General features: G+C 36.7%; 98 protein-coding genes, 2 pseudogenes and 1 riboswitch (2 of these 101 only partly in view). Of the genes and pseudogenes, 81 read left to right on the forward strand and 19 right to left on the reverse strand.

Going from position 1 to position 115343, the window contains the following annotated elements; translation table 11 throughout:
* Window positions 1-1640 carry the 3' portion of a hypothetical protein gene (locus RHP64_RS03980; protein WP_061514810.1) on the forward strand. It extends 61 nt beyond the left edge of the window, so only the last 1640 of its 1701 coding nucleotides appear in the window; its start codon lies beyond the left edge, outside the window; the stop codon is at window positions 1638-1640.
* Window positions 1641-1689: 49 nt separating this feature from the next.
* Here the strand turns inward: RHP64_RS03980 and add are convergent, their stop codons facing one another.
* The gene (add, locus tag RHP64_RS03985) at window positions 1690-2703 is read right to left on the reverse strand and encodes an adenosine deaminase (RefSeq protein ID WP_061514811.1); all 1014 of its coding nucleotides are present in this window, start codon (window positions 2701-2703) and stop codon (window positions 1690-1692) included.
* A gap of 243 nt (window positions 2704-2946) precedes the next feature.
* Here add and RHP64_RS03990 point away from each other — a divergent pair, with 243 nt between their 5' ends.
* Genes RHP64_RS03990 through RHP64_RS04000 form a run of 3 tightly spaced genes read left to right on the forward strand, consistent with a single transcriptional unit; the run spans window position 2947 to window position 6132 of the window.
* The gene (locus RHP64_RS03990) at window positions 2947-4359 is read left to right on the forward strand and encodes a cryptochrome/photolyase family protein (RefSeq protein WP_025267975.1); all 1413 of its coding nucleotides are present in this window, start codon (window positions 2947-2949) and stop codon (window positions 4357-4359) included.
* Between the two features lie 26 nt (window positions 4360-4385).
* Complete coding sequence (locus RHP64_RS03995; RefSeq protein ID WP_025267976.1) at window positions 4386-5432, forward strand: ABC transporter permease; 1047 nt, start codon at window positions 4386-4388, stop codon at window positions 5430-5432.
* Window positions 5433-5436: 4 nt separating this feature from the next.
* On the forward strand, window positions 5437-6132 hold the full coding sequence (locus RHP64_RS04000; RefSeq protein WP_025267977.1) for an ABC transporter ATP-binding protein: 696 nt from the start codon (window positions 5437-5439) through the stop codon (window positions 6130-6132).
* Window positions 6133-6179: 47 nt separating this feature from the next.
* Here the strand turns inward: RHP64_RS04000 and RHP64_RS04005 are convergent, their stop codons facing one another.
* Entirely contained in the window at window positions 6180-6725 is a 546-nt protein-coding gene (locus tag RHP64_RS04005) for a TetR/AcrR family transcriptional regulator (RefSeq protein ID WP_011679589.1), read from the reverse strand.
* A gap of 156 nt (window positions 6726-6881) precedes the next feature.
* On the opposite strand from RHP64_RS04005, the gene RHP64_RS04010 reads away from it, so the two are divergent.
* Both RHP64_RS04010 and RHP64_RS04015 read left to right on the forward strand, forming a co-directional pair.
* The gene (locus RHP64_RS04010; protein ID WP_025267978.1) at window positions 6882-10484 is read left to right on the forward strand and encodes an MMPL family transporter; all 3603 of its coding nucleotides are present in this window, start codon (window positions 6882-6884) and stop codon (window positions 10482-10484) included.
* Between the two features lie 406 nt (window positions 10485-10890).
* Complete coding sequence (locus tag RHP64_RS04015) at window positions 10891-11322, forward strand: universal stress protein (protein WP_025267979.1); 432 nt, start codon at window positions 10891-10893, stop codon at window positions 11320-11322.
* A gap of 328 nt (window positions 11323-11650) precedes the next feature.
* Here the strand turns inward: RHP64_RS04015 and RHP64_RS04020 are convergent, their stop codons facing one another.
* Entirely contained in the window at window positions 11651-12028 is a 378-nt protein-coding gene (locus RHP64_RS04020) for a PH domain-containing protein (protein WP_014324569.1), read from the reverse strand.
* Window positions 12029-12364: 336 nt separating this feature from the next.
* Here RHP64_RS04020 and RHP64_RS04025 point away from each other — a divergent pair.
* The 10 genes and pseudogenes from RHP64_RS04025 to RHP64_RS04070 form a co-directional block, all read left to right on the forward strand.
* A pseudogene (locus RHP64_RS04025) lies at window positions 12365-13504 on the forward strand (class II glutamine amidotransferase); the annotation flags it as partial.
* Between the two features lie 198 nt (window positions 13505-13702).
* Window positions 13703-16803 (forward strand): annotated as a pseudogene (gltB, locus tag RHP64_RS04030) (glutamate synthase large subunit).
* Window positions 16804-16813: 10 nt separating this feature from the next.
* The gene (locus RHP64_RS04035) at window positions 16814-18268 is read left to right on the forward strand and encodes a glutamate synthase subunit beta (protein ID WP_462785066.1); all 1455 of its coding nucleotides are present in this window, start codon (window positions 16814-16816) and stop codon (window positions 18266-18268) included.
* A 296-nt stretch (window positions 18269-18564) separates the two neighbouring features.
* Complete coding sequence (locus RHP64_RS04040; protein WP_025267982.1) at window positions 18565-19470, forward strand: cation transporter; 906 nt, start codon at window positions 18565-18567, stop codon at window positions 19468-19470.
* A 19-nt stretch (window positions 19471-19489) separates the two neighbouring features.
* Window positions 19490-20449 (forward strand): dimethylarginine dimethylaminohydrolase family protein, encoded by a 960-nt coding sequence (locus tag RHP64_RS04045; RefSeq protein WP_025267983.1) that lies wholly within the window; start codon window positions 19490-19492, stop codon window positions 20447-20449.
* 121 nt (window positions 20450-20570) lie between these two features.
* A riboswitch (FMN riboswitch) is annotated at window positions 20571-20708 on the forward strand.
* Between the two features lie 122 nt (window positions 20709-20830).
* On the forward strand, window positions 20831-21865 hold the full coding sequence (gene ribD, locus RHP64_RS04050; protein ID WP_150288605.1) for a bifunctional diaminohydroxyphosphoribosylaminopyrimidine deaminase/5-amino-6-(5-phosphoribosylamino)uracil reductase RibD: 1035 nt from the start codon (window positions 20831-20833) through the stop codon (window positions 21863-21865).
* Window positions 21865-22455 (forward strand): riboflavin synthase, encoded by a 591-nt coding sequence (locus RHP64_RS04055; RefSeq protein WP_011679597.1) that lies wholly within the window; start codon window positions 21865-21867, stop codon window positions 22453-22455. The genes ribD and RHP64_RS04055 overlap by 1 nt, the downstream gene beginning before the upstream one ends.
* A 2-nt stretch (window positions 22456-22457) precedes the next feature.
* Complete coding sequence (locus tag RHP64_RS04060; protein WP_014324575.1) at window positions 22458-23651, forward strand: bifunctional 3,4-dihydroxy-2-butanone-4-phosphate synthase/GTP cyclohydrolase II; 1194 nt, start codon at window positions 22458-22460, stop codon at window positions 23649-23651.
* 24 nt (window positions 23652-23675) lie between these two features.
* Complete coding sequence (gene ribH / locus RHP64_RS04065) at window positions 23676-24146, forward strand: 6,7-dimethyl-8-ribityllumazine synthase (protein ID WP_011679599.1); 471 nt, start codon at window positions 23676-23678, stop codon at window positions 24144-24146.
* A gap of 436 nt (window positions 24147-24582) precedes the next feature.
* A complete protein-coding gene (locus RHP64_RS04070) occupies window positions 24583-27222 on the forward strand; it encodes a cation-translocating P-type ATPase (protein WP_025267985.1) in 2640 nt (879 codons plus the stop codon).
* 67 nt (window positions 27223-27289) lie between these two features.
* On the opposite strand, the gene RHP64_RS04075 is transcribed toward RHP64_RS04070, so the two are convergent.
* Complete coding sequence (locus RHP64_RS04075; protein ID WP_025267986.1) at window positions 27290-28468, reverse strand: MFS transporter; 1179 nt, start codon at window positions 28466-28468, stop codon at window positions 27290-27292.
* A gap of 31 nt (window positions 28469-28499) precedes the next feature.
* Window positions 28500-30170 carry a glycoside hydrolase family 13 protein gene (locus tag RHP64_RS04080; protein WP_025267987.1) on the reverse strand — a complete coding sequence of 557 codons (1671 nt, stop codon included), beginning with the start codon at window positions 30168-30170 and terminating at the stop codon, window positions 28500-28502.
* A 212-nt stretch (window positions 30171-30382) separates the two neighbouring features.
* On the opposite strand from RHP64_RS04080, the gene RHP64_RS04085 reads away from it, so the two are divergent.
* Window positions 30383-31363 carry a LacI family DNA-binding transcriptional regulator gene (locus tag RHP64_RS04085; protein WP_025267988.1) on the forward strand — a complete coding sequence of 327 codons (981 nt, stop codon included), beginning with the start codon at window positions 30383-30385 and terminating at the stop codon, window positions 31361-31363.
* Between the two features lie 99 nt (window positions 31364-31462).
* Here RHP64_RS04085 and RHP64_RS04090 read toward each other — a convergent pair whose 3' ends face one another.
* On the reverse strand, window positions 31463-32158 hold the full coding sequence (locus tag RHP64_RS04090; RefSeq protein ID WP_462785067.1) for a hypothetical protein: 696 nt from the start codon (window positions 32156-32158) through the stop codon (window positions 31463-31465).
* A 240-nt stretch (window positions 32159-32398) separates the two neighbouring features.
* On the opposite strand from RHP64_RS04090, the gene RHP64_RS04095 reads away from it, so the two are divergent.
* The 7 genes from RHP64_RS04095 to RHP64_RS04125 all read left to right on the forward strand — a co-directional run bounded on the left by RHP64_RS04095 (window position 32399) and on the right by RHP64_RS04125 (window position 38357).
* Complete coding sequence (locus RHP64_RS04095) at window positions 32399-32680, forward strand: hypothetical protein (RefSeq protein ID WP_014324581.1); 282 nt, start codon at window positions 32399-32401, stop codon at window positions 32678-32680.
* A gap of 17 nt (window positions 32681-32697) precedes the next feature.
* A complete protein-coding gene (locus RHP64_RS04100) occupies window positions 32698-33069 on the forward strand; it encodes a hypothetical protein (protein ID WP_025267991.1) in 372 nt (123 codons plus the stop codon).
* Window positions 33070-33209: 140 nt separating this feature from the next.
* Window positions 33210-33800, forward strand: coding sequence for a type 1 glutamine amidotransferase family protein (locus RHP64_RS04105; protein ID WP_025267992.1), 591 nt, complete (start codon window positions 33210-33212; stop codon window positions 33798-33800).
* A 65-nt stretch (window positions 33801-33865) separates the two neighbouring features.
* Window positions 33866-34543, forward strand: a complete 678-nt coding sequence (locus RHP64_RS04110) for a response regulator transcription factor (protein WP_011679608.1) — start codon at window positions 33866-33868, stop codon at window positions 34541-34543.
* 97 nt (window positions 34544-34640) lie between these two features.
* Entirely contained in the window at window positions 34641-35531 is an 891-nt protein-coding gene (locus RHP64_RS04115) for a sensor histidine kinase (RefSeq protein WP_223825230.1), read from the forward strand.
* A 101-nt stretch (window positions 35532-35632) separates the two neighbouring features.
* Complete coding sequence (locus tag RHP64_RS04120; protein WP_025267994.1) at window positions 35633-36388, forward strand: ABC transporter ATP-binding protein; 756 nt, start codon at window positions 35633-35635, stop codon at window positions 36386-36388.
* Window position 36389: 1 nt separating this feature from the next.
* On the forward strand, window positions 36390-38357 hold the full coding sequence (locus RHP64_RS04125) for an ABC transporter permease (protein ID WP_025267995.1): 1968 nt from the start codon (window positions 36390-36392) through the stop codon (window positions 38355-38357).
* 81 nt (window positions 38358-38438) lie between these two features.
* Here the strand turns inward: RHP64_RS04125 and RHP64_RS04130 are convergent, their stop codons facing one another.
* Window positions 38439-39353, reverse strand: a complete 915-nt coding sequence (locus RHP64_RS04130) for a LysR family transcriptional regulator (RefSeq protein ID WP_025267996.1) — start codon at window positions 39351-39353, stop codon at window positions 38439-38441.
* Window positions 39354-39476: 123 nt separating this feature from the next.
* Here RHP64_RS04130 and RHP64_RS04135 point away from each other — a divergent pair, with 123 nt between their 5' ends.
* The 5 genes from RHP64_RS04135 to RHP64_RS04155 all read left to right on the forward strand — a co-directional run bounded on the left by RHP64_RS04135 (window position 39477) and on the right by RHP64_RS04155 (window position 43564).
* Window positions 39477-40814 (forward strand): aspartate aminotransferase family protein, encoded by a 1338-nt coding sequence (locus RHP64_RS04135; RefSeq protein ID WP_025267997.1) that lies wholly within the window; start codon window positions 39477-39479, stop codon window positions 40812-40814.
* A gap of 39 nt (window positions 40815-40853) precedes the next feature.
* The gene (gene cysE, locus RHP64_RS04140; protein WP_011679613.1) at window positions 40854-41357 is read left to right on the forward strand and encodes a serine O-acetyltransferase; all 504 of its coding nucleotides are present in this window, start codon (window positions 40854-40856) and stop codon (window positions 41355-41357) included.
* A gap of 68 nt (window positions 41358-41425) precedes the next feature.
* Complete coding sequence (locus RHP64_RS04145; protein WP_025267999.1) at window positions 41426-41971, forward strand: GNAT family N-acetyltransferase; 546 nt, start codon at window positions 41426-41428, stop codon at window positions 41969-41971.
* 91 nt (window positions 41972-42062) lie between these two features.
* A complete protein-coding gene (locus RHP64_RS04150; protein ID WP_462785068.1) occupies window positions 42063-42971 on the forward strand; it encodes an aldo/keto reductase in 909 nt (302 codons plus the stop codon).
* A gap of 92 nt (window positions 42972-43063) precedes the next feature.
* On the forward strand, window positions 43064-43564 hold the full coding sequence (locus RHP64_RS04155; protein WP_036090638.1) for an NUDIX hydrolase: 501 nt from the start codon (window positions 43064-43066) through the stop codon (window positions 43562-43564).
* Between the two features lie 33 nt (window positions 43565-43597).
* Here RHP64_RS04155 and RHP64_RS04160 read toward each other — a convergent pair whose 3' ends face one another.
* Entirely contained in the window at window positions 43598-44494 is an 897-nt protein-coding gene (locus RHP64_RS04160) for an AraC family transcriptional regulator (protein WP_025268002.1), read from the reverse strand.
* Window positions 44495-44617: 123 nt separating this feature from the next.
* On the opposite strand from RHP64_RS04160, the gene RHP64_RS04165 reads away from it, so the two are divergent.
* The 6 genes from RHP64_RS04165 to RHP64_RS04190 all read left to right on the forward strand — a co-directional run bounded on the left by RHP64_RS04165 (window position 44618) and on the right by RHP64_RS04190 (window position 51977).
* Window positions 44618-46639 carry a beta-galactosidase gene (locus RHP64_RS04165; protein ID WP_025268003.1) on the forward strand — a complete coding sequence of 674 codons (2022 nt, stop codon included), beginning with the start codon at window positions 44618-44620 and terminating at the stop codon, window positions 46637-46639.
* 2 nt (window positions 46640-46641) lie between these two features.
* A complete protein-coding gene (locus tag RHP64_RS04170) occupies window positions 46642-47892 on the forward strand; it encodes an MFS transporter (protein WP_025268004.1) in 1251 nt (416 codons plus the stop codon).
* A gap of 15 nt (window positions 47893-47907) precedes the next feature.
* Window positions 47908-49056 carry a glycoside hydrolase family 5 protein gene (locus tag RHP64_RS04175; RefSeq protein WP_060461349.1) on the forward strand — a complete coding sequence of 383 codons (1149 nt, stop codon included), beginning with the start codon at window positions 47908-47910 and terminating at the stop codon, window positions 49054-49056.
* A 36-nt stretch (window positions 49057-49092) separates the two neighbouring features.
* Entirely contained in the window at window positions 49093-50751 is a 1659-nt protein-coding gene (locus tag RHP64_RS04180; protein WP_025268005.1) for a glycoside hydrolase family 43 protein, read from the forward strand.
* A gap of 166 nt (window positions 50752-50917) precedes the next feature.
* Complete coding sequence (locus RHP64_RS04185; protein WP_061514814.1) at window positions 50918-51646, forward strand: AzlC family ABC transporter permease; 729 nt, start codon at window positions 50918-50920, stop codon at window positions 51644-51646.
* A 1-nt stretch (window position 51647) separates the two neighbouring features.
* Window positions 51648-51977, forward strand: coding sequence for an AzlD domain-containing protein (locus RHP64_RS04190; RefSeq protein WP_014324595.1), 330 nt, complete (start codon window positions 51648-51650; stop codon window positions 51975-51977).
* Window positions 51978-52013: 36 nt separating this feature from the next.
* Here RHP64_RS04190 and RHP64_RS04195 read toward each other — a convergent pair whose 3' ends face one another.
* Window positions 52014-52391: a MerR family transcriptional regulator gene (locus RHP64_RS04195; protein WP_014324596.1), complete on the reverse strand. Its 378-nt coding sequence runs from the start codon at window positions 52389-52391 to the stop codon at window positions 52014-52016.
* A 148-nt stretch (window positions 52392-52539) separates the two neighbouring features.
* Here RHP64_RS04195 and RHP64_RS04200 point away from each other — a divergent pair, with 148 nt between their 5' ends.
* From RHP64_RS04200 to RHP64_RS04315, 24 genes are all read left to right on the forward strand, one after another.
* Window positions 52540-53331 (forward strand): CPBP family intramembrane glutamic endopeptidase, encoded by a 792-nt coding sequence (locus RHP64_RS04200; protein ID WP_025268006.1) that lies wholly within the window; start codon window positions 52540-52542, stop codon window positions 53329-53331.
* A 348-nt stretch (window positions 53332-53679) separates the two neighbouring features.
* Window positions 53680-55116 (forward strand): alpha/beta hydrolase family protein, encoded by a 1437-nt coding sequence (locus RHP64_RS04205; RefSeq protein WP_061514815.1) that lies wholly within the window; start codon window positions 53680-53682, stop codon window positions 55114-55116.
* A gap of 137 nt (window positions 55117-55253) precedes the next feature.
* The gene (locus RHP64_RS04210) at window positions 55254-56333 is read left to right on the forward strand and encodes a GntR family transcriptional regulator (RefSeq protein ID WP_011679622.1); all 1080 of its coding nucleotides are present in this window, start codon (window positions 55254-55256) and stop codon (window positions 56331-56333) included.
* Window positions 56334-56563: 230 nt separating this feature from the next.
* Window positions 56564-57988: an L-arabinose isomerase gene (araA, locus tag RHP64_RS04215; RefSeq protein ID WP_014324600.1), complete on the forward strand. Its 1425-nt coding sequence runs from the start codon at window positions 56564-56566 to the stop codon at window positions 57986-57988.
* Window positions 57989-57999: 11 nt separating this feature from the next.
* Entirely contained in the window at window positions 58000-59379 is a 1380-nt protein-coding gene (locus RHP64_RS04220) for a sugar porter family MFS transporter (RefSeq protein ID WP_025268008.1), read from the forward strand.
* A 98-nt stretch (window positions 59380-59477) separates the two neighbouring features.
* Complete coding sequence (locus RHP64_RS04225) at window positions 59478-61097, forward strand: xylulokinase (protein ID WP_025268009.1); 1620 nt, start codon at window positions 59478-59480, stop codon at window positions 61095-61097.
* A gap of 5 nt (window positions 61098-61102) precedes the next feature.
* Window positions 61103-61807 (forward strand): L-ribulose-5-phosphate 4-epimerase, encoded by a 705-nt coding sequence (locus tag RHP64_RS04230; RefSeq protein ID WP_025268010.1) that lies wholly within the window; start codon window positions 61103-61105, stop codon window positions 61805-61807.
* 221 nt (window positions 61808-62028) lie between these two features.
* Complete coding sequence (locus RHP64_RS04235; RefSeq protein WP_002827666.1) at window positions 62029-62898, forward strand: SDR family oxidoreductase; 870 nt, start codon at window positions 62029-62031, stop codon at window positions 62896-62898.
* Between the two features lie 13 nt (window positions 62899-62911).
* Window positions 62912-63094: a hypothetical protein gene (locus RHP64_RS04240; protein ID WP_014324606.1), complete on the forward strand. Its 183-nt coding sequence runs from the start codon at window positions 62912-62914 to the stop codon at window positions 63092-63094.
* A gap of 34 nt (window positions 63095-63128) precedes the next feature.
* The gene (locus RHP64_RS04245) at window positions 63129-63263 is read left to right on the forward strand and encodes a hypothetical protein (protein WP_014324607.1); all 135 of its coding nucleotides are present in this window, start codon (window positions 63129-63131) and stop codon (window positions 63261-63263) included.
* Between the two features lie 196 nt (window positions 63264-63459).
* Window positions 63460-63705: a GlsB/YeaQ/YmgE family stress response membrane protein gene (locus RHP64_RS04250; RefSeq protein ID WP_011679630.1), complete on the forward strand. Its 246-nt coding sequence runs from the start codon at window positions 63460-63462 to the stop codon at window positions 63703-63705.
* 24 nt (window positions 63706-63729) lie between these two features.
* Window positions 63730-64284, forward strand: coding sequence for an alkaline shock response membrane anchor protein AmaP (gene amaP / locus RHP64_RS04255; RefSeq protein ID WP_004909522.1), 555 nt, complete (start codon window positions 63730-63732; stop codon window positions 64282-64284).
* A gap of 17 nt (window positions 64285-64301) precedes the next feature.
* Window positions 64302-64502 carry a DUF2273 domain-containing protein gene (locus RHP64_RS04260; RefSeq protein ID WP_002827661.1) on the forward strand — a complete coding sequence of 67 codons (201 nt, stop codon included), beginning with the start codon at window positions 64302-64304 and terminating at the stop codon, window positions 64500-64502.
* A 27-nt stretch (window positions 64503-64529) separates the two neighbouring features.
* Entirely contained in the window at window positions 64530-65057 is a 528-nt protein-coding gene (locus RHP64_RS04265) for an Asp23/Gls24 family envelope stress response protein (RefSeq protein WP_014324609.1), read from the forward strand.
* A gap of 91 nt (window positions 65058-65148) precedes the next feature.
* A complete protein-coding gene (locus RHP64_RS04270; RefSeq protein ID WP_011679633.1) occupies window positions 65149-65793 on the forward strand; it encodes a DUF1345 domain-containing protein in 645 nt (214 codons plus the stop codon).
* Between the two features lie 114 nt (window positions 65794-65907).
* On the forward strand, window positions 65908-66156 hold the full coding sequence (locus RHP64_RS04275) for a GlsB/YeaQ/YmgE family stress response membrane protein (RefSeq protein ID WP_010280269.1): 249 nt from the start codon (window positions 65908-65910) through the stop codon (window positions 66154-66156).
* Window positions 66157-66228: 72 nt separating this feature from the next.
* Complete coding sequence (locus tag RHP64_RS04280) at window positions 66229-66372, forward strand: hypothetical protein (RefSeq protein WP_004909504.1); 144 nt, start codon at window positions 66229-66231, stop codon at window positions 66370-66372.
* A gap of 96 nt (window positions 66373-66468) precedes the next feature.
* Window positions 66469-67311: an aldo/keto reductase gene (locus RHP64_RS04285; RefSeq protein WP_025268013.1), complete on the forward strand. Its 843-nt coding sequence runs from the start codon at window positions 66469-66471 to the stop codon at window positions 67309-67311.
* 53 nt (window positions 67312-67364) lie between these two features.
* Window positions 67365-68738 (forward strand): sugar porter family MFS transporter, encoded by a 1374-nt coding sequence (locus RHP64_RS04290; protein WP_011679635.1) that lies wholly within the window; start codon window positions 67365-67367, stop codon window positions 68736-68738.
* 22 nt (window positions 68739-68760) lie between these two features.
* Window positions 68761-69780 carry a polysaccharide pyruvyl transferase family protein gene (locus RHP64_RS04295; protein ID WP_025268014.1) on the forward strand — a complete coding sequence of 340 codons (1020 nt, stop codon included), beginning with the start codon at window positions 68761-68763 and terminating at the stop codon, window positions 69778-69780.
* Between the two features lie 180 nt (window positions 69781-69960).
* Window positions 69961-72186, forward strand: coding sequence for a beta-glucosidase (locus RHP64_RS04300; RefSeq protein WP_071951895.1), 2226 nt, complete (start codon window positions 69961-69963; stop codon window positions 72184-72186).
* A 140-nt stretch (window positions 72187-72326) separates the two neighbouring features.
* Complete coding sequence (locus tag RHP64_RS04305) at window positions 72327-72869, forward strand: NADPH-dependent FMN reductase (protein ID WP_004164145.1); 543 nt, start codon at window positions 72327-72329, stop codon at window positions 72867-72869.
* A 111-nt stretch (window positions 72870-72980) separates the two neighbouring features.
* Window positions 72981-73628, forward strand: coding sequence for a YcjF family protein (locus RHP64_RS04310; protein WP_025268017.1), 648 nt, complete (start codon window positions 72981-72983; stop codon window positions 73626-73628).
* A gap of 113 nt (window positions 73629-73741) precedes the next feature.
* Complete coding sequence (locus RHP64_RS04315; RefSeq protein WP_462785069.1) at window positions 73742-74617, forward strand: lysostaphin resistance A-like protein; 876 nt, start codon at window positions 73742-73744, stop codon at window positions 74615-74617.
* Window positions 74618-74645: 28 nt separating this feature from the next.
* Here RHP64_RS04315 and RHP64_RS04320 read toward each other — a convergent pair whose 3' ends face one another.
* Complete coding sequence (locus RHP64_RS04320; protein ID WP_061514817.1) at window positions 74646-75167, reverse strand: 2'-5' RNA ligase family protein; 522 nt, start codon at window positions 75165-75167, stop codon at window positions 74646-74648.
* Between the two features lie 137 nt (window positions 75168-75304).
* The gene (locus tag RHP64_RS04325; protein ID WP_061514818.1) at window positions 75305-77227 is read right to left on the reverse strand and encodes a glycoside-pentoside-hexuronide (GPH):cation symporter; all 1923 of its coding nucleotides are present in this window, start codon (window positions 77225-77227) and stop codon (window positions 75305-75307) included.
* 171 nt (window positions 77228-77398) lie between these two features.
* Here RHP64_RS04325 and RHP64_RS04330 point away from each other — a divergent pair, with 171 nt between their 5' ends.
* From RHP64_RS04330 to RHP64_RS04350, 5 genes are all read left to right on the forward strand, one after another.
* Window positions 77399-78406 carry a LacI family DNA-binding transcriptional regulator gene (locus RHP64_RS04330; protein WP_025268021.1) on the forward strand — a complete coding sequence of 336 codons (1008 nt, stop codon included), beginning with the start codon at window positions 77399-77401 and terminating at the stop codon, window positions 78404-78406.
* A gap of 77 nt (window positions 78407-78483) precedes the next feature.
* Window positions 78484-80706, forward strand: coding sequence for an alpha-galactosidase (locus RHP64_RS04335; protein ID WP_061514819.1), 2223 nt, complete (start codon window positions 78484-78486; stop codon window positions 80704-80706).
* 30 nt (window positions 80707-80736) lie between these two features.
* Complete coding sequence (locus RHP64_RS04340; RefSeq protein WP_011679648.1) at window positions 80737-81921, forward strand: galactokinase; 1185 nt, start codon at window positions 80737-80739, stop codon at window positions 81919-81921.
* A gap of 2 nt (window positions 81922-81923) precedes the next feature.
* Window positions 81924-83429 (forward strand): UDP-glucose--hexose-1-phosphate uridylyltransferase, encoded by a 1506-nt coding sequence (gene galT, locus RHP64_RS04345; protein WP_071951902.1) that lies wholly within the window; start codon window positions 81924-81926, stop codon window positions 83427-83429.
* A 140-nt stretch (window positions 83430-83569) separates the two neighbouring features.
* Window positions 83570-85822, forward strand: coding sequence for an ATP-binding cassette domain-containing protein (locus RHP64_RS04350; RefSeq protein ID WP_462785070.1), 2253 nt, complete (start codon window positions 83570-83572; stop codon window positions 85820-85822).
* A 58-nt stretch (window positions 85823-85880) separates the two neighbouring features.
* On the opposite strand, the gene RHP64_RS04355 is transcribed toward RHP64_RS04350, so the two are convergent.
* On the reverse strand, window positions 85881-87002 hold the full coding sequence (locus tag RHP64_RS04355; RefSeq protein WP_025268024.1) for an alpha/beta fold hydrolase: 1122 nt from the start codon (window positions 87000-87002) through the stop codon (window positions 85881-85883).
* 140 nt (window positions 87003-87142) lie between these two features.
* Between RHP64_RS04355 and RHP64_RS04360 the strand changes: the two genes are divergently transcribed.
* The 7 genes from RHP64_RS04360 to pgmB all read left to right on the forward strand — a co-directional run bounded on the left by RHP64_RS04360 (window position 87143) and on the right by pgmB (window position 94954).
* A complete protein-coding gene (locus RHP64_RS04360) occupies window positions 87143-87715 on the forward strand; it encodes a TetR/AcrR family transcriptional regulator (protein WP_025268025.1) in 573 nt (190 codons plus the stop codon).
* Between the two features lie 113 nt (window positions 87716-87828).
* The gene (locus RHP64_RS04365) at window positions 87829-88176 is read left to right on the forward strand and encodes a PadR family transcriptional regulator (RefSeq protein WP_038534124.1); all 348 of its coding nucleotides are present in this window, start codon (window positions 87829-87831) and stop codon (window positions 88174-88176) included.
* Complete coding sequence (locus RHP64_RS04370; protein WP_025268026.1) at window positions 88163-89005, forward strand: DUF1129 domain-containing protein; 843 nt, start codon at window positions 88163-88165, stop codon at window positions 89003-89005. Before RHP64_RS04365 ends, RHP64_RS04370 begins: the two co-directional genes overlap by 14 nt.
* Before the next feature lie 527 nt (window positions 89006-89532).
* Complete coding sequence (locus RHP64_RS04375) at window positions 89533-90486, forward strand: LacI family DNA-binding transcriptional regulator (protein ID WP_025268027.1); 954 nt, start codon at window positions 89533-89535, stop codon at window positions 90484-90486.
* Between the two features lie 106 nt (window positions 90487-90592).
* Entirely contained in the window at window positions 90593-91945 is a 1353-nt protein-coding gene (locus RHP64_RS04380; protein WP_014324629.1) for an SLC45 family MFS transporter, read from the forward strand.
* A gap of 44 nt (window positions 91946-91989) precedes the next feature.
* A complete protein-coding gene (locus tag RHP64_RS04385) occupies window positions 91990-94248 on the forward strand; it encodes a glycoside hydrolase family 65 protein (protein ID WP_014324630.1) in 2259 nt (752 codons plus the stop codon).
* Between the two features lie 19 nt (window positions 94249-94267).
* Window positions 94268-94954, forward strand: a complete 687-nt coding sequence (gene pgmB / locus RHP64_RS04390; RefSeq protein ID WP_014324631.1) for a beta-phosphoglucomutase — start codon at window positions 94268-94270, stop codon at window positions 94952-94954.
* A gap of 51 nt (window positions 94955-95005) precedes the next feature.
* Here pgmB and RHP64_RS04395 read toward each other — a convergent pair whose 3' ends face one another.
* The gene (locus tag RHP64_RS04395; RefSeq protein WP_025268028.1) at window positions 95006-96013 is read right to left on the reverse strand and encodes a LacI family DNA-binding transcriptional regulator; all 1008 of its coding nucleotides are present in this window, start codon (window positions 96011-96013) and stop codon (window positions 95006-95008) included.
* Between the two features lie 108 nt (window positions 96014-96121).
* Between RHP64_RS04395 and RHP64_RS04400 the strand changes: the two genes are divergently transcribed.
* The 6 genes from RHP64_RS04400 (at window position 96122) to RHP64_RS04425 (ending at window position 105431) form a co-directional block, all read left to right on the forward strand.
* Window positions 96122-97792, forward strand: a complete 1671-nt coding sequence (locus RHP64_RS04400) for a glycoside hydrolase family 13 protein (protein ID WP_462785071.1) — start codon at window positions 96122-96124, stop codon at window positions 97790-97792.
* Window positions 97793-97880: 88 nt separating this feature from the next.
* Entirely contained in the window at window positions 97881-99245 is a 1365-nt protein-coding gene (locus RHP64_RS04405) for an SLC45 family MFS transporter (protein ID WP_038534125.1), read from the forward strand.
* Window positions 99246-99248: 3 nt separating this feature from the next.
* Complete coding sequence (locus tag RHP64_RS04410) at window positions 99249-100931, forward strand: glycoside hydrolase family 13 protein (RefSeq protein WP_025268031.1); 1683 nt, start codon at window positions 99249-99251, stop codon at window positions 100929-100931.
* A gap of 227 nt (window positions 100932-101158) precedes the next feature.
* Complete coding sequence (locus RHP64_RS04415; protein ID WP_011679664.1) at window positions 101159-102019, forward strand: PRD domain-containing protein; 861 nt, start codon at window positions 101159-101161, stop codon at window positions 102017-102019.
* 98 nt (window positions 102020-102117) lie between these two features.
* Window positions 102118-103956 (forward strand): beta-glucoside-specific PTS transporter subunit IIABC, encoded by a 1839-nt coding sequence (locus RHP64_RS04420; RefSeq protein ID WP_025268033.1) that lies wholly within the window; start codon window positions 102118-102120, stop codon window positions 103954-103956.
* 14 nt (window positions 103957-103970) lie between these two features.
* Complete coding sequence (locus RHP64_RS04425; RefSeq protein WP_011679666.1) at window positions 103971-105431, forward strand: glycoside hydrolase family 1 protein; 1461 nt, start codon at window positions 103971-103973, stop codon at window positions 105429-105431.
* Between the two features lie 50 nt (window positions 105432-105481).
* Here the strand turns inward: RHP64_RS04425 and RHP64_RS04430 are convergent, their stop codons facing one another.
* A complete protein-coding gene (locus tag RHP64_RS04430) occupies window positions 105482-106027 on the reverse strand; it encodes a GNAT family N-acetyltransferase (RefSeq protein WP_025268034.1) in 546 nt (181 codons plus the stop codon).
* 232 nt (window positions 106028-106259) lie between these two features.
* On the opposite strand from RHP64_RS04430, the gene RHP64_RS04435 reads away from it, so the two are divergent.
* Window positions 106260-106715: a GAF domain-containing protein gene (locus RHP64_RS04435; RefSeq protein ID WP_025268035.1), complete on the forward strand. Its 456-nt coding sequence runs from the start codon at window positions 106260-106262 to the stop codon at window positions 106713-106715.
* Window positions 106716-106788: 73 nt separating this feature from the next.
* On the opposite strand, the gene RHP64_RS04440 is transcribed toward RHP64_RS04435, so the two are convergent.
* From RHP64_RS04440 to RHP64_RS04460, 5 genes are all read right to left on the reverse strand, one after another.
* The gene (locus tag RHP64_RS04440; RefSeq protein ID WP_025268036.1) at window positions 106789-108357 is read right to left on the reverse strand and encodes a polysaccharide biosynthesis protein; all 1569 of its coding nucleotides are present in this window, start codon (window positions 108355-108357) and stop codon (window positions 106789-106791) included.
* Window positions 108358-108432: 75 nt separating this feature from the next.
* A complete protein-coding gene (locus tag RHP64_RS04445; protein ID WP_025268037.1) occupies window positions 108433-109410 on the reverse strand; it encodes a LacI family DNA-binding transcriptional regulator in 978 nt (325 codons plus the stop codon).
* A gap of 73 nt (window positions 109411-109483) precedes the next feature.
* Window positions 109484-109723, reverse strand: coding sequence for a hypothetical protein (locus RHP64_RS04450; RefSeq protein ID WP_014324641.1), 240 nt, complete (start codon window positions 109721-109723; stop codon window positions 109484-109486).
* A gap of 18 nt (window positions 109724-109741) precedes the next feature.
* A complete protein-coding gene (locus RHP64_RS04455) occupies window positions 109742-111145 on the reverse strand; it encodes a glycoside-pentoside-hexuronide (GPH):cation symporter (protein ID WP_014324642.1) in 1404 nt (467 codons plus the stop codon).
* A gap of 19 nt (window positions 111146-111164) precedes the next feature.
* The gene (locus tag RHP64_RS04460) at window positions 111165-112877 is read right to left on the reverse strand and encodes a glycoside hydrolase family 13 protein (protein WP_462785072.1); all 1713 of its coding nucleotides are present in this window, start codon (window positions 112875-112877) and stop codon (window positions 111165-111167) included.
* A gap of 338 nt (window positions 112878-113215) precedes the next feature.
* Between RHP64_RS04460 and RHP64_RS04465 the strand changes: the two genes are divergently transcribed.
* The 3 genes in view from RHP64_RS04465 to RHP64_RS04475 are tightly spaced (at most 5 nt apart) and all read left to right on the forward strand, a layout consistent with a single transcriptional unit that may run on beyond the window.
* Entirely contained in the window at window positions 113216-113932 is a 717-nt protein-coding gene (locus tag RHP64_RS04465; protein WP_014324644.1) for a Firmicu-CTERM sorting domain-containing protein, read from the forward strand.
* A gap of 5 nt (window positions 113933-113937) precedes the next feature.
* Window positions 113938-114510 (forward strand): exosortase family protein XrtG, encoded by a 573-nt coding sequence (gene xrtG, locus RHP64_RS04470; protein ID WP_014324645.1) that lies wholly within the window; start codon window positions 113938-113940, stop codon window positions 114508-114510.
* A protein-coding gene (locus RHP64_RS04475; protein ID WP_025268039.1) for a TIGR03111 family XrtG-associated glycosyltransferase crosses the window boundary here: on the forward strand, window positions 114511-115343 show its 5' portion. The gene runs 514 nt beyond the window's last position; the window shows 833 of its 1347 coding nt (coding positions 1-833); it begins with the start codon at window positions 114511-114513; its stop codon lies beyond the right edge, outside the window.

Here is a 115343-nt window from a genome sequence, read left to right on the forward strand (position 1 = left end):
CAATACTGCTTTTAATACCATTCTTCTTAAATCATGCAATGATTATTGGGTCTGATGCTATTTTTCATTTTAATCGCTTGTATGATACGGCTATGCAGATAAAACATGGGAACTTTCAATATTTTATTTCCATGTATGGATTCCAATCTTCTGGTCGAATTGTCAATGCCTTGTATGGACCATTTATGGCCTACATCCAAGGGCTGATTGTATTAATTAGTCCTTCTTGGTTTGGTTATCAGGTGATTTCAAATGGCATTTTGTATTTTTTTTCTGGCTTGTCCTTGTATCTTCTTTTAAAAAAAGCTGGTGTACAGCTTGTATATAGAATACCATTAGGTATTTTTTATATGACCACATACTCTGTTCAATATTGGACATTACGACAAGGATTTTCGAGTTGGGGAGCAGCATTATTTCCACTCTGCCTTATACCGCTAATTGACTTAATTGAAAAAAAGACGCTTCATCCAATCCAAACGGCTATATGTATCGGCGTCATGTGTCAAATCCATATGTTATCAGCTTTTTTGCTTGTGTTTGTGTATGCTTGCTTTTTCTTAACAGCTTTTTTTGCTAACAGTAAGCACACTAAAATTAAGCTTTTGAAACAGCTAGGATTAGCCATTGTTATTTTCGGTTTTCTAGTATTAAATGTACTCTATAGTTTTATTGCTATTTACAGTGAAAATAATATTGCTCAACCATTTGTCAATAAATGGATGGCAGAAACAACTATTTTTAAAGGTAGTAGTTATTGGTTATTTTATCCGCCCATCTTAATGATTATTGTGCTGTTTGCTCTATGGACGATCTGTAAGCATTGGAAAAAAGAGTCGCAATTATTGAAAGTAACAGCGGTTACCTGCGGATTTTTGTTTATTTTATGTACAGATCTATTTCCGTGGAAATTATTGAATAATTCCCATAATCAATTAATTGAGACAATTCAATTTCCGTTTCGTTTTTTCGTACCTTTCACAGTTTTACTACTCCTAGCAGTTGGTTTGCTTTTGGAAAAGTGGCATACTAGATCAGTTATTTTTGGGCTCATCAGCTATGGTTTATTACTATTGTCGTTGTTGCAAACAGGCATTTCAACTAACAATGCCTTGAATGTGTGGCACCAAACCGAATCCTTTTTAAATTCTTCTGTTCATACGTATTTTACGTCTGAAAATACCAGTGAAATCAAGAAATCTTTTTTCATAAAAAATAAAGTACAAGCTTTACAATACGTGGTAAAGTCCACCCCTGATTACTTACCGGTGAAAACAGTTAAGTGTAAAGATAAATATTCACTTTATCATCATCAAGTTATTAACAAACAAAAATACTTCCATAAGTCTGTTAAAGGCAATAAGTTGGTAGTCGAATGGGAAGGCAGAAGCGTTAAGAATATTCAGGTTCCGGTTATAAAGTACACAGATACCATCTTGCGATTAAATCAAAAAATGCTGCACACAAATGTCAAACTCAGTCGAATAGGAACGCCAATCGTCAAACAAAGGAAAGGTCACAATGAATTAGTTGTTTCTTATCGTAGTGATCGTCTGTTAGATACGATACTCATATTTAATTTTATCAGTTGGTTAATTGTATTTTATATGAATTACAAGTTCAAATTTTTGAACGAGTGATGATTAACTAAGAAAAGCCTGTTCCCATTAAAGGAATAGGCTTTTCTTATTATTTGGCGGCGTATTGTTCCAACTCTTTTAAATATAATTCTTTCTGGTCGGTACTAATCCAAGCTGATTCAAAAGAATTGCGAGCTAACTGAATTAGTTGCTCCTTACTTAGATTGAAATCAGTAGCCATTTTATAGTAATTGTCACTGATATATCCACCAAAATAGGCTGGATCATCAGAATGAATGGAAATTTTAACACCTTGGTTTAACAAGTCAATCAATTCTTTACCCTTCATATCTGGCGTAACAAAAGAATTAGAGAGGGGGCAAGATGTCAAACCGATTCCTTTTTTAATAACGAAGTTGACTAAGTCTGGGTCTTCGACGATGTTGGTACCGTGGTCGAGTCGCTCGACTTCCATGATTTCAAGTGCTTGGCGGATATGGTCAATGGAATCCTTCTGATCAATATCACAATGAGTTGTTAAATGCAGGCCGTGGGCTGCGGCATATTCAAACTGACGAGCAAACTTTAAAGGCGGATTATTATGTTCATCAGAATCAAGTCCTACACCAATAAATTTATCTTTGTAAGGAAGCGCTTCTAGAAGCGTTTGCCGAGCTGACTCTTTCGGTAAATCACGCAAGAAACACATAATAAGTGCAGCATCAACATTTAAAGCACGTGCATCTACAATGGCTCTATGGAGGCCAGTAATGATTGTTTTAAAGGCAATACCTCGCGTCGTATGAGCTTGAGGATCAAAGAAAATTTCGACATGACGAACATTATTGTCAGCAGCTCGTCGTAAATAGTCAAAAGCTAAATCATAAAAATCTTCTTCAGTTATTAAAACTGACATTCCTGGATAGTAGACAGCTAAAAAGGACGCTAGATCGTTAAATTGATAAGATTTTTGTATGTCCTCGACGGTTGTTTCAGTTAGCGTAATATGATTGCGTTGTGCTAACTTAAGCTTTAGCTCTGGTTCAATGGTTCCTTCAATATGCACATGTAACTCGCATTTTGGTAGTTTTTTTGTGAATTCATTCGTAATCACAGTTGTCATTGTGTTGTACTCCATTTGCTGTATTGTTCTTAATTTATTGATATTTTTTATTTTAACATACTGATTGATTGAAAATAGTCGATAAATACTTATTTATTGTTTAATTTATTTTTTATTGTTCGTTTATTGGCGATAAACGCTTTAATAGTTTATTATTTATTAATTTGATACAATGCACTATAGGCAACTGTTATGGTGTTTTGCCATAATTATTCGCAACCATAAAGAAGTAGGGGGGATAGAATGGTATCTGTTATGTGGTTTCGCAGAGATCTTAGATTAGAGGATAATATTGCATTATTTAATGCATTGCGACATAGTAATGAAATTTTTTGTGTGTTTCATATCAATCCGGAACAAGTGACAGAAACGAGTACTGTCAATCAGAGTGCTTTTTTTGCGAGTGTCTTGTATTTTAAAAACAAACTCAAAAAACAAGGTATTACTTTAAACATAATGTATGGTGATATTAATGACTGCTTTGCTTCTTTAAAACAGAAGTTGCCAGATTGGCATGACATCTTTTTTAATTTTGATGAAAGAGGCTTTGGGAGAAATAGGGATCAAAAAAGTGTAGCTTTTTTTGAGGATAAGTTAAAGGTGAAAGCACATCCTTATATTGATTATAATCTACACGGTGCCACCGAAGTAAAAAAGGATTCAGGGGCAGGGTACAAAGTATTTACCCCTTACTTTAAAAGGTGGATACGCCAAGAAAAGCCAGCACCAGTAAGCTATGTGATTGATAAACGAATCAAAAGCGCCCGATTACTTTTTCCAGAAAATGAGCAGCTACTAGAAACATTTATTGATGATCGTTTTTCTTTTATAAAAAAAGATTTAGGTAGTGAGACGGCCAAAAAGGTGCTCAATCGATTCATTAATGAAAGTTTAGATCAGTATGATGAGGAAAGAGACTTTCCGGCAAACGACAGCACAAGCCATTTGTCGCGATATTTGCGGACTGGAGAAATATCAATTCGAACAGTTTGGCGAGCAATTGATCAATCTCCTGATAGTGATGGCAAAAGCACGTTTATGAAAGAGCTTTGCTGGCGTGACTTCTACAACATGATTTATGTGATGTACCCGAACCAAAATGTTGAATCGATTAATAAGGATTTTCGACATGTTGATTGGATAAACAATGAACAGCAATTTGAAGCCTGGCGGACAGGCCAAACTGGTTTTCCGATTGTAGACGCTGCTATGAGGCAATTAAATGCGACTGGATGGATGCATAATCGTTTAAGAATGATTGTCGCTTCATTTTTGACTAAAGATTTACTCATTGATTGGCGGTGGGGAGAGGCTTACTTTCACAATAAATTGCTAGATTATGATGCGGCAAGTAATATTGGCGGTTGGCAGTGGGCTGCTTCTACGGGAACAGATAGTGTTCCTTATTTTCGAATATTTAATCCTACTTTACAATCAAAAAAATTTGATTCAAATGGATTATTCATTAAAAAATATGTGCCAGAACTAAAGAATGTGGACAACAAAATGATTCATGAACCAGGAAAACTCTCGGAATCAGAACAGACACGATTTAATGTTAGAATAGGTCAGAACTATCCCTTTCCGATTGTGGATCATTCTTACGCAAGGAAACGCGCAATTAGCATTTATGAGAGCAGTAAAGATGTTAATTAAACAGTTAGAGAGGCAGGAGGCATATCATGTTTTTGGCATTAAGAGAAATCAGACATGAGAAATTACGTTATAGTTTAATTGTTACGTTAATACTTTTTATTAGCTATTTAGTTTTTATTCTAAATGGTCTTGCTACGGGATTGTCTGATTTAAACAAGTCGGCAATTACGCAATGGCAGGCATCAAAGATACTATTAGACAAAGATGCTGAAGGACGGTTGACACAGTCATTTCTGGATAGTGATGATCAAAAGAAGGTTAGTGGGCAAGGAACTGCAATTAGCCAGTACAGCACACTAGTTAAGAACAGCCATGCTGATAAAACTAACGCACAAATTTTGGCAATTAAAAGTGATGGCTTTATCTATAAAAACATAAAAATTATATCTGGGCATCGTTTTACTGGAAATAATACGGCGACCGTATCTGATGAATTAAAAAAATCAGGGTTTAAAATTGGGGATGAGATTACCATAGCTAACAGTGACGCGAAGTTGAAGATTGTTGGCTTTACTTCGAATGCATCCCTGAACGTGGCACCGGTTATTTATACGTCTTTTCAAACTTTAAAGAAAATTAACCAGGCTCCCGTCAACGCGTTAGTGTTTAATAAAAAGATCACAGGCGACGCTCACTTTAAGAATAGCAAGTTGTACACGATAAATAGTTTTATTGAAAAGTTACCGGGTTATCAAGCCCAGCAGTTAACCTTTAAATTTATGATTGGTTTTCTTTTTGTGATTGTTTTGATTGTTATTTCAATCTTCTTATACATCTTGACAATTCAAAAATTACCTAATTTTGGTGTTATGAAAGCGCAGGGTATTTCTACTAAATATCTGGTATTAAACACCCTCACACAAACATTTTTAATGGCAGTGGTGGGTATCGGGCTGGCAATTATTTTTACAATTATAACTTCTTACGTTCTCCCTAGCGAGGTGCCAATAGCCATTTCAACCACGCAAGTGGTTGCCACAAGTTTTGGTATTTTGATTATGTCGTTACTTGGTTCCTTATTACCAATCAGGCAAATCATTAAAGTAGATCCATTTGAAATGATTGGAGGTTAATACTATGTCACGCTTAGAGTTTGAAAATGTTAGTAAAAAATATGGCACCGGAACAAGTGAATTTTTGGCTTTGGATAATGTTAATTTCAGTGCTGACTCCCAGCAATTAATATTAGTTGTTGGTCCTTCAGGTTCTGGGAAAACAACTTTTTTAACAATTGCTGGTGGATTACAATCTCCCACATCCGGTACGGTGAAAATTAATGATGAAATAATCGGCGAGTTATCGAAAAAAGAGCAGTCAGATCTCCGATTAAATACGGTAGGGTTTATTTTGCAATCTTATAACCTAGTGCCTTACTTAACGGTTAATGAGCAATTTGAACTAGTAGATAAAGTAAAAGAACAACATTTATCTCATGAAGCGTTTCGTACTGTTTTAAAAACATTAGCTATCGAGGACTTGGGAGAAAAGTATCCTAACGAACTCTCTGGTGGTCAAAGACAACGTGTTGCTATTGCGCGGGCCTTGTATGCTGATCCGGAATATATTTTAGCCGATGAACCAACTGCTTCATTGGATACAGCCCGGTCCAAAGAAGTTATGTCGCTATTACGTGAATTAGCCCATAAGAATGATAAAACAATTATTGTTGTTACCCATGATTTACGTTTGAAGGAAGAGGTGGATAAAGTTTATCAAATTATTGATGGCAAAATGTCCAAAATTGATGATGGTAAATTCAGTGAGATATATTAAAAAAACCTACGTGAATCACGTAGGTTTTTTTATTAGAGAAGGAAAATTTAAGACTGATAACACCATTTGTTGAAATAAGATGTGAGCGTCTTAGGCGACTCTTTCATGTCACTTTTTATCCAATGTCTGATCATACCAACAACTCCGTTCAACGTATACTCGTATAGAAATTGCTTTTCACTCATTGATAGTGTGTCGTCGTCTGGAACAAGCTGGTTAAAAAACTTCTGTTTTGTGGTAGATAAAATATTTGCTAAAAAGTCTTGATCTTCAGTCAAAATAAAATTGAAAACTTTATTATTTTTTTTAACTAGTTCAAATATGGCTTGCAATAAAACTTCTACAGAATCAGTTTGTTTATCATTCTCAAGTATAGAAAAAAGTTCATTAGCAGTTTCTTTTTCCATATGATTCATGCAATCAGCAACATCAACAAAATGAGCATAAAATGTCCCACGATTAATATCAGCAGTTTTACAAATATCTGTCACAGATATACTGTTGATATTTTTATCGCTCATTAGGTGTATTAGAGCATCTTGTATGTTTTTTTTCGTTAACTGTGCACGTCTATTATTTTTGGTACCAACCATTTTATTTCTCCGATTCATTAGTAAGAAATACCATCAATATATTATAGCAATAAATAATAACCAGTTGATATGAAATTAAGATATGATATAATATTTTCCGTACACTATGTTGTTTTAATAACATCATGTACGAAAAATACACTGGAGGATACTAGAGTGAAGGGTAGCAAAAAAACTTTTCTCGTACAAGCTGTCATTTGGTTAATTATTATGATTTCGGCAGTCATATGGTTACCAAACACAAGCCAGTTGATCAAAGAAAAGGGTGATACAAGTTTACCAAGTGCTGTCAAAAGCGAGGTAGCGCAGAAAATTCAAGACAATTGGGGCAAGGGTCAAGATAATACGCGGCAAGTAATCGTTGTTTTCAATAATGGTAATGAAAAAATAACTGCTAGTCAGGGAAAAAACATTGCGAAAACAATTGATCACCTGAAGAAGAATAAATCTACCTATCATATCAAGTCAATTTTAGCGCCAGAAGATAGTTCTGAAGCTAAAGCGCAATTGCTTTCCAAAGATAAGACAACAGAATTAGTTCAGTTAACCGTGGATAAAAAGCAATCTGTCAGTCAAATGACACAAACTTTAACCAAACAAGCTAAAACTGATGGTGTTAAAACCTACATAACAGGTAGTGACATTCTTGAAGATGACTTCTCTGAAGAAATTGAAAAGGGATTACATAAAACAGAATGGATAACGGTTGTATTTATTTTCTTAGTGTTAATGGTTGTCTTTAGATCAGTTATCACGCCGGTTGTATCACTATTCTCTGTGGGGGTTGCATTTATTACCTCACTGAGCGTTGTTATGAATTTGGTGGATAAGTTTAATTTTCCCCTTTCAAACTTCACGCAGGTATTTATGGTTGTTGTTTTGTTCGGAATAGGGACTGATTATAATATACTTTTATTTGATCAGTTTAAGGAAGAACTGAATGCAGGATATGAAAAAGTAGAAGCGACCAAACGTGCTTTGAAAACGGCTGGCAGAACAATTTTGTACAGCGGCATTTCTGTGCTGATTGGTTTTGCTACGCTGGAGCTGGCAAAGTTTTCAATTTATAAGTCAGCAGTAGGCGTTTCAATAGCGGTTGCTGTATTGTTGCTTGTACTATTAACCTTGAACCCATTCTTTATGGCTGTATTTGGTAAATACTTGTTTTGGCCAAGTAAACGGTTTGGTGAGACTTCCGAAAGCAAGTTATGGCAAGGCATAGCTAAAAAGTCCATCAAGTATCCTTTGATTGCTTTATTGACTGTGATTTTAATGGCTATACCGCTCTTTGTCAGTTACAATAGTCAATTAAACTATGACACATTAACAGAGTTAGGTGAGGATATTCCTGCTAAAAAAGGATTTAAAGTAGTTCAAAAACATTTTTCAGCAGGAACTGCAGAACCTTCGACACTATATATAAAGTCAAAGAATAGGTTAGACAATGAAGCAAGTCTTCAGACTATTGATAGTTTGGCAGACAAACTAAAAAAGACCAAAGGTGTTAAGACGGTTACGTCAGCCACACGTCCTGGTGGCTCCAAAATAAAAGAGTTATATGTGCGTAATCAATTGGGTAGTGTTACTGATGGTTTGAAAAGTGCAATTTCTGGTACAAAGACTATTGGTAATGGTTTGAGTGATGCAAGTAATCAGCTATCAACTAGTAATATTAACGAGGGGGTTGATGGGGCCAAGCAATTAGCAGATGGTTCCGCAGAACTAAAGAGTGGTAGTGCACAACTAAGCTCAGGTGCAAATGATTTGAATACCGGTATAGGTACGCTATCTTCTGGCACGTCCGGGTTGGCTGAGGGGTTGGCAACTTTGGATAGTAATAAGGCGGTCATTCAATCAGGAGTTGGTACACTGAATACTGGTGTAAGTAGTTTAAACAGTGGTTCTGCACAAATTACAGATGGACTAAAGCAATTAGAATCAGAACTGAGTGCACAATCTGGCAATAATGTAGCGGGTCAACAGAGTCAGATTAATGAATTGAAGGAAAGCTTACAAAGTTTGAATGAATCCATGGCATCATTATCTAAAAGCTCAGACAATAGTGATAGTCTATCCAAACTTAACAATACTTCTAGTCTGCTAACGACATCTAGTGCTAACATACAGGCAGATGCAAGTGATTTGAAAAGTTCATTAAATACAGCTTTGAATAGTAATAGTTCACTCAATGTGCTTTCTGAAAATGATATTAATAATATTATTAGTAGCATTAATAGTAAGTCAGCATTAAGTAATGAGCAGCAAGCTGCATTAAGATCAGCATTACAAGAACAATCAAAATCCATCAATGCACAAATCAGTTCAGCACAAAGTACTAACAAAAATAATATTGCTGCAGCAAGTACAGCTGCGCAAAAATTAGAAAATGATATGTCTACTTTTCAACAAACAGGCAATGCACTTACTGAAGAATTAAGTAATTTGAAGGCTTTTGCTGAACAAATGTCTAACTTAGGTGCTTTAGCAACCAGCTCAATTAAAGCCAATACTGCTTCAATTGCGGCATTAGATAAGCTCAGTGAAGCTATTTCTGGTACACAGCAAATGCTGACGGCATTACGGGGAACAAATGGTCAAGCTGGATTAGTAAATGGTTCACAACAATTAACAGAAGGATTGTCACAATTAAATACCGGTGTATCAGATATGCAGAGTCAAATGCATACATATACAAATGGTGTTTCTAGTGCTTCTTCTGGTGCAACGGCAGTTAATAATGGTGTTGCAGAAATCAAGTCGGGTAGTCAGCGTTTAGCTGATAATCAAAGCCAATTAACTTCTGGTATTGATGCACTTAATAGTGGTCAACAAACGATGTATAATTCACTGAAAGGTACGGTTGGACAAGTTCAATCACTACAAGAGGGATTAAAAGAGGCGAGCCAAGGATCAACCCAAATCAGCGGTGGTTTAGAATCAGCAAATGATTATTTGATTGGCTTGAAAGAATCTTCAGCAGCTAATACTTACTATGTACCGAAAAATGTATTGCATGGAAAAACATATAAAACGGCTTTAGATGCATACATGTCTGAAAATAAGAAAGCAACCAGCTTGAATATTGTTCTAGATAGTAACCCGAATTCTGAAAAAGCAATGAAGAAGGTTTCTCAGTTACAAAGTCAAGTTGAGGGCGCCTTGAAAGGAACAGGATTAGCTAACGCAATTGCTGCAATTGGTGGGCAAACTTCGAGAACAAATGATACAAGAACAATTGCTTCGGCAGACTTCATTAGAACAGGCATTATAATGGTCGTTGGTATACTGATTGCGTTAATCTTTATTACCAAATCCTTCTTACAACCGTTATATATTATGGGAACTTTGCTGGTATCTTATGTCATGGCATTGAGCCTTACTCAGATTACAAGTCATATCTTTCTCAAGCAAGATATGCTTTCTTGGACGACACCGTTTTTCGCATTTATTATGTTATTAGCATTAGGCGTTGATTATAGTATTTTCTTAATGATGAAGTATCGTGATCTACAAAAAGAAATACCATCAGCTAGAGATAGAATTCTCAGGGCTACGGGAATAATTGGTGTCGTTGTATTGTCCGCCGCACTCATTTTAGGTGGTACTTTCGCCGCCTTGATACCTTCTGGTGTATTAACTTTGATTCAGGTGGCAATTACAGTAATCTTTGGATTAATAATATTAATTATCGTATTACCAATTGTGATACCAAGTATGATTTCTTTGACATATCCTATTAAAAGTATGAAACGTCATTGATGGCTTACTGAATTGTTACAAAAGGATAGTTGTGTGTAAAGCACAGCTTTTTTGTTAAAATAAATTGTAAGCGCTTGCAATTCGACGGAAGGTGTTGTATACTTTAGACATAGATTAGAAGAAGTCCTGTAGCAACGCAGTTGCTAGACTTATTTCACGTAAGTGGTATAAATGGATTTCGGCTAATCCAGGAGACAACTTGCTCGTTGTTTATATTATGAAGTTAAGTGAATGCTACGTGCATGATGTTAATTGATTAGTTTAAGCAGAATAATAATTATTTGGCCAAGTGAAAGCCTTGGGGAATATTGTTAGAGAGTGGGTTGTTTTTTATTGTTTAAAGTATTCTTACGCTTAAGGCAGCGTTAAGATTGGCCACCTTATGTTTATTGGAAAGGAAATGCTCATGATTAATACAATTGTTGTTGCGACTGATGGTAGTGAGGCAGCTATGAGAGCTGTGGAGTACAGCACCCAGTTAGCTAAAAAATTTAATGCAAAGATAGAAATTGTTAGTGTCATTCAATACTCTACTGTTGCCTATCATGATGGTAGCCAGATTTTTTACGCCTCGATGACAGATAGCTTAACAAAGTTAGCATCAGATAATCTTTCCAAAGCAGCATCTGTTGTTGAACCTGCTGGTGTACCATTTAACACACATATCTTTAAAGGGGATGCTCGTTTCGTTTTGGTTAACGAGGTCATAGAAAATTATAATCCAGACCTGATTGTAATGGGAAAAACAGGTACAACTGTCTTGACACGAATGTTTATTGGTTCTACTGCACGTTATGTATCTGAACGTGCGGATACAAATGTCTTGCTTGTAAAATAATTGTAGTTTATAAAAAACATCTAATTATGCAAATTAGGTGTTTTTTTGATGTTTAAACTCGCAGAAATTTAACTATTTATGATGATGCATCCAGAACAAATAGCCGCCCATAATAACTAGTATTGCTGTAAGTAGCGTATAAATAAGGATGTAAATATATCTGATGTGTGACACAATGTAATTTAAAAAATGGGCCATATTTTATCTCGCTTATTAGTATTTTTATTGTAAGTCTATGATGCTTGATATGTACGCCCAATAAAGGGTATTTAATTATACTTCAGCACGTAAAACTAAATGGTTTTCAACACAGCCGAATGGTTGTTTTTTATAAAACTTTTTGAGCTAATAATTTTTGTACATCTGTTAATGCTTGCCCTTTTTTAAATTGTATTTTTTCTGATGGCTCTGTTTGCCCAGATATCCAGATTTTTACTTCTCCATCGAGATCAAAGTGACCACTAGTTTCGGTAGAAAACCTTGCAATAGAGCGGTAGGCGATAGATTTATACTCAACTTTTTTACCTGTAAATCCTTGAATATCACTTAAAATAAGCCTCTTGTTTGTAAAAATAACCAAGTCACGTACAAGTCGGAATGCGTTTTCGACTATTTCTGATTCAATTAAAAGAGGCTCAATCTCTTTTTGGACACTTGCAACAGGAACGCTTGAAGCATTACCAATTAATCCATTTAATAAATTCATATTCATTCCTCTCATCCATTCGTATTTGAATAGTTACTCAATACTTTCATTCTATCAATAGAAAAATAAAAAGCAAAAGAACTGCATAAGATATTAAAAAACTAGTTATCATATCAACGTTTATGAGTATTTTATTCCAAAATTATATCAAAAGATTAGAAAAATAAGAGTATAATTATAAAAAGTTTTAATTTTTTCCGTTTTGTGTTCAATATATGGTCAGCTTAAATTAAGATGAAATGTGGGTAAAAAAGAATGAAACAATCAAAACTTCGTGAGCAAATGGTGAAAAACGCGCCGCTCTGGGATGAGTCTCTCGAGCACGATGCCTGCGGTATGGGATTTATTGCGCAACGTTATGGGCAGTTTTCTCATGAACTTGTTGAACGCGCCATTACACTATTAACACGAATGAATCATCGAGGTGGCACAGGATCAGAGCCAGATACAGGGGACGGTGCAGGTCTATTGATGTCAATTCCTGACAAATTTTTTAGAAAAGTAGCAAGAATAGAGGGGATTACTTTACCACAATCAGGTGAATATGCTGTGGCAATGCTTTTTTTGCCGTTTGATACTGTGGCTAAGAATAAGGTTTTAGATAAAATAATTACTGAAATCAGTGCAGATGGTTTTGAGTACATTTTTGATCGAGATGTACCGTTTGATTTTGATGCTTGTGGTCCTACTGCGCAACAGGCTATGCCTGGATTTCGACAGATATTTATTAAGAAACCGCAGCATGTTGCTCTAGGAAGGGATTTTGATGACGCGTTGTATATACTACGCCGTCATTTAGAAGATACGATTTCAGACGAAGATATGTATATTGTTTCGTTATCGGCTAAAACGATTACCTATAAGGGGATGCTTCATGCTTACCAAGTTGGGTAGTTCTTTTTGGATTTACACGATGAAGATGTTGAGGCCAAAATAGCGCTAACTCATTCACGTTTTTCAACTAATACTTTCCCGTCTTGGGACCGTGCACAGCCATTTCGTTTTTTGGCACATAATGGTGAGATTAATACTTTGCAAGGTGACGTTAATTGGATGAAAACGCATGGGGTTGCGATTTATAATGAAGAAAATTCCGACTCAGCCATGATGGAAAATACAATGGAACACTTGTATCGACATGGTCGCTCAATACCGCAAGCACTATTAATGCTGGTGCCAGAAGCACATTCAAAAGAAGCGAATGTGTCAGATGAGTTGGCTGCCTTTACAGAATATAATGAATCATTTATGGCACCTTGGGACGGTCCAGCCGCTGTTGTTTTTACTGATGGAAACATTGTCGGTGCAAGATTGGATCGTAATGGGTTACGACCTTCACGTTATTTGGTGACGGACGACGGGTATGTTATTTTATCTTCTGAATCTGGGGTGGTTGATGTGCCCGCTAATTCAATTATCGAAAAAGGAGTGCTTGGACCGGCAAACATGATTCTTGTAGATACGACGACGGGAACCTTTACAAGGAATGAGGAATTGAAGCATCATTTTGCGACGCAATATCCTTATCGACAATGGCTCGATGAATACCAAGAAACATTGCAAGCCCTACCAAATCAAAATTTATTAGAACAACGTTTAAATGATAAAGAACGGCTGACTCTTTTTAAACGCTTCGGATATACCCAAGAAGTGATTGATGGTGCAGTTTTGAAAATGGCTAATACTGGGCAAGAACCAACGGTTGCCATGGGTTATGACTCACCATTGGCAATCTTATCAGACAGGCCACAAGGATTATTTACTTTTTTAAACAACAATTTGCGCAAGTGACCAACCCGCCAATTGATGCACTTCGTGAGCATTTAGTCATTGCAACACAAATGTATTTAGGTAGAGAAGTTGATTTTCAACGAGATTTACCAGAAAATGCTAGCAAGTTAAAAATTGACTCACCAATTCTTTCACCGGCTGATTTTGCTAAAATTGCACATATTTCCAATTCTAAACAAAAGGTTGCGCTTATCAAGCTGGCTTATAACTTAACCGGACTAGCAAATGGGCGATTGGAGCGTGCTCTAATTGGAATTAATCAGCAAGCCGATGCAGCGATTGCTTCTGGCGCAACAATTTTGATTCTATCTGATCGTGAGGTAACCAAAAATCAACTGACTGTACCGGCTCTTCTAGCTGTGTCCTCACTAAAAAATTATTTGGCGGCCAACGGAAACGCCACAAATGCTTCCATTGTATTAAACACTGCGGAAGCCATTGAAACCCATCATTTTGCAACGTTGGTTGGGTACGGTGCAGCCGCGATATATCCGCGTGGTGCTTACAGAATTTTAGAAGCATACGATATGAATGATGCAGCACATCAAGAAAACTATCGTGTAGCTGCTGAAAAAGGTATCGTTAAGATTATGGTCAAAATGGGTATTTCTACGATTCAAGGCTATTATGGAGCGCAATTATTCGAAGCGATTGGCTTATCAAAAAATGTAGTTGATACCTACTTTACTGGTACACATTCACGAATTGGTGGTTTAGACTTAAATCAAATTGAGGAAGAATACTTAAAACGCTATACAGCAGCGTATGACGAATCTCAAGACGACCCAATTCCTTCAGGTGGTGCTTATTCACTACGAGAAGATGGTGAATACCATCTATACAATCAAATGATGATGTATAAATTTCAAACGGCGGTTCGGACTGGAAATGAAGAACTCTTCAAGGAGTATGTGGCTGACATTCATGAAGCGGAGCATGAACATCCTGGCACTATCCGGTCAATGTGGGAGATTGTGCCTAATCGTCAACCCATTGACATTCATGAAGTAGAGCGTATTGAAAATATAGTGAAGCGATTTAAGGTTGGTGCCATGTCATTTGGTGCATTATCCCAAGAGGCTCATGAAACGATAGCTGAGGCAATGAACCGATTAGGCGCTAAGTCAAATTCTGGTGAAGGTGGTGAGAATAGGAAACGTTTTCACACAATTAAAAATTCTAAAATTAAGCAGGTTGCTTCCTCACGTTTTGGTGTTAACGCAGAATACTTGATGTCAGCCGAAGAAATTCAAATCAAAATGGCGCAAGGGGCCAAGCCTGGCGAAGGTGGACAACTAGCTGGAAATAAAGTGTTTCCATGGATTGCCGAAACACGTGGTTCAACACCAGGGGTACGCTTAATTTCTCCGCCACCACATCACGATATCTACTCGATTGAGGATTTAAAGCAGTTAATATTTGACTTGAAAGCGGTTAACCCATATGCCAAAATCAATGTTAAATTAGTTTCCTCAACAGGTGTTGGTACGATTGCAACTGGTGCGGTGAAAGCTGGTGCTGATACGGTGACCGTTTCTGGATATGATGGTGGCACAGGGGCGGCGCCACGAAATTCGATTCGTGATGCTGGATTACCATGGGAATTAGGGTTAGCTGAAACACACCAAATTTTATCCGCTAATAAATTACGTCAGCGAATGACTCTAGAAACTGATGGCAAACTGTTGACTGGTAGAGATATAGCTATTGCCGCTATGCTTGGTGCGGAAGAGTTTTCATTTGCAACCTTATCAATGGTGGCTATAGGCTGCATTATGATGCGTGTTTGCCATTTAAATACTTGTCCAGTGGGCATTACTTCTCAAAATCCATTATTGCGTTCACGTTTCCAGGGGAAACCGGAAGATATCATAAATATGATGACTTTTTTGGCACAAGATTTACGCGAGTTAATGGCTGAATTAGGGTTCCGCACCTTGGAAGAAATGGTCGGACATACAGAACTGTTGAAAACTCGCTTTACAACGAACAAAAAGTATAAGTCACTTGATTTTTCGAACATGATTGGTCAAGTTATTCCAATAGCACGAAAAACAAAAGACCCATTCATTGCTAAGCGACAATGGCCAGAATTAGATATGGCTGCCAAAGCAGCCATTGATAACACACAAACATTAACGATGTCTGCACCAATTGATAATGTATCACGTGCTGTTGGCGCTCGGATGGGTGGTTGGATAGCAGAGCGTTATGGAAATACCAAATTATCACCAGGACTCCTTAGATATACGTATACTGGCTCTGCAGGGCAGTCTTTTGCAGCCTATACGACACAAGGAATGGAGCTTAAGGTCATTGGAGAAGCCAATGATTATGTTGGTAAGTCATTATCAGGTGCGCGTTTAATTGTAACGCCACCAAAAGATGCAGGATACGATACGAATAATTCACCAATTATCGGTAATGTTGCTTGTTTTGGTGGATTTGCTGGTGAGGCATATTTCCATGGCCGCGCGGGTGAGCGATTCTTTGTTCGCAACTCTGGCGTTTGTGGTGTTGTTGAAGGCGTTGGGGATCACGGTTGCGAATATATGACGGGTGGCGTTGCTGTCATTCTGGGTAAAATTGGTCGTAATTTTGCTGCTGGTATGTCGGGTGGTATTGCTTATATTTATGATCCAGATCATCAAGTGGCTGCTAATATTAATCTGGAAATGGTTGATCTTTTTGAGATAAATCAAACACATGGAGACGACGTATTGTATAGTTTACTTCAATCACATGCAGCGTACACTGACTCACAAAAAGCTAAAGATATTTTAGCGCATTTTGAGGATGAAAAGGCTAATTTTATTAAAGTATATCCAACCGAATATCATCAGGTTTTAAACATTATGAATAAATATGAAACCGAAGGATTTAGTGGATTGACTAAGGAACTCAAGGCTTTTAATGAACTGATGCCAGAATATGAACGAGTACCAGAAACTGAAGAAGAATTAGAAACATTATTATCGAAATGAGGTAATTATAATGGCTGATCCATTTGGCTTTCTCAAATATGAACGTGTTGATAATCCTTATCGTAAAATTACTGAACGTATTAAGGATTTCAATTACATGGCAGAACCACTAGCGTTTGATCAACGAGTCGAACAAGCTGCTCGATGTATGAACTGTGGTGTTCCTTATTGTCATATTGGTGCGTTGTACGGCAATAAAAGTAAACAAATGAGTGGTTGTCCAAATGACAATCTAATTCCGGAATGGAATGACCTCTTGTATCGAAAAGAGCTCCATCAAGCTTGGTTAAGATTGGCAAAAACAAATCCAATTCCTGAGTTTACTGGAAAAGTTTGTCCTGCGCCATGCGAAGTGTCGTGTAATGAGTTTTTGAATGGTGCAGGTGTGACAATCAAAGACAATGAAGATTTTATTGTTGAATATGCTTTTGCGCATGGCTGGGTAGTTCCAGAAGGATTACCAGAACAGCGAACTGGTAAAAAAATTGCAGTCATCGGCTCCGGGCCAGCAGGGATTACAGCAGCTTGGCGCTTAAATCAATTGGGCCATGAGGTCACTATTTTTGAAAAAGATGAACGTTTAGGTGGCCTTTTAATGTATGGCATTCCAAACATGAAATTAGAAAAGTGGGTTGTTGATCGTCGTTTTAAAGTCATGTCAGAAGTCGGTATCAAATTTAAAGTTAATACAACGATTGGAGAGGATATTACTAAGGAACAATTAGACGCTGATTTTGATAAAGTCATTGTTGCTACTGGCGCATCGGTTGCACGAGATGTAGATGTACCCGGACGTGATTTGAAAGGAATTGATTTTGCACTACCATTTCTAAGCCAGACAACCAAAAATGTATTAAGAAACGGTACGACTACATTTGAAAAAACATTATCTAATCAGCAGGTGATTGTGATTGGTTCTGGTGACACGGCGACAGATTGTATTGCAACAGCGATTCGGCTAGGTGCAGAAAATGTAACACAGTTTGATTATCATACTGAAAAGCCGACAGATCGTACGACACCTTGGCCGGAATATCCATGGCAAAAGCGAATTAGTTATGGGCAGGCGGAAGCCATGGACACAGTTAACCAGGAATTAATACCTTATCAAACGCAAACAGTAGAATTTTTAGGTAATTCATTTGGAGAAGTAACTGGCGTTCGAACTGTTTTGATTGATGCCAATAAGCAAGTGATTTCGAATTCGGAAAAAGACTATTCTGCTGATTTGGTATTGGTTGCAGTAGGATTTACAGGTCTCAATACGAAAATATTAAATGATTTGGATATTACTCGCCTGAATGTCATGGGGACAACAAACCAAGAGAATTATATGGTAGCGGGTGATGCTAATACTGGTGCTAATTTGGTTATCACTGCTATTCATGACGCTCGTTTAGTGGCCGAGTTGGTTGATGCAAAACTTCAAAGTTTTGCTGATCGTTTTTCAGTTAAAGTAAATTAGCTAACGAATTAAAAATATTTTTCTTGTAAGCATTATTTTGATAGAATAATGCTTTTTTGAATGTTCTTTATATCATTTTAAATACATGTTGCATCTAAAATCTATTGACAGGTTAAGTGAATTACTGTAAAGTGATTAACTAAGGTAATTACTTTAGTTAATCAAATGCGCAGAAAGAGGTATCGAATCCTAATTCAATTATATAAGATTCAATTTTAAAATAGTCAGCAATTGTGTAGAAGTGCATAGGCAGTTCGCGAAGCGAGAAAACAATTAAATTAATACGGAAAAATATTATGACTCAAAAAAAGATTGAGCAACGTGCATTTATGGTCGGACTTGCGATGAATTTGCTGATGGGCAGTTTGGGAATTGTTGTTTATTATATTACCCAGATTCAAGCGTTGTTCGTAGATAGTTACTTTACAATAATGACACTGGTTTCTGGAATCGCTGCAATTACGATTTCAAAGTATAGTGCCAGAACAAGTGAGCGTTTTCCAAATGGTCACTTCATGTTTGAACCAATGTATGCTGCTTTTAAATCAATGATGACACTGATTTTGTTAACGACCTCCACTATTCAAGTAAGTCAAAAAGCATATCAATATTTCGTTTACCATAAAGGGGATGTATTAAACTTAACGCCGATAATTCCATATGAAATCATTATGGTCATATTATGTTTAACGATATCTTTGTTTTATAGTCGGCAAAATCAAAAAATTGGTCGTGCTAGTACGATGCTATCTGCAGAATCCAAAAGTACGCGAATTGATTCAATCATGTGTGGGGGGATTGGGTTAGCAGCCTTTTTAGTTTTATTGATTCCAAAAAATTCAATCCTAGGGTTCTTGCTATACACGGGTGATTTCTTTGTGACGGTAATACTAGTCTTATTTTCAATTGCAACGCCGGTTAAAGTACTAAAAAATGCATTCATTGAAATCTGTGGCGGCCGGTTAATTGATGAAAACATTCAGAATGAATTTGAAGCATGCCTTAGAAAACACTTTGGAAAAGAAGTCATATTAACTGGCTGTCATATTTATAAAACGGGCATGTATTTTTCAGTTAAAGTGATGATTGATGTTGTCGATGACGAAATTGGGACAGGATTGTTACGTGATAAAAAAGTCCGTATTTTAGAAGAACTTAAAGCATGTTATGAGTTTGTACATTTAGAGTTTGTGTATGCTTAAAAGAAAAAGGGGAAATCAAATGAAAATCAATGTTTATAACGAATATGATCCATTAAAAGAAGTCATTATTGGGGATGCAACAAAGCTATATTTTCCAGATACGCATGAAATAGAGCAGGAAGAACATACTGCAAAATGGAAACAATTTATGACAAAACATATTTATACTCTTTTACGAGGTAAAAAAGTTCCGAGTTTCCTTGCTAAAAAATTTCAACGAGAATTAGCAGAATTCCAACGAATTTTGGAAACACATGGTGTCAAGGTACACCATGTTGATTCGGTAACCCCAACAAATCTAGATCCCTATGGAATGGGGCAAATGTATGCAAGAGATAGTGCTATGAGCGTTGGAGAACATTTTATTGAAGGAAATGTTCAAATTGAAATGCGAAAAATTGAACGACGTGGGTATCAAAGAATTGTTGCAGCTATTAACGATAAGAATCAGGTGCACACGTTAAATCAAAAGGATAAAATATATCTGGAGGGTGGTGACGTTATCGTTAACTATCCTTATGTATTCGTCGGCATTGGTAAATATGCTAGTAATGAAGCTGGTGCAAAATGGCTACAAAGTATTTTAGACAAGGACTATGAGAATGAAATCGTCGATAAACCGTGGAAAGTAGTACCAGTGTATTTGAATGATGATGCAATTTTGCACTTGGATTGTTGTATGACCATTATTGGTCCAAAAACTGCTATTATCCATAAACCTGTCTTAAAAGACTTACCGAAAGAACTGGTCGATTATAAATTTATTGATATTGATGCAAAAACCAGAAAAGAGATGGGTGGGAATGTTTTAGTTATTGGGCCTAAAAAAGTTATTGTGCAAAAAAGACATACAGCGTTGCAAGAGGCTTTAAAAAATGAAGGTTATACGGTCATCCCTATCGTGTTTACATGGCATTCACTATTAGACGGTGCACTAAGATGTGCATCATGCCCGTTAGTGAGAGAAAAAAATGAGTAAAAAGGGCGTTTAGGGCGACTTTTTACTTTTTTGCTGTCTACAGAATAAGAATTAAAAAGCGTAAAAAATATTTTTGATTGACATTGTAGAATTCTAATGATAAATTAGTTTTGTTAAATAATTTAATCTTCGGGGCAGGGTGTAATTCCCGACCGACGGTGATGGTGAATAACCTCAGTCCGTGACCCGCGATATTTTCGCGGTTGACACAGTGAAATTCTGTGACCGACAGTTAAAGTCTGGATGGGAGAAGATTTGAAATAGTTTAGACGATGCTTTTTTAGATTGTCTAGGTTTTTTGAATTAATCTAAACTACTATAAACCCGATGTGTATTTTTAACGCATCGGGTTTTTTGTCCTGAAAAATTCAGGAGGTAAGTATGAATGATTTAACATGGATGAAGCTCGCTGCAGATGAGGCAATTCGAGCAATGCCGTATCAAACTTTTGAAAATCCTAGGGTTGGTGCAGTAATTGTTAAAGATGGTCAGGTTATCGCGACAGGATATCATGAAAAGTTTGGTGAAGCGCATGCTGAAATAAATGCTTTTAATCGTGTCAAAAAAAAGACCGACATTTTAGGTGCTACGCTTTATGTCACTTTGGAGCCGTGTTCCACGCAGGGAAAAGTAGGCTCTTGTGCAGTTCAAATTCAAAATTGGGGACTGAAGCGTGTGGTTGTTGGTAGCATTGATCCGAATCCGTCAACAAATGAAAAAGGAATTAAAATGCTAAGATCAGCTGGTATCGCTGTCGATGTTTTGAATACAGTTGAAAATAAAGAGATCAACCCTGCATTTCATTATTTTTATACCACACGACTACCATATGTTCAGTTGAAACTTGCCATGTCTCAAAACGGATTTGTTGCTGAAAAATTTGGAAAACGAAAAAAACTGACTGATGAGCTAGCTGATGCTGATGTACACCGAGAGCGTGCAACTAGAAGTGCAATAATGATTGGCAGCGAGACCATGATCACAGATCAACCAATGTTAACTGTACGGCACATCAATATCAGTCATAAACAACCATTGAGAGTTGTTATTGATCGTCGTGGACGGTTGCAAAATACGAACTTTGATTTTTCAAATAATTGGCTGATATATACGGAAAATGTTCTATTTTCAAAACAGCATTCTTATGTCAAATTAATGTCTGGTGCGCTTAAAGATATATTAATAGATTTAGCCAAACAAAATATTCAATCTGTGATGGTTGAAGGCGGACCAAGTTTGATTCACTCATTTTTGAAAGAAAACTTGTGGCAAGAAATGCTAATTTATACAACAGATAAAGTATTATCTAAAGATAGTCTGAAAGGAATATCTGTTAGCCAAAAGCCTAAAAATGAAGTGCAAGTTGGCAATGCTGTCAAAAAAGTCTATATCAATCATCAAGGGGGAACGCAATAATGTTTACAGGTATTACACAAGAAGTTGGTCGTTTAATAAGCATTTATCAGCGTAATGACAAAGAAATGCGCTTAAAAATTGCTGCATCCGAGGACTATTTTTCTGATAGCAGAGTAGGCGATAGCATTATGGTTGATGGCGTTTGTTTAACAATTAATCAGCTAGAATCAAATTATGCTGAATTCGATATTATGGTACCGACTTTTGAAACGACCATTGTTAAATTCTATCAAGTTGGGCAAAAAGTAAACTTGGAGAAAGCACTTTTAGTTTCCAACCGATTTGATGGTCACTTTGTTCTAGGTCATGTAGATCAGACAGCTGAAGTAGTCAAAAAAGAGTACAGTGAAGAAACCACATTGTTAACTTTTAAATTAGCAGACCGTCAACAAATAAATCAAATCGTCAATAAAGGTTCAGTTACTATTTCAGGTGTGAGCCTAACCATTGTTCAAGCGAGAGAAGATGTATTTCAAGTTGGTCTAATACCACTTACATTAACCAAGACAACTTTGGGATTATTGCACGAACGAGATTTGGTAAATGTTGAAACCGATATTTTGGCGAAATATTTAATGAAAGGAAAGTAATAATGACAAGTACTACAGAAAAAGTTAAAACAGCAGTTAAAGAGTTGAAAAAGGGTAAGCTGATTATTTTGAGCGATGACAAAAAAAGAGAACATGAAGGAGATTTGGTCGGTTTAGCATCATTTGTGACGGCAGCTACGGTCAATGAAGCCCTTTCAATTGCAAGGGGTGTTCTAGCTGTACCAATCACTAAATCTCGTGCTGATGAACTCGGGTTAGACCAAATGACGACGCATAATTCTGAAAAATTTGGGACAAAGTTCACTGTGAGCGTTGATCATATTGACAGCACGACGGGTGTTTCTGCGTATGAACGTGCTGCCACAATCAAAAATTTAGCTAATCTAAGTACAACATCTGTTGACTTTGAGACGCCTGGTCATATTTTCCCATTAGTCGCTGAAGATGGTGGCGTACTGACAAGACAGGGACATACAGAAGGGGCTGTTGAGTTAGCTAAAATAGCTGGTGTGCCGCCTGTGGCGTATATAATAGAAATTTTGGCACAAGACGGAACAATGGCTCGAGAAAAAGAACTTAAAGAATTAGCGAAAAAACACGATATATTTCAATTATCAATGCAGGATCTAATTAATTACCGAGAAGACCAAAAACAAGCAGGTATTGACGAGGGACCAACGGTATATTTACCAACTCAATACGGTGATTTTCATTTGACGGAGTTTAGCGTGAATGATGAAGAAAAATCTGATTTGCTTATTCAAAGCAGTCGTAGTTTTGATCAAATTCCCTTAGTTCGCTTACACTCCGAGTGTTTAACCGGCGAAATATTTGGTTCACAACGTTGTGAATGCGGTCCTCAACTGAGAGAAGCGCTCAAAACAATAAATAAGCAAGGTGGGGCTCTTGTTTATCTTCGTCAAGAAGGTCGTGGTATTGGACTCCATGAAAAACTAAAAAGTTATGTGTTGCAAGAAAATAAGTTTGATACGTATGATGCGAATGTTCACTTAGGGCATTTGCCGGATGAACGGGACTATAAAAAGGCTGCCAAAATTTTGAAAATATCAGGATTAACCAAAATTCGCTTATTAACGAATAATCCGGATAAAGTACAGTCGTTAATTGACGAAGGTATTGAGGTTATTGAACAGGTACCCTTAATTACGGGCATTAATGATAAGAATGAACAATATATGCAAACAAAAAAGGAAAAATTTAATCACAAGCTGTGATTGACATTAAGAAGGTAAATAAAAATGATTTATAAAGCTAAGTTAATTGATCAAACAAATAAAAAAATTGCAATTGTGGCCAGCAAGTTTAATGATTTAATTGTTAAACAACTTATTTCTGGCGCGCAAGAATCTCTAGAAATGCATGGTATTGATGAGAGTAATATTGATATTATTTGGGTACCAGGAGCTTTGGAAATTCCAATGGTTGCGAAAAGAATAGCGCAGGTTCAAAAATATGATGGTATTGTAACACTAGGTGCTGTAATAAAAGGAGACACAGATCATTATGACCTTGTTATTAATGGTGTTGCTAACGGCATTTCTCAAATAAGTTTAAGTACAGATGTACCAATTGTTTTTGGGGTGTTGACTACAGATACTTTAGAGCAAGCACAGCAACGGTCAGGTGCCAAATCAGGAAACAAAGGGGCCGAAGTTGCACTCAGTTTGTTGGAGCTTATTAATATCTTTGAGCAAATAAAATCCATTTGATAAGCGTTTCTCATATTGCGGATATTGTTTTCATTTTCTATTCTTTTTTGTTTACTTATAATACAGCGTTTGTTCAGTTATGTTACAATAGAAGTATCATACTAATTAGATAAGAATAATCATTTTTATTCTTCTTTTATCATATTCTCATATATCATGAGAGAATAAATTTTGACAGCGAAGAGCGTAACTGAGTTACGTAGAGACATACAATGACTAATTTAAGATGGAAATGATTCATTTTTATCTATAAAGCGCAATGATCAATCAAGTGAGTGTTAGGGACTTCGCTTGAATTGATCATTATTGTTGCGCTTGTTCTTGAATAGTATGCAACTGCCAACATGAACACGCTGGGAAAAACGTGTCGTGGCCACATTTTATCATGTGGTTTTATAATCTTTCCATAAGCAGTAAACAAAAAGGAGGACACTAAATGGAAGCATTCCGAAGAGGTGTTAAGGAAACAATCGCATCGCATCACGTTAATATGGGGAAAGGCTTAGATGCTGAGCAAGTTTCTAAAAATCGTGAAGAATATGGTGCCAACGTTTTTGTAGCTGAAAAAAAAGTTTCATTATTGAAAAAAATCTTAATCAGCCTAAATGATGTTGCTACAATTATCTTGCTAATTGCGGCAGTTATTTCGTTTGTTGCTACATACTTAGAAGATACTGGGAACTATTTTGAAAGTCTCTTAATTATTGGTATTGTCGTTATTAATTCGGTCTTATCAATTGTTCAGGAAGGAAAAGCTGAAGATTCATTAGCAGCCTTGCAAAATCTCAATCGAACGCAAGTTAAAGTTTTACGTGATGGACAGATAGAACAGATTGATGCGGATGATGTTGTGCTTGGTGATGTATTGGTTGTCGAAAATGGTAGCGCAATCGCCGCTGATGCCCGGTTAATTGAGGCTATTGAGCTTCAAGCTGAAGAGTCTGCTTTAACAGGTGAAAGTTTGCCGGTTGAAAAGAATGCAGATGCTACGTTTAAACCAGACGATGAAGTTGGTCTTGGAGAACGAATTACGATGGTATATCGTGGGACGACGATTGTTAACGGTCATGGACGAGCAATTGTTACAGCCGTTGGTATGCAGACTGAAATGGGTAAAATTGCAAGTCTACTTAGTAATGAGTCAAAAATTCCACTAACACCATTGCAACGACGTCTAGTTCAATTAGGAAAAAATATCTCTTGGGTAGCTATAGGTGCCGCAGTGGTTGTGCTTGGGCTAGGTATTTACCAGGGCATGGATTTGAAGCATATCTTTTTGACAGCAATTTCGCTGGCCGTTGCGGTTGTTCCAGAAACATTAGCAGTAATTGTTACAATGACGCTGGCGCTTGGCGTCCAACGAATCGCACAAAAGCATGCGATTATTCGACGGTTACCAGCAGTAGAAACCTTGGGAACAACGAATGTTATTGCTTCCGATAAAACGGGTACATTAACGCAAAATAAGATGACTGTTCGAAGGGTGTGGCAAGATGAACAGGATCATTTGACTAATATTGCAGATGGATTGGACGATGCTACTAAGGAAGTGTTATCTTTGGCAGCCATATCAACCAATGTTTCGGTTAAAACTGTTGAGGGACAGACTGTTTATGATGGTCTACCAACAGAAGTAGCGTTAGTAAGAGCTATTGATAAAGAAGCGACACGGGAAGAGTTGTTAGAAAAGTATCCGCTAGTCGAACAGATACCGTTTAATTCGACGAAAAAAAGAATGACCACCGTCCATAAGCAACCAGAAGGTGGCTACATTGCGATTACCAAAGGTGCATTTGATGTTTTGCTTCCAATGATTAAGCATGGGAATCGTGATAAAGCTGAAAGTGTTAACAAAACTTTTGGTGGACAGGCATTACGTGTTCTGACGATTGCTAAAAGAACATTTGATGTTATGCCGGAAGCGCCAACACAAGAATTTTATGAACAAGATTTGACATTGGTGGGGCTAGTTGGTATTATCGATCCGCCACGCCCAGAATCGGCACCAGCAGTTGAAAAGGCTCGTCTTGCAGGTGTTAGAACAATTATGATTACCGGAGATCACGTTGAAACGGCTAGTGCAATTGCACGTGAAATTGGCATTTTACGTAATGGGGATCAAACAATTACAGGTTCAGAGTTAGCTAAATTATCAGACAAAGAGCTCGATGGTAATGTCCAGAAGTACAGCGTATATGCCCGTGTAACACCAACTGACAAAATTAGAATTATTAAATCATGGCAACGTCAAGATGCAACCATTGCGATGACTGGAGATGGTGTCAACGATGCTCCAGCATTAAAAGCAGCAGATGTTGGTATTTCGATGGGTGAGACAGGGACAGATGTTGCCCGTGAAGCTTCGGACATCATTTTGACAGACGATAATTTTGCGACGATTATTAATGCTATTTCTGAAGGACGTGGTGTTTATGTTAAAGTTCGAAAGACAATTAATTTCTTATTAAGTGCCAATATATCCGAGTTATTAGTGATCTTGATAGCCATGTTGCTGGGGTGGGGCTCACCATTGCTACCCGTACATCTGTTGTTCATTAACCTGGTATCAGATGGTTTGCCAGGATTTGCTCTTAGTCGTGAGCCAATGTTAACCAACGTTATGAACGAACCGCCGATGCCTAAAAATACTAAGTTATTTGCACAAGGGTTAGGTCGTCAAATCGGCTTAAATGCTGCTTTATTTGCGATTGTTACCTTGGCAGCTATATGGGTTGGGCAAAATGTTGTCTTTGGTGGTTTGCAAGCTAACGAACAAATTGGTCAAACAATGGCTTTCACCATTCTGTCATTGACTTCTATATTCCACGTGTTCAATATTCGTTCAGAAAAGACGCTTTTTGCTATTAGTTATCGTGCGAATCCTTCGTTAGTTAACATGGCAATTTTAGCGACAGTAATTACCTTAGTGATTACGTTAATACCATTTACACAGACGTTATTTGGTTTAACGGCGCTTTCATTAGGACACTGGATTGTGATTATAGTTCTTTCTTTAGCACCTACAATCGTTATTGAGTTGTTGAAGTATGTGCGCCCAACATTGTTTAAAGTGTGATAAATGAAAAAGCTTTGTCCTTGAGACAAAGCTTTTTTGTTATATATTTTAAACCTATTTATGATCATTAATTCATAATATTTTGATGTACTTTTTTCTGGAAAAAGGTTTGGTAGATCAATACAATCATTGTCAGAATGATTAACAACCAGAATGCTGTTAAGAATGGGCCAGCATGTGTAGTTAATGAGTTCATTTTTCCTAATTCGCTTAAGAACAAGGGGGTTGAGAAAGACCCAAGATTTGCGCCAATTAATAGAGTTGAGTTAGCCAATGTTTCTGATCCTTTTGGTGCTATAACACTGACTAGCGAGAAAATATAAGATCCTACAAGTGGATATGACATACCGCAAACAACAGCACCAAGTGTGACACCAAAAACGCTATGAAAACTAACCATAATTAATGAACCGAGCGCCATAAATAAAATGCCTAATGGTAAAATAAATTTTTTAACAAAACGATAAATACGTCCGAAAAGTATGCCCATTACCATGCCCATCAGTGTATTAGCTGAAATAATCAAACTTGAAACGGCGCTTGATTTTGAAAGATCAGTGACTATAATATTTGGAACCTGAATAACAACTGCTGTAGTACAAGCAACCATGAATGCTAATAACACCGTCATAATGAGGACAGGTAAGTTAATACGCTGTTTACCATTACCGCTACCTTGTGGGATAGGTGGTTCTGGCACTACTTTTAAAAAGAAGGCTAGTAGTGGGAAAGCCAAAAGATAGATTAAAAATGAAGCATGCCAGTTAATTAGCACGAGTAAGCCAACGACAATGTTTAAAATTGAAACACCAATTTGTTCCGTAGCAGAACGAAAACCAAGCATTTGAGAACGCGTAGGGTCTTCGTAAAATAAATCAATGATAGTGATGGCAAGTGAATTAAACAGGCCAATACCACACCCCACGATTAACCTTGAAATTAAAATTAAGATAAAACTATGGGAGAAAAATGGAAATACACCGGCTACGCCCGTTAAAATTAATCCAATTGTAATCGTTCTCTTAATACCAAGCTTTTTGGAAATGAAACCAGAGAGAAGTAATGTTATCATAACTGAAAATTGCTGTATGGTAGCAATCATATCAATTTGTGATACGGAAATATTTGGGAAACTCTTCGCCATTTCAGGTAATGCAGAGGAAATGGCTGTACCTGTTGTGATCATAACAGATACGGATAAAACAGCTAGAACAAAAATTTTAGAATGAGGATTTTTTTGATTCAAAATAGCACCTTCTTTTTGTCAGAAATTTTGATTATTTCGTCAAAAGATAAACTTTGCTTTCATATGGGCGTAAGGTTGTTCCCTGATCATCTAAATAGTTATTGATTAACAATTCTGAGAACTTCGTTTGTCCATAGTCACGAGTGACTACTTTGTCAGTGAAGTTGCTCAAAACAAGAACAGACTGTTCTTTATAGTGACGAAGGTATGCGTATACCTGGTTGTCTTCAGAATCAATCGCTTCAAACGTTCCATATCTAACAATCTCTGAATCATGACGAAGTTGTATTAGCTTCTGGTAATGGTAGTAAACGGAATCGTTATCAGATAAAACATTTTCGGCATTGATTGCTGTGTAATTTTTGTTTGGTGCGTACCAAGGTGTCACATTTGAAAATCCGGCATTTTGTTGGTTATTCCATTGCATAGGGGTTCTCGCATTATCACGTGACATATTAGCTAAATACTTTAGCATTGTTGCGCTGTCAACAATCTTTTGCTCATCAACAAACTCGTGATAAAAGTTGACTGACTCAATATCTTCATATTGTTCCAAACTCTCAAAATGACCGTTAGTCATACCTAGCTCTTCACCTTGATAAACGTAGGGTGTTCCTTGCATCATATGCAAGGTAGTTGCTAACATTTTAGCAGATAATACTCTGAATTCAGGTTGATCATTTCCAAATCGAGAAACTGCACGTGGCTGGTCATGATTATTCCAGTAGAGACTATTCCATCCCTTGCCATCTAATCCAATTTGCCAACGATTTAAGGAAGCTTTCAACTCCACTAGGTTAATAGGTTCGTCATTCCATTTACCCAGTCGTACGTCCGGATTTGGGCTGAGGGAAACATGTTCGAATTGGAAGACCATGTTCAATTCATGACTATCTAATCCAGTATATTTAATCGCATCTTCAGGGGTTGAGCTAGGCATTTCACCAACAGTAATTGTGTCGTATTTGGACAGTACTTCGTCGTTCATTTGGCGTAAAAATTCGTTAAGTCGGTGACCATCTGCTACAAAATCCATTGTTGTTCCTGCAGTTACTGGTTCTGTGACATCAGGCAAGCCTTCAGGTTTAGAAATTAAATTGATTACATCCATTCGAAATCCATCAACACCTTTATCCAACCAAAAGCGTTCAATATCGAAAACTGCCTCGCGAACCTCAGGATTTTCCCAATTGAGATCTGGTTGTCCTTCAGCAAACATGTGTAGATAGTATTGCTTTCGTTCAGGAACATAAGTCCAAGCAGAACCGCCAAATGCTGCAAGCCAATTGTTTGGTTCATGTCCGTCTACTGGATCCCGCCAAATATAATAATTGGCGTACTCGTTAGTTTGACTCTTGCGACTTTCTTTAAACCAAACATGTTGATCTGACGTATGATTAACAACCAAATCCATCATAATTTTAAGATCTAGGCGATGTGCTTGTTGAAGTAAATCTTCAAAATCCTGCATTGTGCCATAATTTGGGTTAATATTGCGATAATCAGCAATATCGTAGCCGTTGTCTTTATTTGGAGAGACATAAATAGGATTTAACCAGATGACATCAGCACCCAAGTTATGGATATACTGCAATCGTTGAGTGATACCAGCAAGGTCACCAATACCATCGTTATTACTGTCTTGAAAACTCATAGGATATATTTGATATACTACTGAGTCCTTAAACCATTGTTTTGTCATTGTTTGATTCTCCTTTTTATTTTGTACTCATAGATTACCACTTTGCGTAAACGTTTACAATTCATTTATACCAGTACAGTAAACGTTTACTTAGTGTAATAATTGATTTAATCATAAGGGCACGACAAAAATAAGAATTTATTTAATTTATACGATGGAGTAGTGTTGGGATATAATAAAATGAGGTAGTAAGTTAGAAAACGGGGTTAATGATGTCAGTTACAATTAAAGATGTTGCTAAAAAAGCAAATGTTTCAATCGCAACTGTTTCCAGAGTGTTAGCGGGTAAAAAAGAGGCCTACTCTCTAGCAACTGAAAAAAGAGTTCATAAAGCAATTCAAGAATTGGGCTACAAAAAAAATAAAGCCGCAGTAGAATTGGTGACCATGAAAAGCAATGTTATTGCAATTTTGGTATCAACGCCCAAAACAAATTTTGCGATGAAAATCATTGAAAGTATTCAAAAAAATGCCTATAAGAAGGATTTGAGTGTGATAATTTTATTTGTGGGTGATAATGATGAAGAGACGCAAATTAAAGCACTTAATACTGTTATTGAGCGACCGGTCAAGGGCATATTATTAATTTCCGTAGAATTATGTGGTGATGCTATCAATCTACTAAAGAATAGTGGCATTTCGAATGTATTTGTTTCAACTGCAATGAGTAAAGAATCAAAGTTTGTTTCTTCAGATGATTTTAAAATAGGATATGAAGCAACCAAGTTTTTGATTCACAAAGGGCACAAAAAAATTGGTTTATCAAGTTTGGAAGTGGACAAATTTATAGGTCAGCAACGAGTAGCCGGCTATTTGTCAGCTCTGAAGGACCATCATATTCCTCAAAATGATGATTGGATTTTTGATGGCGATTACTCATATGAAAGTGGTGTAGCATCAATGCAATATTATGCATCACAAACGGATATAACAGCAGTTATTGGCGCGAGCGACTTGGCAGCAATAGGCATTATTAATACAGCTCAAAAATTAGATATTAATGTACCAGATCAACTAGCAGTGATCAGCATTGACGGCACTTATTTAGTTGATATTGTTAGCCCTCGTATCACGAGCGTCACACAGTCATTCTATAATATGGGAGAAACTGCTTTAAAAATGTTGTTTAGTAAAGGCAATGAGTCCAGTTACATTTATACCTCTTTTCAGATAGACGAACGCGAGAGTAGTTGAATAAAACGAGAATGATTTCAGAATATATTTGTACTAAAAAGACCCCTATACATTCATCATGTGATGTGTGCATGGCGGTCTTTTTACAGTTGCAGACATTTAGCGCGAAATGGACTTTATATGGGCTCGAAGTGTTATGACCAAACCAACAATAATTAAAAAAATACCAATTGCCGCACCAAACAATCCTGTTGATGACGAAGCACTAGGTGAATTTTCATAGGACAGTAGTGCATATTGTGTCATCACAATGGCAACTAATCCATCAGCTAAATTTAATGATTTTAAATAAGTAATAATTGGACTACGAAAATGACGAGCTTTAATCCAGCCAACGATGGATGTCACAATTTTAGTGAAGCCAATTAGTGCAATTAGCAACACAATACTCTGATTATATCGTTGCGGTTCGTTTACGATATACATATAAATCGATAATGTAACAAGAGCCATGCCCAGTAAACTGTATAAGATACCACCTTCTCGCAAGTATCTAATTTCAATTTTTTCTCGCTCTAAGGGATTTATGTTTGAAACTCTAATTTGACGATATCGCCACAAAAAGTATGATCGAATAGCCAGTAAAATAATATAATAGCCACCAAATATTAAAAACCATAAAGATAAAAAGAATATACCAATAGTTAATTTGATAAGCGCAAATACCAAATTAGATATTGTGCTTGCGGCATTATATAGAACTACACGATCAGATTTTTCTGAAATGTGATGTCTTAAGTTGTGATGATCAATGATGTCATTAAATTTTGTCGTTATTTTTTTGATGAGCTGCATATGATTATCTTTCGTGGAATGATATATGGCGTCCAGTTAATCAGTTAAAGAATTCAATTCTCATTGTATCAAAAATTTGCTGATAAAACGCAGTAACGCTTAAGATTAACAAATTGTAAACAAAAGTATCGGTATTTTGATTAATAAAACGTCATTAACAAAACCGAAACAAAACCTTAGCAATTTATAAACAAAGTAATTAGATAATTAATTCAATCAAAAGGATAAAGGAGATAAGAGATGGCAATTGTATTAAATATCATTATCGGAGTTGTGACAGGGTTAGGTATCGCATTTTTGGGAAATGTGGTGAAGCAACCTGGTACAGTATTGAGGAAAAACATCACCCTTGGCACTGGTATTTTGTTAGGTAGCTTGGGTGCAGTTTCGGCTGATCAACTACTAAATTACGGACCCACACTGATGGAAACTAACTTTGTACCAGCCATTGCAGGCGGCATAGTGTTATCATTTGTCGGCGTATACGCAGGAAAACGATGGTTACATTTAGGCACAAACTAAAAGGATAGTGGAATCTAATGAAGAAAAATGACTTTATAATCATGCTAGGGTGGATTAGTAGTGGCTTTCTATTCGCAATTGGGATGTGTATGGTTTTACTACCGGAATGGGGCGTAGAGTTACAAGGTGCAATTCTAGGTGGCGTTGGTATTATTAGTGCTCTAGCTGTATTTTTGGCTAAACGTAAAATGGCAGGAAAAGCGTTATGGATTTGGAATACTAGAATCGTAGTAATCAGTTTGTTTGGTTTTGTTAGTGCGATCGTATTTGGATTAGGAATGGTAATGACAATGGTTTGGGGGATGATGACTTTGGGTATTATTCTAGGATTTGTTGGCGTACTGATGTTAGCTGCCTTGCTACCAATGGTTAAGGGATTTGAAGAATAAGGCTGAACTCAATTATTATTTTTAACATTAGAAAAGGCATTGTTGATTATATAACGATGCTTTTTTGTGTCGATATGCGAACTCGTGTTCCCTTTTTCTATATGATAAGCTATTTAAATATTAAGAAAGAGGAATGATACATGAAAACAGCAGTGTTTCTTTTGTTAAACGAATATGCAGATTGGGAAGGTGCCTATCTATCAAGTCAATTAAATCAATTAACCGATTGGACAGTCAAAACTGCTTCCATTCAAAAAACTATACACTCCATTGGTGGTTTTCAGACTAAAGCAGACTACTCTATTAATGAGATTCCTCTAGAAACCGAGTTACTTGTTTTGATTGGTGGTAATTCATGGCATATCAACAGCCTTGAAATTACTAATCTAATCAAAAATCGTTTAGTCGCGGGGAAAACGGTGGCGGCTATTTGTGGTGCAGTTGATTTCTTGGCCAAAAATGGTCTATTGAATGATAAAAAACATACTGGTAATTCAGTATATTTGTGGCAGAGTTATGAGCAATATACAAACTTGTCTAGATTCTTGGAAGAACAAGTTGTAGTAGATGAACCTTTAATTACTGCCAATGGAACAGCAACCTTAGAGTTTACAAATCAAGTTATGAAAACAGTTCACGCACTGCCAGTAGATCAAATTGATAAAACAACCAATCTGTACAAACTGGGATTTTACAAGTATTGTGACAAATTCGGTAATCCCTATGCTTAGCGAATGAGCTTGCATTTATTCATGATTTGGTTTACCTTCAAGTAAGTAAATAAAGGACACAAATTATGAAATATAAAATTTTTATAGTTGAGGATAATCAAGAAATCGTAAGCCTGCTGAAAAAGGGTTTGATTAGTTGGGGACTAAGTGCAGTTAGTTGTAAAGATTTTAATCAAGTTGAAGAGGAAATTACAATGCATTCACCACATTTAGTGTTGATGGATATTAATTTACCTTACTATAATGGCTTTTTTTGGACACAGAAAATACGTCAAAATAGCATGATACCGATAATTTTTTTATCTAGTCGTGATGAAGAAAGTGATATGATTCTGGCTATGAATTTCGGCGCAGATGATTACATTACTAAGCCGTTTAACATAGATTTATTAATCGTAAAAATTAATGCATTGCTGAGACGCGAATATAGCTTTAGTGTAGAGAAAAAGCATTCTCAATTTCAAGGTTATACCTTGAATATTATTGATAATCAGTTAATATATGACAGTCGAGAGGTAGTTCTCTCCAAAAATGAAACAAAGCTATTGTATCTTTTATTTACTCATCCAAATCAACTTGTTACCAGAGAGGACATTATGGCTACTTTGTGGGATAACGAGATGTTTGTTGATAAGAATACGTTAGCGGTCACGCTAACGAGATTGCGTAACAAAGTAACAGAAATTGGATTTTCAAAGTATTTACAAACTGTCAAAGGTAAGGGGATTAAGCTTAGTGATTAAAAAAATATTTGGCTTAGCGTTGCAGTTTTTATCTGACTTTTGGTATCTGTACGCCTCATTTATGTTAACTTTTCTTTTGCTAATGTGGAGCGTGATTATGCGATCACTAAGTTTAGACTCGATGTTCGATGTCCTTTGGGGTGGTTGTTATATTTTAATTGTAATTACTTGTATTTTATTTTGGAAATGGTACCGAGCACACAAGGGACTGATTCAGTTGCTGTGCGAAGAAGAGGTACATACATTATCAAGCATTGCGACCTTGTCTAGTCACGAACGAATGTACCAACAATTAATTAAAAAGCAACAATTGCATCAAGAAAAAATGCAGGCACAGTTAAATGAAGATGCAAATGACATTCAAGATTACTATGCAATGTGGGCCCATCAAATTAAAGTACCGCTGTCCGTTTTAGATTTAATGAATCAAACTGGGACAATTGAAAAATATGAAACTAGTAATCAATTGTTAGTGGTCAATCAGTATTTGGATATGATGTTGCAGTTTATTCGTTTAAAAAACTTCAATCAGGATATAGCGTACCAGGATATGAGTGTCCAAAAGTCTTTAAGATCGGTGATCAAAGATTATAAATATTGGTTCATCCATAAAGATTTAGCTGTTAGCATAAATGAATTTGATTTTTCTGTCGTTAGTGATGCCAAATGGCTTCGATTTGTATTTGAACAAGTTATATTTAATGCAATTAAATATACACCTCAGGGCAAAATAAATATTATTTGTCAAAATGACAATCAGGTCATTATTAAAGACACGGGCATTGGTATTGCGCAAAATGATTTACCAATGATTTTTAATCAAGGCTATACAGGATTTAATGGGCGCATTAATAGTAATGCGAGTGGTCTTGGTTTATACATGGTTAAAAGAATTTTAAATAATTTAGGTCACGATATAACCATTCAATCTGAAGTAAATGTTGGTACAACAGTCATAATTAATTTTCAACAAACTGTAATTAAATAAACCTTACAAAGTTGTAAGGTGTGGAGATGATATGTAAGGTTAATCATCTCTTTTTTAATTTAAAATAGAATTATGATAAACGATATAGGAGAATAAAATTCATGACACTACTTAAAGTTGAGAATTTGAAAAAAGAATATCAGAGTAAATTTAAAAATAATACAGTTGTTGCCTTGGCGGATGTCAGTTTTGAGGTAGAGAAGGGTGAGTTCATTGCAATCATGGGTGAGTCTGGTTCAGGTAAATCGACTTTGCTAAACTGCATTGCCACACTTGATCAACCAACAGCAGGAACTATTTCTTTAAATAATCAGAATTTCAAACATTTGTCAGATAAACAATTAGCTGCCTTTCGCCGAGATCATCTAGGATTTGTGTTCCAGGATTTTAATTTGCTTGATACAATGTCGGTTGCGGATAATATATATTTACCGCTTATACTAGCTAAAAATACAAATAATAAGGAGCAGAAACTGAGTAATCTTGCCAAACAGTTGGGATTACAAGATCTATTGAATAAGTATCCATATGAGTTATCTGGCGGACAAAAACAGCGAGTGGCTATTGGCAGAGCGTTGATCACCAATCCAGAAATTTTATTAGCTGATGAACCAACAGGAGCTTTAGATTCTAAGAATTCAGCTGATATTTTGTCAATATTTGAACAATATAATCAGCAAAATCAAACAATATTAATGGTTACGCATTCTGCTTTGGCCGCTAGTCATGCTCAAAGAGTTTTATTTATTAAAGATGGAAAAGTGTTCCATCAGACATACCGAGGGAATAAAACGGAGCAAGAAATGTTACTGACAATTAGTGATGCCATGACTAATTTATTAGGGGGGATTGATTAAAATGTTGTATTGGAAATTAGCTTGGCAATCAATTGTAAAAAACAGGTTAGAGTACTTACCATTTATGTTAGCAGGCAGTGCTGCTGTCGCTTTGAACATGGTTATTCAGTTACTTATTTATTCAAAAGGGGTCAAAAAATTAGCAGCCAATGTATCTGTAATTGAAATGCTTACTTTTTCTCAAATCGTAATTGCTATTTTTTCTATTATTTTTCTGCTCTATACCTATAGTTTTCTAAGTAAACGAAAACAGTCAGAGTTTGGTCTTTTCAGCATTTTAGGGTTACAAAAAATTGATCTGATTAAAATTAGCTGGAGACAACAATTTATTTCTTTTCTGGCAGTTACTTTTTTTGGCCTCATTACTGGTGTTGTGTTCAGTAAAGTATTAATCTTACTATTTATGAAGCTCGTGGGTGGTACCGAATTCCAGCTAAACATCACAACCGTGTCAATAGTATTTATTGTCGTATTTTTTATGATATGTTTTTTATTCTTGCTGATAACAGACATATTTTCGATTTTTAAACTTAAAACCATATCTTTATTGCATGCAACTAAAAAGGGAGAATCAGAACCCAGAAGCCATTGGGTATTATTTGGCCTTGGACTAGTCCTGCTAACAATGGGATATTATATTTCCTTAACGGTTCATTCACCTTTAAAAGCAATTGGTCAATTCTTTATAGCTGTACTGTTAGTTGTTTGTGCGACATATATTCTGTTCATCGTAGCTTCGACGATTATTTTAAAAGTAATGAAACGAAATGGAAAGTATTACTACCAAGCAAATCATTTTATAACTGTGTCGAATATGTTATTTAGAATGAAGCAGAATGCAACAGGTCTGGCTAGCATTACGCTATTAACAACTATGTCGCTGGTTGTTATTGTTACAACAGTTTCAATGTTTGTTGGACAAGAAGACTACATCAATCAACAATTTCCGCGGGCTGTTATTTTGACAAGCTCATCTGACCGTAAAGTGCCCATTAAGTCTGTGAGAAAAGTTGCTAGTAATAATGGTATAAAAATAGACAAACCCTACAAATTAGAAATTAGTACTGCGATAGCTGGGGATTTAACGACTCAAGGGAAGCTACAACCTTTAACTGGTGATTCCGTTGGGAGTGCCGACAATTTGTCTGAAATCCAGTTCATAACAGAAAAACAGTATAAATATATGGCCAATAATAGCTCAAACAAGTTAAAGGCTAATGAAATATATGTCTATGATAGACAAGGAACATTCAATGGGGGCAATATCACTTTTTTGGGTAAAAACTACCATGTGAAAAGCGTGTTGAAAAAGATTAAAGGGATTCCTAGTGTTCAGCCTAATATGACACATTCACTGATAGTAGTTGTGCCTTCTAAGAGTGTTACAAGTGCTCTAGGAAACGAGTTTAATGATTTAGGTGATACGAAACAGAATATTACTTATAAGAACCAGTTATTATTCAATGTCACAGGTACTGAGCAGCAAAGAGAAAAATTCTTAAAAGAGGTATCTCAAACATACAATATTACGAGTGAAGATAGATTTTCAACAATATCTGTATTAAAAGAATTTTATGGTGGCTTTTTCTTTATTGGTTTAGTATTCTCAGTTAGTTTTATTATGGCAACTGGTTTGATTATTTATTATAAGCAAATATCTGAGGGACGTTCTGACCAAAAGCAATTCGATATTTTGCAAAAAATAGGCATGTCCAGTCAAGAAGTTAAGCAAACGATTCGTTCACAAATCATTTGGATATTTGGTCTACCTGTGGTTGTCGCGATTATGCACTTATGTTTTGCGATGCCAATGATTCATAAAATTCTGCAATTGTTTGGTATAATTATTGGTCCAGTAGTTTATCTGACCACTGTACTAACAGTGATCTCGATAGTTGTAATTTATTACTTAATCTATCTGAAAACATCGAAAACATATTATCAGCAGGTTTCAAGAAAAATATCTTAGAAGTGTGTTAGAAAAAATAAAAAAAGCGATTTCAATCACTGAAGTCGCTTTTTAAATTTGGCAAAATTAAACTTATAAAAATCAATTAAAGTTTTTTAAAACTGCAGTTGCTTGATCGGTAATCATTTGCGACACGATTTTAATTGCAGGAATTCTTTTTTGTGGCTTACGTTCTAAAAGGTAGATTTGTCTCTTGCTTTTAGTATCGAAATCATGAACAAAAATTCCATTCATATCAGTACCCGCAGTAAGTGCTAAGGAAGGCAAAATGGAGATACCGAGTTGTGATTTCACTAAGCTTTTTATAGCATCATAACTGTGAATTTCACTAACGACATCAGGGTCAAATAAATTTTCTCGGCATATTTGGATGATATGATTGGATAAATATGTATTCTTGGGTTCTATGATCCACTTTTTTGATGCTAAGTCTGAAAAGTGCTTAATTGGGAAAATACTTTTATCGTCTTTACTTGAGACTACTAATAATTTATCTTCGCCAATATTGGTCGATATGATGTCCGAATTGGGAAAAGTGACCTTTTTTTCAAAATAACCGGATAAAACAATATCAAATTTGTGTGACCGAAGTCCTAATAAGCTTTGGTCGGGTTCTTCTTCATATATTCTGCATTCTATACTTGGAAAAGTTTGATTAATCTTTTTTATGACAGGAATAAGTATAGAATTTAATGCGCTAGTGAAAGTTGCAATTCTAACAATGCCAGTAATTTCACTTTGTCGTGTTTTAAAATCATTTTCGATCGTTTCTAATTCAGATAAAACTGGCTGGGCTCTCTCCACTAGTTCTTGTCCAGTTTGGTTCAGATAAACTTTCCGTCCTTGTTTTTCAATCAGCGTTAATTCTAAATCGTCTTCAAGGTCTTTTAATTGCTGTGATATTGTTGCAGGACTAACAAATAAAGCATCAGCAACTCGATTCATTGTTCCTAGTTCGGCTAGGTGGGTTAAAATTTGCAGTTGCCAAATATTCATTCATATTACCTCAATCATTTAGAAAAACTGAACTATATCGTCAGATACTTTATCTTTTCATTAATTTTATATTGCTTTAAAATTAATTTCAAGTTAACTATTAATTGAAAGAGGTATCTAAATATGATAGAAGCATTTGAAAAATCACAGGAACCGTGGGCTGATGTAGAAAAATATGTTGGTCGGTACGCTGGAATGGATTTTAGTCCCGATATTATTGATCACGCAAAAGGAACCTACTTGTTTACAGAATCAGGTGAAAAAATACTTGATTTTACATCAGGGCAGATGAGTTCTACATTAGGACATTCAAATCCGGAAATTGTTACGACTTTACAGCAAACCGTACAACGATTGGATCATTTATATAGCGGAATGCTTTCGCGACCTAATATTAATTTGTCTAAAAACATTGCCAGTAAAACAGGGGGAAATTTAAAAAAAGTTATTCCGTTGTCGACTGGGTCGGAAGTTAATGAAGCCGCTTTGAGAATGGCTAAATTGGTCACAGGCAAATTTGAGGTTGTCTCTTTTAATAAATCATGGCACGGTGTGACGCAGGCTAGCGCTGGTGCTACCTATGCCTCAGCTAGAAAATCAGGGGCACCAACGTCTCCAGGTCAACTTTCAATTCCAACGCCGTATACATACCGTCCCAGTTTTTTCAATTCAGAAGGAGAATACGATTGGCACAAAGAACTAGATTATGGATTTGAAATGGTTGATGCACAATCGGTTGGTAGCCTAGCGGCTTGCATTGTGGAACCAATTGTATCGGGTGGTGGTATTCTGGTGCCCCCAAAAGGATACTTGGCAGCACTAAAAGAAAAATGTCGCGAACGTGGTATGCTACTGATATTTGATGAAGCGCAAACTAGCTTAGGTAGAACTGGTGAATGGTTTGCATATCAGTACGATGACGTTGAACCTGATATTTTGACTTTATCAAAAACATTGGGTTCGGGTCTACCCTTGGCAGCATTAGTTACGACGGATAAAATTGAAAAAAAGGCTCATGAAAAAGGATTTCTTTTTTATACATCGCACGTAAACGATCCCTTGGTAGCAGCTGTTGGTTGCACAGTTATGAATATTATTGAACGTGATAATTTATGCCAAGTAACCAAGGAAAAAGGAAATTATTTACATGACGGATTGCAGAAACTAGTCGATAAATATGATATTGTTGGGGATGCTCGCGGTCGTGGGCTTCTGCAAGGATTAGAAATTATAAAAAGTAAAAGCAATAAAGAAAGATCTGAATTTATTGGTGATGAAATTACAAAACGCTGTTATAAACTAGGGCTTCATATGAACATTGTTAATCTGCCAGGGATGGGTGGTGTGTTCAGGATAGCTCCACCATTAACTGTTAGTTATGAGGAATTAGATAGCGGTCTGGCAATCCTAGAACAGTCTATTAAATCTGTTCAAAATGATATTAACCTTGGTACTTTATAGAATACTCAAAGGAGAATAATTATTTTTGAAAATATTAAAATGATCAGAAATTACGATCCCGCCATTTCTTCTAATTTGCAAATTATTTTAACTTATTCTGGTTTGCATGCCGTTTGGTTTTATCGCATTAGTCATCAGTTGTGGCAACTCAATTTGAAGCTTCTTGCGCATCTATGTTCGCAATGGGGACGTTTAATCACGGGAGTCGAGATACATCCTGGCGCGCAAATTGGGAGACGTCTGTTAATTGACCACGGTTCTGGAACTGTGATTGGTGAAACAGCAATTATTGGTGATGATGTTATTTTATATCATGGTGTAACTCTAGGCAGCACCCATCATGCACTTGGAGATACAAGTCGCCGGCACCCAAAAATCGGCAATCACACATTGATTGGTGCCCATGCTACTATTTTGGGAAATATTACAATTGGAAATCATGTGAAGATTGGAGCTGCAACAGTGGTCTTACATGATGTTCCAAGCCACGTGACTATCGTTGGTAATCCTGCGCATATATTGCACAAAAATCCGAATATCTAATAAAATAATGTAATATTATCATAATTGTGTTAGAATGTATGATATTCTAGACGTTATGAGGGAAAATTATGAGTGTTTACTTTGAAAGTGCGATAGAGAATCATCTTGCTATCGCGGTGACCGAACTAAGCCATGCCGATGAAATATTTGAGTTACTCTATAATGATCAAGAAAACATCGGTCAATTTCTTGGGTTTGTGGCATTAACAAAAACAAAAGAAGACGAAGTTAATTATATAAAGAAAAAAATGCATGGTATCGCAGATGGTACTGATGCCTTGTTTTCAATTATTCGAGATAATCATATTGTGGGTGTAATTGATCTTCATTATATTGATTCAGAGAACAAAAAAGCAGAGATAGGATATTGGCTACATTCAAAATTCCAGCATCAGGGTATCATGACCAAGTCTGTCCGTAAGATTTGTGAGTATGCTTTTGAAAATATTGGTTTGAATAAGTTATCATTGTTTGCCGATGTAGAGAATATTGGCAGTAATGCAGTTGCCAAACACGCAGGTTTTTCATATTTGGCAACTCATCCGGATTACTATGTTCATCGTGGTCAATTGCGCGATATGAATGAGTATTATCTGCTCAAACGAGAATTTTAAATGTAATAATTAAGCATGAAAACAGTATTGTTGATTAACCTGCTATATAATTAAGCTAATTAATAGTTAGTTGAATGTAGAGAGGAGAATCATGTCACATAATCAAAAAGAAAGTAATAAGGCTTTGAAATTGGGCATTGGCACCAACAAAGTGGGCGGTCATAATTTATTCGAGGGCCTACAAGATGAAGACGGCTTTGATATAGTTCGGGAAGCATTGGATTCGAAGGTCCAAATGATTGATACGGCTTATATGTATGGTCTTGGTCGCTCAGAAGAAATCATTGGTGAAGTTCTTAAAAAGTACCCCCGCTCAAGCTTTAAAATTGCTACTAAAGCGGCACAAGATCCAGAAAATGATTTAAAAATAAATAATACACCAACTTTTCTTAAAAAAGCAGTTGATGATGCCTTGGCAAGACTTCAGACGGACTATATTGATATTTTCTATATTCATTTTCCTGATGAAAACACGCCCAAAGATGAAGCAGTTGCTGCTTTAAATGATTTGAAGAAATCTGGGAAAATTCGTGCAGTCGGTGTGTCAAACTTCAGTTTAGAACAAATTAAAGAAGCTAATAAAAATGGTCAAGTAGACTATGTAGAAGATGCATGTAGTTTAGTGCACCGCGAAGCGGAAAATAAATTATGGCCATACTTGCAAGAAAACCATATTAGTTTTGTGCCATATTTTCCATTGGCTTCTGGATTGTTAACAGGAAAGTACAGCTTGGCGGATGCTGATAAGTTTGATCAGTTTACAAAAGAGCAATTTGAAACAATTATCTCTGCCTTAAAACTTGTTGAGAAAATAGCGGAAAATCACAATGCTTCAATTTCGCAAACTATTCTGGCTTGGTATATTGCTAATCCCAGTATCAGTGCGGTTATTCCTGGGGCGCGTAATGCAAGCCAAGTGACCAATAACGTTGCTACATTAAACATTGACTTAACTGAAACAGAATATCAGCAAATTGACACTGCCTTTGAAAATTTTTAGGTAGTGTTGTACTATAAATTTATATGAAAAAGCAAGTCATATTACTGACTTGCTTTTTTACGCTATTCACACTTTAGAAAGAAGGAATGGATATGGAAAAATATCATCGTGCATTTGGCGTTTATGGCATTATTTATTCAAGCAGCAAAGGGATTGTTGTCATAAAAAAGAATGGTGGACCTTACATTAATCGTTTTGATTTGCCGGGTGGCAGTTTAGAAGATGGTGAAGAATTATCGCTTGCTATTAAACGTGAAATAGCAGAAGAAACAGGTTTGACGGTTCAGAAATATAGTCAGTTGGGAATTACTAGTTTTAAATATCCTTGGGATTATTTAAATTACCACTATAATCAACACATCGCTGTATTTTATGATGTTGAAGAGTTGTCTGGCAAAATTGAAGAGATAGCACCACAGTTTGATGGGCAAGATTCATTAGGCGCTGTTTTTATACCGCTTGAAAATATTAGTATTCGTAATGCTTCACCATTGGTTTTAAAAGCAAAGGAATACTTATTGAATAATCGTCGTTTTGAAGATGAAGATACGATATTTGATGAGTGGACCGTGTTGGAAAATGCTGTATTTTAAGAAAAGTACTGATTGTTAACAGTCAGTACTTTTTTATTGATGACTTTTACGATATTGATAGGGAGTATTTTCAGTCCATTTTTTAAATTGTCGTGAAAAATGAGCGGGATCTCGGTAACCCAGCGCTTCACTAATGTCAATCACACTCAAATCAGGCATTTGCAGTAACCGCTTGGCTTGGGCAATTTTTAATTTTGTTAAATATTGTCGTGGCGCGTATCCATAAATGTTTCTAAACACTTCTCCGCCATAACTTGGACTAATTTTTAAATCACTATAAATTTTGTCGATACTTAAGCGTGACGAATGATCGCTAACAATGAAATCTTCGTTAAAATAGCTGTGGATATTTTTTTGCAAAGTAGTTCTTATACCATAAGCAATTGAACTGGCTATTTTAAGTTGTGAGGAGTTAAGTGGTGTGTGTTCTAATATTTCACTAGAAAATAATTGGAAAATAAAATCAGACAGTAACACGTGAAGTTTCAACTCATCCTTAAAAGTGTACGCCATATTCTTATTTAATACATCCCGTAATTTGTCCAAACTTTTTATAAGAGGGATATTTTTTAGTGAGCCGTTAGGAAAATTAAGGATACCCTGATTTATTAAATTTGTGACGAATCGTTCATCATCTAAATTGAAATGAAAATTAAAGTAGGTTGTATTTGTTAGACTAGTTGTTTCGTGCCATACATTGGGATATAAAACCATAATATCTCCAGATTCTAGGCGAATTGTATTATCAAAGGCCGTTACATTGATTGCGCCTTCGACAATGTAAAATACTTCAAATGCCAGATGACGTTCAGAAGGGTAGTGCCAGCCAGATTTGATATCTTGCTGATGACCGCCAAAGAAAGAGATGTTCCAATCTAATGCGGGTAATCGTATTGAGCCTTGGAGCTCTTTTTTTTCGAATGATTTCATTTGATAACCTCAAAAAGGGCTGTTTTATCATAAATAAAGCGCTTACATTTAAGATAATTATGCCCCATAATGAAAGCGTTATCAAGAGTTGTAATTTTATTCTAACACAAAGGAAGGAACAGTATGAACAAAAATAAGGAATTATTGTTTGGCGTTGCCTATTATTTTGAGTATTTGCCCTACGATCGTATTGATCAAGATATCAAAATGATGCAAGAAGCTAAAATTAATGTCGTCAGAATTGGAGAAAGTACTTGGAGTACCTACGAACCACAAGATGGTGTATTTGATTTTAGCAAACTGATTTATACGCTAAATAAAATGAGGGATGCAAAGATATCGGTTATTGTGGGCACGCCGACGTATGCATTTCCTACTTGGTTGGCTAGGAAGTTTCCTGAGGTGCTTGTTGAAAATAATGGGAACCGGCTACCTTACGGTGCCAGGCAGATAATGGATATTACCAGTCCAATTTATCGATATTATTCTGAGCGAATCATTCGTCATATGTTGCAGGAAACGGTTGATTACGACAATATCATTGGCTATCAAGTCGATAATGAAACCAAGCACTATGGCACATCTGCAAGTCACGTACAGGCCGGCTTTGTTGAAGAAATTAAAGAAAAATTTTCTGGTGATCTTGATACATTCAATAAAGAGTTTGGTCTTGACTATTGGTCGAATCGTATTAACACGTGGGAGGACTTTCCGAATGTAAACGGTACAATTAACGGCAGTTTAGCAGGTGAGTTTGCAAAATACCAACGTTCATTAGTGAAGGAATACTTAAGTTGGCAAGTTGACTTGGTCAATGAGTATAAAAAAGATTTTCAATTTGTAACACACAATTTTGATTTTGAATGGCGTGATTATTCGTATGGCATTCAACCAGATGTCAATCATTTTGAAGCAGCTGAACCGTTAGACTTTGTGGGAATTGACGTCTATCATCCCTCACAAAGTCAGCTTACAGGGATAGAAAATTCTTTTGCTGGCGATGTTGCGCGTTCAATTAAGCATCAAAATTATTTAGTGCTAGAAACGCAGGCACAAGCATTTAAAAGCTGGACACCATATCCAGGACAACTTTATCAACTTGCTTTTAACCATATCGCCAATGGCGCGAACATGATTGAATATTGGCACTGGCATTCTATCCATAATTCTTTCGAGACGTATTGGAAAGGATTACTGAGTCATGATTTTGAACCAAATCCAGTTTATGAAGAGGCTCAAAAAGTGGGACATGACTTTGACCGTTTGTCTGATAAGTTAGTCAACTTAAATCATGCAGCAGACGTAGCGTTTGTGGTAGATAACGAAAGTCTCACAGCAACATCTAGTGATTGGATAGAGTTTGCGATTGGAAAAGACGTAAACTACAATGATGTATTTCGAAGATTGTACGATACATTTTACAAATTAAATGTCCGAACCGATATTTTGAATCCAAAGACAATTAATTTGAGTGATTACGCATTAGTTGTCGTACCAATGTTATATGTCAGTGACGAAACCTTTTTGAAAGCGTTAAATCAGTACATTCATGACGGTGGCAATGTATTGTTCACGTTTAAAGACGGTGTGACTGATGAACATGTCAAAGTACGGACTGATATACAACCAGCAATTATTCGAGAAGCAATTGGTGCGCATTATCACATGTTTGTCGACCCCAACGGTGAGACATTAGAAGATCAAACTGGCATATTTGAAGATACTGATTTGCACATCAGTGAGTGGGCTGAATTGCTCGAGAGTGACGGAGCAACAATTTTAGCCTCATATAATAATCATTGGAAAAAATTTGGTGCTATTACAGAAAACAAATATGGTAATGGTATGGCATGGTATTTAGGTGCTTGGCCAAGCCAGTCTGTTACGAATGCTCTAGTAAAGCATGTTATCAATCAATCAGGAATTTCCCAATCTGATTATGATGTAACTTTTCCAGTGATTGTTAAATCAGCAAAAAATGAGTACGGCGCGAACATTGATTTTCTGTTCAATTTTTCGGATACGAGTACAAGCCTTGCTACGCCTTTCTCAGGTATGGAGCTAATCAAACAAGAACACATGGCTCAAGGTAGTCAAGTGACATTGCAACCTTGGGATGTAAAAATTATAGAAAGAAGTAACTGATAATGGATAAGACAGTAGATGCTCAAATTAAATTGGGCAAAAAAGATGGATTTCGATTCACGATATCCTATTTCTTGTTCTCATTGTTGTGGATGGCTGGATTGGCAATTATAGCTGCAGTTCTTTTGCCACAACATTTGCGAAATGTGGTAGGAGCCGAAGGTTCCACAGCCGTGTTTGGTGTTTTAAACGCAGCAACCGCCATAACCTCATTATTATCAAACTTAATCGTTGGTAATTTATCAGATCGCACGCGTTCTCGCTTTGGCCAACGTACACCATGGATTGTTGCAGGTGGTGTTATCGGCGGTGTATCCTTGTTTGCTATCGGTCTGTTTCAAAATGTCTGGTTGATCGGTGTTAGTTACTGTATCAGTATGATTGGTTTAAATATGATGATTGCGCCAGCTATGGCGACTCTGTCAGATCGAGTTCCTGAAAACTTGCGTGCAACGACATCAGCCTTTTATTCAGCTGGTACTACCGTTGGAACGTCGCTTGGAACCTTGATTGGTGCCCGCTTTATTACGTTACAGACCCCAGGATTTATTACAGCCGGTATCCTAATGGGTATTGCAGGTATTGCGACAGTTATCGTTTGGCCACACGAGCGTTCTGCAAAGTCATTACCATCAGTTACAGGTGGCGTTAAGGAATTATTAGCTTCATTTCGTCCACCGCTTAAAGGCGCCCGTGATTTTTGGTTAGCCTTTACCGGTAGGTCATTATTAATTTTTTCATACTACATGATTTTGAATTATCAGTTATATATTTTGTTAAGTTATATTGGTCAAAGTGAAACAGCTGCTGCTGCGACTATTTCGGTCATGTCAATCGTGACAATGGTTGTCGGACTAGTTGGTTCACTAGTTTCAGGAAGTTTGTCAGACAAATTTGGCCGCCGAAAGCTACCAGTAAATATTGCAACCTTGCTCATGTCAATTGGGTTTTTGTTACCATGGATTATGAAGTCACCATTCTCAATGATTCTGTTTGCAGGATTCTCAGGACTAGGTTATGCGGTGTATGGTGCGGTTGATCAAGCGTTGAATATAGATGTTTTGCCTAACAAGAATGAATCGGGTAAGGATTTAGGAATCTTAAACATGGCAACCACATTAGGCCAGACAGTTGGTCCAATTGTTACGAGTATTTTAGTTGGATTTGGTGGATATAATTTGGTATTTCCAACAGCTGTTGTTTTTTCTGCACTAGCTATGATATTTATCCAAATGATTAAGTCGACAAAGTAAAGGAGAATTTAGACAATGATTAAAGGTGTTAATTTAGGTGGATGGCTTGTTTTGGAAAAGTGGATGGCGCCACAATTATTTGATGGTGTGGAAGCAGAAGATGAGTATTATTTGCCACGTGACTTAAGTGAAACAGAATACAGAACACGCATAAATATGCACCGGGCTAATTTTATTACGGAGGCTGATTTCTTAAACATCGCTAGTTTAGGAATTGACACGATACGTATTCCAGTTCCTTATTTTATCTTTGGTGATGTGCCACCATTTATTGGTGCTATCGATTATCTTGATAAAGCCTTTAGTTGGGCTGAAGCATATAACCTTAAAATTTTAATTGATTTGCATACAGTTCCTGGGAGTCAAAATGGTTTTGACAATGGTGGTATATCTGGCGTTCAGAACTGGGCACAACACTCAGACCAAGTAGATTTTGCTATTTCAGTTTTGCGTCGTTTGGCCGAACGCTATGGGCAAAGAGTTGGATTATATGGTATTGAAGTATTAAATGAACCTGCAACGGCCGAAATGTTTCAAACAATGCTTGATCGGTATAAGCCTCGTGATCCGGAGATGGCATTGGAAAACGCACCGATTACCTTTAAGTTTCTATACGAATTTTATAAGCAAGCATACATCAAATTACGAGAAGTACTACCGCTTGATAAGGTGGTTATGTTTCATGATGGGTTTGATATTTCAAAATGGGCGGACTTTTTTAAGAAAAATGAATTTGAGAATGTTGTATTAGATACCCACCAATACCTAATGATTGCTGAAATGAAGACAGGCGAGTTAACACTTGATTCGTATCATCAATACATGAATGAGATTGGGGATGCGATTGCTAAGGTTAGAGAATTCGTTCCAGTAGTGGTGGGTGAATGGACTTTGTTTAATTCTTTGGCCACAGGTTCAGACACCAAAGGTGGTGTTAGTCCTGTTCAAAAGGTATTTGATCAAGAAGTAGAAATTGATCAAAATAGTGCGCTGAGTATTTATCAAGATCTTTGGAACTTACAAATTGAGCAGTGGCAACGTGTCGATGGTTATTTTTTCTGGAGTTACAAAATTAATATTGACACAATTAATGATAAGGAGTGGTTCGGCTGGGATTCTTGGTCACTCGAAAGGTCTGTCAACAAAAAATGGGCCAAGATTTAAACATACTGAGGCGATTAATTGAAAGAGAGTGATCATATGTTAAAAATAAAAAACCCGATTATTCCTGGAATGGCACCTGATCCATCCATCATTAGGGTAGAAAATAAATATTATATTGCTACTTCAACCTTTCATTGGACACCTGCAATTCAGCTATTTGAATCAACTGACTTAAAAAATTGGCAATTAATTGATCATGTTTTGAAAAAAGAAGAGATCTCTTTGAAGGGAACAAACACACCAGCAGGAATTTGGGCGCCACATCTATCCTATGATGCACACAAAAAACGTTATTGGATTGCTTATTCGCACATGTTAAACATGGCGGGTCGAGAATTTAATGCCGATTCGTATGCGCTTTGGTCGGAAAGTATTCACGGCCCTTGGTCAGAGCCAATTTACCTCACATCAATAGGCTTTGATCCATCTATTTTTCATGACGACGATGGCAAGAAATATATTGCTATCTTAGAATGGGAGTCAAGGCCAAATTATCAAGCACCAGGGCATATTGTCATAGCTGAATTCAACTTTGAAAAGCAGAAAATTGTTGGTTCGTGGCATCGAGTGACTACCGGATTTACTTCAAGGGGTGCTGCTGAAGCACCAATAATTTACAAAAGAAACGGTTACTATTATCTTATGATTGCAGCTGGGGGGACAGGGTATGCCCATAGTGTCGAAATTGGTCGATCAAAGGACATATTTGGACCTTATGAATCACATCCTAGTGGCGAACCAATTATTACTTCCTCACCGGAACACCTTTTTTCCCTAGGAGATCCTGATGCTGGACAATTTGAGATGTATAATCCAAATTCTAATATACAAAAGTCGGGCCACGGTTCTTTGGTGGAGACACCCAATGGTGAGTGGTACGTTGCCCATTTGATGTCACGCCCATTACCTGGTACGACATTGAATCCATTAGGACGAGAAACTGGTATCCAGAAAGTAAATTGGACGGCAGACGGTTGGTTACAAATGGCTGACGGCACAAATTTTGCTAAGGAAAATATCGATGGCCCACAACAAGAAGAAGCAACAATAAAATATTCTGAAGATATTACGGAGTACTTTAATGAGCCTCATTATGACAAGCGATTTTTATCCCCGTATCGTTTTCAGAATAGAACATGGGTCAATCATTTAGGAAATAGAGATTACTTAAGAATTTATGGCGGCGAGTCACTTTTCTCACAAATGAATCCAAGTATTTTAGCTACACGAGCTACATCGTTCACTTATTCTCTAGAAACTGAAGTGGAAATTCATCCAGATCATTATTCTGAATCAGCTGGAGCAGGGCTATATTATGATGCTAATAATTGGTTGTATGCAAATTTATACTGGTCAGAATCATTAAACGCGATAGCATTAGGTTTAACACAAGCAAAGTTGGGTGAGAAAAAAATTTATCAGTATGTTAAGGTGCCTATTTCAAATGGACACGTTCAAATAAAATTTGTCTATAATTTTGGTGAAGCGACAGTGTTTTATAGAATGTCTACCGACGATGAATGGCTGATATTACTAGAAAATGTTGATGTTAATTATTTATCTGATGAAGGGGTTAATGGGGAAAAAGGTGAAATTGGAGGTTTCACGGGGCTGTTCAACTTCATAGCGGTCACTGATGCACATCAGCATGATGGTTACGGCGACTTTTCGTTCTATAAAGTGACGAGTCTTTGATGTATTATTTGTTTTAATAATAAATTCCAACATACTAAGTGTGTTGGAATTTTTATAAGGTGTTGTCTAATTATTTGCTAATAAACCTCTTAACATTCAAAAACAGATGTGATAGGATATTTATATCGCTTCAATCGACTAAAATTTTAGGAATTGAGAATAATCTATGTCGTTATCACAACAACAATTGAATGATTTTTGGAGTGGCGTAAAGGCTTCCCTGCCAACCATGCTAGGTTATATTAGTATTGGCGCAGCATTTGGAACAATAGCTGGCTCAGAACACTTTACTATTTGGCAAGTCTTTTTGCTGTCAGCGATTTTTTATGCTGGTTCTGGACAGTTTATTGTTGTTAGTATGCTGGCTGCCAATGCTTCTATTAGCAGTATTGTCATGATGGTTTTTTTGGTTAACTTTCGCATGTTTTTACAATCATTAACGGTTACACAGGTTTTTCCACGGCAATCTACAGTATCTAGTTTGCTTATGGGTAGTTTAGTAACTGACGAATCATTTGGCATACTATCTGTGAATATTGCTGCTGGCAAGGAAAGATCAGTGATGTGGATGCATGGCTTAAATATTGCTTCGTGGGCAACGTGGTGGCTAGCTTGTGTTATTTTTGCAGTAGTTGGCAAAAACATTACTGATCCTGCAGCATTCGGCTTGGATTTTGCTTTAACGGGAATGTTTGCCGGACTTTGGTTGCTGACAAGCATTTCTATGTTCCAAAATCCGAAGGAAAGCAGGTTTAAGGTGCTGTCAATTATAATTGTTTCTACGACTTTGTTATATATACTTATGTATTTCTTTAGCGCAGTTGTGTCTGTATTGATAGCCTCTGTTTTGGGAAGTTTTTACGCCGTTTTGGTAAATAGAAGTGAGGGTAAGTGATATGAGTGATACGAAATTTTATATCGTCCTTCTAGGTAGTATTATTGTGACACTTATTCCTAGAGTAATACCTTTTTTTATGGCTAAGTATATTAATTTTCCAGATTGGATGACGACATTTTTAAGGTATTTACCGTTAGCAATGATGACAACACTTATGTTTCAAAATATATTTGTTGTTCATGGGTACGGGCATCTGGCGACAGTGAACTTTACTGCTTTAGTAGCATTGTTGCCCGGTTTAATTATTGGTTATTTTAGGCGTTCTCTGATGGCTGTAGTTTTATTGAGCGTGCTAGTAATGGCTTTGATGAGATACTTTAATTTTTAAAAAAGATAGCCATATACGATGGTTATCTTTTTTTGCTTAAAAAGTGCCCAAATAATTGTAAATGTCGGAATCTGAAAATTCTAACAAAGATGTCAATAATTTTTTCATGGCAATTAGATTATCAATTCTGGATTCGATTTGAGTTATTTTATCTGCAACAAGCTTTTTTAAATCGTCTGGGGACATTTGTTTGCTAAGCATATTCAGGCTTTCTTGAATCTCTTTTAAAGTGTAACCTAGCGATTTGGCATCTTGAATAAACTTAATTTTTGGTAAATAAGTTTCATCATATATGCGATAACCATTTGCTAAACGTTTTGGTTTTGGTAGTAGTCCGCATTGTTCATAATAACGAATTGTCGCCGCACTAAGACCTGTTATTTTTGCTAGTTGGCCACGAGTTAGTTGTTTCATATCATTTTCCTCTAAAATAATTGGTTCCACTTTATTTCAATGACAAAATAGCAAGTTTAGCTTGACATTGAAGTTAACTTCATCGTTTATAATAACGTTATTGCAGCGTGTTTGCAACGATAATAAAAAATCAAAGGATGTTTTAAATATGGTACGAAAAAAATATAAGCCGATAATGTTTCTCATAAAGAATATGGCAATTATCATAACGTTTTTTATTGGTATCTTGATTGAACCGTATTCTCCAGATCAAGCCCCATTAAAAAATTTAATCATAATAACTTTTCTTTTAATCGTGTGCATCTACATATTTTCACGTCTTGTCAATTCGATTTCAAACCATGGTCGATTATTCGTACACCGCATTGAACTGTCTACGTTTCAAAAATATTCATCACTACTTGCCTTTGGTTATTTTATTTTGCTATATATTATTAATGAAAATATTCAAAGTATGTTACATTTGTTCCAGAGTTCACCTGAAATTATTGTCACTTGTACAGCTATAGCTTTGGGTGCCGGATTTTTAGAAGAATATCTTGTGAGAGGATATTTATTCAATCTAACTCAGCGGTTTTTAAAAAAATACAATAACAAATTGCTCATTACATCAATAGTGACTAGTATCATATTCGGTTTGTTGCATCTATTCAATTTAGGATTAGATACCACTAAGGGCGTTGCTCAGCAAGTTTTCTATGCTTTTTGTATTGGTTTATTTTTTTCTCTGGTAAAAATTATTACAAACAGTATTCACATTGGTGCCATCTTACACTTTTTGTTTGATTTACAATTTGGCATATACGAAAATACTTCAACACACATGAGTTGGTCAGTAGTCATATTATTGTTTCTTCCTTTGACTGTTATCAGTGTGATTTTGATTAAATCATTAGAAGCAACGGTGAATGATAATCAAAATTTACTAATGGAAGTTTAATTGCAGTAAATATTTTCATAAAGCTGCGCCCATATCAGTGTCCTTTCAGTCCATGACATGCAAAATGGTATTTGTTTCGTAGCATTTTTACAAAAAACTAGCAATTAGCTGGTTTTTTTTGATGGATTTTCTAGACTGCAATCTTTTGTAGCAGTGTTTTATGCTTTTGTGAGAAGGATAGTTCAATGTATTTATTTCTCATATGAATGTTTCACGAGCACAATGGTGCCATATATTTGTGGCGTCAACAGATAGGGTAGAATATTTTGAACTTGACATTGAAGTTTACTTCACAGTTTATAATAACATTGTTAGTTGGCATTTCTAGAAAGTAAAAAGGAGAAAAATATGCGAATTTTAGAAATATTGTTAACAATAATAACCTTGTTAAGCCTAATATTTTCAGTATGGGGGCACTGGAAAAAAACTACTTACTACTGGTTATTATCAACCATGCTAGTTATAGGCGGACTGCATGTATTTATCGATAAAGTACGTATCCAAATGTTAGGCACATATTTAATAGCATTTTTATCTATGGGATACATGTTATATCGCCTAAACCACCAAAATAATCACCGGAAACACGCTGTTTTGAAAGGATTATTTACATTTATAAGCATCTTGGTAATTTCTATATCAACATTCATGAGCATCATTTTACCTGTTTTCACCATGCCACAACCCTCAGGTAAATATGGTATAGGTGAACAGACTCGAATCTTGGTTGATTCAAGTCGATCGGAAACATTCACAAAAACTAGCTCTGATAAGCGAAATGTGGCTGTTAGTGTCTGGTATCCGACAAATAAAAAAGCAATGACATCAAAACAAAAAGAATCCTATCCAAGTAGTTTAGGCGAAGCAATGAGCTTGGTATTTAATTTACCGAAACAATTATTTAGTCACTTATCATTAGTTAAAACGCACGTTGTAAAGAATGCTAGTATCTCTAATGATAAAAAGAATTATCCAGTCGTTTTGTTTTCACCGGGGATACGTTCAACTAGATATCAAAGCATGTCAGCGATTGAAGAGCTTGTCAGTCGCGGATACATCGTTGTTGGTATGGATCATCCGTATACATCGGCTAAAGTAACATTATCAAATGGTAAAACTGCCTATTACCAAGCAGATCCAAAATACAATACTTCTAAAGGGCTCTATAACTATAATGTCAAAAGTGTGGCGGTTCGATCTAAAGATGTTACTTTTGTAATTGATAAACTGTCTGCATGGAATCAGTCGAATTCTAGATTTACTGGAAAGTTAAATATGAATAAAATTGGTATGTTTGGTCATTCCTTCGGTGGTGCAACGACAGCTGAAGCGTTAGCACAAGATAACCGTATTAAAGCTGGTGTGAGTCTGGAAGGGGGGTTCTGGGGTACGGTAGCAACTAAAGGTGTTTCACAACCATTTATGTACATTATGTCAGGTAATACGGCCAAAAGCTTAAAGCCTCATGCTTCTGTTAAAGAGCAAGTGACGTATAAAGAATTTAAACCTGATTTGAATTCTGTCATGAAGAAGAGTATTAATGATACATACTTTTTGACGGTAGATAAATTTTACCATCAAAGTTTTACGGAAATTTCTTACATTTCACCGCTTCTTTTTGCAAGAGGGCTGACACCATACCATACTGTTGATATTACAAGAACGTATGTTAGTGATTTCTTTGACCACTATTTGAAAGGCGATAAAGAAAAGCTCTTGACTAAGAAATCTAATAAATACCCTGAAGTGATTTTCAATAAACAATACACAAATTCGAAAAAATAAGCTATGCATGACAACAGTATGATAAACTCAATGTATGATTAATTTTATACAATTGCTACATTGCAAAGAATAAGATTAAAACGATCATATAAAAGGACTAGCAGTGCCAGAAACATTTCGGCGCATTTTTATTAAATATGGCAAATAAATATGAAATTGTTAAAAAAGACATTTTAGAAAAAATATTGAGCGGAGAATACGATAAAAATCAACAGCTGCCAACAGAGAGCGAAATGATGACAGCATTTTCTGTCAGCCGTTATACCGTACGACGTGCTATTTCTGATTTAGAAAATGAAAAGTATGTTTATCGTGTGCAAGGTGGCGGCTCGTTTGTGGCTGATTGGTCGGCTGCAAAAAAATATGAGGAAATTCCCAAAGTAATTGGTATCTTATCTACTCATGTGGCATCTTATATTTTTCCAGCAATTATTGATGGTGCTGATCAAGTGCTATCTGAAAATGGATTTTCGCTTATTTTGGCTAACACCCATAACGACCCAAAACGTGAACGCACAGCATTAACAAATTTGATGAGCCAAAATTTGGGTGGATTAATCATTGAACCAACCCAAAGCGCCATCGATACACCTAATATTGATTTGTATCAAAAAATTGCGCAACTAAATATTCCGATGGTTTTCATTAATGCATCATACAATAATTTTGAAGGTACCACGTTGGTCAGTGATGATAAAAATGCAATCTATCAGGTAACGGAATATTTGATTAAACGCGGACATAAAAGAATCACAGGTGTATTTCAAGTTTCTGATGTTCAAGGTATTCATCGTTTGAATGGCTTTCTTCAGTCGTATCAGAACCATCCGAATATCTTACCAGAGAGTTCCTCGATCATGTATAAATCTGATGAAGTGAATGAAGCACTTCAAAATATGCGTGAATTGTTGGTGAAAAATCCAGATCAGAGGCCCACAGCCGTCATCGCGTATAATGATCAATTAGCGATACGCATTGTCGATTTGATTCATGAGGTGGGGCTTAAAGTACCACAAGATATCTCCGTGATTGGTTTTGATGATTTCCAATTATCACAATATTTGTCTCCTAGGTTGACAACGGTGTCACATGCTAAAGAGAAAATGGGACAAGATGCGGCAAGGTTGCTGTTACAGAAAATCAAACATCACAAGGTCGAGTCGATTGTCTATCATTCTCAATTGATTGAAAGAGAATCAGTAAGTGATATTAGTTAAATTAAACGGCTAAAACAAAGCTAACTAGAATCTATCTTCTAGTTAGCTTTTTTGTGTTTTTAAAAATAAGTTATCGTATAAAAATATATTTATTTGACTTATACGGACAAATGTTTTATAGTTTGTTTGTAAGCGTTTCCAAAAAATGATTATTCTAGATAGTATTGTTTGATTCCGAGTCGCTTCAAAATAACTAATGTCGCTACAAGTACAAATACAGAGGATGAAAAATGGCTGATATAAAAGATTACAAGTTTTGGTTTGTGACAGGATCTCAATTTCTGTACGGTCCTGAAGTACTGAAACAAGTTGAAGAAGATTCAAAAAAAATTATTGAAAAGTTAAATGAATCAGGTAATTTACCTTATCCAATTGAATTTAAAACTGTTGGTGTGACAGCTGAAAACATTACTGAAGCAATGAAAGAAGCAAATTATGATGACTCTGTTGCTGGTGTTATCACATGGGCACATACATTTTCACCAGCTAAAAACTGGATTCGTGGCACGCAATTGCTCAACAAACCATTGCTCCATTTGGCAACCCAAATGTTGAACAATATTCCATACGATTCAATTGATTTTGATTATATGAACTTAAATCAGTCAGCACATGGTGACCGTGAATATGCATTTATCAATGCTAGGCTTCGATTGAATAATAAAATTGTCTTTGGACACTGGGCTGATGAAGCCGTTCAAGTACAAATCGGCAAGTGGATGGATGTTGCGGTTGCTTACGAAGAAAGTTTCAAAATTAAAGTAGTTACTTTTGCTGATAAGATGCGTAATGTTGCGGTAACTGATGGTGACAAAATCGAAGCGCAAATTAAATTTGGCTGGACGGTTGACTATTGGGGTGTTGGCGACTTAGTGACGTATGTTAACGCAATTGATGATGCTGATATTGATAATCTATATACCGAACTTCAAGATAAGTATGACTTTGTTGCTGGGCAAAATGATTCTGAAAAATATGAACATAATGTGAAATATCAATTACGCGAATACCTTGGTATCAAGAGATTTTTGACTGATAAAGGTTATTCGGCTTTCACCACTAATTTTGAAGACTTAGTTGGCCTTGAACAATTGCCTGGTTTGGCAGCACAGCTTTTGATGGCAGATGGATTTGGATTTGCCGGTGAAGGGGACTGGAAGACGGCAGCCTTAACACGTTTGTTAAAAATTGTGTCACATAATCAAGCGACAGCATTTATGGAAGACTACACTTTGGATTTGAGACAAGGTCACGAAGCAATTCTCGGATCACATATGCTCGAAGTGGATCCAACGATAGCATCAGATAAACCACGTGTTGAGGTGCATCCTCTTGGAATTGGTGGTAAAGAAGATCCCGCTCGTTTGGTCTTTAGTGGACGTACTGGTGATGCTGTTGATGTGACAATTTCTGATTTTGGTGATGAGTTTAAGCTAATTAGCTATGATGTCACAGGAAATAAACCAGAAGCTGAAACACCATATCTACCAGTTGCTAAGCAATTATGGACACCAAAGGCTGGTTTGAAAGCGGGTGCAGAAGGTTGGTTAACAGTAGGTGGCGGACATCACACAACATTGAGTTTCTCTGTTGATTCTGAACAGCTGACAGATTTGGCCAACTTATTCGGTGTCACATATGTAGATATTAAGTAAAGGGCATAATCATGGAAAATGGATCTACAAAAAGAATCGCCAGTTCATTTATATATTTCTTTGGTGCATTTGGCGGCATTTTATTTGGTTACGATATTGGCGTTATGACTGGCGCTTTACCATTTTTACAAAAAGACTGGCATCTAACAGATGCAGGGACTATCGGTTGGATCACTTCAACCCTTATGTTAGGAGCAATTCTTGGCGGAGCATTAGCTGGACAACTGTCAGATAGATTAGGTCGTCGTCGAATGATACTGGCTTCATCATTTATCTTTGCAGTTGGTGCAATTATGGCTGGTGTTTCTCCAAATAATGGGGTGGTGTGGTTACTAATTGCTCGCTTCCTCTTGGGCTTAGCAGTTGGTGCAGCTTCGGCATTAGTACCTTCATATATGTCCGAAATGGCACCTGCCAAAAATAGAGGTCGGTTATCTGGGTTGAATCAGCTGATGATTGTTTCTGGAATGCTTTTATCATATATCGTTGACTATTTGCTACAAGGCTTGCCGCATACGATTGCTTGGCGATTAATGCTTGGATTAGCAGCTGTGCCGGCAATCATACTTTTCTTTGGTGTTCTTCGTTTACCTGAGTCACCACGATTTTTAGTGAAAACGCACAAATTAGCCGAAGCACGACAAGTGTTAACTTATATTCGTACTGCCAGTGAAGTGGATCCAGAGCTAGAAGACATACAAAATACTGTAGCAATTGAGTCCGGTGCGCAAAAAAATATTACTTTAAGTACATTATTTTCCAGTAAGTATCGATATTTAGTCACCGCGGGTATTGGTGTGGCAGCTTTCCAACAGTTTATGGGTGCCAACGCAATATTTTACTACATTCCGTTGATTGTTGAAAAAGCAAGTGGACAAGCTGCGTCAAGCGCATTACTATGGCCAATCGTACAAGGTGTGATACTTGTCCTAGGCGCGTTGTTGTATATGGTAATAGCAGACAAGTTCAAACGGCGTACGCTACTGATGGTCGGTGGAACCGTAATGGCATTGTCATTCTTAATGCCATCAGCACTCAATGCATTGGTGGGTGCAGACAAGTTTCCACCTATGCTGATAGTGGTATTTCTGTCAGTATTTGTTGCTTTCTATTCATTCACTTGGGCACCACTCACCTGGGTATTAGTTGGTGAGGTATTTCCGTTAGCAATTCGCGGTCGTGCTAGTGGATTGGCATCGTCATTTAATTGGCTTGGTTCCTTTGCTGTAGGGTTATTATTTCCTATCATGACGGCTGCCATGCCGCAAGCAACGGTATTTGCTATCTTTGGTGTAATTTCAATCATCGCCGTCTTATTTATTAAGTTTGCCGTACCCGAAACTCATGGCAGAACGCTTGAAGAAATAGAAGCGCAAGGAACAAACCATTAAAGAGTATTCGATAGATAAACTGGTTCAGTTGAAATAGGGAAATCGCAGAGCGGGCATCTTGTACTGGTTGGCGTTTTTCCATAAAGGAGAGCATATTTATGGCAGACGAAAAAATAAAACAAGCGATTAAAAATGGTGAAGTTGCACTTGGTGTTGAATTTGGTTCGACGACGGTAAAGGCAATCTTAACAACTGAAGATTTCAAAACAATTGCTTCAGGTAGCTATGAATGGGATAACAGTTTGCAAGATGGGCTGTGGACATATGCGATAGATGATATTTGGCTGGGATTGCAAACAGCTTATAGCAATCTTAGAAAGAAAGTATTTGTCGATTACAATGTTGAGATAAAAAAAATCAAAACCATGGGATTTTCAGCGATGATGCATGGTTATCTAGCATTTGATAAAAACAATGAATTATTGGTTCCTTTTCGTACATGGCGTAATGCCATCACTGAAGAGGCATCGCTAGAATTGACAAAATTATTTGAATTTAATATTCCACAACGTTGGAGTGTTGCCCATCTTTATCAAGCTATTTTGAACCAAGAGACCCATGTCAAAAACATTGAATTTTTAACAACCTTGGCAGGCTACGTTCATTGGCAATTAACTGATCAAAAAGTTATAGGTATCGGGGACGCTTCTGGAATGTTCCCAATTGATGAGAAAACTGGGAGCTACAGTCAGCGCATGCTGAGCCAGTTTGATTCTTTGAAGTCTGTCCAACAATATAATTGGCACATTCAAGACTTACTACCAAAGCCATTAACAGCTGGTGAGGTTGGTGGGTACTTAACAGAGAAAGGGGCGAGGTTACTTGACCCTAGTGGCAATTTATCAGCAGGAGCAACTATTGCACCTCCGGAAGGAGATGCAGGAACGGGTATGGTGTCAACTAACAGTGTTAAAAAACGTTCTGGAAATATTTCAGTAGGTACATCAATTTTTTCTATGATTGTACTAGAAAAAAGTTTACAGCACGTTTATACAAATATTGATATAGTTACAACGCCTACCGGCTCGCCAGTAGCAATGGTTCATGCCAATAACTCAGCATCTGATTTGAGTGCGTGGGTCAAACTATTTTCGCAATTTTCTAAGATGATTGGCAGTAATATTTCTACCAGTGAATTATACCAAGCACTTTTTAATACCGCATTGACGGAAGCAGAACCAGATGCTGGTGGTCTGTCTGGTTACGGTTATTATTCTGGTGAGAATATTACCGCGGTCCCAGAAGGACGGCCATTATTAGTGCGACAACCAGATTCTGAATTCACTATTGGTAATTTGATGAGATTTCATTTTTTCACAGCATTTGGTGCTATTAAAATCGGTATGCGTATTCTATCTGACGAAAAAGTTTTGACAGACAATATCGTGGCGCAAGGAGGTGTCTTCAAAACGCCCATTGTGGCACAAAAATTATTAGCCGCAGCACTAAATACCGATATTACCGTAATGAAAACAGCAGGTGAAGGTGGCCCATGGGGAATGGCCGTGTTGTCTTTGTACACGATAAATAAAAAAACAACTCAAACTTTGGATGATTTTTTGGATAATAATGTGTTTATCAATGAAAAATACGAAACCTTATCTCCCGAACCTGAAGATGTTCAAGGATTTGAACAGTTTATGGAGCGATATGTCGCAGGGCTAGATATTGAATTGACAGCGATTAAAACATTGCCATCAAAAAAAGAGAAGGAGTAAACGTTATGTTAGAAGATTTGAAAAAAGAAGTTTACGAAGCTAACATGGCTTTGCCAGCTAATAATTTAGTGACCTTAACTTGGGGAAATGTTTCCCAAGTTGATCGCGAGAAAGGGGTTTTTGTAATTAAGCCTAGTGGTGTTGATTATAATGACCTCAATCCTGAAGACATGGTGGTTGTTAGTTTAGATGGGCATGTTGTGGAAGGAAATTTGAATCCTTCTACAGATACCCCAACCCATGCATTTTTGTACCGACATTGGACTGATTTGGGTGGAATCGTTCACACCCATTCAAAATGGGCTGTTGCCTTTGCTCAAGCAGGAATACCAGTTCCTGCTGCTGGAACAACCCATGCGGACACATTTTATGGGGATGTTCCAGTCGCTCGGCGTTTGACTAAAAATGAAGTAGATAGTGAGTACGAACTAAATACTGGGAAATCAATTGTACGCGCGTTTGAAAGTGAAGATATTGATCCCACGGCAGTTCCGGGTGTTTTGACGAATGATCATGGACCATTTACATGGGGGAAAGATGCTATGGATGCGGTTCATAATGCTATAGTTTTGGATGTTGTAGCTGAAATTGATTATCATACTATGAGCCTTAATCCTTCGCAAGATATTCACGTACCACAATATTTGTTAGACCGTCATTACTATAGAAAACACGGTGTAAACGCATATTACGGACAAAATACTCATTGAAATATAATTTATTAAGATAGTTAAAGTTAATAAAAAAGAGTCCTTTTTTAAGAGCTCTTTTAATGCAATTACCCTTCTAAAAACTATAGGCAAAATTTTTGTAACCGCTCTCTACTAATGATATAGTAGGCATAACAAACAAAGTGTTTGTTAAACAATATACACGTTATTAGTGCGTGTCAAGATTGTGCTGAGTATTGTATGAAAAAGGGAGGAATTATATGACAAACATAAATGGAGAATATGCAAAGCAGAATTTTCCAAAACAGAGTCAACCTGAACCAGGATTACAAAGCAAGATGTCGCCAACACCAGATGATGGTGCAGCAAGTTACGTTGGGCATGACCGCCTGAAACATAAGAAAGCACTGATAACCGGTGGTGACTCAGGAATCGGCAGATCTGTGGCGATAGCGTATGCGCATGAAGGTGCTGATATTGTGTTAAATTATCTTCCTGAAGAAGAACCAGATGCACAAGAAGTTAAGGGCATTATTGAATCATTGGGTCGTAAAATCAAGCTAGTTCCAGGTGATTTAAAGAATGAAGCATTCAGCCAAAAGTTGATTGATGAAGCAGTTTCATTTTTTGGTGATTTAAGTATTTTGACGTTAGTAGCTGGCAAACAACAAGCGGAAGTTGATATAGCTAATTTGTCGACACAACAAATAACCGACACTTATGCAACAAATGTTTTTAGTCTCATTTGGCTTGTTAAAGCGGCTTTACCACATATGCAACCTGGCAGCAGTATCATAACAACGAATTCTATTCAGGCAGAGCAACCATCGTCATTTCTCGTGGATTATGCAGGTACAAAAGCTGCTATCAAGAATATGACGATGAGTTTGGCTAAACAATTGGCTAATCGAGGGATTCGCGTGAATAGTGTGGCACCTGGTCCCATTTGGACACCTTTGCAGATTGTTGGTGGACAGTTACCGGAGAACATTCCAACATTTGGCCAATCGACACCCATCGGTAGAGCTGGTCAACCGGCAGAATTAGCAGGCGCTTATGTTTTCCTAGCATCAAATGAATCTAGCTATGTAACAGGTGAGTCAATCAATGTTACTGGTGGCTTAAAGTAAATCATGAGCTCCTTTGAATTTCGTAGATACTAATCAGAAATTTGGTTGGATCAACGAAGAAAGTGGAGAAAAGATGGATAAAAAGAATAAAAAATTTGGCTTTTGGGATAAACTGTCAATGCTTTTGGCGTTGTCTCAATTATTGTTCAGTTTCTATTATTTTGTCAGAAATTGGAAGAAAACAAAAGAAGATTAACAAATTTTCATTTTAGGCATAAAGGAGGAAAACTATGTTCAAAACTGTACTTAAGGTATTGTTGGCATCTACATTAATTCTAGGCGGTATAGCAGTTGGAGGGACCATATTTGCAGCTAAAGGCATCGACAAAGCTGGGGACCGTTTGGAAGAGGAAATCCATAATTAAATCATTAAACAGATAATAACGATAGCAACTTATTGATGAGGAGCTGTTGTTTTTTTAATCTTTACAAAACAACTCATAATTTCATTGTTTTGTAAAGGGGGTAAGCGTTATTTTTGTAAACGCTTTCCGTTAGTGTTATATTTAGGCTAGTGAATTGGATATCATAATTCATAGAGAAGAGAATGGAGGAAAGATTATGATTTGGTCATTAATTGTAGGTGCCATTATTGGTGCCATTGCAGGTGCTATCACAAATCGTGGTGAGTCAATGGGGTGGATTAGCAATATTATTGCTGGTCTAATCGGATCGGCTATTGGCCAGGCTTTGTTGGGTCAATGGGGACCTAGCTTGGCGGGAATGGCAATCATTCCTTCGATAATTGGTGCTGTGATTCTTGTACTAGTCGTGTCAATGGTGCTTGGTATGAGAGCAAAACAGTAGCATAAGGTAATAGAGAGGTATGATATGAAGAAAAGTCAAAAAATTGTTCTGAGTATTTTCAGCCTCGGATATTTGGTTGGGCTTTGCTTGTTGATATGGCCAAAAATAATTGATGAAGTGTTCAAATTTTTAGCAGAGTTTAATATACATTTAGACTTTAAGAGCGACCTTTTCATTTATTACTATGGTCTTGTACTGCTGGCACTGACCGTGCTTGTGTTTTTACTCATATTGATATGGCCGGTAGAATTACCAGATATTCCTTTGAAGCAAACCAAAGAGGGACGGCTTGCGTTGAGTAATCATGGTATCAACCAGTTTATTCAGACAAAGCTCTCAGGTGAAGATTTATCAAATATTAAAGTGAGATTGAAAAATACTCGTCGTCAACGAAAATTTTATATTGTTGCTGATTCAGTTTATAAACAGGCGACAGTCGAAGAATTACCTCGTATTTCATACGATTTAACGAAAAGCTTGAATGATTTACTCGCTGGCATAAATCGAATTCCCATTAAAGTTGATATTAAAGTAAATCAGAAATCAAACTCAAAGCGTAAAGTCACACGTGTGATTTAAAAAGGAGTGCGGATATAATGAAAGACAAAAAATCAATTAATATTTGGGTTGGTGGTCTTGCGGGTTTCATTCTGTCAACTCTATTGGTAACTGTAGGATTTTGGAAGACGATTTTGATTATAGTTGTCACCTTACTAGCAGGTTGGATTGGCTACTTGCTCGAAGCTTATAATGTCGATTTATCAATTGTCTCTAAAATATTTACACGTAAAAATTAATTATTTAGATATAGAAAGGATTTAATTATGTCTACAGAAAAAACAACTACACAAAATACTGCAACAGAGAATCGTCAACCTAAAGGTGAATTAACATTTGATGACAAAGTGATTCAAAAAGTAGTGGGCTATGCAATTGAAAACGTGACAGGATTGCTAGGTGTTGATGGTGGTTTTGTCGCAAACATTAAAAATAAAATTGTGAATACGGATAACCCCACTGATGGCATTGGTGTCGAGGTCGGAAAAGAACAAGTTGCGGTAGATTTAGATATTATCATGGAATATGGACACAACGCACATGATATTTATCAGCAACTAACAGAAGTAATCACAAAACAGGTGCGAGAAACAACAAGTTTGACGCTAGTTGAGTTAAATGTTGAAGTAGTTGATATTCAAACACAAAAAGAATTTGATGAATCACAAACAAGCCTACAGGATCGCGTAACAGACGCTGGTAGCACAATCAAAGAAAAAACTTCAGATGGCGTTGATGCCGTGAAAAAAACAACTTCTCAAGCAGTGAACGATGACGATAATCGTGTCAAGTAAACGTAAAAGCGGTTTGAAGTTGCAGTAGCAAGTCTCAGCACAGCGGTCTAAACGTTGTGCTTTTTATATTAGAACTAGGTTGATGTAAGCTATGAAGCGAATAAAAATTCAAAAATTTTTGCATAAACACGGGAATGTTTTCTTGCTTGCCTTGACTAGTGGTACCTTAGTAGCTTTGCTAACTTCTTTGACTGCGTCTTGGGAATACATTCTCCTAACAGGATGGGACTGCGCTATATTCGTACTTTTTTGTTTAGTAATTTACTCTTTTTATCCGATGGATCAAGGCCGGCACACGAAGAAAGTAATTCTCAAAGAAGGTATTCGATATCCACTGATTGATGCGTTTGTTGTCTTTTCAAGTGCAGTGAGTGTGTTTATTGTGATTTTGTTATTAACTATCAGCAAAGGCAGTCGCCTGGAAATTGTATTTTGTATTTTTAGTGTTTTTTCTTCTTGGAATTTGATTCAATTATTGTACGCTATTCATTACACGGAAATTTATTACCAAAATAATGGTGGTGTGTCATTTAATGCAAAGGGTCTTCCTAATTTCTGGGATTTTTTGTATTTAGCCTATACCATTGGTATGACTTACCAAGTTTCGGATACAAATTTTTCTACAACCCGTTTTCGAAAAGTTGCATTAGGGCACTCACTCATTTCTTTTGCCTTTAGTACACTCCTCATTGCCACTATGATTAATTTTATAGCCAGTTTGATTAGTAGTCACTAAGCCCTTTTTAGAATCAAACGTGATAAAAGTGCAAGCTAAATATTTGCGGAAAAAATATGACAGTGGTAATCTGGACTTAGGTTCTGATAGAGAACCAGAAGGAGAGATATCATTATGGGATTAATTTGGACACTTATCGTAGGTGCAGTTATCGGTGCTATTGCAGGAGCAATTACAAGCCGCGGTGCAGCTATGGGATGGATTAGTAACATCATTGCTGGTTTAATTGGGTCTTGGTTAGGTGAAAGCCTTCTTGGATCATGGGGACCAAGCTTAGCAGGAATGGCACTTATTCCTTCAATTATTGGTGCAGTTGTATTAGTCTTAATCGTATCTTGGATTACTAGTCGCACAAATAAGTAATTTATAAAAACTCACTGCGTAAAACTATAATTAACTGTTTTACACAGAAAGTAGGTATAGGAGAAACTTATCATGACAGAAAACAAAAATAAAGACCAAAATAAAGAAGAGCAGGTTAAGGATCAAAAGGAAAAGATTGATCCTGAGTCAACTGCCGAAAATACTAATCTTTATGAACATGATCCAAAAAACGCTGATTATAAAAAAGCTGATTAAGGATTACATTAGTATTGCCACTAAAGCTTAAATTTGTTAGTTAACAAGTTAGGCTTTTTTATAAACCCTTTTGCAGTAGAATAGGAGACATTTTTAATGAGTTTGAATGAGTTATATGAACTAAATGATGGGCATCAGTTACCAAAAATTGGCTTGGGAACCTTTCAGATTCGAGGTTATCAAGGCGTTGACCAGATTTTAAATGCTATACAAATCGGTTACCGATTGCTTGATACGTCTACAAATTATGACAGTGAAGGTGCGGTTGGAGAAGCTATTCGTCGTTCAGGTATCCCACGCTCGCAATTTTATGTAACAACAAAACTTCCTGGTAAATATCATCATTTCGACGATGCTCTGAAAATCATTGAAGAATCATTGCTTCGTTTAGGATTAGACTATTTGGATCTTTATTTGATTCATTGGCCACTTCCTAAACGAGACAATTATGTGGAGGCTTGGCAAGCATTAATTGAGGCACAAAGGCGTGGACTAGTTCGTTCAATTGGTGTGTCCAACTTTGAAAAGGAACATCTGGATAAGATTATTTCAGCAACGGGGGTCACACCGGCTGTTAACCAAAATGAAATTCATCCATATTGGCCGCAGGAATCATTGGTGTCTACTAATCAAGAGTATGGTATCGTAACTGAGGCTTGGAGCCCATTAGGTCGAGGCAGTAGCGAATTAACAGAACCGTTAATTTTAAAACTAGCCGAAAAATATGATAAAAATGCGGGTCAAATTATTTTGAGATGGCATATACAACGTGGTATTTTACCAGTTGCTAAAGCTACCACTCCTCAGCATCAGCGACGTAACTTAGATATCTTTGATTTCACACTGACAGAGACTGAGGTTAGCCAAATATCTGATTTGGAACGTAAAGATGGGCGTGTGGATGACCAAGATCCAAAAGAATACGAAGAATTTGTTTAAGTGATTTATGGTTTTCTCACTTTTAAAATTTTTACAAAGGAATATTGAAAAGTATGAAAACTAAATCAAAAAAAGTTAAGCTGAATTTTCTGCATTACTGTGTTTACGTTATATCATTAGGCGGATTTCTATTTGGCTATGATACTGGTGTGATTAACGGTGCACTGGCATTCATGAGCCGTCCGGACCAACTGAATTTGACACCGACCTTACAAGGCGTTGTGTCCAGTTCATTGGTTATTGGTGCTTGTTTTGGGGCACTGGGATGTGGTCGAGTTGCTGATAAAATTGGTCGCCGTAAAACGCTACGAATCATTGCAATCGTATTTACAATAGCTACGGTGCTTTGCGCTGTTGCCATGAACTTTTGGCTTATGTCACTTTTTCGATTTGTATTAGGTTTAGCAGTTGGTGCTGCATCAAGTTTGTCACCAATGTATTTAGCAGAAATTTCACCGGAAAATTTAAGAAGCGCCAATGTCAACAAAAACGCTATTTTTATTGTACTTGGTCAGTTATGTGCTTTCATTGTAAATGCAATATTAGGCAACATCTGGGGCCATTGGGGTCCAATTTGGCGTGTTATGGTGATTTCTGGTGCGGTTCCATCAATTATTCTGTGGGTAAACTCGTTTCGTATCAGCGGTAGTCCGCAATGGTTACTTTTAAAGCATCGTTTTAACCGAGCTCGAAAAATATTTCGTCGATTGGGATTTAAAAATACTAACCAGCTTATCAAATCTCAAAGTGATCAATCTAGTGAGCAAAACGATAATGAATTTAATTGGTCAATAGCATTAAAAAACAAAAAATTGTTTTATTTGTTAGTGACAGGAATTGTGATTGCTCTGATTCAGCAAATCTCAGGTGTAAACACCGTGATGTATTACGGTACAATTTTACTTGAAAAAGTTGGTATGGGTGAAAGTGGCTCCTTGTACGCCAATGTGTTAATTGGTGTCGTTTCTGTTATTGCTAGTATATTTGGTACTCGAATGATAGAACATGCCAATCATCATCGCATGTTGATTATTGGTCTGATTGGTAACGTTGTTTTTATGGCGCTACTTGGAACTATTATGAAATCTAGTGTTTTTTCTCAAGGAATAACTAATGCTTTGGTGCTTGTCAGTTTAACGTTGTTTTTGGCTAATCATCAAGGTATTGTAAGTCCTGTTACATGGCTCTTGTTAGCCGAAATGTTTCCTGGAAAGGTTAAGGCGCAATTTATGTCCGTGGCTACAGCAACAACTTGGATAACCAACTTCGTCATTAGTTTAATCTATCCCCAGTTAGTTGCTATTCTTGGAACAGCATTGGTATTTTTCGTTTTTGCTATGTCAAATGGATTAAGTATTGTGTTAGCAAGTCTGTTTGTCAATAGTAAAAAAATGGCAAAGGCTTATGATACAGCTAGTCTATCATAGCCTCCAAAAAGGAGTGTAGTTAATGGCTAATTTTTACATTGATACGACAGAAGTCGTTCATGAAATTCCACAAAATGATCGTCCAAAATTTTATATGTTTGGTGTACCACGTTATACAAATATGGGTGATCAGGCAGTATCATTGGCTGAAAGAAAATATATTGAGAACGAATTTCCAAATTATCAGTATATTGAAATTATTGAGGAAGACGGTGATGAGGCGATACCTGTTGTCCAAGAGAATTTGCGTAAAGATGATGTTATTGCGTTTACTGGTGGTGGCAATATGGGTAATTTGTATCACAACCACGAAGAGGCAAGGCGTAAAGTATTTTCGACATTTGTTGACAACCTTACGATCTCATTTCCCCAATCAATTCATTTTGAGGATAATGAGGATGGTGAGATTGAAAAAAGAAAAAGTCAGGAAGCCTATAGCAAGAACCCAAATCTTGTTCTTGTAGCTCGCGACGCACAAAGCTTTCATCGTATGCTTACGACTTTTGACAATAAAGTTATTTTCACGCCGGACATGGTATTATACATGAATTCGGTGGACTGGAAATTTGAACGTAATGGGGCTTTGTTTGTTTTGCGTCATGATTCAGAGAAGGTTGTCAAACAAACCACCATTGATAAAATAAAAGAAATACTCGGTGGGGACAGACCAGTGGAACGTGTTGATACCGTATTAGATGAACCAAAAGAGATTACGCCGATCACACGTGACACCTTGTTTGAGCAACAGCTGGAGTTGTTTTCACACCAAGAAATTATTATCACAGACCGTTGGCATGCTATGGTTTTCTCTGTCCTCACTGGGACACCATGCTTGCTTTTTGGAAATAGTTATGGAAAAGGGAAGCACGCGTACTTTGATTGGTTAGAGCATGTGAATTGGATTGATTACACAGATGAAACCGATATCGATCGAATTGAAAGTAGTTTAAAGGAACTGATGAATCAGGACCGTCATGATTATAATGTGAAAAAAGACTTCCAACAACTCCATGACATTATTGAAGAAAATATATCTAAATAATAATTTTAAGAACTTAGTACTTTTTGGGGCTAGGTTTTTTATTTGCAGTTAGGTAAGTGAGGGTGAGAAAATCCTCAAGTGTAAGCGCTACCAATAAGTGGTATAATTCTGATATAAATATATTTTTTATTCTTAAATAGAATGAATGGTTGTATTGAAAACAAAAAAGGAGTTGAAAGAATGAGCACAAAATTTAATTTATCCTTTGTACAAGGGCTAACCGTTCGTGAAAAAGCAGAATTAGTAACGGGGAAAGATTTCTGGTTTACCGCGGAAAATATTGAAAATGATATACCAAAAATCATGGTAACAGATGGCCCTTCAGGATTGCGAAAACAAGCAAGTAGTGCAGACGCACTAGGCTTGAATCAAAGTGTGGAAGCCATTGCTTTTCCAAGTTCAGCGTTGATGGCTAGTTCATTTAATGTGGACATGCTTTATGAATTAGGTCAAAATCTTGGAACAGCATCTAGAGCTGAAAATGTGTCAGTTTTATTGGGGCCAGGTATTAATATTAAGCGTTCTCCATTGGCAGGAAGAAATTTTGAATATTTTTCCGAAGATCCATATCTAACTGGAGAACTAGGAAGCGCTTATGTGAAGGGCGTGCAATCGCAAGGTGTTGGCGTGAGTGTCAAGCACTTTGCAGCCAATAATCGAGAAGATCAACGTTTTACCTCGTCCTCGAATGTTGATGAACGTGCTTTACGTGAGATATACTTGCTGGCTTTTGAAAAGATTGTCAAAGAGGCACATCCAGCAACGTTAATGTGCTCTTACAACGCGATTAATGGTGTGCTCAATTCTCAAAATTATCGTTTGTTAACCGAAATACTGCGTAATGAATGGGGATATACTGGCGTCGTTATGTCAGATTGGGGAGCAGTAGCCGATAATATTGCTTCGCTAAAAGCAGGTTTAGACTTAGAAATGCCTGGAAATGGTGCATATTCGATTGATAGAATTGTATCTGCTGTCCAAAATGGTCAGCTAGAAGAATCAAAATTGGATATCTCAGTATTACGCGTACTGGCGTTGGTTGAAAAGTTCCGTGTTAGCGAAGATGATAGTACGGATTATGATAAGAATAATCAACATGAGTTTGCTCGAAAAGCAGCAGAGGATAGCATTGTTTTACTAAAAAATGATGACGATGTTTTACCAATTAAACAAACTGAACAAATTGCATTAATTGGTGAACTAGCCCAGAATCCAAGATATCAAGGTGGCGGTAGTTCACATGTAAATGCATACAAAGTTGTTACGCCACATGAGGTTGCAAGCAACAGTGATTACAATGTTACTTATACTGCAGGGTATAGCTTATCTGAAGAAAAAGGTAATTTAGATTTAGAACAGCAAGCAGAATCTATTGCTGAGTTGAGTGACAAAATCATTTTCTTTGCTGGTGTTCCAGAACAAGATGAGTCAGAAGGATTTGACAAAAAAACCATTGATTTGCCGGAAAATCAAGTCAATTTGATTCAAAAGCTATCAGCAATTAATCCTAATATAATTGTTGTTCTTCAAAATGGATCAGCGGTTGCAACACCTTGGAGAAATAAGGTAAAAGCAATTGTAGAAACTTATTTAGCCGGCGAAGCTGTCGGTGAGGCGACATGGAATATTCTTACTGGTCAAACAAATCCGTCAGGTAAATTAGCAGAAACTTTTCCTGAAAAAATTGAAGACACACCGGCATACGGTACGTTCAATGCTAGTGTAGATGAAGAAAATTACCATGAAGGAATATTTGTTGGTTATCGGCATTATGATTTAAAGAGGAAAGAGGTTGCGTTTCCATTTGGACATGGATTAAGCTATACAGATTTTAAGTATGAAGATTTGGAAATAGTAGCTAATACGAAAAAGCATGTCACGGGTAAAATCAAAATAACCAATGTGGGCTCAATATATGGCAAAGAAACAGCTCAAATCTATATTCAAAATCTAGAAAGCCGTGTTGAGAAACCTCGTCAAGAATTAAAAGCATTTGTTAAAGTCGGACTCAATCCAGGAGAAAGTAAAACTGTCGAATTTTTCTTAGATCGGAGAAGTTTTGCTTGGTATAACGTGAAAAAAAGTATCTGGCAAGTTGATCAAGGTGACTATAATCTAAAAATAGGTAGTTCTTCGCGCGATATTAGATTAGAAAAAACGGTTTCTTTAGAGATGGGCACGACAAATAATCGTCCGATCAGCGGAGACACTTATATTAGCGAAATCATTAACCGAGATGGTTTACATGAATCACTCGTGGCGTCTGGTTTACAAACAGCGATTGAAAGTATTAGTTCGTCTGATAGTAATCGAGAGCTAATGGAAAACTTGCCACTGCGGGCAATTATTATGATCGGAGCAAATGTAGATCAAGTGAACAAGTTCATTGAACTAGCAAATAATTGATCTACTCGTTTGTAAATTTCATTGAAAATGGTTACTCAAAGATGGCTAGGTTAGTGTACAAACAGATATAAATAGATGCTTGCAAACTACTCAATTTCATTGTATACTTACTTTTAGTAATTAGAAAGAAGGTCACATAAATGACAAAATATGGTGTTGTTGTTGGTTCGATTCGTGAAAACTCATTTTCAAAGGGAGTAGCTGATGCACTTGTTGCTGGTCTGCCTGAAGATGCTGAGGTAAATTACTTAAATATCAGTAACTTACCACTTTACAATCAAGATTTTGATGCTGATTCGCCTGAAGAATATACAAAGTTCCGCGCGGCAGTTGCTGAGCAAGATGCATTTATCTTTGTCACACCTGAGCATAACCGAAGCATTTCAGCAGCTTTGAAAAATGCCTTAGATGTTGCTTCTCGACCTTGGGGTGAAAACGCATGGGCTGGCAAACCAGCGCTAGTCGCTTCACAGTCAGTTTCTGGTATTTCTGGTGTATTGGCTCATCACGTGCTACGTCAATCTTTGGTATTCTTGGATATGCCAACTTTACAACAACCAGAATTGTATATTGGCAATGTTCAAAACTTAGCCGATGAAAATGGTCATATTACTAACACAGATACGCAAAATTTCCTTGCAAATGCAGCAAAGCAATTTGTTACATTCGCACAAAAGTTTTAATTAAGAATATAAAAAAACCTGACTTTAGAAATAAGTCAGGTTTTTTTATGCGCCTTTAAATGCGATTAAAATTAAAATGAGGGTATAATAAAGATAGAGGACTTAAATAATATGGATAAAAACCAGTTTAAAAAGGGAAACGATGATCCAGTCTCAGAAGACAAAGAATTCAATTCATTTTTTTCTGAAGTACTGCAACGATTTCCTGACAAAACCTCAAAGATTATACAGAATTCATATGAAAAATCGAAATCCAGGGCGGACAAGATATTTTTTAAAAGTCGATCGAATCTTGATCAAGTTTTTGATACCTTTTTGACGGGAGTTGATCAACAAACAGCTCAGAAGTGTCATCGAATTATTCACGCTGCATCATTGAGTGCTGCAATTGTGGGCTGCTCGCCAATTCCGTTCTCAGATGCGTTTTTACTAGTACCAATTCAACTAACTATGATGTCACGATTGCATAAATTGTTTGGGCAATCATGGTCAGAAGGTTTAGGTAAAAGTTTATCTAAGGAACTGGTAGTTGTAGGTCTTGGTCGTAGCGCAGTGGGGAATATTATTAAATTTATACCAGCTGTGGGAACTGTATCCGGTGCTGTAATCAATGCTTCCGTAGCTGTTTCAATCACCGAGGCTTTGGGATGGGTGACAGTGAAAATGTTAAATGATGGTGAGGACATATTTGAACAAGCTATGTCATTTCGAGGGCAGTTTGAAATCCTCTTTAAAGCACTTAGAAAAGTGAAAAAATAATTTTAAAAAGCATATCTCATGAGGATATGCTTTTTTATAATTATTTGACATTAATTAAGAAACATTATAAACTATTTTGGTTACGTATTAATTGCTAGGGGGAAGCATTGAACATGGGGAAATTAAAAATAGTTTTAAAGTATTTGGTATATGCATTTTTACTCAGTTTTGTATTGGATATCGGCGGATTTTTTAGCGGAATATATGCTGAGCGTAGCGGTTTATCCGAGGAATGGCTTGAAAATAGTCAGGTAGCCATAGTTTTCATGTTGATTAGTCAAATTACTTTACCAATTTTTTTGATGTTTCAATATAAAAGTCGGAAAAATGATCTTAGAATTATAATGCCCTTTGCTAAAGATAAAAAGGTATACAGATATTTGATAGGGTACGCTGCAGGGGCAATATTCTTTGTACTAACTTGGATAATAGCAGTTGCCTTTGGAGGATTTCAAGTCATTAATATTTGGCATATAGGTAATGTGCTGTGGCTCGTTCTCTTTCTTTTAGGTTTTTGTATTCAAGGCATGGGCGAAGAAATATTAGTTAGAGGCTATTTGTTAGGTAAATTAAGTCAACATTTAAGCCGTGCTTCAGCTATTATAATTAGCTCGCTTTTTTTCGCTGCGCTACATTTGGCAAACCCAGGAATAACTAGAGTAGCTTTCTTAGAACTATTTTTGTTTGGTGCTATCATGGCTATGATTCGAATTGAAACCGAAGATTTGTGGGTGGTGGGTGCCTTTCATGGTGCGTGGAACTTTTTTCAAGGGCCAATTCTTGGTGTTGCAGTTTCTAGTACCAACAGCGGTGCGCCAATTTTCAAATCAATTCCAACACAAGCTTATGAATGGTTAAATGGTGGGCGTTTTGGCATCGAAGGGAGTGTAATGAGCCTAACGTTACATGTTGCGTTATTTGGTGCAATCGCAGTTTGGATTAAATTAAACAAGAACAAATCAAAAATTATTTGCGAATCTACTAAATAATTTCTTTTTATTTTGACCTAATGGTTGATTATTTTTTTGGTCTAAATAGGGTAATTTGGAAAAATTCGTCTGAATCGTCATTATCTAGGATATGTTCGATTGAAACGGTATCGATTTCAGCATGGATTTGCAGTTGTTTTGAGTTTAGCACTTTTAAGGTTGATAATATTGCTTGCTGATTGTGTATTTGTCCCACTGTGATATGGGGTGTATATGGAAACTCAGGGCGTAGAAAGGGTGAGAACAAAGGGGATTGATATAAAACATCATGCATCTTTTGAATGACCGAACACCCCTCGTCAACAGGTAGCCAAAGATAACTTTTCTCATCAGACGAAAAATTTTCAAAGGTCACTTTGAAAGCCGAGAATGGTTTTAAAATCGTTTGAATATTTTGGATAATGACTTCGTCTGTAGCCTCACTTTCAAATGGAAACACAAGAGTTATGTGTGGACGAATATGTGGATATAAGGGATCAAGTTCGCGCCTAATATTTTGGATTGTTGTTATTTCTGAAAGTTTAGGAAATATTAAAATAGAACGTAACATAAACCTTGCCTCCTTAAATAAATTTAACTTGTGTTTGTAGTATATCAAAATTTAATGTACACAGTCTTCATAAGAAACAAAAAGTTATCAATATATTATATATTGATAACTTTTTGTTTCTATATGTTAAAATTTACTTATTTATTGATTAAAGTCAAAACAATATCATCTTTATCGACTTTACTACCAATTGGTTTTACAATGTTGAATTCAGAAAGGACATTAGAATTTGTTATTGTCACAATAACGGTGTCATCAAAGCCAGCATCCTTTATTGACTTGTCCCAGAACTCAATGAGTAGATCACCTTTCTTAACATGTTGGCCGCGCTCGAAGTAAGTAACAAAACCTGTCCCTTGCATAGCAACAGTACCAATACCAATGTGAATTAACGTGACTAGACCAGTGTCTGAAACAAGGCCAATGGCATGTTTCGTTGAGAAGGCAACGCGAACGGTTGCATCAAACGGCGCATAAACCCGACCATCGCTCGGACGAATTGCAAATCCTTGACCTAGAGATCCTGAAGCAAATGCATGGTCATTAACGGATGAGAGATTAATTAATTCACCGGCAATAGGCGCATTGTATGTGTACTCACCAGTTTTTAATTCAGGCGTGGTTGTAGTCGTTGTTGTGTCAACAAATTTCTTTCCCCATGTTTTTTCAAGTTGGTCAACAATTTCAGCGTGCTTGCGCTCAGTAAGTGTTACTTTGCGATAAAATACGTAGGTGCCGATTAAAATAATAACAATTGGCAAACCAAACATAATGGTTTTGAAAATGGATTGTCCGGACCCTGTTACTGAAGAAGCTGTAGCACCAGTTGTCATTCCAGCGACTACGGCAGTTAATCCGACGACGCCGTTTGAAATAGCACCAGCTAGTTTATCTAATAGTGGACGAACTGACAACGTTAATGATTCATCACGATGCCCGAGCTTCAGTTGACCGTACTCCACAGAATCAGAGATTGTCATGAGAACCACTAAGAACACAAGTGGTTGTGGAATGGCAAATAATTCAGCAGCGATTAGAACCATTGTGAGTGACTGTCCTGCAAAAATAAACAGAACTAATCCGATAATCATGGTTAAGATACACCAGAAAAATAAATTACGTCGATTAAGTTTATCAGCTAATTTTGGAAATAGTGAAACAGATAGTAAGCCAGTCACAATGTTTAGTGAGGCGAAAATTGAGAAAGCAGATGAGTTTCCTAAAATAAAAGTGAAATAATATAACTCTAGTGAATTAACAAGAGTGACGCCCGTGGTGTAAAAACCATAAGACAAGGCAATCCACATGAGCTGATCATTATGCGTTAGAATATGGATAACATTTTTGAATGTTGTTTTTTCTTTGTTCTTACGTAGGTCGGAATCAACTTCTTTAGTACCAACACCAACAGCGACCGCACTCAGCCATGCGATTACCGCAATAATAACAGCAAACCAGAACCAACCACGAGTGTCACCAGTACCATCATTTTGATTCAAAGAGAAAAACAAAACAATGGGCATAACAACAACGCCGACTAAGTTTCCACCGATAGTAGAACCGATACGGGCAAAAGTTGCAGTTTTTTCACGTTCGCGTGAGTCAAAAGTTAATGCCGGTATCATTGACCAGAACCCAATATCTTTAAATGAATAGAAGATATCCATAATAATATAGATTATGCCAAAGATAATCAAATAAAGAAGTGGGTTTGATTTATTTAGACCGCCCATATTTGTGAAAAGAATGATCAGAGCAACTGATCCAACCGTTCCACCAACAACCACCCAAGGTTTAAATTTACCCCATCGAGTGCTTGTATTATCAATTGCATTACCAATAAATGGATCAATTGCTAATTCAACAAATCGTAGTAGAAAGATAATTAGCGTAATGGAACTAATCATTTTGTCATTTTGCGCGGCATTACCACTATTGAACAAATGTGTGGTAACAAACATAATGAAATACGTTGATAATGTCGCAAAAAACATATCATTACCGAATGCACCAAAAGCGTATGAAACGCGTGATGTCATTGACTGCTGGTTAGACTTCATAATTGTAATCTCCTTTTTGTAGTAGCTAACATCTCAATAGTAAGCGCTTTCATTTAAAAAATCAATACTTTTTAGTAAATATTTAGTAAATAGGTATTTTTTATATTTTGATGTAAAATGATAAGGAGTATAAATAAAGCAAATGAACTTGCATAAATTGAGGAAGAAAATATGGTAACAATTAAGCAGATAGCGCTGGAAACGGATGTGTCATCAAGCACGGTATCTCGAGTTTTAAATAATGACCTGACTCTGTCAGTTTCTGACGAAACTCGCCGAAAGATTATTGATGCCGCGCAAAGGTTGAATTACACAAAAAAACATAAAAAAAGTATTTCCAAAAAATTGATCCATATTGCAGTATTGACGGTCTTTTCTGAAATCCGAGAAGCTAGCGATGCTTATTGGCGACAAATATACTTGAGTATTGAGCAAAATGCGCAAGATCAAAATATTATTGTTGATGAAATTATTCGAATTAATCAAGGCATTAATATCGCGGATTTCGCAACTTACGATGCCATTATTATTTTAGGCGATATGACTCAAAAAGCGGTGAACCAATTGCAGAAAATTAATGAGCGAATTGTGTTGGTTGATGCCAAAACGCGCTATGAAACCATTGACTCTGTCAATCCCGAACTGCGGTTGATGACAACTCGGATATTGGATGAGTTTTATCAAGCTGGACGGCGACATATTGGATTTATTGGTGGCGTGAACGATTTGCTAGAATTAGATGGCTCCTCAACACTTGCTGTTGAAGATGTGCGTAGTGAAATCTATCGTAATTGGGCTGAAGAGCATCAAATGAGCCCTCATTTTTACACCGGTCCGTGGCATGCTGAAACGGGCATGCAAGGCGCTATATCGTTATTAAGAGAAGAACACAGTATAGATGCACTATTAGTTGCTTCGGATCCTATTGCAATTGGTGCCATTAATGCATTGAAATCCGAGAATCTAGAGCCAGGAATTGATATTGATGTGGTGAGCTTTGATAATGTTGAGTTATCCTCTTACTTGGTTCCGGCACTAACGACGGTAGATCTAAATCCCGCGGCACTAGGGAAGACGGCTTTAGAACAAGCCTACGAATTAGCGAATGATGAACGTGATTGGACAGTTTGGGCTACAATACCGGGAAATTTGAAATATCGAGAAACTTTTAAAAAGTAAAAGTAACCGTTTACATTTTAGTAAACGAGTGGTAAACTGTGTTTGTAATTTAGTAAAAGACTTCACGGAGGAAGATTATGGCTAATGCAAACATTTCTTTTGATGACGAGCAAAATGTTTTTCATCTTTCAAATCGACAAATATCTTACCTGATACAAATTGAAGAGGGCGGACTGCTAAGCCATCTCTATTTTGGTAAAAAAATTACAAAATATCATGGTTCACGACATTATCCACGTCTAGATAGAGGATTCTCACCAAACTTAGCTGGAGAACCACATCAAACAGATCGTAGCTATTCGAAGGACACATTATTACAAGAATACGGTGGTTATAATACGGGAGATTTTCGTCAAGCCGCGATTAAAATTCAAGGAGCCAACGGTGCACAAGCATCTGATTTTCGTTTTCAATCATTCAAAATCGTAAATGGCAAGCCACATCTAGATCGTCTGCCTCAGGCCTACGTGTTATCTGAAGATGAAGCTAAAACATTAATAATTAATCTTGTGGATAGTACGCTAAATGCCCAAGTATCACTTTATTACACAATTTATAATGACCGGCCAGTAGTTGCAAGATCAACTAAAATAACGAATCTCTCTCAACAAAGTATTAATATTGAGAAAATTGCATCACTGCAATTAGATTTACCAGCAAGTGATCTAGAAATCATCTCGTTACCCGGCGCCCATGTGCGTGAACGTCAAATGGAGCGACAAACTGTGCGCCAAGGAGTGGCTGAATTTTCTAGTCATCGAGGAACAAGCTCGCACCACATGAATCCATTTGTAGCGCTAGTAACACCGAACACAACCGAAAATGAGGGTGAAGCTGTTGGTATCCAACTGGTTTATTCGGGAAATCATCAATTCACTATCGAAAGAGATTATGTGGAACAGACACGTGTTCTATCTGGTATTAACGAAGATGGATTTGATTGGCAATTAAACGCTGATGATGACTTTCAGACACCTGAAGCGTTGTTGGTTTATTCTGATGACGGTTTAAATGGTATGTCACAAGCTTACCATCACTTGCTACGAGAACGTGTGGCTCGTGGAAAATATCAATATGCAGAGAGACCAATTGTTATTAATAACTGGGAAGCAACTTATTTTGATTTTAATGCAAAAAAAATTCAAGAGATATTAGATGAAGCATCCCCATTAGGCATTGAAATGTTTGTCTTAGATGATGGTTGGTTTGGAAAACGTGATGATGATGATAGTTCTTTGGGTGACTGGTTTGAATACGCTACTAAATTACAGAGTGGCGGTGGTTTAGTTGGCTTGTCAGATAAAGTACACGAAAAAGGTATGAAATTTGGATTATGGTTTGAACCGGAAATGATTTCCAAAAATTCTGATCTCTATCGACAACATCCTGATTATATTCTCGGTATGCCTAACCGTGATTTGACCCCTAGTCGTGATCAATATGTGCTTGATTTTTCAAGACCTGAGGTAGTGGATAATATTTTCCAACAAGTAGTAAATATCTTGGATAATGTTAAGATTGATTACATTAAGTGGGACATGAACCGTCATTTAACAGAAGTATATTCTGCAGCGTTGTCACCAGAACGTCAAGGAGAAGTGGGACATCGTTATATGTTAGGTGTGTATGATTTGGCGGATCGTTTGACCAAACGTTATCCAGATATTTTATTTGAAGGATGCTCTGGCGGTGGCGGACGATTTGACGCTGGCATGTTATATTTCTTTCCACAATCGTGGACATCAGACAATACGGACCCTGTTGAGCGCTTAAAAATTCAATATGGGACGACATTAAGCTACCCAGTCTCTAGTATGACCGCGCATGTTTCAGCATCGCCTAATCATCAAACTGGGCGTCAAACGAGTCTGGCTATGCGTGGGGATGTTGCTACTGCAGGAGTCTTTGGATATGAATTAAACCTAGCTAAGTTGTCATTAGAAGAAAAATCAGAAATCAAAGATCAAGTGACATTTTATAAACAGCATCGCTCGTTGATCCAGTATGGCAATTTCTACCGTATCAAAAGTCCTTTTAAAAATAATGAAACAGCCTGGGAATTTATCAGTGAAGATAAGACAGAAGCATTGTTATTCAATTACCGTGTTTTGTCAACTGCGCAGCCAGTTTTCACTGTAACTAAAATGAGTCACCTGAAATCTGACGGAATCTATGTTGATCAAAGAACAAATGAACATTATTCTGGAGATGAACTCATGTCAATTGGTCTATATAACACGCCAATTAAGCAAGCTGATTTTACCTCTGCGGTGCGTTATTTCAAATGGCAAGCTGAATAAGTGAAAATCATTGTGAAAGGAAAAATGGAAATGACTGAAATATACGAAGAATTAATTCATGTTTTTAAGAAGCAATTTCATCATGAACCAACTGACAAGTTTTTCTCACCAGGTCGAATTAACTTAATCGGTGAGCATACTGATTATAATGGTGGTCACGTGTTTCCAGCATCAATTACACTGGGAACATATGGCGTAGCATCTCAAAGAGCGGATAGTTTGGTAAAACTCTATTCGACTAATTTCCCGGATGAAGGGGTGATTAGTTTTGACGTTAATGACGAAGAAAAGTTACCTGGATCATCTTGGGGAAATTTTGTTAAAGGCGTGTTGCAGGCTTTAAGAGGATATGGTAACCGTTTTGAGCATGGATTTGAATTAGTTATCAATGGTAACATACCAAACGGCTCAGGATTATCATCATCGTCATCTTTAGAACTCTTAATTGGCGTAGTGGCGCAAAAGCTATATGATCTAAAAATTCCGAGATTGCAATTGGTGGCCAGTGGACAACGTGCTGAAAACGATTTTGTTGGTGTTAATACTGGAATAATGGATCAATTTGCTATTGGATTTGGTGAAGCGGACCAAGCTATCTATTTAGACACGAATACGATGATTTACGAAATGGTACCAATCCATTTGGGTGATTATGTTGTTGTTATTATGAATACGAACAAACGAAGAGAGTTGGCTGACTCAAAATACAATGAGCGTGTTCGTGAAACTCAAGAAGCAGTCTATCAATTGCAAAAATATACACCTATCCAATATCTGGGCGAATTAGACGCCAAAACTTTTAATAAATATGCTGATAAATTAGAAAGCAACATACTTGTAAAACGTGCCCGCCATGCTGTTTATGAAAACGAACGAACTAAGATTGCTGTCGAGGCATTAAAATCAAATGATTTGGCTAGCTTTGGTAAGTTAATGAATGAATCGCATCAGTCTTTAAAGGATGACTATGCGGTAACTGGAATAGAACTTGATACGCTTGTGGAAACAGCACAAACCGTCGATGGTGTGCTCGGTGCAAGGATGACCGGTGCAGGATTTGGTGGTTGTGCAATCGCACTAGTACATCAAGATAATGTTGATGATTTGAAAGCGGCTGTTGGGGCTAAATATGAATCTGTAGTTGGCTACGATCCCTCATTTTATGTAGCAAATGTTGGTGACGGAGCACACTGGGTCGGTAAAGTAGGTGAATAATAATGTCAGAAAATAATTTAATTACGGAATTTACTCAGCGTATTATCGAACAATCGGATTACACAAATGAAGATGCAATCTACTTGGGAAACCAAATATTAGGCATGATTGGTGAATCAAATTATGAGCATGTAACAAGTGATCAAGATGTTTCGAGGTTATCTACGTTAACACTATTGGATAATTTGGTAGCAATTGCAGCAGATAATGGCACATTACAGAATAGAAAAATCAATGCTGATATACTAGGGGCACAACTAATGGATTATTTTGTGCCTCGTCCTTCACAGGTTCGACAAATTTTTTGGCAACATTACGATCACGCCCCGCGGGAGGCTACTGACTATTTCTTTGATTTATCGAAAAGAAGTAACTATATCAAGACGCGGGAAATTAGCCAAAATTTATCTTACCCAGTTGAGACCGAGTATGGTCAATTACAAATTACAATTAATCTCTCAAAGCCTGAAAAAGATCCTAAGGTAATTGCAGCAGCACTGAAAAATAAAACACAACAACAGGAACAGTATCCTGCATCTCAGTTGGCAAAAGAGAATGAAGGCTACTGGGGTCGTTTAGATTATGCTGCTCGGTCGAATCATCGTGTCATTCCAGTAACTTTAGGTAATGAAAATTGGTATTTTCAATATTCACCGTATGCCTATTTTAATGAACATGCAATTGTGCTATCAGAAAATATTCGACCAATGCACGTTGATCAGGAAAACTTAGCTAGACTGTTAGAATTTGTTACTAAATTCCCAGATTATTTTATTGGATCCAATGCAGATTTGCCAATTGTGGGTGGTTCAATATTGTCCCACGATCATTTTCAAGCAGGGCGCTATGATTTACCTATGGCAAAAGCAACATTGAAGGAAAGCTTTCAGATTTCAGATGTGAACCTGTCGGAAGCGGGGGTATTAAACTGGCCAATGACTGCAATTCGCTTAATTGATTCGGACAGCGATAAATTACTCGCAGCGGCTGGTAAAGTAATGAAAACATGGGAAGATTATGACGACCCAAGTTTATTCATTCAAGCTCATAGTCAAACGGGTGAAAGACATCATACGGTTACACCAATCGTCCGATTCCGTGACCACAAATATGAAGTAGACCTTGTGTTACGAGACAATAATACGTCGTCTGAGTTTCCAGACGGAATCTTTCATCCTCACTCAGATGTACAACACATAAAAAAAGAAAACATTGGGCTAATAGAAGTAATGGGTTTGGCTATTTTGCCACCGCGTTTAAAAACAGAACTTGCAGAAGTCGAAGCATATCTTTTGGGGAATACGGATTCTGTGGCTCCAAAACACAAGATATGGGCCGATAAACTAAAACATGAGGAAACTTTTAATGCTGATAATGTAACGGAAGTGGTGGAGCAAAGTGTTGGTCAAATTTTTAAAAGAGTCCTTGAAGACGCTGGCGTTTTCAAAAATTCCGAAGCAGGCCAAGCTGGTTTGAAAAAATTTATTGTGCAGTTAACAACTAATTGAAAACATGAAAAAAATACAAGTTATTGCTTGTATTTTTTCATGTTTTCAATACATACTCTGCTCTGACTTTGATTATCATATAAAAAAATGATAACATTGCATTGAATTGTACATTAAAGATAATCGGGAAGGGGGATAGCGTGGGTAACAATGAATGGATTGGCATCGACAATGCTCATCAAAATAATTTAAAAAACATTTCGGTCAAAATTCCAAAACACCAGTTAACAGTTTTTACAGGTGTATCTGGTTCGGGAAAGTCAACCTTAGTTTTTGACACTTTAGTTGCGCAGTCAAGACGTGAATTAAATGATACGTTCTCGAGTTATGTGCAACACATTTTACCAAAATATGGTAGACCGGCTGTAGATAACATTACTAATTTGCCAATAGCAATACCAATTGAGCAACGAAAAATGTCGGGCAACGTCAGATCAACAGTAGGAACGTATACTGAAATATACACATTCTTGCGTTTGCTGTTTTCTCGAATAGGACAACCTTCTGTTGGATATTCAGATGCCTTTTCTTTCAATCATCCCCAAGGCAAATGTGAAGTTTGTGATGGCTTAGGTTTTACTAAAAAAATTAATTTAACATATCTTGTTGATTTTAATCAATCACTTAATGAAGATCCAATTGATTTTCCAACTTTTGGAAATGGTGCTTGGCGTTGGAAACGTTATGCCTATAGCGGCTTATTTGATTTGAATAAAAAAATAAAGGATTATTCTAAAGAAGAACTAGATTTATTGTTATACGCACCGCAGCAAAAACTAGCGTCTCCTCCTGAAAAATGGCCAAAAACTGCCTTATATGAGGGTTTGTTACCGAGAATTAAGCGAAGTATTATTAATACTGATGAGGGGAAAAGGCATAGAAAGCAACTTGAAAAGTTTGTATCCACTGATATTTGTCCAACTTGTCAGGGCTCCAGATTGAATGCAAAGGCGCTAAGTTGCAAAATTGATGGGCATAATATCAGTGATTTAGTTGCAATGTCATTGGATGAATTACAATTATTAATTCAAAAAATAAGAAATCCACTGGTTCAGGATGTTAAAACACAGATTGATAAACGCCTAAATGCTTTGATTACGATTGGTTTAGGCTATCTTAATTTAGCGCGAAGTACAGATACGCTATCGGGCGGCGAAGCGCAAAGAATCAGAATTGCTAAGCATATCACAAGCTCTTTAAATGATGTGATGTATGTCCTAGACGAACCTAGCTCAGGCCTACATCCAAAAGATATTGAACGACTATATAAATGTTTGCGAGTCTTAAAGGATCAAGGCAATACGATTATTTTAGTGGAACATAACCCGCTGCTAATTCAGCGAGCTGACTACATCATTGATGTTGGTCCAGGTCCGGGAGTTAATGGTGGCAATGTTCAATTTTCGGGAACATACGATGAATTTTTAAAAAGCGATACGATTACCAGTGTTGCTATGCGTGAAAATGAGAGGTTGAATAATCATACTAATAGCAGCTTCAAAAAATGGCTGTCTGTTAGAGATAAAAATTTAAACACAGTACAAAACGTTTCTTTAAAAATACCACTTAATGCTTTGACTGTTTTATGCGGTGTGGCTGGATCAGGTAAATCGTCTCTAGCACAAATAGTAGCGTCAGAATTGATTCAAAGGGAAATCGATGTTATCAATATTTCGCAAAAGAACATTGGTATTAGTCTTAGATCAACTCCACTGACTTACTTAGATATTTTTGATGATATTAGGAAACTATTTGCAAGAGCAAACTCAGTTAGTCCATCGTTATTTAGTTACAATTCAAAGGGCGCTTGTCCGCGCTGCAAGGGAAAAGGCGTTATCGTTAATGATATGTACTTTATGGACGATGTCGTTTCTGAGTGTGAATTGTGTCATGGACAACGCTATAATCAGGAAGTTTTGCAATATGACTATAAGGATAAGACTATTGTTGACATATTGTCTATGACGGTGAGTCAAGCCGTTGATTTTTTTAGTGGTATTACACGAATAGCTACTGGTTTGCAAGCAATCTGTGATGTGGGTCTTGGTTATTTAAAATTAAACCAATCTTTGAGTACATTGTCAGGCGGAGAGTTGCAACGGATCAAGTTATCGAGCTACTTACAAAAGAAGAGTAGTGTTTATATTATTGATGAACCAACGAATGGGTTACATTTAAAAGATATTGATCATTTGCTCGAGCTTTTCGATAAGCTGGTTGCTAGAGGAAACACGATTGTCATTATTGAACACAGTTTGAAAGTCATTCGACAGGCTGATTTGCTGATAGAGATGGGTCCTGAAGGCGGAAAAATGGGTGGTAAAGTTGTTTTTTCCGGTACAATCGACGATTTGAAAAAATCAAATGATGCAATAACAAAACCATATTTATAAAAAAGTTGCATATAAAAAGCAGAAAAATATGATTTATTTTTCTGCTTTTTATATTTGGCTATTTATTCGATAAAAATTCTTTTATTGCATCAAATCCCAATTGTCGATTACCTGCTTGACAATGTTGATCACCACCAGACGCCTTGTCAAACATAATTGATTTAACGGAAGCAGCATTAATTAATTTGCTATCAATTTCTACTAAGCGGCTACTGGGAACATATTGATCATTTTCGCCAGCTAGTAACAGAACATCTTGATTAATAAGTGGCATAATCGGTTCCATATTATATTTTTGGAACTGTTTTAATAGTTCGTAAGGCGATTGAACGCCAACGTTTTCCATACCCTTATTGATTTTCCAATTTAAATCTAGATTATTGGCCATCATACTTTTGAACATAAGATTAACTGTTTTGGCATCTTTAGCAGCTAGCAGCTGTTCGATTTTAGTAATTTGATCATAGGGCATTCGAATACGTAATGCATCAAAGAAACTATAGAAAATATCAAATGCAACAACTTTGTCCAATCGTTTTTCAAATGCGGCGGCGCGCATAACTAAATATCCACCTAATGACATACCAACTGCACTAGCTCTTTTAAGGTTGAAATAATCTAATATGACGCTTACCGGACTTTCCCAATTATGTATCAGGTGAATCCCTTGACGCAACGCAGTTCCTTGACCTGGCCCATCAAAAACATAAATGTTGAAATCAATTCCTTTCAAAAATTTTGACATTTTGACCATCTCTTCCATGTAGGAATCATATCCGGCAAATAGCAATAGATTCTTAGTGGCGTTTGGTGTGACTAGTTTTACAACTGGTAGATACCCATTTTCATAAGGTACTTGATACCTTTCGTATTCAAAGTTGTTGAAGCCTTTATAAAAATTTTCTCGATACTTTCGATAAGCATTTTCATCTCGGGGATCCTCAGGTGACAAATAAAACTCAGAGGCTTGATAATAAGTTGATGCGACAGAGAAATCACCATCTTGTTCTCTTGCAATAGCTTTGTCGTTCCATGCTTTAAACCATGATTCTTCATCTTTTAACTGAGGAATGATACTTTTTAAATCTTCCTGTACTTTTTGATCATTTTCGTACTCATCATTGATGAATCGATTAATTTGTAAATTGAATTGTTCATTTTTAATATACTGTTTAAACATGTTGTTCCTCCTTCTTTTAAGTACATTTTGACATGATGAAGGTAAAATACAACTGGCAAAAGCGGTAATAAGGAACGATATCATACTGAAAAAAGAAAACAGTATGATATTATTGGTGTATAAATAGGAGGGTCAGCATTGTGTCAAAAGACAAAAGGGTTATCAAAACAGAAAAATTGATTACTGAAACGATGATGCGGTTATTGACGACCACGAGTATTTCAAAAATCACTGTTAAGAAAATTTGTGATCAAGCGTTGATTAGCAAATCAACTTTTTATGATCACTATGTCGACAAGTTTGATGTCATTGAAAAGATTGTTGATGTGTATGCGATGCAGTTTAATTGTGAAATCCAACAAAGATTTGAAGCAGTGCAGCAGAAAAATACCTTTGAAATCTTTAACAAAATTATCAAAGATATGGCTAATCAAGATAGTGATTTATTAATTTTAATGTCGCTTGAACAGGATGTACATCGTGTTCAAGATCGTTTTCACAAAATATTATACGATAATGCCCACGCTTTCTTGTCAAAACAAAAAATGAATAAGCGTTTTTCAGTTGGCTTCTTATCCCAAATTTATGCTGACCTTGCATTAACTTCAATTTCTTTTACGTTAAAACATGCTGAGAACGAAAAGCTTCTTGAAGAGCAAACTGATTTTATGAATTTAATGCAAGAGGTGATCATTTCTAACGTTAAGCAGTAAATACCCTTTCTTAATTTATATAAGTTTTAATAATGTCACTAATATGCTTTACATATTAGTGACATTATTTTATACTACTAGTATGTTAAACATACTAATCGAGAGGATACATCATGAAACAAAATATATCCAGTCAGATGTTAAAAGGTATTCTTCAAGGAATCATGTTAATGATTTTGGCAAAACGGCCGGATTATGGTTACGGTATTAGTAAACAAATTAATGAATATGGCTTAGAAGATATCCCGAAAGGAACTATTTATCCTTTATTAACAGCCATGGAAAGACGCGGATTAATTGTAGGGAAAATGGAAGTATCAGTAGATGGGCCGGATCGTAAATATTATTTTGTTACATCAGAAGGAGAGCAGGCAAAGCAAAACTTTATGCAAGAATGGCATTTTTTAAAGCATGCTGTTGACAAGCTAGTAGAGGAGAATAATCAAGATGAAAACCAGTGAAATGATTGAGGCAAATAATCAATTACGAGTACAGTTAAATACAAAAAATAAAAATTTTTATGAAAATATATTAGTTTACATTAGAATTGAAGGGTTAACACGTGATGAAAATAAAATGGAAGTGCAACTTCTGAACATATTACAAGATATAATTGACGCCCAAAATGATGGCTTAACTGCAGAAGAATATTTTGGTAAAAATCCTAAAGAACTTGCGGATGAAATTTTGTTGGCAATGCCATCTAATATTTGGGAAAGCGTCAAGCTAGCGTTATACATTGTGGCAGCTTATATAGGTTCATCTTTTTTGCCGTCTTTAATGACTGCAGGAACACCTTTGGATGTTGGCGCACTTGTACTGTGCGGGATATACTCAATTATTAGCGTTATTGTAGTATTGAAGTATGTTGCTTCAACAATATATACAGCTAATCGAAAAATGAAAAATAAGTATGCCAAGATTTTTGTATTGTGGTTTACAATCAGTTTATTGTTTGCACCCTTATTTATCATAAAAACGTTTGTACACACACCAATTGAAATAAGCTTAGATGGATGGACAGGCATTATAGTTATTATAATTACCTTAATTATTGGCGCTATCTTCTTTTTTCGACAGAAAGATAAAACTCTTGGCTGGCCAATTGTCATTTTTTTAGCTGGTGCAGGAATAATGGGTATTGTCACACGAATACCAGCTTATGGTAATTCATTGCTACATACAAAAAATGGTCGATATTTAATGGCTGGAATAACGACAATATTGTTTATTTTATTTTGTCTATTCAATATTATCGCAGCTAGAAAATTATCAAAGCAAACAAAATAAAAAAGTACTGATTGATGTGTAAAGTTCATATCTATCAGTACTTTTTTGTCGATATAAATTGTTTTGGATTAATTTAAAATTAAACTATTTAAAAATGTGGAATAGTCGGTGCAATTCCGGAATGTCGGAAGAGTACTGCGATGCCCGTCTCAATATTTTTCATGTTAAAATAGCGTGGACAAAAAGTATGATATGGCGACAACACAAAATATCGCAAATTGGTCTAAGATATTTAATACAATTAAAATGATGGTTGAAGCCGGACAAGTTCAACGCTTTATTTATTATATATAGTCGAAAATGATTTAATCTCCGGATTAATACGTGAGAACCATGCGCATGTTGAAGCTACCAGAACTTTAGGGCTAGTTTTCAGTTAAAATTATTATTTTTGTTAAAATGTTAGCCACTTGTTGCTTTTAGAACGAAGTTTTCGTGAAGCACAAGCTCATCTTTCTAGTCATTCTAAATTGTTGACAACTGCACTTAACGGTTCCGTATCGTATACCAAAAATAGGTGAATAATAATGACAAATTTAAATGATGTTGCGCGCAATGCACACGTGTCTAAAATGACAGTTAGTCGTGTAATTAATCATCCCGAACGAGTTTCAGATGAATTGAAAGAGCTTGTAGAGAAAGCAATTCAGGACGTTGGATATGAGCCAAATCGCATGGCAAAAGCGCTTGTTAACAAGCGCCATTATGTGATTAGATTTTTACTCTTAGAGGATGTCACAACAGTTGAACCAAATTACGCCAAGCTATTGATTCATATTGCTAATTATCTCCAAGAGAGCGGCTACACGCTCGAAATAAGTACCGATTTAGCCGCCAGTACAAACAATATTGACGGGATGATTGTTAGTGGCTGGCGTCAAGCGGACTTAGAGGGTTTATCATTAGTGACCGTACCGATTATTTTGTATGGTGTGGCACCGGAAAATTCACGTCTTTCTTATGTTGACGTTCATAATAAACAAGGAATTGAGATGGCAACGCAATATATGATAGACAGAGGTTATCAGGATATTTGGTACATTGGAATTGCAATTGATTTACCATTTGCTAAGCAGCGGGCGTTAGGCTATCGTTCGGTCATGAATAAGTATGGTATGAGTCAAAAAGTTTTTGCTACAGAAAACCATGCCCACTCGGCGGATATATTGATGACGAATATGGTGACAAGTATTCAATCAAATACTGGTTTCGTCTGCGCGACAGATCGCATTGCTTTGGGTGTTGTCAGATCCTTGACACGTATTTATGAAGTGCCAACTGACTTTGGAGTAATTGGATTTGATGGTGTATTTATTGACCAAATTTCCTCGCCACAATTAACGACAATTAGGCAACCGATTGCATTAATTGCAAAGAAATTGGTCGAGGAGATAGTAAACCGAGTTGAGTCTGACGAAGAAAATACCAAAATTGAAGTTAATATTAAGCCAGAACTAATTATCCGCGATTCAACGCAATGAAATGATGTTACCGCTAACATCGGGCAAACGCTTCCAAATATTTATCGACTGTTTTATACTGTTCAATGTAAACGGTTACAAAAATAATATTTTGGAGGCAGAAATAATGGATGATAAGCATAAAGGGCAGGGATTGCCTAATTTGCCGCTTAGCACAATTTGGATGTTAAGTTTTGGGTTCTTAGGTGTGCAAATGGCTTTTTCCTTGCAAAGTTCACAAATGGGAAGAATTTTCCAAACATTGGGTGCTGACCCAACAAAACTTGGTTTTTTCTTCATATTGCCACCTTTGGCTGGACTATTTGTTCAACCCTTGGTTGGTTACTTTTCAGATCGAACATGGACCAAGCGTTTTGGACGACGCATGCCATACTTGTTAGTTGGTGCATTAGTTTCGGTTATAGTAATGTTCCTGTTACCAAATTCTGGTAGCTTTGGATTTTCTACAACCGCAGCATTATGGTTTGGCGCAATAACGATTTTGTTTATGGATCTTAGTTCAAATGTGGCTATGCAACCTTTTAAAATGGTTGTTGGTGATATGGTTAATGAAGATCAGAAATCATACGCCTATTCTATTCAGAGTTTCTTATCAAATACAGGTTCTGTACTAGCCACAATTTTTCCTTTCTTGTTAACAGCAATTGGGGTTGCTAATACTGCTGACAAAGGACAGGTTCCAGCTTCGGTTATTATTTCCTTTTACGTTGGTGCAGTTGTATTAGTTGTCTTCTCATTAGTTGCGGTATTCAACGTAAAAGAATACGATGACGCAACTTACGAGCTTTATCATGGTTACGCATTAAACACGCCAAATGATAATGATGGTGGGTTTTTAACTTTATTGAAGCGCGCACCAAAAACATTTTGGATGGTTACTGTGACACAATTCTTCTGCTGGATGGCTTTCCAGTATTTGTGGACATACGGTACAGGTGCAGTTGCAGATAATGTCTTTCATGCAACCGACCCAACAACAGCAGGTTATCAAAATGGTGGAAACTGGTTTGGAATTTTGTCGGCGGTTTATGCAATTGCTGCCGTACTCTGGTCGTTAGTACTCTCTAAAATTCCGGCAGAAAAAAATAAATTTGGCTATGCTTTGTCGCTTCTATTAGGGGCAACAGGATTCATTTCAGTTTTCTTTATCCATTCACAATATCTTTTAATTGCATCTTTCATTTTGATTGGTATTTCATGGGCAGGGATGATGGCTTATCCATTTATCATGGTTACTAATGCATTGAACGGCGATCACATGGGCACTTATCTCGGGCTATTCAACGGCTCTATATGCCTGCCACAAATTGTGGCGTCAGTTGCAAGTTTTGTTGTATTTCCAGCATTAGGATCACATTTTCCATCAATGATCTTAGTTTCAGGGGTTTTGATGCTATTGGGTGCAGTTAGTGTTGGTTTTATTAAGGAAATTCATAGTAATCCAGTGAATGCAGATTAATATAGTAATAACGTTACCGTAAAGAAGAAAGAGGCATAAAAATAATGAAAAGAGTTTTTGAAATTAACCCTTGGACAGTCGCAACGCACGATTTAAATCCTGAAGACAAACGCCTACAGGAATCTATGACAAGTTTGGGAAACGAATATATGGGCATGCGTGGTATGTTTGAAGAGGTTTATTCAGGCGATACACACCAAGGTATCTATATTGGAGGCGTGTGGTTTCCAGATAAAACAAGAGTTGGCTGGTGGAAAAATGGTTACCCACTTTACTTTGGAAAAGCTATTAATGCTTTGAATTTTGTGAAAGCAGACATTTATATTGATGGCCATCAAATTGATTTAGCCAAGAATGAATTTCAGGATTTTGAAGTATCCTTAGACATGAAACATGGTGTTTTGAAGCGTCGATTTACAGTCTTTGGCGTTGAAGTTCAAGTATCACGTTTCGTTTCAGCCGCGTTTAAAGAACTAGCCGATATTCACTATACCTTTACATCTGTGGATGGATATAATCATAACATTCGTTTTGATGCTAGCATTGATGCTGATGTAGTCAATGAAGATGCTAATTATGATGAAAAATTTTGGCAAGTTTTAGATGCCGGTAATGATGTTGCATCGTCATTTATTGCCACACAAACCATTGAGAATCCATTTGGTGTACCACAATTCACAGTGGTTGCTCGTCAAAGTTTCATTGGTGGCGAAAAACACGGCACTAATCGTGGAACAAAAGAAGTTACTGATAACTTTGATATTGAGGTACCAACTAAAGGCGTAGTAAATTTTGAAAAGCGTGTTATCGTAACCACTTCTCGAGATTACGATAGTTTAAAAGAAACGATAGATGCTGGGACAGCGTTGACGAACAAAGTTTTAGAAAACTCTTATCAAGAAATATATGAAGACCATGCGCAAGAATGGTTGAAACGGTGGGAGAAGGCTGACGTTCAAATTGAAGGTGATGATGCTGCGCAACAAGGTATTCGGTTCAATTTGTTCCACCTCTTCTCAACTTACTATGGTAACGACCCACGGCTAAATATTGGACCAAAAGGCTTCACCGGTGAAAAGTATGGTGGTGCAACGTACTGGGACACAGAAGCTTTCGCCATTCCGGTCTATCTAGGTGTTGCTGATCCATCAGTTACAAGATCACTATTGCAATACCGTTTTGATCAACTTGATGGTGCCTTTCATAATGCTAAACAACAAGGCCTAAAAGGCGCGCTTTATCCAATGGTGACTTTTGATGGTATTGAATCTCATAATGAGTGGGAAATAACATTTGAAGAGATTCACCGTAATTCAACTATTGCTTATGCGATTTATAATTATACAAATATTACTGGAGATCACTCATGGTTAGACGGGGATGGGGCGCAAGTACTTTACAGCATCGCACGTTTCTGGGCTGATCGTGTTCACTATTCAAAACGCAATGATCAGTATATGATTCACGGTGTCACTGGACCTAATGAATATGAAAATAATGTTAATAATAATTACTACACTAATTGGATGGCTAAATGGGTATTACAGTATTCGCTTGATCACTATGACGAAATTAATGACAAGCAAAAGGCAAAGCTAGCTATTACCGATGAAGAGTTGGTTCAATGGCAAGATATTGTTACCAAAATGTATTTGCCAGAAGCTGATGTTGATACAAAAAATGGCAAAAAACATATTTTTGTACAACATGATACATTTTTGGATAAAGATTTAACCCCAATTGCTGATATGCCACAAGATATTCGTCCAATCAACCAAAACTGGTCTTGGGATCGAATACTACGGTCGCCATACATTAAGCAGTCTGACACTTTGCATGCAATGTTCTATTTTCCTGATGCCTTTACTGAAGAAGAGAAACGTAACAATTTTAACTTTTATGAGCCACTGACTGTGCACGAATCATCATTATCACCGTCAGTTCATGCGATATTGGCTGCTGATTTACAAATGGCTGACAAAGCTGTTGAAATGTATGAACGCGCTGCGCGATTGGATTTGGATAATTACAATAATGATACTGATGATGGGTTGCATATTACTGCGATGACCGGTTCATGGTTGGCAATCGTGCAGGGATTTGCAGGAATGCGAGTACGAAATGACGAATTACATTTAAAGCCATTTTTGCCTAAAAATTGGACAAAATACGCGTTCCGTCTGGTTTTCCGTGGTCATGTTTTGGAAGTGACGGTTGACAAAGAAGGTGCAGATGTCCAACTAATTTCTGGTGACCCACTTACGATTAATTTATTGGGTAAACAAGTCACATTAACAAGATAACAAAGAGGAGGACGAATCAATGCAAAAATTCAAAGATATTAAGGGATTTGCTTTTGATTTAGATGGGGTCATTGCAGACACAGCTCGATTTCATGGACAAGCTTGGCATCAGACTGCTGATGAAGTCGGCACAACTTGGACACCACAATTGGCTGAATCACTCAAAGGTATTAGTCGCATGGAATCATTGCAAATGATTTTAGACGCTGGTAATCATGCGGATGATTTTTCACAAGCTGATAAAGAAGTACTCGCTGAAAAGAAAAATCATTTTTATCAACAACTAATTGCAACATTAACGGAGGAAGATATTTTGCCGGGGATGAAAAGTTTTATTCGTTCGGCTAAAGTGGCAGGGTACAAAATGTCTATCGCCTCAGCCTCTAAAAACGCACCTATGATCCTTGAGCATTTGGGATTGGCAAATGATTTTGTTGGAATAGTGGATCCAGCAACCCTGACAAAGGGAAAACCAGATCCTGAAATTTTTGTTAGGGCTGCAGAAGTGCTAGAACTGGCACCCAATCAAGTCATTGGATTAGAAGATTCAGTAGCCGGTATCGAGTCAATTAATAGTGCTGGTCAAATATCGTTGGCAATTGGTGATGCAGTTGTTTTATCGGCTGCTAATTTAATTTTCAGTTCGACTGTCGATGTTACTTTGCAAAGTATTCAATCTAAAATGGACAAAATCAAGTCTAATTAAAAGAAAATCATTAAAGCTACTAGAAATAAGCTTTAATGATTTTTTATTGTGCTAATTATTTTTATTAAGCGTTGTCACTGTGCCTGACGGGACGATTTTAGTCTCTGTAAAGAAAACAGCATGTGGCGCTAATTCCTGTTCATCTAGTGCCGAAACAGCCAACTGTCCCATCAATTGAAAATCTTGTTTGGCAGCACTGAGAATGGGCCGGGTTATTTGTGCTATTTCAGTACCGTCAATTGTTACGATAGATAGGTCTTTGGGGACATCTATTTGAGCGTCTTTAGCACCATTGAGGATGCCAACGCTGATAATATCGGCCGAACCAATTGCTGCTGTAAAAGGTAATGGTGTGCCAAAATGTTTGATAGCATCCATTCCAGTTTGGTAAGCATTCTCTGTTCCCCATATGAAATCGGGATGATATGCAATGCCGTGTTTTGTAAGTGCGTCAATAAATCCTTGTCTTCGTAATTTGGCAACTATTGAATTTGGATTAGAAGCACCAATGAGCGCGATTTTTTCGTGGCCATTTTCGTAAAGATAGTCAACAATTTGATGCATCATATCATAATTATCAGAGGAAATTGAAGGAATTTCATTGTTTAATTGATTCGAAACGCTAAGAAGTTGGACCCCAGTGCTGGTCAACAAGTTAAAAACAGGATCATCAATATCGATGTCCACCGCTAGCATGACAATTGCCAATACTTTTCGAGATAGTAAAGAATGAACGGGTTGCAGCTGCTGTTCTTTGTTTATATCGACAAAGGCGATGAGTAACTCATAGTTAAGTTTATATGCTTTAGACTGCATACCTTTAATAATCTCATCGGCAAAATTAGTATGTTCGCTTGGTACTAACACGCCAATAACGCGACTCTGTTTTTGTGATAGATCAGCTGCTGATTGATTCTTAAGATAACCCATTGACTCTGCAAGTTCACGAACTCTTTTTGCTGTATCCGCATTAAATCGACCTCGATTAGTTAAAATTCGAGAGACGGATGCCGGTGAAAGCCCAGCTTTATCTGCAATGTCCTTAATAGTAATAGCCATATCAATTATTATAACCTAAAAAGGTTGACTTTCAATATGAAAGCGATTACAATGTAAATGCGTAAACGTTTACGCACAAAATATTTAAAAATAATAAGGACGGTTATCATGGAAAAAGTACAGTGGTGGCAAAAGGCCGTTGTTTATCAGATTTATCCCAGAAGTTTTCAAGATAGCAATGGGGATGGTGTGGGAGACATACGCGGAATTATTGAACGATTACCTTATTTGAAAGATCTGGGCGTTCAAGTAATTTGGCTAAGTCCAATTTATCAGTCGCCAAATGATGATAATGGCTATGACATTAGTGATTATCGTAAAGTTTTACCGGAATTTGGAACAATGGCAGATGTTCAAGAAATGCTCGAGGTAGCACATCATTTAGGACTAAAAATTATGATGGATTTGGTCGTCAACCATACTTCTGATGAACATCAATGGTTTAAGGAGAGTCGTAAAAACAAGGATAATCCTTATCGCAATTATTACATTTGGCGTGATCCTGTGGATGGGCATGAACCTAATAATTGGTTGTCAGATTTTGGTGGATCAGCATGGGAATTTGACAATAATACACAACAGTATTATTTGCATTTATTCTCAAAGAAGCAACCAGATCTTAATTGGGATAACCTCGATTTACGACAAAATATTTACGATACAATGAAATGGTGGTTAGATCAAGGTGTTGATGGGTTCCGCATGGATGTCATTAACCTAATTTCAAAACCATCAGATTTACCAAATGATCCAAATGTCACCTTAGAAAATCATGGCTCATCGATGGATTTTGTTGCTAATGGTCCAAATATTCATGATTATTTACAAGAAATGAATCAAGAAGTATTGTCAAAGCATGATATCATCACTGTTGGTGAAACGCCAGGCGTATCAACAAAGGATGCAATGAAATATGCCGGATTTGATTCGCATGAGTTGCAGATGATTTTCCAGTTTGAACATACTGAGGTTGATAATAGCCATGAGGGATTAGGCAAATGGAGTGATGAACGCTTCAAGTTGGTTGATTTAAAACGTATTTTATCCAGATGGCAAAATGAGTTGTATGGTAAGGCTTGGAACAGTCTTTATTGGAATAATCATGATCGACCAAGAGTAGTCTCACGATTTGGAAATGATTCAGATGAATATCGCGTATTGTCTGCTAAAATGTTGGCTGCAACTTTACATTTTATGCAGGGAACACCTTATATTTACCAAGGTGAAGAAATTGGTATGACCAATATTGACTTACCATCTATTAAAGACTACCGAGATATTGATACCTTGAATGCATATGATGACTTAGTTGTCCAACAAAGACGAGTTACTGGTGATAAAATGATGTCTTATGTTCATCATTCTTCAAGAGACAATGCACGAACACCAATGCAATGGGATAACACTAAAAATGCCGGATTTACTGAAAGTCACCCATGGTTAAGTGTTAATCCTAATTACCAGACCATCAATGTGGCAGATTCATTAACTGATCAACAGTCAGTCTTTCATTTTTACCAAAAGCTCATCGCCTTAAGGCAAGAGTTATCCATTATCACGACTGGAAAGTATGAAGTGTTGGATTTAGAAGACGAATCTGTTTACGCTTACAAGCGGATTGACAAAGACACGCAATTACTGGTTATTAGCAACTTTACTGATCAAAAGCAAACACGTCATTACGATCGAACCCAATCTGCACAATTAGTTATAAGTAATTATTCAGATGATCAAGGTGACACACTCAGACCTTACGAATCAAAAGTATATTTGTTTTGATTCTTTTCTTTCAGTAAAATGTAAGCGGTTACCTTACACTGAATATTCTAGATTTTATATAATCACTTAATTAAGGAGAGTGAATATAATGAGTAGTAACGAACACAAAAAAGGTCAGCTTCCGATGCTGACTAGCCTGCAACTGTTTTTAATGACTTTTGGTTATGCAGGCGTCCAGGTTGCCTTCTCGGTTCAAACGGGTAATATGGGAAGAATATTCCAGACCTTGGGTTCCGATCCAACGAAATTAGGATTTTTCTTCATCTTGCCCCCTTTGGCAGGTATGATCACGCAACCTTTAATTGGTCTGTTTTCTGACAAAACTTGGTTGCCTAAATTGGGGCGACGAATGCCTTATCTCATTGGTGGCTGTTTAGTATCATTGATTGTTTTACTATTATTGCCCAACACAGGTTCATTTGGTTTTGGTTATGGATCAATGACAGCCTTGTGGTTTGGTGCGGTAACGGTATTGTTCATGGACTTGTCCGCAAACGTTTCAATGCAGCCTTTTAAGATGATTATTCCTGATATGGTCAATGAAAAGCAAACCGACAAAGCCTGGAGCTTACAAAATATATGGGGAAGTTTGGGTGGCGTGATTGCCTTTGTTTTCCCATTTATCTTAACTTCGTTTGGTGTTGCTAACACTGCAGCACGTGGGGTTGTGCCTGATTCAGTTAAGATTTCATTTTATGTTGCAGCTGCAATACTATTATTATCAACCATTTTTACCATTATAAATGTAAAAGAGTATGACCCAGAAACGCTAGCATATTACCATGGTTTCAGGTCTGATGATAAGACACATGAATCGTTTATTGATATTTTGAAACACGCGCCAAAAGTTTTTTGGACCTTAGGCATTGTTGAATTCTTTGTCTGGTTTGGTATTCCATACATGTGGACTTATTCTACTGGTGCTCTGTCAGAAAATATTTGGCACGTTTCAGACCCTGCATCTGCTGGCTACCAAGCAGCAGGTAACTGGTTTGGTATTTTGCAGGCAGTGTACTCGGTTGTTGCAATAGTAGTGGGTATTTTATTTCAAAGATTAAACGATAAAACAAGAAAAATGACGTATTTCTTAAGTTTGATAGCTGGTGGTTTAGGATTTATTATCGTAGCTTATGGTCATACTCATGTGTCGTCGTTAATTGGATTTGTACTAATCGGTATTGGTTGGATTGCATTGATTTCGATTCCATTTACTATTCTGACGAACGCATTGGATGGTAAACATGATGGCGTTTATCTAGGTTTGTTTAATTGCTTTATCTGTATCCCTCAAATTGTTGCTTCGGTAGCAAGTTTTGCTATTTTCCCAGCTGTCGGAAAATCAATGGCCCACATGTTAGCAATTGCAGGCGTCTTTCTGATGATTGGTGGTTGTTTAATTTGGATTGTTAAAGAAGAAAAAACACAAGTAGATATGACACAAAAAGGAGAATGAAAAATGACAGAAGATATTAAGTGGTGGCAAAAAGCAGTTGTTTATCAGGTTTACCCACGATCGTTTCAAGATGCAAATGGAGATGGTATTGGTGATCTTCAAGGCATAGAACAAAGATTAGATTATATTAAAAAATTGGGTGCCGATGTCATTTGGTTAAATCCAATATATGCTTCACCTGACAAAGATAATGGCTACGATATCTCTGATTATGAAGATATTAATGCAAAATTTGGTACAATGCAGGACTTTGATCGATTACTTCAGAAAGCTCATGATAAAGGGATCAAAATTTTGATGGACTTGGTCGTTAATCACACATCAGACCAACACCAATGGTTCATTGAAAGCCGTTCCTCAAAGGATAATGATAAGCGTGACTTTTATATTTGGCGTGATCCAGTTGATGGACATGAGCCCAATAATTGGGGTTCCTTCTTTTCAGGGCCGGCATGGAAATTTGACGAAGAAACTGGGCAGTATTACTTACATTTGTTTGTTGAAGGACAGCCCGATTTGAATTGGGTAAATCCGGAAGTGCGCCAGGCAGTATTTGACATGATGAACTTTTGGGTTGATAAGGGAATTGATGGCTTCCGAATGGATGTTATTTCTTTGATATCAAAACCAGATGGGTTACCAGACGGTGAGGTACCTGAAGGAGGGGAGTATGGTAATTCAGATAAGGCAGTAGCTAATGGGCCCCATGTTCACGAGTATCTGCAAGAAATGCGTGAAAAAGTGCTAAAGAGAGCTGATATGATGACTGTTGGTGAAGCATCTGGTGTTGATATCAATAACGCTATCAAGTATGCAAACACAAATGAATCAGAATTAAATATGGTTTTCCAGTTTGAACATATGGGACTTGATAATAATCCAAATCCAGCTTTGGGAAAATGGTATGATCAAAAAGTTTCTCTAGTTGACCTGAAGGAAAACTTATCCAAGTGGCAAAATGATTTAGCTGGTAAAGCTTGGAATTCACTTTATTGGGATAACCATGATCAACCAAGAGCAGTAAGCCGCTATGGGGATGACCGAGCAGCGTATCGTGTGGTTTCAGCAAAGATGGTTGCGACCTTATTACACTTTATGCAAGGGACACCATATGTCTATCAGGGTGAAGAAATTGGAATGACCAATGCCTATAATTTGCAACGTGAAGATTTCGATGATGTTGAAATCAAAAATGCTTTTAAGTATTTAATTGACAAGGATCATTTGATTGACGAAGACACAATGTTGAAATACGTACATGCGAAAGGACGCGACAATGCACGTACGCCGATGCAATGGGACAGTACAGCGAATGCAGGATTTACAACAGGCACACCATGGCTCAAATTAAACGATAATTATGACACAATAAACGTTGAGCAAGCACTAGCTGACAAGAGTTCTATATTTTACTATTATCAAAAACTAATTCAATTGCGCCATGATTTGCCAATTATCACTACTGGCAAGTATCAGTTGTTGGATCCAAAAGACGAGCAAGTCTATGCGTATCGACGTGTGGGAAACAACGAACAACTGCTTGTTATCAATAACTTCACTGACAATATCGTTACACGAGATTATAGTGTACCAACAAATGCAAAAATTTTGGTTAGCAATTATGCTGATGACAAAGCGGATACACTTCGTCCGTACGAGTCTAAAGTTTATCAGTTTGAAAAATAGTATCTTGCTGGATGACTGGCATTAAATGTTTATTGTAAACTAATCTATTCAAACTATTGTAAACGCTTTCATTTTGATATATAATAAAAATATAAAGTTGGATTGTAACCACCGATTAAGTTGCGATGGGCAAAACCAAATGATAGGGAAACTATACACCTTTCGATAATCGATGGTGATGGGGAACTATTATTTGGTTTTTTATTTTCAAAATATAGGAGTAGACCATGCTGGTAAAAAGAATTTTTAATAATAATGTTCTACTAGCTGAGAATAGCGAACAGGAATTAGTTATCGTTGGGCGCGGCGTTGGTTTCAAGCAAAAAATAGGTAATACAGTTGATTCGAGTAAAATTGAAAAAACCTATTATCCGCAAGATGAAAATTGGACGAGAATGTTTAACGAAATGGCCGATACAATTTCGTCAGATTATGTTGAAATCGCCTCACATATTATTTCAACTGCGGAAAAAAGTTTAGGCCTGTCATTTGACGGATACTTGTTAATTGGACTAGCAGATCACATACAGTTTGCGGTAGAACGCTTACAAAAAAACTTGCCCATTAAAAATGAACTATTATGGGAAACAAAACATTTTTATCCTGATGAATATCGTATTGGTGCACTCGCTGTAGCTTTTATTAATGAACAAATGGGTGTGCAATTACCTGAGGATGAGGTTGGTTTTATTGCTTTGAAGTTTGTTGAAAAGCGTGCTGGCCCAAACTTCAATGAGAAAGCAACCAATATGACGCAGCTCATTGAGAGTGCATTAACATTGATTCGTCATGATTTATTACCTGATATTGATTCTTCTAATCTCAATTATCAGAGATTGATTGTTCATTTGCGTTTCTTCGTAGATCGACTATTAGATGAAAGCCATGTTCAAAAAGGTGAGAATAGTTTTGACAATGTAATGTCGCAGCATTTATCAGAAAGTCTGCAGGAGCGTTACACAAGCTCATACCAATGTGCACAACGTGTGATTAACTATTTTGAAAAACAAACCAAACAAAAAACAGGAGTCAACGAACAAGTTTACTTGACTATGCATCTGCAAAGAATTGTTGATTCTTCAATTTAAATTAGGGATTGTAACTATTTAATTAGGCAAAACCCAAAAGATATCATTTATGTGATGTTTTTTGGGTTTTTATTTTACAACATAACGAGGTAGAAAAAATGGATTATGGAGTTTTGGCTAATAATATATTGGCTGGTGTCGGCGGCAAAGATAATATCGGATCCGCTTGGCATTGCGCTACGCGTTTGCGGTTTAAGTTAAAAGATGAAAGCAAGGCAGACACTGAAAAAATAGAAAATATGGATGGTGTGATTACCGTTGTTAAATCAGCGGGTCAATACCAGGTAGTTATTGGAAACAACGTTGCACGGGTTTTTGAACCATTGGCCGATGCAATTGGACTAGCAAGAGATGACGCTCGGAGCGATAATCAAGAAGAAAAAAAGAAAGATAATATTGTTAATCGCTTTATTGGTTTTATTTCAAGTGTTTTCACACCTTTCTTAGGGGCAATGGCCGGAACCGGTGTTTTGAAAGGCTTATTGGCACTTTTTGTGACACTCGGATGGTTGCAAGAGTCCAGTGGAACTTATCAAATTTGGTATGCTGCTGGTGATGCATTCTTCTACTTCTTACCAGTTTGGCTGGCCTTCACAGCTGCAGCGCATTTGAAAGTGAATCAATATGTTGCAGCAGCTTTGGCTGGTGCGTTACTTTATCCAAATTTGATTACATTATTAGCAGGGAGTAAGCCTGTAACATTCTTCGGTTTGACCGTTGTCGGAACAACGTACAGTTCGAGTGTTATACCAATCTTGTTAGCAGTTTGGATGTTATCTTATTTACAACCAATTTTGGATAAGTTTTTCCATGATTCTGTTCGTAATATCTTTACACCAATGGTCAGTCTGATTATTATGGTACCAGTTACATTATTGGTTGTTGGTCCATTAGGTACTAGTGTTGGAACTGTGCTATCGTCGTCAGTCGAGAGCGTTTACCGCGTGGCACCTTATGCTGCTGGTGCTGTAATGGGTGCTTTGTGGCAAGTGTTTGTTATCTTCGGCGTACATTGGACTTTCGTGCCAGTTATGACAAATAACATCAGTCAGTTAGGATATGACTACTTGCTACCAATGTTAAGTGTTGCTGTTTTAGCACAGTCGGGTGCCGCACTCGGTGTGTTCCTCAAAACAAAAGATGCTAAGATGAAATCTTTAGCAGGATCATCAGTCCTCACAGGTGTACTAGGCATTACTGAACCGGCCATTTATGGTGTTACACTTAAATTAAAGCGACCATTTATCTTTGCAACGATTGCCGGTGGTATCGGCGGTGCCATTGCTGGTGGGGGTGGCGCACATGCGAATGCTTTTACCTTACCTAGTTTATTAGCCTTACCTACGTATTTGGGTAAAGGATTTACCAGTGTGGTTATTGGTTTGGTTGTCGCCTTCATTTTGTCAGCAGTTGCTACTTATCTATTCGGTGTACCTAGCCAACCAAAAGACAGTAAAACAGACGCTAAAAACCCCGAAGAAATTCAAGATGACCTAGTCATTGCACCCGTGTCTGGCACCATTATCCCACTAGAATCAGTAAAGGACGAAGTTTTTGCCAGTGGCGCAATGGGCAAAGGTATTGCTATCGTACCTGATGATGATCAAATTGTTTCACCAATAGTAGGTACAGTAGCTGCCGTTTATCCAAGTAAACATGCAATTGGTTTAATCTCCAATGGTGGTGTAGAAGTACTAATTCATGTAGGAATTGACACCGTGCAACTGAATGGAAAGCATTTCAATCAATTAGTTGAACAAGGACAAAAGGTCTCTGTTGGTACGTCATTAATAACCTTTGACCGTCAAGCTATTCAGGAAGCTGGATATGATCCAACGGTGATGGTGATTATCACAAATACAGCAGATTACGAAATCACCGAGACACAAGATACGGTAGCTAACCAAAATTGGTTACTACAACTGAAAGCATTATAAAAAGGAGAATAAAAATGTACAGTAAAGAATCAATCACAGGCTTTCCAAAGGACTTTTTATGGGGTGGCGCAACTGCTGCTAATCAAATTGAAGGGGCGTGGCAAGTAGATGGGAAGGGCTTAACAACAGCTGAAGTCGTACGTAAAGCTGAAGACCGACGTCACGGTTCAATGGGAGATGTTAACGCAGATACCTTACAAGAAGCTATCGCCGATCATTCGGATGTACATTATCCAAAACGTCGTGGAGTTGATTTTTATCATCACTACAAAGAAGATATTGCACTATTTGCAGAAATGGGTTTTAAAGTATTTCGACTTTCAATTGCTTGGTCACGTATTTTTCCAACTGGTTTAGAAGAAAATCCAAATGAAGCTGGGTTAGCTTTTTATGACCGAGTATTTGATGAACTAGATAAATATCATATTGAACCACTCGTGACTCTTTCACATTATGAGATGCCAATTGAACTAACGAAGCGTTACAATGGTTGGTTGGACCGTGAGGTCATCAAGGCATTCAATCACTATACAGAAACTGTTTTTAAAAGATACAAGGATCGAGTTAAGTACTGGTTGACATTCAATGAAATTAATACTAGTGCTTGGGGATTTCATGAAACTGGCGCTATGGATGGTGATTTAAGTACGCAAGAACAGTTACAAGTGCGCTATCAGGCAGTTCATCATCAATTTGTTGCCAGCGCTATTGCGACAAAGCAACTAAAGGAAATTGCGCCCAACGCCAAAATTGGTTCAATGTTAGCTCGCATGCAAACGTATCCAGCAACAGCAAACCCGGTTGATGTGCAAGCAGCACAAGTTGAAGATCAGAAAAATTTGTTTTATACGGATGTCCAAGCACGAGGTGAATATCCAGAATACATGAATCGATATTTCAATGAAAATGGTATCGTTATTAATATGTCTGCTGATGATGAAAAAATTTTGAAACAGTATCCGGTTGATTTTATTAGTTTCAGTTATTATATGACCAACGTGACAGGAGTAGATGGTGTTGAAGACGGGATTGGTAATATGAGTTTGGGTGGTCGTAATCCCTATTTGAAGGAATCAGAATGGGGATGGCAAATCGACCCAATCGGCTTGCGAGTTTCTCTGAATGTCCTGTGGGATCGTTACCGTAAACCATTATTTATTGTTGAAAATGGCTTAGGAGCAGTTGACGAATTAACAGCAGATTACAAAGTACACGATGATTATCGTATTGACTACCTTCGTTTGCACATTGAGCAAATGAAAGAGGCTGTGATTGATGGCGTTGACTTAATGGGCTACACAATGTGGGCACCACTAGATATTATTAGTTTTAGTACTTCTGAGATGAGTAAGCGTTATGGCTTGATTTACGTAGATCAAGATGACGCAGGAAATGGCACATTAAAGCGTTACAAAAAGGATTCGTTCTTCTGGTATCAAAAAGTTATTGAAAGTAATGGTAAAACATTAGAATAATAGCAAAAAGCGACATACTGAAAAACAGTGTCGCTTTTTAATTGAAGTAGTTATTTAGGCTGGAATTTAACAAATATATTCAGATCTTTGAAATCAGCATTATAAGTTATTTGGTCTTTTAATATTGCTTCTAAGGTAAAGTTCAGTCTATGAGCTACAGCTATACTCTTACCATTTTCACTGTCAGATTGAAGGATAATTTTATGAAAATTTAATTTTTCAAAAGCATAGTCCAACACAAGATTTACTGAGCTGGAAATGATGCCCAGACCTTGGTAATTAGTCGACAACCAATAACCTAGCTCTGCTCTTTTGTTTTTCCTGTCAATATTGTGTAAGTCAATCATTCCCACGGGAGTATTATTAACGAGTATCGTCAGCATAAACAATTTTTGTTTGGCCATTTTAAGCCGAGCATAATTTAAAAATTGTGCCTCATCTTCTACGGTTTTAATATTAGGTGTCCAAGGCATCCAGCGTGATAGAGTTTCCCTGTCTTGATTAATAATACGAAATAATTCAGCAGCGTGACTGTTTTCGGGCATGACTAACTGGACTTTATAATGATCTATTACGAATTTTTGAAAAGTGAACATTTTAAACTCCTTAATACCTTTAAATTATACTCCTTCAATGAAATAGTTTGCGTTTTTTGCGAAAGTATCGTGATCATTTAATTAACAACAAGTTTGTACAGTCTAGTAATTTATGTCAATTGCAGAAGTAGATCAGCTGAATAATAAGTGTTTAATAATTTACTCGGAACTTGTTTTATGTTAATATACTTATAATTAATAAGTATATTACTTTAATAAAAGAGGTGTGTTCATGAGTAAAGTTATAAGTTTGGTTGGTCAACAGTTAGATGCGTTACTAGAAAATGAGACTAATATCGTTTCCAACCTAGCAAATGCTGCTGCCTTATTGTTTCAAAACTATGAGAATCTGAACTGGGCAGGTTTTTATATCTACAACGATGATGCTAAAGAGTTGGATTTAGGCCCATTTCAGGGTAAAGTGGCATGTATGCATATCAAGCCTGGATCAGGCGTGGTAGGGACAGCTTTTGCTAACAAAGAAAGTATTGTTGTACCGAACGTACATGATTTTGCTGGCCACATTGCTTGTGATGCTGATAGTAATTCGGAATTAGTGGTACCAATATTTAAAAATGGAGAAATTTATGGAATAATTGATATCGATTCGCCATTACTGAACCGCTTTGGTGAGAACGAAAAAAATGAAGTAGAAGAGCTTGCTGAAATCTTAGCAAATCATATTTAATGTCCATACTATAAATAAAAGGCAACTGAGTTGAACAGTTGCCTTTTATTTTGATAGGAATCCGTATCAGTATCTACCTATTTTTGAGGACATCTAGTACGTGGCATTTTTGGTAAATAACCAATACTAGTAAACCTCCTAGCGATCCAACTAATGCCAGAAAAAGACCTGAGCTAACTCTAGTATCCGGAACAAAATGATTGGATAATAGACTCAATCCGGTAAACAGTATTAATAACATAAATGCGCTAACATAGACGGCATTTAATACTTTTGTATTTAAAAAGTCAAGAAGTTCAAATCGATGATTAATATAACTGCCCATAATAATTGTGACAATAACCAGAGAAATAAACGTTGATAATAAAGCGCCTAGAGAGCTTGTTAAATAGATCATAATAGGCTGGCATAGGATTTTAACAGCCATGCCCCAGCCAATTGCCCTAAGTGCTATGCCAGTTTTACTGAGTCCTTGTAAAATCATGGCTAGGACAGATGTTAACCCCATGAATAGCGCAATAACCGCTGAAATTTGTACCATTGGTATATATAAGCTTTCCGCAGCATAATTTCCATAAAATAAAATGTAGACCGGTTTACTCAACGAGTAAAGTGCTGCACAAGCAGGTAAGGTAATGGCACAAAATAATACGTAAGCTTGACTAATATATTTTCTTAGTACCTCATGATTGTACCGGCTTTTCGAAATTAGAGGCAAAATAGTCGATGCAATTGAAACAGACAATGAAACCACAATCATAATTAGCTTATTACTATTAAAATTGAACAAGCCAAAAATCGTTTCAATTTTGTTACTTGACAGCATAGGATTGAATTTTGACATCAGTACGTGAAAACTGAATTGATCTATCCATTGATAGGCAACTAAGAAACCACCAATGACGACGAAAGGCAAAGACTGAACAATAATATGCTTAAAATCGATGATTTCTGGTTCAGAATTTTCTTTAAGGGAATCAGCATTTAACAGCTGTTTTTTTGAAAGTGAGTTGGTGCAGAAGAGTAAGTAAAGTGTTGCAACCCAAGCACCAATTGATGCTGCAAATGTTGAATGTACAACTACAGTTACCCAACTGCCATGCTGTAGTTGTAAAATAACATATGCAGATCCTAACATATAGGCCACACGGACGACTTGCTCAATCACGTCAGACTTGGCAATTTCTGCCATTCTTAGCTCACCCTGCAGTCGACCTCTTAAAACAGATAAAAATGGAAACACTAATACAGCCAAAGAAAGGGATCTTAGTACAGGAATCAATTTTACGTCACTGGCAGAAAGGATAGGGGCTAAGGACCATAATGCAATGCAACAAATAAATCCCGCGACCCAACTTAGTCGCGTCGCATTTTTCAAGAATTGATGCTTACTATTACCTTCAAGTCGTGCCGTAAATTTAGCAACAGCTGAAGGTAATCCAGCAGTCGATAACATTAAGAAAAATTGATATAAATTATAGCCTTTACCCATCAAAGTGTTAGCTTGGAGTGATAATGCACCTAACATCATTGTCCAAGGGATGACATACAATGCGCCTAAAACTCGCGAAGTAATATTGCCAAAAGCAAGCCATGCGGTACCATTGGTGAGTTGGTTTTGGGATAATTTTTTTAGTCTCATTTTATTATTGTAACACTGATAATTATTTCAATATATTAGTGCGTCTAAATTTGAAAAGGGATTGCATAAATATAGTTACAAAGTAGTCATTCCTTTGACAAAATGGACTGGTAAGGTGACGTGATTGTGGGACGCTGTAGTAGTAGTTTTTTGATTCATTTGTGATAATAATTTTTCTACTGATGATTTGGCGATTTCGGCAGTAGGCTGTTTAATTGAAGATAAAAAAATTTGTTGTCGTGAATAAATACGAGCACCATCAAATCCTATTATTTGTACATCTTTGGGTACATTAATTCCCTTTTGAGTAAGCAAAAAGTAAAAATCACTCGCGAATTCATCAGAATCAGAAAAAACACCGTCGTACTTAAATGTTGTATTTACAGTATTTTTATTAATGAACGTAGCAAAGTCGTCCACAAAATTGGCAATGTCACGTGTTACAAATTTAGCTACAGTAATATTGTGTTCATGACAGTAGTCAAAAAATCCTTGTTCACGAATAGCTGATATATTTCTCACAGGCGCCTTTGAAATAAATAAAAGTCGTTTAGCACCAGACTTAACTAGAGTTTCTCCCGCTAGCTGTCCTCCAGAATAGTTATCTGAAACAACCAATGGCACTTGATCGGAAACTTTTTTTTCAATGGAAACGAGCGGTATATCTGTTGCAATTAAATTAGCTGCATCAGCGTAGGACATCGTGATTAATCCTGCAACTTTTTGTGTATTAGCCATCTGTATGTATTCGATTTCATCTTCTGAGCGATTATTCGAGTTGCATAATATCATTTTATAGCCATTTTTTTGCAACTCTTGTTGCATGTAGTAGCTCAATTCCGAAAAAAACGGTGAGTTGACTGTCGGAATGATGAAAACAACGAAATTTGATTGGCTAGTTTTTAAAGAACGTGCCGTAGCATTTGGCACATAGTTTAGCTCCGCTATGGCTTCTGCTATTTTTTTCTGTGTATTAGGCTTGGTTTTTTTCCCATTAATGTAATTAGATACAGAACCTCTAGAAACACCAGCTAAGCTAGCCACATCGTTCATATTAACCAATTTCAAATACCTTCTTCAATAAATTATGTAATAAAAAAGTGCCTAATTGGCACTTTTACAATTATTATGGTGTAAACCTTCCTGATAACATTTTATCAAATAATTCTGACATTTGTTGTTGTTTCATGTTTTCTATTTGCTTCACTTCTAAATGATTGAAGTCTTCTATCATGAAGTAGGCTTCTAAATAAAGTGTCAATTGATTTTTAATAAATCGTTGGTTTGTTAGCTTCTCTGGACGATTTGTGTTGCTTATTAGAGCCATCGCAAATTCGTGTGGATCAATGGTAAAGTTTTTCTCCATGGTCGTTATCCTTTCTGATTACTCAATGCTATCTTCCAAATTTTCTCTAGCATGTTTGGCATCAATATAACGTGTCATTTCTAATTCTTTTTCGGGAGTCAAACGATAGAAGAGTATTAGTATGAATGAAATGACTAAAGCGACTAAAGGAACCCAAACATAATTTGCTTCGATACTAAATAGTGCTGCTGCAGACTGGGATTTATTTGGCGCATAGTGACCAAGTGATAAAAGCATACCTGTAATTGCGCCACCAATACCCATGCCAAACTTGGCGGTAAAACTTGAGGCAGAGGTTACAATTCCTTCAGCACGAACGCCATTTTTCCATTCCCCATAATCAACTGAATCTGCTAACAAAACGGCAATTAATGCTCCAACGAAACCATTTCCAAAGTTTCCAATAATCGTACCAATAATTACTAGTGGAACATTCAGTAATTGTGCACCAAGACCAAGGATTAATTGACCCAAGATACTCAGTGCTAGTCCTGATAGTATTGTCTTCTTTTTTCCTATTTTCATGACAATTTTAGGTGTTAAGAATACAGAAACTAATCCAACAGCATTGAAGAACAATGCTAAGGAAGCGAGCCCAGGTTTATCTAAATTGTATTTAAAGAAGTAGATGGTTACTTGTCCTTTTGTCTGCATACCCAACCAATAAATAAAGTTTAAGCCAACAACAATAACCCATGGCCAATTATTCCTAAGTGCTTTTAAAGATGTTTTAATTGGAAGTGCTTGTTGTGATTGGCGGGTTTGTACATGCTCACGTAGGTTTGCAAACACAACCAGGTAAATGATGAAGAAGACGGCCGCTGCCATGACAGCAACCCAGAAGAAACCCCGTCGTGGGTTATTTGCCCCTCCAAATAAGGTGACAAGTGGTAAAGCAATAACTGAAATAAGTGTTCCACCAAAGTTTGAAAATAGTGACCTGATTGTAGAGAGTAAAACACGTTCATTTGGATCTGTTGTCATACTTGGCAAAATTGAGGTCAGTGGAATATTGACAGCTGAATATAAAACGTCAATACCAATATAGGTGACATAGGCCCAGACAATTTTCCAATTCATTGGTAAGTCTGGTGTTGTAAAACATAAAATAGTGAAGATCGTAAATGGGGCATTAAACCAAAGAAAGTAGGGTCGGCTGCGACCCCATTTTGTGTGCGTATGGTCGATCATAATACCCCAAAATGGTCCATCAAGTGCATCAATTACACGTGCAACTAACATCAATGTGCCGACGGCACCGGCTGTGATGCCAAAGACGTCAGTATAGAAATACATTAAATATGTGCCGATTAAGCTAAATGTAAAACTACAAGCAAAATCACTAGCACCATAACTTAAGCGTTCATTCCAAGGCAATTTTCCATTGCTTTTTTCTACCGTAACTGTTCCATTACTAGACATGTCATACACCTTCCTTTTTTTATAGATGCAGTGTGGTTGAGGGAGAAGTATACAGGTACACTTTGACCTCATATGGTTTTAATACTTGATTGTCATTTGTTGGATAATTTTGAATAATTAACTTGCTTTCAGAGGGTACATCATATTGGCGTGTGACCGAATGAGAGGTGAAGTTCGCAATGACGAACAAGGTTTCGTTTTTGTTTTTTCGTGTATAGGCGAAGACTTCCTTATCTTCTTCGTTTCCTTTGAATAAATTGAAATCACCATCGGTAATCACTGGTAAAGTATGGCGTAGTTTGATCAACTTTTGATAAAAATAAAACAGTGAATTGGGATTTGATAATTCATCTTCTGCGTTAATTGATTGATAATTGGGGTTCACAGATAGCCATGGTTTGACGTGACTAAAGCCTGCGTAAATATCGCTATTCCATTGCATCGGGGTCCTTGAATTATCACGTGACCGTGCACGAAGATATGTCATCATATCTTGAGGTGTAATTAATTTTTCCTTTTCAACTAGCTCTTCATATGCATTAATGGATTCCAAATCTTTATATTGTGACAATTCCTGAAAACCAGCTTTTGTCATCCCTAGTTCCTCACCTTGATATATATAAGGTGTACCTTGCATGAAATGTAAAAGGGCAGCCAACATTTTTCCAGAAATTTCGCGATATTCTTCTGAGTCGTTGCCAAATCGTGATATAGCCCGGGGTTGATCATGGTTATTCCAATACAAACTATTCCATGCCTTACCATACAGCGACTTCTGCCACTTGGTCAAATTATCACGTAATTTTTTCAATGACACGTGGTTATCGGACCACTTTCCGAGTGCTGGGTTGTCGTTTCCATCCAAGCTAACATGTTCAAACTGAAAAACCATGTTTAGTTCTGTTCCATCTAAATTTGCATATTTCTGCGCTTCTTTTGTGTCGACTCCGATAGTTTCACCAACTGTAATCCAGTCATGCTTTTTCAAGACATGTTTGTTCATTTCAGTTAGATAGTCATGGATATGTGGCCCATTGGCGACAATTTCAGCAGCATCACCATATAATTCTGAACCGTGTATCCGACCATCAGGTAATCCTGTTGGTTTTGAAATAAGGGAAATGACGTCCATACGAAAACCATCAATTCCTTTTGTAGCCCACCAATTCATCATGTCGAATATTGAATGCCTGAGCTCTGGATTATCCCAATTCAAATCGGGCTGTTCTTTGGCAAATAAATGCAGATAGTACTGTCCAGAACTCTTGTCAAGTGTCCATGCAGGGCCAGAAAAGAAGGAGCCCCAGTTGTTTGGTTCATGATCATTAACTGGGTCACGCCAAATATAATAATCTCGATACTTATTATCCGTACTTGTGCTGCTGATGCTCTTTTGGAACCACTCATGTTCAAAAGAACTATGGTTAACTACAAGATCCATCATTATTTTTAATCCACGTTCGTGGGCTTTGCCTAGTAGTTCTTTAAAATCATGCATGTCGCCGAAAGTAGGGTTGATGCTTTTATAATCCGAAATATCGTAACCACCATCAATATTGGAGGTTTTATAGACGGGATTCAACCATATAACGTCAACGCCTAGTTTTTCGATATAGTCAAGACGATTTATTATGCCTCTCAAATCACCTATACCATCGCCATCACTATCTTGAAAACTTTTTGGGTAAACTTGGTATACAACAGCATTTTGCCACCACATTTTCTTATTCATAAGATCTCCTTCTTCATAAATGGAACGTTCCATTTATTTAACACATAGTATAAACCGAATATAATATAAATGCAAGCGCTTACATTTCGAAAAGACTTTTTCATATTACAGTGATGAAAATAGCAAAATTTAATTGAAAAATTAGGGATAATAATGTACAATTCAGAAAGCATGCATTCGGTTGTTTTCTTGACAGTTACTGTGTTTAGTGGATTAAACAAGTTAAGGATACAAAACAATTGATTGATGTATATATGAACTGAAATAATGCATAACTAAATATAATTTTTTAAGTCTATGAAAACCAATGGTTATAAGTTGAAGGGAGGTATCGTTGATTGCGTTTCAAAAAGATACTAACATTGTTTGTTTTGGCAGTAAGTCTGTTTACAGTCACCTCATTGTATCCGAGTCCAGTTAAAGCAGACACAGCGAATAATTACAATATTACAATTGATGGTAACTTTGAGGATTGGGCAGACAAACCTAAGACAGATATCTTCTTTGACTATAACAATGGCAATGTTACCAAACAGGGTTCTTTTTTATCTGACGATAAGTACTTATATATTTATATTGATATGGATCCTTATAACAAAGGACACAATTATAGGTTTCAAGGAAGTGGTTGGAATGTCCAAGTTGGTAACAATATTACTAGTTTAACCTTTTCAGTTGATGGTGGAATATGGTCTCTTCAACCTGGTTCCAAAGCTGCTATCTCTTCTGTTTGGTCTTGGAGCAATAATGATCCTGATAAATTATTTATCAACCAACAAATTCCAGGTGTGACTGGTTATGTTACCACTGAAAAATCGAGTAATGGATGGGCATATCGCGATCGTGCAGAGATTAAGATCCCATTAAGTGGCTTTTTAAAAAATCCAGATATGGTGCAAAGCCTCATAATCTATGATACTGATAACATGGGACAACAAAAAGTAACGGTAACGGGTGCTAGTACGGGCGGAAATCTGATCGTTTTAAGCGGTTTTATTATGGCGATTCTGTTAGTTTTATTTGGCAAGTTTTTAAAAAATAGAAAGAGAGGCTAATTTTCTTGAGTATCTTTTTATTAATTAGTGGTGTTATTTGGCTATATGCTTTATCTGTTTTTAAAAGAGCCAAGCTCCCAGCTTTTTATTTTATTGTGGGTAGTGTGGGGCTATTTTTTATTTTATTTTTCTTTAGTAAACCTTATTTTATTTGGATAATGGCGCGAGCGGTTACCATTGGGGTTTCTTTAGTCGCGCATCCCTTAAATTTAGCCACTGTATATTCGGATTACGGTTTAATTGCTATTAATAATGGGTTTAACGCCATTACAATGTCAATTGATTATGAGTGCTCAGGAGTCATAGAAACAGCAGCATTTTGGGCTTTATTAGCATTTTATCCTATGTATCAAGCTAAAGAAAAAGTTGTGCTAGCCTTACTGGGCTTTTTGTGGATGTACGTTGCAAATGTTATTAGATTGATTTTGATTGTACTAATTGTTCATACTTTTGGTGTGGATCATTTCTTTTTAGCTCACTCAATTATCGGTCGAATTGTATTTTATATTTTTGCCGTGTTCTTTTACTACAAAGTATTTACATACGGTTATTTAGCAAAAAATAAAAAGAAGGTGTAAATGAATTACCTATTTTTTTCAACGTTAAGTCAAATGGGATTCTGGATAACTTGGCTACTGATTCCTATTTTAGTAGAAACAGTTCCTGCAATTTCATCTTTTGTTAAAATATTTTTTTATACGATTGGTAAGCCAAAATCTGAAAAAGATCCAAGTTTCTGGCCTTTTATTTCAATTATTATTCCAGTATATAACTCTGAAGATACGCTGTATGAATGCATTCAATCAGTTTACCAATCGACCTATCCTATAGATAAAATTCAAGTGATAGTGGTTGATAATAAAAGTCAAGACAAAAGTTTTAAAGCTTTTCAATCTGCACAAAACAGTTTTCCAAAATTAAATATGCAGTGGATGAAAACAGAGCAAGGAAAGGCTCGTGCGCTAAACTCTGCAATTTATAGTAGTTCTGGTGCGTATATTATTAACATTGACAGCGACGGAATTTTAGAGCGCAATGCTTTAAAAAATTTAATCAAAAAGTTTGAGAGTGATACAACAATATCTGCTATGACAGGTAGTATACTGACACAAAAATCTTTGATTAAAAGTACTAAAAATGTTGGATTGAAGTGGTTGCAGCGCTTAGAGTATTTTGAGTACGCGCAAGCTTTTATGTCGGGCAGGAGTATTGAATCACAAAACAATCACTTATATACAATGTCAGGTGCATTTTCAGGATTTCGAAAAGATGCATTAATGAAAACCTTTATGTATGATGTATCAACTGTCGGCGAAGACATTGATATTACCTTTCAGGTTAGAGACAAAGCGAAAGGAAAGGTTATTCTTTGTGCAGATGCTTTCTTTTTCGTTGACCCAATTGAAAGCTG

Source organism: Leuconostoc sp. XM4 (assembly GCF_055698815.1).

What these genes read in the sequence shown, in the direction of transcription:
- add (WP_061514811.1), bottom strand. Translation starts at nt 2,703, where the DNA reads ATGACAACTGTGATTACGAATGAATTCACAAAAAAACTACCAAAATGC.
- RHP64_RS03990 (WP_025267975.1), top strand. Translation starts at nt 2,947, where the DNA reads ATGGTATCTGTTATGTGGTTTCGCAGAGATCTTAGATTAGAGGATAAT.
- RHP64_RS03995 (WP_025267976.1), top strand. Translation starts at nt 4,386, where the DNA reads ATGTTTTTGGCATTAAGAGAAATCAGACATGAGAAATTACGTTATAGT.
- RHP64_RS04000 (WP_025267977.1), top strand. Translation starts at nt 5,437, where the DNA reads ATGTCACGCTTAGAGTTTGAAAATGTTAGTAAAAAATATGGCACCGGA.
- RHP64_RS04005 (WP_011679589.1), bottom strand. Translation starts at nt 6,725, where the DNA reads ATGGTTGGTACCAAAAATAATAGACGTGCACAGTTAACGAAAAAAAAC.
- RHP64_RS04015 (WP_025267979.1), top strand. Translation starts at nt 10,891, where the DNA reads ATGATTAATACAATTGTTGTTGCGACTGATGGTAGTGAGGCAGCTATG.
- RHP64_RS04020 (WP_014324569.1), bottom strand. Translation starts at nt 12,028, where the DNA reads ATGAATTTATTAAATGGATTAATTGGTAATGCTTCAAGCGTTCCTGTT.
- RHP64_RS04035 (WP_462785066.1), top strand. Translation starts at nt 16,814, where the DNA reads ATGGCTGATCCATTTGGCTTTCTCAAATATGAACGTGTTGATAATCCT.
- RHP64_RS04040 (WP_025267982.1), top strand. Translation starts at nt 18,565, where the DNA reads ATGACTCAAAAAAAGATTGAGCAACGTGCATTTATGGTCGGACTTGCG.
- RHP64_RS04045 (WP_025267983.1), top strand. Translation starts at nt 19,490, where the DNA reads ATGAAAATCAATGTTTATAACGAATATGATCCATTAAAAGAAGTCATT.
- ribD (WP_150288605.1), top strand. Translation starts at nt 20,831, where the DNA reads ATGAATGATTTAACATGGATGAAGCTCGCTGCAGATGAGGCAATTCGA.
- RHP64_RS04055 (WP_011679597.1), top strand. Translation starts at nt 21,865, where the DNA reads ATGTTTACAGGTATTACACAAGAAGTTGGTCGTTTAATAAGCATTTAT.
- RHP64_RS04060 (WP_014324575.1), top strand. Translation starts at nt 22,458, where the DNA reads ATGACAAGTACTACAGAAAAAGTTAAAACAGCAGTTAAAGAGTTGAAA.
- ribH (WP_011679599.1), top strand. Translation starts at nt 23,676, where the DNA reads ATGATTTATAAAGCTAAGTTAATTGATCAAACAAATAAAAAAATTGCA.
- RHP64_RS04070 (WP_025267985.1), top strand. Translation starts at nt 24,583, where the DNA reads ATGGAAGCATTCCGAAGAGGTGTTAAGGAAACAATCGCATCGCATCAC.
- RHP64_RS04080 (WP_025267987.1), bottom strand. Translation starts at nt 30,170, where the DNA reads ATGACAAAACAATGGTTTAAGGACTCAGTAGTATATCAAATATATCCT.
- RHP64_RS04085 (WP_025267988.1), top strand. Translation starts at nt 30,383, where the DNA reads ATGTCAGTTACAATTAAAGATGTTGCTAAAAAAGCAAATGTTTCAATC.
- RHP64_RS04090 (WP_462785067.1), bottom strand. Translation starts at nt 32,158, where the DNA reads ATGCAGCTCATCAAAAAAATAACGACAAAATTTAATGACATCATTGAT.
- RHP64_RS04095 (WP_014324581.1), top strand. Translation starts at nt 32,399, where the DNA reads ATGGCAATTGTATTAAATATCATTATCGGAGTTGTGACAGGGTTAGGT.
- RHP64_RS04100 (WP_025267991.1), top strand. Translation starts at nt 32,698, where the DNA reads ATGAAGAAAAATGACTTTATAATCATGCTAGGGTGGATTAGTAGTGGC.
- RHP64_RS04105 (WP_025267992.1), top strand. Translation starts at nt 33,210, where the DNA reads ATGAAAACAGCAGTGTTTCTTTTGTTAAACGAATATGCAGATTGGGAA.
- RHP64_RS04110 (WP_011679608.1), top strand. Translation starts at nt 33,866, where the DNA reads ATGAAATATAAAATTTTTATAGTTGAGGATAATCAAGAAATCGTAAGC.
- RHP64_RS04115 (WP_223825230.1), top strand. Translation starts at nt 34,641, where the DNA reads ATGCGATCACTAAGTTTAGACTCGATGTTCGATGTCCTTTGGGGTGGT.
- RHP64_RS04120 (WP_025267994.1), top strand. Translation starts at nt 35,633, where the DNA reads ATGACACTACTTAAAGTTGAGAATTTGAAAAAAGAATATCAGAGTAAA.
- RHP64_RS04125 (WP_025267995.1), top strand. Translation starts at nt 36,390, where the DNA reads ATGTTGTATTGGAAATTAGCTTGGCAATCAATTGTAAAAAACAGGTTA.
- RHP64_RS04130 (WP_025267996.1), bottom strand. Translation starts at nt 39,353, where the DNA reads ATGAATATTTGGCAACTGCAAATTTTAACCCACCTAGCCGAACTAGGA.
- RHP64_RS04135 (WP_025267997.1), top strand. Translation starts at nt 39,477, where the DNA reads ATGATAGAAGCATTTGAAAAATCACAGGAACCGTGGGCTGATGTAGAA.
- cysE (WP_011679613.1), top strand. Translation starts at nt 40,854, where the DNA reads ATGATCAGAAATTACGATCCCGCCATTTCTTCTAATTTGCAAATTATT.
- RHP64_RS04145 (WP_025267999.1), top strand. Translation starts at nt 41,426, where the DNA reads ATGAGTGTTTACTTTGAAAGTGCGATAGAGAATCATCTTGCTATCGCG.
- RHP64_RS04150 (WP_462785068.1), top strand. Translation starts at nt 42,063, where the DNA reads ATGTCACATAATCAAAAAGAAAGTAATAAGGCTTTGAAATTGGGCATT.
- RHP64_RS04155 (WP_036090638.1), top strand. Translation starts at nt 43,064, where the DNA reads ATGGAAAAATATCATCGTGCATTTGGCGTTTATGGCATTATTTATTCA.
- RHP64_RS04160 (WP_025268002.1), bottom strand. Translation starts at nt 44,494, where the DNA reads ATGAAATCATTCGAAAAAAAAGAGCTCCAAGGCTCAATACGATTACCC.
- RHP64_RS04165 (WP_025268003.1), top strand. Translation starts at nt 44,618, where the DNA reads ATGAACAAAAATAAGGAATTATTGTTTGGCGTTGCCTATTATTTTGAG.
- RHP64_RS04170 (WP_025268004.1), top strand. Translation starts at nt 46,642, where the DNA reads ATGGATAAGACAGTAGATGCTCAAATTAAATTGGGCAAAAAAGATGGA.
- RHP64_RS04175 (WP_060461349.1), top strand. Translation starts at nt 47,908, where the DNA reads ATGATTAAAGGTGTTAATTTAGGTGGATGGCTTGTTTTGGAAAAGTGG.
- RHP64_RS04180 (WP_025268005.1), top strand. Translation starts at nt 49,093, where the DNA reads ATGTTAAAAATAAAAAACCCGATTATTCCTGGAATGGCACCTGATCCA.
- RHP64_RS04185 (WP_061514814.1), top strand. Translation starts at nt 50,918, where the DNA reads ATGTCGTTATCACAACAACAATTGAATGATTTTTGGAGTGGCGTAAAG.
- RHP64_RS04190 (WP_014324595.1), top strand. Translation starts at nt 51,648, where the DNA reads ATGAGTGATACGAAATTTTATATCGTCCTTCTAGGTAGTATTATTGTG.
- RHP64_RS04195 (WP_014324596.1), bottom strand. Translation starts at nt 52,391, where the DNA reads ATGAAACAACTAACTCGTGGCCAACTAGCAAAAATAACAGGTCTTAGT.
- RHP64_RS04200 (WP_025268006.1), top strand. Translation starts at nt 52,540, where the DNA reads ATGGTACGAAAAAAATATAAGCCGATAATGTTTCTCATAAAGAATATG.
- RHP64_RS04205 (WP_061514815.1), top strand. Translation starts at nt 53,680, where the DNA reads ATGCGAATTTTAGAAATATTGTTAACAATAATAACCTTGTTAAGCCTA.
- RHP64_RS04210 (WP_011679622.1), top strand. Translation starts at nt 55,254, where the DNA reads ATGGCAAATAAATATGAAATTGTTAAAAAAGACATTTTAGAAAAAATA.
- araA (WP_014324600.1), top strand. Translation starts at nt 56,564, where the DNA reads ATGGCTGATATAAAAGATTACAAGTTTTGGTTTGTGACAGGATCTCAA.
- RHP64_RS04220 (WP_025268008.1), top strand. Translation starts at nt 58,000, where the DNA reads ATGGAAAATGGATCTACAAAAAGAATCGCCAGTTCATTTATATATTTC.
- RHP64_RS04225 (WP_025268009.1), top strand. Translation starts at nt 59,478, where the DNA reads ATGGCAGACGAAAAAATAAAACAAGCGATTAAAAATGGTGAAGTTGCA.
- RHP64_RS04230 (WP_025268010.1), top strand. Translation starts at nt 61,103, where the DNA reads ATGTTAGAAGATTTGAAAAAAGAAGTTTACGAAGCTAACATGGCTTTG.
- RHP64_RS04235 (WP_002827666.1), top strand. Translation starts at nt 62,029, where the DNA reads ATGACAAACATAAATGGAGAATATGCAAAGCAGAATTTTCCAAAACAG.
- RHP64_RS04245 (WP_014324607.1), top strand. Translation starts at nt 63,129, where the DNA reads ATGTTCAAAACTGTACTTAAGGTATTGTTGGCATCTACATTAATTCTA.
- RHP64_RS04250 (WP_011679630.1), top strand. Translation starts at nt 63,460, where the DNA reads ATGATTTGGTCATTAATTGTAGGTGCCATTATTGGTGCCATTGCAGGT.
- amaP (WP_004909522.1), top strand. Translation starts at nt 63,730, where the DNA reads ATGAAGAAAAGTCAAAAAATTGTTCTGAGTATTTTCAGCCTCGGATAT.
- RHP64_RS04260 (WP_002827661.1), top strand. Translation starts at nt 64,302, where the DNA reads ATGAAAGACAAAAAATCAATTAATATTTGGGTTGGTGGTCTTGCGGGT.
- RHP64_RS04265 (WP_014324609.1), top strand. Translation starts at nt 64,530, where the DNA reads ATGTCTACAGAAAAAACAACTACACAAAATACTGCAACAGAGAATCGT.
- RHP64_RS04270 (WP_011679633.1), top strand. Translation starts at nt 65,149, where the DNA reads ATGAAGCGAATAAAAATTCAAAAATTTTTGCATAAACACGGGAATGTT.
- RHP64_RS04275 (WP_010280269.1), top strand. Translation starts at nt 65,908, where the DNA reads ATGGGATTAATTTGGACACTTATCGTAGGTGCAGTTATCGGTGCTATT.
- RHP64_RS04280 (WP_004909504.1), top strand. Translation starts at nt 66,229, where the DNA reads ATGACAGAAAACAAAAATAAAGACCAAAATAAAGAAGAGCAGGTTAAG.
- RHP64_RS04285 (WP_025268013.1), top strand. Translation starts at nt 66,469, where the DNA reads ATGAGTTTGAATGAGTTATATGAACTAAATGATGGGCATCAGTTACCA.
- RHP64_RS04290 (WP_011679635.1), top strand. Translation starts at nt 67,365, where the DNA reads ATGAAAACTAAATCAAAAAAAGTTAAGCTGAATTTTCTGCATTACTGT.
- RHP64_RS04295 (WP_025268014.1), top strand. Translation starts at nt 68,761, where the DNA reads ATGGCTAATTTTTACATTGATACGACAGAAGTCGTTCATGAAATTCCA.
- RHP64_RS04300 (WP_071951895.1), top strand. Translation starts at nt 69,961, where the DNA reads ATGAGCACAAAATTTAATTTATCCTTTGTACAAGGGCTAACCGTTCGT.
- RHP64_RS04305 (WP_004164145.1), top strand. Translation starts at nt 72,327, where the DNA reads ATGACAAAATATGGTGTTGTTGTTGGTTCGATTCGTGAAAACTCATTT.
- RHP64_RS04310 (WP_025268017.1), top strand. Translation starts at nt 72,981, where the DNA reads ATGGATAAAAACCAGTTTAAAAAGGGAAACGATGATCCAGTCTCAGAA.
- RHP64_RS04315 (WP_462785069.1), top strand. Translation starts at nt 73,742, where the DNA reads ATGGGGAAATTAAAAATAGTTTTAAAGTATTTGGTATATGCATTTTTA.
- RHP64_RS04320 (WP_061514817.1), bottom strand. Translation starts at nt 75,167, where the DNA reads ATGTTACGTTCTATTTTAATATTTCCTAAACTTTCAGAAATAACAACA.
- RHP64_RS04325 (WP_061514818.1), bottom strand. Translation starts at nt 77,227, where the DNA reads ATGAAGTCTAACCAGCAGTCAATGACATCACGCGTTTCATACGCTTTT.
- RHP64_RS04330 (WP_025268021.1), top strand. Translation starts at nt 77,399, where the DNA reads ATGGTAACAATTAAGCAGATAGCGCTGGAAACGGATGTGTCATCAAGC.
- RHP64_RS04335 (WP_061514819.1), top strand. Translation starts at nt 78,484, where the DNA reads ATGGCTAATGCAAACATTTCTTTTGATGACGAGCAAAATGTTTTTCAT.
- RHP64_RS04340 (WP_011679648.1), top strand. Translation starts at nt 80,737, where the DNA reads ATGACTGAAATATACGAAGAATTAATTCATGTTTTTAAGAAGCAATTT.
- galT (WP_071951902.1), top strand. Translation starts at nt 81,924, where the DNA reads ATGTCAGAAAATAATTTAATTACGGAATTTACTCAGCGTATTATCGAA.
- RHP64_RS04355 (WP_025268024.1), bottom strand. Translation starts at nt 87,002, where the DNA reads ATGTTTAAACAGTATATTAAAAATGAACAATTCAATTTACAAATTAAT.
- RHP64_RS04365 (WP_038534124.1), top strand. Translation starts at nt 87,829, where the DNA reads ATGAAACAAAATATATCCAGTCAGATGTTAAAAGGTATTCTTCAAGGA.
- RHP64_RS04370 (WP_025268026.1), top strand. Translation starts at nt 88,163, where the DNA reads ATGAAAACCAGTGAAATGATTGAGGCAAATAATCAATTACGAGTACAG.
- RHP64_RS04375 (WP_025268027.1), top strand. Translation starts at nt 89,533, where the DNA reads ATGACAAATTTAAATGATGTTGCGCGCAATGCACACGTGTCTAAAATG.
- RHP64_RS04380 (WP_014324629.1), top strand. Translation starts at nt 90,593, where the DNA reads ATGGATGATAAGCATAAAGGGCAGGGATTGCCTAATTTGCCGCTTAGC.
- RHP64_RS04385 (WP_014324630.1), top strand. Translation starts at nt 91,990, where the DNA reads ATGAAAAGAGTTTTTGAAATTAACCCTTGGACAGTCGCAACGCACGAT.
- pgmB (WP_014324631.1), top strand. Translation starts at nt 94,268, where the DNA reads ATGCAAAAATTCAAAGATATTAAGGGATTTGCTTTTGATTTAGATGGG.
- RHP64_RS04395 (WP_025268028.1), bottom strand. Translation starts at nt 96,013, where the DNA reads ATGGCTATTACTATTAAGGACATTGCAGATAAAGCTGGGCTTTCACCG.
- RHP64_RS04400 (WP_462785071.1), top strand. Translation starts at nt 96,122, where the DNA reads ATGGAAAAAGTACAGTGGTGGCAAAAGGCCGTTGTTTATCAGATTTAT.
- RHP64_RS04405 (WP_038534125.1), top strand. Translation starts at nt 97,881, where the DNA reads ATGAGTAGTAACGAACACAAAAAAGGTCAGCTTCCGATGCTGACTAGC.
- RHP64_RS04410 (WP_025268031.1), top strand. Translation starts at nt 99,249, where the DNA reads ATGACAGAAGATATTAAGTGGTGGCAAAAAGCAGTTGTTTATCAGGTT.
- RHP64_RS04415 (WP_011679664.1), top strand. Translation starts at nt 101,159, where the DNA reads ATGCTGGTAAAAAGAATTTTTAATAATAATGTTCTACTAGCTGAGAAT.
- RHP64_RS04420 (WP_025268033.1), top strand. Translation starts at nt 102,118, where the DNA reads ATGGATTATGGAGTTTTGGCTAATAATATATTGGCTGGTGTCGGCGGC.
- RHP64_RS04425 (WP_011679666.1), top strand. Translation starts at nt 103,971, where the DNA reads ATGTACAGTAAAGAATCAATCACAGGCTTTCCAAAGGACTTTTTATGG.
- RHP64_RS04430 (WP_025268034.1), bottom strand. Translation starts at nt 106,027, where the DNA reads ATGTTCACTTTTCAAAAATTCGTAATAGATCATTATAAAGTCCAGTTA.
- RHP64_RS04435 (WP_025268035.1), top strand. Translation starts at nt 106,260, where the DNA reads ATGAGTAAAGTTATAAGTTTGGTTGGTCAACAGTTAGATGCGTTACTA.
- RHP64_RS04440 (WP_025268036.1), bottom strand. Translation starts at nt 108,357, where the DNA reads ATGAGACTAAAAAAATTATCCCAAAACCAACTCACCAATGGTACCGCA.
- RHP64_RS04445 (WP_025268037.1), bottom strand. Translation starts at nt 109,410, where the DNA reads ATGAACGATGTGGCTAGCTTAGCTGGTGTTTCTAGAGGTTCTGTATCT.
- RHP64_RS04450 (WP_014324641.1), bottom strand. Translation starts at nt 109,723, where the DNA reads ATGGAGAAAAACTTTACCATTGATCCACACGAATTTGCGATGGCTCTA.
- RHP64_RS04455 (WP_014324642.1), bottom strand. Translation starts at nt 111,145, where the DNA reads ATGTCTAGTAATGGAACAGTTACGGTAGAAAAAAGCAATGGAAAATTG.
- RHP64_RS04460 (WP_462785072.1), bottom strand. Translation starts at nt 112,877, where the DNA reads ATGAATAAGAAAATGTGGTGGCAAAATGCTGTTGTATACCAAGTTTAC.